Annotated in this window: 109 protein-coding genes, 1 tRNA gene, 1 pseudogene and 1 riboswitch (2 of these 112 running past the window's edge); of the genes and pseudogenes, 31 read left to right on the top strand and 80 right to left on the bottom strand. The window is 54.4% G+C overall.

The genetic code is table 11. The features are described 5' to 3' along the window. Both V6P94_RS10245 and V6P94_RS10240 read right to left on the bottom strand, forming a co-directional pair. On the bottom strand, positions 1-370 hold the 5' portion of the coding sequence (locus tag V6P94_RS10245) for a GAF domain-containing protein (RefSeq protein WP_133077860.1). Its footprint begins 113 nt before the window's first position; the window shows 370 of its 483 coding nt (coding positions 1-370); it begins with the start codon at positions 368-370; its stop codon lies beyond the left edge, outside the window. Further along, positions 363-1,256 (bottom strand): ATP-binding protein, encoded by an 894-nt coding sequence (locus V6P94_RS10240; RefSeq protein WP_133077861.1) that lies wholly within the window; start codon positions 1,254-1,256, stop codon positions 363-365. Before V6P94_RS10240 ends, V6P94_RS10245 begins: the two co-directional genes overlap by 8 nt. Positions 1,257-1,431: 175 nt before the next feature. Between V6P94_RS10240 and V6P94_RS10235 the strand changes: the two genes are divergently transcribed. Beyond that, a complete protein-coding gene (locus V6P94_RS10235) occupies positions 1,432-3,747 on the top strand; it encodes a response regulator (RefSeq protein ID WP_326398295.1) in 2,316 nt (771 codons plus the stop codon). A gap of 126 nt (positions 3,748-3,873) precedes the next feature. On the opposite strand, the gene V6P94_RS10230 is transcribed toward V6P94_RS10235, so the two are convergent. Together V6P94_RS10230 and msrB are read right to left on the bottom strand one after the other, a co-directional pair. Further along, the gene (locus V6P94_RS10230; RefSeq protein ID WP_133077863.1) at positions 3,874-4,359 is read right to left on the bottom strand and encodes a glutathione peroxidase; all 486 of its coding nucleotides are present in this window, start codon (positions 4,357-4,359) and stop codon (positions 3,874-3,876) included. Positions 4,360-4,374: 15 nt separating this feature from the next. Then, positions 4,375-4,770, bottom strand: a complete 396-nt coding sequence (msrB, locus tag V6P94_RS10225) for a peptide-methionine (R)-S-oxide reductase MsrB (protein ID WP_133077864.1) — start codon at positions 4,768-4,770, stop codon at positions 4,375-4,377. A 222-nt stretch (positions 4,771-4,992) separates the two neighbouring features. Between msrB and V6P94_RS10220 the strand changes: the two genes are divergently transcribed. Both V6P94_RS10220 and htpX read left to right on the top strand, forming a co-directional pair. Continuing rightward, positions 4,993-6,204, top strand: a complete 1,212-nt coding sequence (locus V6P94_RS10220) for a pyridoxal phosphate-dependent aminotransferase (protein ID WP_095028529.1) — start codon at positions 4,993-4,995, stop codon at positions 6,202-6,204. Positions 6,205-6,517: 313 nt separating this feature from the next. Further along, positions 6,518-7,405, top strand: a complete 888-nt coding sequence (gene htpX / locus V6P94_RS10215) for a protease HtpX (protein WP_133077865.1) — start codon at positions 6,518-6,520, stop codon at positions 7,403-7,405. 55 nt (positions 7,406-7,460) lie between these two features. Here htpX and V6P94_RS10210 read toward each other — a convergent pair whose 3' ends face one another. Then, positions 7,461-8,126, bottom strand: a complete 666-nt coding sequence (locus tag V6P94_RS10210) for a thiopurine S-methyltransferase (RefSeq protein ID WP_326398296.1) — start codon at positions 8,124-8,126, stop codon at positions 7,461-7,463. A 101-nt stretch (positions 8,127-8,227) separates the two neighbouring features. Here V6P94_RS10210 and V6P94_RS10205 point away from each other — a divergent pair, with 101 nt between their 5' ends. Next, positions 8,228-8,995 carry a class III extradiol ring-cleavage dioxygenase gene (locus V6P94_RS10205; RefSeq protein ID WP_133077867.1) on the top strand — a complete coding sequence of 256 codons (768 nt, stop codon included), beginning with the start codon at positions 8,228-8,230 and terminating at the stop codon, positions 8,993-8,995. A gap of 172 nt (positions 8,996-9,167) precedes the next feature. On the opposite strand, the gene V6P94_RS10200 is transcribed toward V6P94_RS10205, so the two are convergent. Beyond that, entirely contained in the window at positions 9,168-10,838 is a 1,671-nt protein-coding gene (locus V6P94_RS10200; protein WP_133077868.1) for a DEAD/DEAH box helicase, read from the bottom strand. Positions 10,839-11,208: 370 nt separating this feature from the next. Further along, entirely contained in the window at positions 11,209-11,964 is a 756-nt protein-coding gene (locus V6P94_RS10195) for a spermidine synthase (protein WP_133077869.1), read from the bottom strand. A 158-nt stretch (positions 11,965-12,122) separates the two neighbouring features. On the opposite strand from V6P94_RS10195, the gene V6P94_RS10190 reads away from it, so the two are divergent. Continuing rightward, positions 12,123-13,469 (top strand): class II 3-deoxy-7-phosphoheptulonate synthase, encoded by a 1,347-nt coding sequence (locus V6P94_RS10190; protein WP_133077870.1) that lies wholly within the window; start codon positions 12,123-12,125, stop codon positions 13,467-13,469. Between the two features lie 80 nt (positions 13,470-13,549). Here the strand turns inward: V6P94_RS10190 and V6P94_RS10185 are convergent, their stop codons facing one another. Further along, on the bottom strand, positions 13,550-13,729 hold the full coding sequence (locus tag V6P94_RS10185; protein WP_133077871.1) for a DUF1127 domain-containing protein: 180 nt from the start codon (positions 13,727-13,729) through the stop codon (positions 13,550-13,552). A 96-nt stretch (positions 13,730-13,825) separates the two neighbouring features. Here V6P94_RS10185 and V6P94_RS10180 point away from each other — a divergent pair, with 96 nt between their 5' ends. After that, positions 13,826-14,683 carry a LysR substrate-binding domain-containing protein gene (locus V6P94_RS10180; RefSeq protein WP_133077872.1) on the top strand — a complete coding sequence of 286 codons (858 nt, stop codon included), beginning with the start codon at positions 13,826-13,828 and terminating at the stop codon, positions 14,681-14,683. Here V6P94_RS10180 and V6P94_RS10175 read toward each other — a convergent pair. The 3 genes from V6P94_RS10175 to earP form a co-directional block, all read right to left on the bottom strand. Next, on the bottom strand, positions 14,673-15,425 hold the full coding sequence (locus V6P94_RS10175) for a sulfite exporter TauE/SafE family protein (RefSeq protein WP_133077873.1): 753 nt from the start codon (positions 15,423-15,425) through the stop codon (positions 14,673-14,675). The genes V6P94_RS10180 and V6P94_RS10175 overlap by 11 nt on opposite strands. A gap of 134 nt (positions 15,426-15,559) precedes the next feature. Next, positions 15,560-16,132, bottom strand: coding sequence for an elongation factor P (locus V6P94_RS10170; RefSeq protein WP_016780001.1), 573 nt, complete (start codon positions 16,130-16,132; stop codon positions 15,560-15,562). Between the two features lie 49 nt (positions 16,133-16,181). Next, a complete protein-coding gene (gene earP, locus V6P94_RS10165) occupies positions 16,182-17,315 on the bottom strand; it encodes an elongation factor P maturation arginine rhamnosyltransferase EarP (protein WP_338649303.1) in 1,134 nt (377 codons plus the stop codon). A 124-nt stretch (positions 17,316-17,439) separates the two neighbouring features. On the opposite strand from earP, the gene V6P94_RS10160 reads away from it, so the two are divergent. Further along, positions 17,440-17,922 carry a GreA/GreB family elongation factor gene (locus tag V6P94_RS10160; protein ID WP_133077875.1) on the top strand — a complete coding sequence of 161 codons (483 nt, stop codon included), beginning with the start codon at positions 17,440-17,442 and terminating at the stop codon, positions 17,920-17,922. A 108-nt stretch (positions 17,923-18,030) separates the two neighbouring features. On the opposite strand, the gene V6P94_RS10155 is transcribed toward V6P94_RS10160, so the two are convergent. After that, on the bottom strand, positions 18,031-18,282 hold the full coding sequence (locus tag V6P94_RS10155) for a hypothetical protein (RefSeq protein WP_133077876.1): 252 nt from the start codon (positions 18,280-18,282) through the stop codon (positions 18,031-18,033). Between the two features lie 178 nt (positions 18,283-18,460). Between V6P94_RS10155 and V6P94_RS10150 the strand changes: the two genes are divergently transcribed. From V6P94_RS10150 to V6P94_RS10140, 3 genes are all read left to right on the top strand, one after another. Beyond that, entirely contained in the window at positions 18,461-18,778 is a 318-nt protein-coding gene (locus V6P94_RS10150; protein ID WP_133077877.1) for a YqjD family protein, read from the top strand. Positions 18,779-18,925: 147 nt separating this feature from the next. Beyond that, complete coding sequence (locus V6P94_RS10145) at positions 18,926-20,128, top strand: MFS transporter (RefSeq protein ID WP_133077878.1); 1,203 nt, start codon at positions 18,926-18,928, stop codon at positions 20,126-20,128. Positions 20,129-20,234: 106 nt separating this feature from the next. Further along, complete coding sequence (locus V6P94_RS10140) at positions 20,235-20,531, top strand: DUF6388 family protein (RefSeq protein WP_133077879.1); 297 nt, start codon at positions 20,235-20,237, stop codon at positions 20,529-20,531. 62 nt (positions 20,532-20,593) lie between these two features. Here V6P94_RS10140 and V6P94_RS10135 read toward each other — a convergent pair whose 3' ends face one another. After that, positions 20,594-21,112 carry a DUF4142 domain-containing protein gene (locus tag V6P94_RS10135; RefSeq protein ID WP_326398298.1) on the bottom strand — a complete coding sequence of 173 codons (519 nt, stop codon included), beginning with the start codon at positions 21,110-21,112 and terminating at the stop codon, positions 20,594-20,596. 210 nt (positions 21,113-21,322) lie between these two features. Between V6P94_RS10135 and V6P94_RS10130 the strand changes: the two genes are divergently transcribed. Next, positions 21,323-21,658: a hypothetical protein gene (locus V6P94_RS10130; protein ID WP_133077881.1), complete on the top strand. Its 336-nt coding sequence runs from the start codon at positions 21,323-21,325 to the stop codon at positions 21,656-21,658. Between the two features lie 102 nt (positions 21,659-21,760). Here V6P94_RS10130 and V6P94_RS10125 read toward each other — a convergent pair whose 3' ends face one another. The 6 genes from V6P94_RS10125 to V6P94_RS10100 form a co-directional block, all read right to left on the bottom strand. Then, complete coding sequence (locus V6P94_RS10125; RefSeq protein WP_326398299.1) at positions 21,761-22,972, bottom strand: ThiF family adenylyltransferase; 1,212 nt, start codon at positions 22,970-22,972, stop codon at positions 21,761-21,763. A 64-nt stretch (positions 22,973-23,036) separates the two neighbouring features. Beyond that, on the bottom strand, positions 23,037-23,870 hold the full coding sequence (locus V6P94_RS10120; protein WP_338649302.1) for a hypothetical protein: 834 nt from the start codon (positions 23,868-23,870) through the stop codon (positions 23,037-23,039). A gap of 4 nt (positions 23,871-23,874) precedes the next feature. Beyond that, entirely contained in the window at positions 23,875-24,150 is a 276-nt protein-coding gene (locus V6P94_RS10115) for a MoaD/ThiS family protein (protein WP_133077884.1), read from the bottom strand. Between the two features lie 2 nt (positions 24,151-24,152). Further along, entirely contained in the window at positions 24,153-25,328 is a 1,176-nt protein-coding gene (locus tag V6P94_RS10110) for an acyl-CoA dehydrogenase family protein (protein ID WP_133077885.1), read from the bottom strand. A 363-nt stretch (positions 25,329-25,691) separates the two neighbouring features. Next, positions 25,692-26,210, bottom strand: coding sequence for a hypothetical protein (locus V6P94_RS10105; RefSeq protein WP_133075617.1), 519 nt, complete (start codon positions 26,208-26,210; stop codon positions 25,692-25,694). Positions 26,211-26,374: 164 nt separating this feature from the next. Continuing rightward, positions 26,375-26,464: transfer RNA gene (locus tag V6P94_RS10100), tRNA-Ser, on the bottom strand. 307 nt (positions 26,465-26,771) lie between these two features. Here V6P94_RS10100 and V6P94_RS10095 point away from each other — a divergent pair. The 3 genes from V6P94_RS10095 to V6P94_RS10085 all read left to right on the top strand — a co-directional run bounded on the left by V6P94_RS10095 (position 26,772) and on the right by V6P94_RS10085 (position 29,518). Next, positions 26,772-27,461 (top strand): crotonase/enoyl-CoA hydratase family protein, encoded by a 690-nt coding sequence (locus V6P94_RS10095; protein WP_133075618.1) that lies wholly within the window; start codon positions 26,772-26,774, stop codon positions 27,459-27,461. A gap of 219 nt (positions 27,462-27,680) precedes the next feature. After that, entirely contained in the window at positions 27,681-28,463 is a 783-nt protein-coding gene (locus V6P94_RS10090; protein ID WP_133075619.1) for a 1-acyl-sn-glycerol-3-phosphate acyltransferase, read from the top strand. Between the two features lie 83 nt (positions 28,464-28,546). Further along, entirely contained in the window at positions 28,547-29,518 is a 972-nt protein-coding gene (locus V6P94_RS10085) for a magnesium and cobalt transport protein CorA (protein WP_133075620.1), read from the top strand. Between the two features lie 110 nt (positions 29,519-29,628). On the opposite strand, the gene V6P94_RS10080 is transcribed toward V6P94_RS10085, so the two are convergent. The 11 genes from V6P94_RS10080 to V6P94_RS10030 form a co-directional block, all read right to left on the bottom strand. After that, positions 29,629-30,351, bottom strand: coding sequence for an amidotransferase (locus tag V6P94_RS10080; protein WP_133075621.1), 723 nt, complete (start codon positions 30,349-30,351; stop codon positions 29,629-29,631). Positions 30,352-30,993: 642 nt separating this feature from the next. After that, positions 30,994-31,335 (bottom strand): ribonuclease E inhibitor RraB, encoded by a 342-nt coding sequence (locus V6P94_RS10075; RefSeq protein ID WP_019827425.1) that lies wholly within the window; start codon positions 31,333-31,335, stop codon positions 30,994-30,996. A gap of 263 nt (positions 31,336-31,598) precedes the next feature. Then, complete coding sequence (locus V6P94_RS10070; protein ID WP_133075622.1) at positions 31,599-32,207, bottom strand: START domain-containing protein; 609 nt, start codon at positions 32,205-32,207, stop codon at positions 31,599-31,601. A 47-nt stretch (positions 32,208-32,254) separates the two neighbouring features. After that, positions 32,255-32,509 (bottom strand): YkgJ family cysteine cluster protein, encoded by a 255-nt coding sequence (locus V6P94_RS10065; RefSeq protein ID WP_133075623.1) that lies wholly within the window; start codon positions 32,507-32,509, stop codon positions 32,255-32,257. A gap of 153 nt (positions 32,510-32,662) precedes the next feature. Continuing rightward, positions 32,663-33,136: a translation initiation factor 2 gene (locus tag V6P94_RS10060; RefSeq protein ID WP_326398301.1), complete on the bottom strand. Its 474-nt coding sequence runs from the start codon at positions 33,134-33,136 to the stop codon at positions 32,663-32,665. A 71-nt stretch (positions 33,137-33,207) separates the two neighbouring features. Further along, a complete protein-coding gene (locus tag V6P94_RS10055; RefSeq protein ID WP_133075624.1) occupies positions 33,208-34,680 on the bottom strand; it encodes a PLP-dependent aminotransferase family protein in 1,473 nt (490 codons plus the stop codon). 247 nt (positions 34,681-34,927) lie between these two features. Further along, entirely contained in the window at positions 34,928-35,743 is an 816-nt protein-coding gene (locus tag V6P94_RS10050) for an OmpA family protein (protein ID WP_133075625.1), read from the bottom strand. Beyond that, positions 35,740-36,096 carry a DUF4398 domain-containing protein gene (locus V6P94_RS10045; RefSeq protein ID WP_133075626.1) on the bottom strand — a complete coding sequence of 119 codons (357 nt, stop codon included), beginning with the start codon at positions 36,094-36,096 and terminating at the stop codon, positions 35,740-35,742. The genes V6P94_RS10050 and V6P94_RS10045 overlap by 4 nt, the downstream gene beginning before the upstream one ends. 9 nt (positions 36,097-36,105) lie before the next feature. Continuing rightward, positions 36,106-36,924 carry a transporter substrate-binding domain-containing protein gene (locus V6P94_RS10040; RefSeq protein ID WP_133075627.1) on the bottom strand — a complete coding sequence of 273 codons (819 nt, stop codon included), beginning with the start codon at positions 36,922-36,924 and terminating at the stop codon, positions 36,106-36,108. A 137-nt stretch (positions 36,925-37,061) separates the two neighbouring features. Next, entirely contained in the window at positions 37,062-37,991 is a 930-nt protein-coding gene (locus tag V6P94_RS10035; protein ID WP_133075628.1) for an electron transfer flavoprotein subunit alpha/FixB family protein, read from the bottom strand. Positions 37,992-37,993: 2 nt separating this feature from the next. Next, positions 37,994-38,743: an electron transfer flavoprotein subunit beta/FixA family protein gene (locus tag V6P94_RS10030; RefSeq protein ID WP_326398302.1), complete on the bottom strand. Its 750-nt coding sequence runs from the start codon at positions 38,741-38,743 to the stop codon at positions 37,994-37,996. Between the two features lie 547 nt (positions 38,744-39,290). Here V6P94_RS10030 and V6P94_RS10025 point away from each other — a divergent pair. Then, positions 39,291-40,955 carry an electron transfer flavoprotein-ubiquinone oxidoreductase gene (locus V6P94_RS10025; RefSeq protein ID WP_219262515.1) on the top strand — a complete coding sequence of 555 codons (1,665 nt, stop codon included), beginning with the start codon at positions 39,291-39,293 and terminating at the stop codon, positions 40,953-40,955. A gap of 153 nt (positions 40,956-41,108) precedes the next feature. Here the strand turns inward: V6P94_RS10025 and V6P94_RS10020 are convergent, their stop codons facing one another. Further along, positions 41,109-42,002: an AraC family transcriptional regulator N-terminal domain-containing protein gene (locus V6P94_RS10020; RefSeq protein ID WP_133075631.1), complete on the bottom strand. Its 894-nt coding sequence runs from the start codon at positions 42,000-42,002 to the stop codon at positions 41,109-41,111. A gap of 178 nt (positions 42,003-42,180) precedes the next feature. Here V6P94_RS10020 and V6P94_RS10015 point away from each other — a divergent pair, with 178 nt between their 5' ends. Then, positions 42,181-43,245 carry an NAD(P)-dependent alcohol dehydrogenase gene (locus V6P94_RS10015; protein ID WP_133075632.1) on the top strand — a complete coding sequence of 355 codons (1,065 nt, stop codon included), beginning with the start codon at positions 42,181-42,183 and terminating at the stop codon, positions 43,243-43,245. Positions 43,246-43,255: 10 nt separating this feature from the next. Here the strand turns inward: V6P94_RS10015 and V6P94_RS10010 are convergent, their stop codons facing one another. From V6P94_RS10010 to tmk, 16 genes are all read right to left on the bottom strand, one after another. Beyond that, positions 43,256-44,041 (bottom strand): IclR family transcriptional regulator, encoded by a 786-nt coding sequence (locus tag V6P94_RS10010; RefSeq protein ID WP_133075633.1) that lies wholly within the window; start codon positions 44,039-44,041, stop codon positions 43,256-43,258. 63 nt (positions 44,042-44,104) lie between these two features. Beyond that, positions 44,105-45,415: an MFS transporter gene (locus tag V6P94_RS10005; protein WP_133075634.1), complete on the bottom strand. Its 1,311-nt coding sequence runs from the start codon at positions 45,413-45,415 to the stop codon at positions 44,105-44,107. Between the two features lie 148 nt (positions 45,416-45,563). Beyond that, positions 45,564-46,712, bottom strand: coding sequence for a galactonate dehydratase (gene dgoD, locus V6P94_RS10000; RefSeq protein WP_019827958.1), 1,149 nt, complete (start codon positions 46,710-46,712; stop codon positions 45,564-45,566). 40 nt (positions 46,713-46,752) lie between these two features. Next, positions 46,753-47,382 (bottom strand): 2-dehydro-3-deoxy-6-phosphogalactonate aldolase, encoded by a 630-nt coding sequence (locus tag V6P94_RS09995; protein WP_133075635.1) that lies wholly within the window; start codon positions 47,380-47,382, stop codon positions 46,753-46,755. Position 47,383: 1 nt separating this feature from the next. Further along, a complete protein-coding gene (locus V6P94_RS09990) occupies positions 47,384-48,373 on the bottom strand; it encodes a 2-dehydro-3-deoxygalactonokinase (protein WP_326398304.1) in 990 nt (329 codons plus the stop codon). A gap of 218 nt (positions 48,374-48,591) precedes the next feature. Continuing rightward, positions 48,592-49,560 (bottom strand): L-arabinose ABC transporter permease AraH, encoded by a 969-nt coding sequence (gene araH, locus V6P94_RS09985; protein ID WP_133075637.1) that lies wholly within the window; start codon positions 49,558-49,560, stop codon positions 48,592-48,594. Positions 49,561-49,585: 25 nt separating this feature from the next. Further along, complete coding sequence (araG, locus tag V6P94_RS09980) at positions 49,586-51,106, bottom strand: L-arabinose ABC transporter ATP-binding protein AraG (RefSeq protein ID WP_133075638.1); 1,521 nt, start codon at positions 51,104-51,106, stop codon at positions 49,586-49,588. Then, on the bottom strand, positions 51,097-52,101 hold the full coding sequence (locus V6P94_RS09975) for a substrate-binding domain-containing protein (protein WP_133075639.1): 1,005 nt from the start codon (positions 52,099-52,101) through the stop codon (positions 51,097-51,099). The genes araG and V6P94_RS09975 overlap by 10 nt, the downstream gene beginning before the upstream one ends. A 60-nt stretch (positions 52,102-52,161) precedes the next feature. Next, entirely contained in the window at positions 52,162-52,980 is an 819-nt protein-coding gene (locus V6P94_RS09970) for an SDR family oxidoreductase (RefSeq protein WP_133075640.1), read from the bottom strand. 254 nt (positions 52,981-53,234) lie between these two features. Next, positions 53,235-53,795, bottom strand: coding sequence for a DUF1285 domain-containing protein (locus tag V6P94_RS09965; RefSeq protein ID WP_133075641.1), 561 nt, complete (start codon positions 53,793-53,795; stop codon positions 53,235-53,237). Between the two features lie 15 nt (positions 53,796-53,810). Then, positions 53,811-54,416: a DUF4823 domain-containing protein gene (locus tag V6P94_RS09960; RefSeq protein WP_338649301.1), complete on the bottom strand. Its 606-nt coding sequence runs from the start codon at positions 54,414-54,416 to the stop codon at positions 53,811-53,813. A 101-nt stretch (positions 54,417-54,517) separates the two neighbouring features. After that, a complete protein-coding gene (locus tag V6P94_RS09955) occupies positions 54,518-55,486 on the bottom strand; it encodes a GTP 3',8-cyclase MoaA (protein ID WP_133075643.1) in 969 nt (322 codons plus the stop codon). 125 nt (positions 55,487-55,611) lie between these two features. Continuing rightward, on the bottom strand, positions 55,612-56,253 hold the full coding sequence (locus V6P94_RS09950) for a TetR/AcrR family transcriptional regulator (protein WP_019827947.1): 642 nt from the start codon (positions 56,251-56,253) through the stop codon (positions 55,612-55,614). Positions 56,254-56,683: 430 nt separating this feature from the next. Beyond that, positions 56,684-57,475, bottom strand: coding sequence for a TatD family hydrolase (locus V6P94_RS09945; protein WP_133075644.1), 792 nt, complete (start codon positions 57,473-57,475; stop codon positions 56,684-56,686). A gap of 32 nt (positions 57,476-57,507) precedes the next feature. Then, positions 57,508-58,494, bottom strand: coding sequence for a DNA polymerase III subunit delta' (locus V6P94_RS09940; protein WP_133075645.1), 987 nt, complete (start codon positions 58,492-58,494; stop codon positions 57,508-57,510). Beyond that, positions 58,487-59,089, bottom strand: coding sequence for a dTMP kinase (gene tmk, locus V6P94_RS09935; RefSeq protein ID WP_133075971.1), 603 nt, complete (start codon positions 59,087-59,089; stop codon positions 58,487-58,489). The genes V6P94_RS09940 and tmk overlap by 8 nt, the downstream gene beginning before the upstream one ends. A gap of 548 nt (positions 59,090-59,637) precedes the next feature. On the opposite strand from tmk, the gene V6P94_RS09930 reads away from it, so the two are divergent. Beyond that, on the top strand, positions 59,638-60,324 hold the full coding sequence (locus tag V6P94_RS09930) for a hypothetical protein (RefSeq protein WP_106117498.1): 687 nt from the start codon (positions 59,638-59,640) through the stop codon (positions 60,322-60,324). Between the two features lie 217 nt (positions 60,325-60,541). Here the strand turns inward: V6P94_RS09930 and V6P94_RS09925 are convergent, their stop codons facing one another. Further along, positions 60,542-61,807 (bottom strand): DUF4427 domain-containing protein, encoded by a 1,266-nt coding sequence (locus tag V6P94_RS09925; RefSeq protein ID WP_338649300.1) that lies wholly within the window; start codon positions 61,805-61,807, stop codon positions 60,542-60,544. Between the two features lie 868 nt (positions 61,808-62,675). On the opposite strand from V6P94_RS09925, the gene V6P94_RS09915 reads away from it, so the two are divergent. Next, positions 62,676-63,725: a hypothetical protein gene (locus V6P94_RS09915; RefSeq protein ID WP_322151182.1), complete on the top strand. Its 1,050-nt coding sequence runs from the start codon at positions 62,676-62,678 to the stop codon at positions 63,723-63,725. A gap of 758 nt (positions 63,726-64,483) precedes the next feature. Here V6P94_RS09915 and V6P94_RS09910 read toward each other — a convergent pair. The 5 genes from V6P94_RS09910 to V6P94_RS09890 form a co-directional block, all read right to left on the bottom strand. Next, positions 64,484-64,693 (bottom strand): hypothetical protein, encoded by a 210-nt coding sequence (locus V6P94_RS09910; RefSeq protein ID WP_048350899.1) that lies wholly within the window; start codon positions 64,691-64,693, stop codon positions 64,484-64,486. 369 nt (positions 64,694-65,062) lie between these two features. After that, entirely contained in the window at positions 65,063-66,628 is a 1,566-nt protein-coding gene (locus V6P94_RS09905; protein ID WP_095023400.1) for a PAS domain-containing methyl-accepting chemotaxis protein, read from the bottom strand. 288 nt (positions 66,629-66,916) lie between these two features. Next, complete coding sequence (locus tag V6P94_RS09900) at positions 66,917-68,449, bottom strand: sensor domain-containing diguanylate cyclase (RefSeq protein ID WP_106117508.1); 1,533 nt, start codon at positions 68,447-68,449, stop codon at positions 66,917-66,919. Positions 68,450-69,251: 802 nt separating this feature from the next. Continuing rightward, positions 69,252-69,674, bottom strand: coding sequence for a DUF6691 family protein (locus V6P94_RS09895; protein WP_106117509.1), 423 nt, complete (start codon positions 69,672-69,674; stop codon positions 69,252-69,254). A 2-nt stretch (positions 69,675-69,676) separates the two neighbouring features. Next, complete coding sequence (locus V6P94_RS09890; RefSeq protein WP_019822702.1) at positions 69,677-70,111, bottom strand: YeeE/YedE family protein; 435 nt, start codon at positions 70,109-70,111, stop codon at positions 69,677-69,679. A 472-nt stretch (positions 70,112-70,583) separates the two neighbouring features. Between V6P94_RS09890 and V6P94_RS09885 the strand changes: the two genes are divergently transcribed. After that, on the top strand, positions 70,584-72,458 hold the full coding sequence (locus V6P94_RS09885) for a DUF294 nucleotidyltransferase-like domain-containing protein (RefSeq protein WP_037031797.1): 1,875 nt from the start codon (positions 70,584-70,586) through the stop codon (positions 72,456-72,458). Positions 72,459-72,460: 2 nt separating this feature from the next. Next, positions 72,461-73,183: a 3'-5' exonuclease gene (locus V6P94_RS09880; protein ID WP_019822698.1), complete on the top strand. Its 723-nt coding sequence runs from the start codon at positions 72,461-72,463 to the stop codon at positions 73,181-73,183. A gap of 90 nt (positions 73,184-73,273) precedes the next feature. Here the strand turns inward: V6P94_RS09880 and V6P94_RS09875 are convergent, their stop codons facing one another. From V6P94_RS09875 to V6P94_RS09860, 3 genes are all read right to left on the bottom strand, one after another. Beyond that, positions 73,274-74,938: a BCCT family transporter gene (locus V6P94_RS09875; protein WP_095023404.1), complete on the bottom strand. Its 1,665-nt coding sequence runs from the start codon at positions 74,936-74,938 to the stop codon at positions 73,274-73,276. A gap of 188 nt (positions 74,939-75,126) precedes the next feature. Next, entirely contained in the window at positions 75,127-75,528 is a 402-nt protein-coding gene (locus tag V6P94_RS09870; protein ID WP_338649296.1) for a hypothetical protein, read from the bottom strand. A gap of 590 nt (positions 75,529-76,118) precedes the next feature. Then, complete coding sequence (locus V6P94_RS09860) at positions 76,119-76,484, bottom strand: histone-like nucleoid-structuring protein, MvaT/MvaU family (RefSeq protein WP_095019784.1); 366 nt, start codon at positions 76,482-76,484, stop codon at positions 76,119-76,121. 686 nt (positions 76,485-77,170) lie between these two features. Between V6P94_RS09860 and chrA the strand changes: the two genes are divergently transcribed. From chrA to ppa, 3 genes are all read left to right on the top strand, one after another. Beyond that, positions 77,171-78,364, top strand: a complete 1,194-nt coding sequence (gene chrA / locus V6P94_RS09855) for a chromate efflux transporter (protein ID WP_338649295.1) — start codon at positions 77,171-77,173, stop codon at positions 78,362-78,364. 72 nt (positions 78,365-78,436) lie between these two features. Beyond that, a riboswitch (Fluoride riboswitch) is annotated at positions 78,437-78,497 on the top strand. A 137-nt stretch (positions 78,498-78,634) separates the two neighbouring features. Then, a complete protein-coding gene (gene crcB, locus V6P94_RS09850) occupies positions 78,635-79,018 on the top strand; it encodes a fluoride efflux transporter CrcB (protein WP_019822688.1) in 384 nt (127 codons plus the stop codon). Positions 79,019-79,183: 165 nt separating this feature from the next. Continuing rightward, positions 79,184-79,714, top strand: a complete 531-nt coding sequence (ppa, locus tag V6P94_RS09840) for an inorganic diphosphatase (RefSeq protein WP_322151149.1) — start codon at positions 79,184-79,186, stop codon at positions 79,712-79,714. 216 nt (positions 79,715-79,930) lie between these two features. Here ppa and V6P94_RS09835 read toward each other — a convergent pair whose 3' ends face one another. The 3 genes from V6P94_RS09835 to V6P94_RS09825 form a co-directional block, all read right to left on the bottom strand. Then, on the bottom strand, positions 79,931-80,365 hold the full coding sequence (locus V6P94_RS09835; protein ID WP_095019788.1) for a universal stress protein: 435 nt from the start codon (positions 80,363-80,365) through the stop codon (positions 79,931-79,933). A 67-nt stretch (positions 80,366-80,432) separates the two neighbouring features. Then, positions 80,433-83,165 carry a cation-transporting P-type ATPase gene (locus tag V6P94_RS09830; RefSeq protein ID WP_095025396.1) on the bottom strand — a complete coding sequence of 911 codons (2,733 nt, stop codon included), beginning with the start codon at positions 83,163-83,165 and terminating at the stop codon, positions 80,433-80,435. Between the two features lie 425 nt (positions 83,166-83,590). Next, the gene (locus V6P94_RS09825) at positions 83,591-85,801 is read right to left on the bottom strand and encodes an LTA synthase family protein (protein ID WP_095019790.1); all 2,211 of its coding nucleotides are present in this window, start codon (positions 85,799-85,801) and stop codon (positions 83,591-83,593) included. Between the two features lie 271 nt (positions 85,802-86,072). Between V6P94_RS09825 and nhaA the strand changes: the two genes are divergently transcribed. Further along, a complete protein-coding gene (gene nhaA / locus V6P94_RS09820) occupies positions 86,073-87,275 on the top strand; it encodes a Na+/H+ antiporter NhaA (RefSeq protein ID WP_095019791.1) in 1,203 nt (400 codons plus the stop codon). A gap of 112 nt (positions 87,276-87,387) precedes the next feature. On the opposite strand, the gene V6P94_RS09815 is transcribed toward nhaA, so the two are convergent. The 3 genes from V6P94_RS09815 to V6P94_RS09805 form a co-directional block, all read right to left on the bottom strand. Then, the gene (locus tag V6P94_RS09815; protein WP_133075653.1) at positions 87,388-87,921 is read right to left on the bottom strand and encodes an NUDIX hydrolase; all 534 of its coding nucleotides are present in this window, start codon (positions 87,919-87,921) and stop codon (positions 87,388-87,390) included. Between the two features lie 91 nt (positions 87,922-88,012). Further along, the gene (locus tag V6P94_RS09810) at positions 88,013-88,864 is read right to left on the bottom strand and encodes a universal stress protein (protein ID WP_338649294.1); all 852 of its coding nucleotides are present in this window, start codon (positions 88,862-88,864) and stop codon (positions 88,013-88,015) included. 11 nt (positions 88,865-88,875) lie between these two features. Then, positions 88,876-90,363 (bottom strand): SulP family inorganic anion transporter, encoded by a 1,488-nt coding sequence (locus V6P94_RS09805; RefSeq protein ID WP_338649293.1) that lies wholly within the window; start codon positions 90,361-90,363, stop codon positions 88,876-88,878. 875 nt (positions 90,364-91,238) lie between these two features. Here V6P94_RS09805 and V6P94_RS09800 point away from each other — a divergent pair. The 3 genes from V6P94_RS09800 to V6P94_RS09790 all read left to right on the top strand — a co-directional run bounded on the left by V6P94_RS09800 (position 91,239) and on the right by V6P94_RS09790 (position 94,942). After that, positions 91,239-92,401 (top strand): IS3 family transposase gene (locus tag V6P94_RS09800; protein ID WP_095019831.1). Its coding sequence is split into 2 segments (ribosomal slippage): positions 91,239-91,494 and positions 91,494-92,401, totalling 1,164 coding nucleotides; the frame shifts between segments, so codons are not numbered across the junction. Next, positions 92,398-92,868 (top strand): anti-virulence regulator CigR family protein, encoded by a 471-nt coding sequence (locus tag V6P94_RS09795; protein WP_338649292.1) that lies wholly within the window; start codon positions 92,398-92,400, stop codon positions 92,866-92,868. The genes V6P94_RS09800 and V6P94_RS09795 overlap by 4 nt, the downstream gene beginning before the upstream one ends. A 616-nt stretch (positions 92,869-93,484) precedes the next feature. Next, a complete protein-coding gene (locus V6P94_RS09790) occupies positions 93,485-94,942 on the top strand; it encodes a TrkH family potassium uptake protein (protein WP_169917082.1) in 1,458 nt (485 codons plus the stop codon). Positions 94,943-95,077: 135 nt separating this feature from the next. Here the strand turns inward: V6P94_RS09790 and crcB (V6P94_RS09785) are convergent, their stop codons facing one another. The 9 genes and pseudogenes from crcB (V6P94_RS09785) to V6P94_RS09745 all read right to left on the bottom strand — a co-directional run bounded on the left by crcB (V6P94_RS09785) (position 95,078) and on the right by V6P94_RS09745 (position 100,820). Beyond that, a complete protein-coding gene (gene crcB, locus V6P94_RS09785) occupies positions 95,078-95,482 on the bottom strand; it encodes a fluoride efflux transporter CrcB (RefSeq protein ID WP_095023947.1) in 405 nt (134 codons plus the stop codon). A gap of 16 nt (positions 95,483-95,498) precedes the next feature. Beyond that, the gene (gene crcB / locus V6P94_RS09780) at positions 95,499-95,879 is read right to left on the bottom strand and encodes a fluoride efflux transporter CrcB (protein ID WP_338649290.1); all 381 of its coding nucleotides are present in this window, start codon (positions 95,877-95,879) and stop codon (positions 95,499-95,501) included. A 150-nt stretch (positions 95,880-96,029) separates the two neighbouring features. After that, positions 96,030-96,133 (bottom strand): annotated as a pseudogene (locus V6P94_RS09775) (fluoride efflux transporter CrcB); the annotation flags it as partial. Positions 96,134-96,267: 134 nt separating this feature from the next. Further along, on the bottom strand, positions 96,268-97,323 hold the full coding sequence (locus tag V6P94_RS09770; RefSeq protein WP_338649288.1) for an ArsO family NAD(P)H-dependent flavin-containing monooxygenase: 1,056 nt from the start codon (positions 97,321-97,323) through the stop codon (positions 96,268-96,270). A gap of 165 nt (positions 97,324-97,488) precedes the next feature. Then, on the bottom strand, positions 97,489-98,202 hold the full coding sequence (gene arsH, locus V6P94_RS09765) for an arsenical resistance protein ArsH (RefSeq protein ID WP_338649287.1): 714 nt from the start codon (positions 98,200-98,202) through the stop codon (positions 97,489-97,491). Between the two features lie 46 nt (positions 98,203-98,248). Beyond that, positions 98,249-98,719: an arsenate reductase ArsC gene (locus tag V6P94_RS09760; protein ID WP_326426806.1), complete on the bottom strand. Its 471-nt coding sequence runs from the start codon at positions 98,717-98,719 to the stop codon at positions 98,249-98,251. 16 nt (positions 98,720-98,735) lie between these two features. Next, positions 98,736-100,019 (bottom strand): arsenic transporter, encoded by a 1,284-nt coding sequence (locus V6P94_RS09755; RefSeq protein WP_338649286.1) that lies wholly within the window; start codon positions 100,017-100,019, stop codon positions 98,736-98,738. 25 nt (positions 100,020-100,044) lie between these two features. Continuing rightward, positions 100,045-100,401, bottom strand: a complete 357-nt coding sequence (locus V6P94_RS09750; protein ID WP_133075661.1) for a metalloregulator ArsR/SmtB family transcription factor — start codon at positions 100,399-100,401, stop codon at positions 100,045-100,047. Then, positions 100,398-100,820, bottom strand: a complete 423-nt coding sequence (locus tag V6P94_RS09745; RefSeq protein ID WP_338649285.1) for an arsenate reductase ArsC — start codon at positions 100,818-100,820, stop codon at positions 100,398-100,400. Before V6P94_RS09745 ends, V6P94_RS09750 begins: the two co-directional genes overlap by 4 nt. 417 nt (positions 100,821-101,237) lie before the next feature. Here V6P94_RS09745 and V6P94_RS09740 point away from each other — a divergent pair, with 417 nt between their 5' ends. The 3 genes from V6P94_RS09740 (at position 101,238) to V6P94_RS09730 (ending at position 105,505) form a co-directional block, all read left to right on the top strand. Further along, positions 101,238-102,329 carry an IS630 family transposase gene (locus V6P94_RS09740; RefSeq protein WP_044272157.1) on the top strand — a complete coding sequence of 364 codons (1,092 nt, stop codon included), beginning with the start codon at positions 101,238-101,240 and terminating at the stop codon, positions 102,327-102,329. 786 nt (positions 102,330-103,115) lie between these two features. Beyond that, a complete protein-coding gene (locus V6P94_RS09735) occupies positions 103,116-104,492 on the top strand; it encodes a hemolysin family protein (protein ID WP_133075663.1) in 1,377 nt (458 codons plus the stop codon). Further along, entirely contained in the window at positions 104,489-105,505 is a 1,017-nt protein-coding gene (locus V6P94_RS09730) for a hemolysin family protein (RefSeq protein WP_133075664.1), read from the top strand. Before V6P94_RS09735 ends, V6P94_RS09730 begins: the two co-directional genes overlap by 4 nt. Positions 105,506-106,033: 528 nt before the next feature. Here the strand turns inward: V6P94_RS09730 and V6P94_RS09725 are convergent. The 5 genes from V6P94_RS09725 to V6P94_RS09710 form a co-directional block, all read right to left on the bottom strand. Continuing rightward, positions 106,034-108,631 carry a hypothetical protein gene (locus V6P94_RS09725; RefSeq protein WP_203304648.1) on the bottom strand — a complete coding sequence of 866 codons (2,598 nt, stop codon included), beginning with the start codon at positions 108,629-108,631 and terminating at the stop codon, positions 106,034-106,036. 73 nt (positions 108,632-108,704) lie between these two features. After that, positions 108,705-108,956 (bottom strand): DUF6957 family protein, encoded by a 252-nt coding sequence (locus V6P94_RS25055; RefSeq protein WP_405046741.1) that lies wholly within the window; start codon positions 108,954-108,956, stop codon positions 108,705-108,707. A 211-nt stretch (positions 108,957-109,167) separates the two neighbouring features. Further along, positions 109,168-109,896, bottom strand: coding sequence for a metallophosphoesterase family protein (locus tag V6P94_RS09720; protein ID WP_133075667.1), 729 nt, complete (start codon positions 109,894-109,896; stop codon positions 109,168-109,170). Positions 109,897-110,001: 105 nt separating this feature from the next. Further along, on the bottom strand, positions 110,002-110,424 hold the full coding sequence (locus V6P94_RS09715) for a hypothetical protein (RefSeq protein ID WP_322151130.1): 423 nt from the start codon (positions 110,422-110,424) through the stop codon (positions 110,002-110,004). A 42-nt stretch (positions 110,425-110,466) separates the two neighbouring features. Then, positions 110,467-110,874, bottom strand: a complete 408-nt coding sequence (locus V6P94_RS09710; protein WP_322151128.1) for a DUF6957 family protein — start codon at positions 110,872-110,874, stop codon at positions 110,467-110,469. Positions 110,875-111,038: 164 nt separating this feature from the next. On the opposite strand from V6P94_RS09710, the gene V6P94_RS09705 reads away from it, so the two are divergent. Next, complete coding sequence (locus V6P94_RS09705) at positions 111,039-111,539, top strand: helix-turn-helix transcriptional regulator (RefSeq protein WP_322151126.1); 501 nt, start codon at positions 111,039-111,041, stop codon at positions 111,537-111,539. Between the two features lie 349 nt (positions 111,540-111,888). Here V6P94_RS09705 and V6P94_RS09700 read toward each other — a convergent pair whose 3' ends face one another. From V6P94_RS09700 to V6P94_RS09685, 4 genes are all read right to left on the bottom strand, one after another. After that, positions 111,889-112,797, bottom strand: a complete 909-nt coding sequence (locus V6P94_RS09700; protein WP_322151124.1) for a hypothetical protein — start codon at positions 112,795-112,797, stop codon at positions 111,889-111,891. Positions 112,798-112,964: 167 nt separating this feature from the next. Continuing rightward, positions 112,965-114,251 carry a site-specific integrase gene (locus V6P94_RS09695; protein WP_338649284.1) on the bottom strand — a complete coding sequence of 429 codons (1,287 nt, stop codon included), beginning with the start codon at positions 114,249-114,251 and terminating at the stop codon, positions 112,965-112,967. Beyond that, positions 114,252-115,232: a hypothetical protein gene (locus tag V6P94_RS09690; RefSeq protein WP_322151120.1), complete on the bottom strand. Its 981-nt coding sequence runs from the start codon at positions 115,230-115,232 to the stop codon at positions 114,252-114,254. 32 nt (positions 115,233-115,264) lie between these two features. Beyond that, on the bottom strand, positions 115,265-115,343 hold the end of the coding sequence (locus V6P94_RS09685; protein ID WP_338649283.1) for a site-specific integrase. The gene runs 2,027 nt beyond the window's last position; 79 of the gene's 2,106 nt are visible here — the last part of the coding sequence; its start codon lies off the right edge, out of view; the stop codon is at positions 115,265-115,267.

The raw sequence follows: 115,343 nt of genomic DNA, 5'->3' as shown, positions 1-115,343 counted from the left end.
GGCCATCCTTGATCAACGGAACGACCAGCTCACTGTTGGAAGCACTGTCGCAAGCGATATGCCCGGCAAATGCGTGAACATCCTCAACCCGCTGTGTTTGCCTGCTCGCAGCCGCGGCCCCGCAAACGCCACGTCCAAAAGGAATCCGGACACAGGCGATCTGCCCCTGGAACGGGCCCAGTACCAACTCTTCATTGCGGTTGAGGTAAAACCCAGCCCAGTTCAGATCATCCAGCTGGTGAAACAAAAACGCTGAAAATTGCGCGGCATTGGCAATAAAGTCCCGCTCATCTGCCAACAACGACTCCAGTTGAGCCTGCAACAAGGTGTAGCCGTTCAGACCGGCACCTGTGGCATTCAAATCAATCATTCACTTGCTCCAACAATTTCAAACCCACCCAGTAACGCGCGAACTGATAGGCGCAACGGCCGTTGCGATTGCCTCGCCCGGTCGCCCAGCGCACGGCAAGAATATCCAGCGCTTCGTCGCGTTGCCACTGCAAACCGGCTTTGCTGGCCAATACGTCGATCCAGTGCTCGACCACACTCAGGAAGTGCTCCTGGGTAAAGGGATAGAACGACAGCCAGAGGCCGAAACGGTCGGACAAGGCAATCTTGTCCTCTACGGCCTCGTTGGGATGAAGCTCACCGTCGACGTTCTTCCAGTTTTCGTTGTCGCTCTCTTTTTCAGGCACCAGATGGCGACGGTTCGAGGTTGCATAAAGCAACACGTTATCCGGCGCTTGCTCCAGGGAGCCATCGAGGACGCTTTTCAGCACCCGGTAATCGCTTTCGCCAGCCTCGAAGGACAAGTCATCGCAAAACAATACAAAACGTTGAGGCAAGCCCTGTAACAGTTCGACCACTCGCGGTAGATCGGCCAGATGATCGCGCTCGATTTCAATCAGGCGCAGCCCGGCATCTGCGTGCTCCGCCAGCAAGGCACGAATGATCGATGACTTGCCCGTACCCCGTGATCCCCATAACAGGGCATGGTTGGCTGGCAAACCGTCGAGAAACTGCCGGGTGTTGCGACCCAACTGATCACGCTGATTATCAATGCCGATAAGGTCCGCAAGGCGCATTTCAAGACTGACCTGCAACGGCAGCAGGTAACCGGAGCGACCTTCACGCTGCCAACGGGCAGCCAGGCACTCGTGCCACTCAATCGGTTCACGCTGCGCTGGCAGCAAGGGTTCAAGACGTGCAAGGACTGCTTCGGCACGCTCCAAAAAGGCATCCAGTTTAGAATTCACAACATTTCCTCAGACTGATACACAATGATGGCATATTGATATGACGTACATTTATCCGCCATCCACGACATGACTCACCCGGTTTGCGGCAAATACCGCAGTTATACCTGCCGGTTGTCCTACACATCGACTACTCTTGCACGCCGCAAGGAAATGGAAACAGGTGCAGCACCCCATGGATATAAAACTCACCCATCGCCTGTCTTTCAAACAAGCAAAACTGACTGTGCTGGTCGGTCTGGTTCTCGGATCCATCCTTAGCCTGCTACAAATCGGCATCGATTATGCCAGTGAAAACGCCGCCATCAATCGCGAAATCCAGTCTCTGCTTGAGATCAGCCACAACCCGGCATCGCGCATTGCCTACAACCTCGACTCAGAGCTGGCACAAGAGCTCTTGCTCGGTCTGTTGCGATCACCGGCGATCACCGGCGCACAACTTGTCGACAGCGACAATGTGGTCCTGGCAGCTGTTCAGGATCAGCCTGAAAGCGGGCGTTATCGAGCACTCAGCGATTATTTGTTTGGTTCCAATCGCTCATTTGACCAACGACTGTACTTCAATCACTTGCCTGAACAAAGCATCGGGGTTTTACACCTCGAGGTGGATACCTATCCCTTCGGGAAGCGTTTTTTGCAGCGGGCGGAAGTCACGCTGCTCAGCGGTTTCATTCGCAGCATCATCCTGACCTTTATCCTCCTGGGCCTGTTTTACGTCATGCTGACCAAGCCGCTGGTACGGGTGATTCGACAGATAAGCCAGCGTCTGCCCGGTGACCCTGGCCAATCGAAGGTGCAGTACCCTTGCGGCCATGAAGACGATGAAATTGGTGTGCTGGTCAACGCCGCCAATCAACAGTTCGAGGCGATGGCCCGTGAAATGGAGTATCGGCGCCGCGCTGAAAACAGCCTCACCGAGTACCTGGCGCAACTGGAAACCATCGTCTCGGTGCGCACCAAAGAGCTGGAAACCATCAACGAACAACTGCGTCACTCCAATGAAGAACTGGAATCTGCGCGCAGCACTGCACTGGAAATGGCCCAGGCACGGTCTGCCTTTCTGGCCAATATGAGCCACGAAATACGCACCCCGCTCAATGGCTTGCTGGGCATGCTGGCGCTGTGCCTGGACAGCCCGCTCAATGCCGAGCAACACCAGCAACTGTCGATAGCCCACGACTCTGGCAAAGTCCTGGTCGAACTGCTCAATGACATTCTCGACCTGTCGAAATTCGATGCCGGCCAACTGGAGCTGGAACATATTGCCTTCGACCTGGGTTCGCTGATCGAAGACACTGCCAACCTGCTGTCGCAGAACGCAGCCCCCAGCGTGGAGCTGACGTGCCTGATCGACCCGAACTTCCCCGCATTGGTGCTGGGTGACCCGACACGGGTACGCCAGATCGTCAGCAATCTGCTATCCAATGCCCTGAAATTCACCCGGTTCGGACGGGTGGATGTGCGCCTCAGCGCACTGGGCGATCAGGTACGCATCGAGGTGTGCGACACCGGCATCGGCATTGCCCAGGATGCTCAGGCGCGAATTTTCAGCCCTTTTACCCAGGCTGGAGCCAGCATTACCCGTCAGTTTGGGGGCACAGGGCTGGGGCTGACCCTGACCAACAGCTTGTGCGAGGTCATGCACGGACGACTGACCATCAGTTCGGAAATCGGTTTTGGCAGCCAGTTCTGTGCCGAACTGCCTTTGCCTTGCTACGCCCCCGCCATCACGCCCAAACCACTGTCCGGGCGGGTTATTGTGGTGAGTGCCGCGAGCAGCGGCCTGAGCGAGTTGCTTGCCAGCTTTTTGCCCCTGTGGGGGCTCGACTACACACACTATTCACTGGACGCCCGTCTGGACGGCACAGACCCTCATCTGTTGATTACTGATTGCCCCGAATGCCTGTTTGGCCTGCGGCCGGCAATCAGCGCACCGATCCTGCTAGTCACTGCCTATGGAAACTTCATGCCCAGTGATCAGGTCAGTGCACTGGCACCCCTGCAGCAAAAAGCCAGGCCGCTATCGCGCCATGCGTTGTATCAAACCTTGCAGTATCTGCTACAGAAAAACGATCAAGACATCCCGGCGGATCGGACCAGCAGCACGCCTGTCTCGCACCGCGCACGGATTCTGTTGGTCGAAGACAACCCGGTCAACCAACTTGTGGCCAAGGGCATGTTGAGCAAATTGGGGTGTGACGTAGTAGTAGCGGCCCACGGCGGCGAGGCGCTGAAACAATTGGAGCAGAGAACCTTTGATCTGGTGTTGATGGACTGCAACATGCCAGTAATGGACGGCTATGAGGCCACCCGACAAATTCGTCACCGTGGGCGCTGGCCAAAGTTACCCATCGTCGCCCTGACCGCCAATGCAATGCCCGAAGAGCGCGAGCGCTGCCGCTCGGCGGGGATGAACGACTATCTGGCCAAACCGTTCAGGCGCGAAGAGCTGGCTGCGCTGATTGATACCTGGGTGCCGCAAACAGCCTGAAAAGGCATTGCCTGTAGCACCTGGTTTAACTGGCGAACCGCCGCGCATGCTTTTGCGACGGCTGCGCCGCCGGACGCAGCCTCGCTCCGCGAGTCAGCGGCTACAAGGCCTCAGAGCGACAACGGTCTAGCGCAGTAACGCCTCGATATCCGACTTGAGCGCCTCCGGCTTGGTGGTCGGGGCATAACGCTTGATCCTTTTGCCATCGCCACTGATCAGGAACTTGGTGAAATTCCACTTGATACCCTGGGAGCCCAGCAGCCCGGGCGCACGTTTCTTGAGCTGGACAAACAGCGGATGGGCCTGGCTGCCATTGACGTCCACTTTTTTGAACAGAGGGAAGGTCACGCCAAAATTCAACTCGCAGAACTCAGCGATGGCGGCTTCGTCACCCGGCTCCTGTTGCCCGAACTGATTACACGGGAATCCCAGAATCACCAGGCCCTGATCCCTGTACTGCTGCCACAGGGCTTCGAGCCCCTTGTACTGCGGGGTAAATCCACATTTACTCGCGGTATTGACCACCAGCAAGGCTTTACCCCCGTAGTCCGCCAGGGTTTTCGGCTCGCCGCCAAGAGTGGTGCATGCAACATTGAGCAGATTGTCGTTCATGACGGCGCCTCAAGATTAGTCGCGGGGAACCAGGTCCAGGCACACCGAGTTGATGCAGTAGCGCAGACCGGTGGGTGGCGGACCGTCGGGGAATACATGCCCCAAATGCGCATCACACTTGGCGCAGACCACTTCGGTACGCACCATGCCGTGGCTGACGTCACGGATCTCGACCATCGCGCTTTCGCCAATCGGCTGATAGAAGCTCGGCCAGCCGCAACCTGAATCAAACTTGGCGCGCGAATCAAACAACGGCTCCTGGCAGCAGATACAGTGATAAACACCGTCGGTTTTAGTGGCGTTGTATTTACCCGAAAACGGCCGCTCAGTGCCCTTGAGGCGGCACACGTTGTACTGCTCCGGATCGAGCATGGCCTTCCATTCGTCCAGGGTTTTGTTCAACTTTTCCATGGTTCTGCCTCTGCAACTGAAAAACCCCGATCGGTGGCTTTTCCAGGGGTCGGGTGGCACGTATGATTGCGCCTCGTTAAACGCAAGTCTGGCACCCGCACTAGTTGCATTCAAACGGATTATTGAAGCAAGCCGGTGTCAGCCACTGTGTGAAAACACAGAATTTCCCAGAGCCGTGATCATCACATTGCCTGGATCGTTCATTTTCGGGATCACATCGCCATGCAGGTCAGCAAATCAAACAAGCTCGCCAACGTCTGTTATGACATTCGCGGCCCAGTGCTCAAGCACGCCAAACGTCTGGAGGAGGAAGGTCATCGCATCCTCAAGCTGAATATCGGCAACCCGGCCCCCTTTGGTTTTGAAGCGCCGGACGAAATCCTTCAGGACGTAATCCGCAACCTGCCGACCGCCCAGGGCTACAGCGACTCCAAAGGCCTGTTCAGCGCGCGCAAGGCCGTGATGCAGTACTACCAGCAAAAGCAGGTGGAAGGTGTCGGCATTGAAGACATCTACCTGGGCAACGGCGTCTCCGAGTTGATCGTGATGTCGCTGCAAGCGCTGCTCAACAATGGCGACGAAGTCCTGGTGCCAGCACCCGACTACCCGCTGTGGACTGCCGCCGTAACGCTGGCCGGTGGTCACCCCGTGCACTACCTGTGCGACGAGCAAGCCAACTGGTGGCCTGATCTGGAGGATATAAAAGCCCGGATCACCCCTAACACCAAAGCCATGGTCATTATCAACCCGAACAACCCGACGGGTGCGGTGTACTCCAAGGAAGTCCTGCTGGGCATGCTGGAGATTGCGCGCCAGCACAACCTGGTGGTGTTCTCGGACGAGATCTACGACAAGATCCTGTACGACGACGCCGTGCACATCTGCACCGCTTCGCTGGCCCCGGACGTGCTGTGCCTGACCTTTAACGGCCTGTCCAAGTCGTACCGGGTCGCGGGTTTCCGCTCGGGCTGGATCGCCATCTCCGGGCCCAAGCAAAATGCCCAAAGCTACATTGAAGGCATCGACATGCTGGCCAACATGCGCCTGTGTGCCAACGTACCCAGCCAGCATGCCATCCAGACTGCACTTGGCGGCTACCAGAGCATCAACGACCTGGTCCTGCCCAACGGCCGCCTGCTGGAACAGCGTAACCGCACCTGGGAGTTGCTCAACGATATCCCCGGCGTCAGCTGCGTGAAGCCGATGGGTGCTCTATACGCATTCCCGCGTATCGACCCCAAGGTGTGCCCGATCCTCAACGACGAGAAGTTCGTTCTGGACCTGCTGCTCTCGGAAAAACTGCTGGTGGTTCAAGGCACGGCATTCAACTGGCCTTGGCCTGACCACTTCCGCGTCGTGACCCTGCCCCGTGTTGACGAACTGGACATGGCCATCGGCCGGATCGGTAACTTCCTGAAGACCTACCGTCAGTAACGTCTGAACATGCTGTGCGACGAATCAAAAGTCGCACAGCATGTGTCTGATGAAACATTCTTCACATGCCGTCTTTCCCTACCCGCACTCTCCTTTTTTAAAAAACCCAAATCGTTAAAGCCCTTTATTTACTGGGTTTGGGTGGAACTCTTGTTCAAAAAAAGTGCTCATTCAGATTAGGAAATGTCGGGCATGCCACTAGAATCAGCCTGTAGGACACAGTTTGAAATAGTCACCCGGTTGAATAGCCTGAGGCGGCACCTTATATACCCGCATACGGCAACACCCTTAAGACGAGGAGATTCTTACAACCATGATGCGCATTCTGCTGTTTTTGGCCACTAACCTGGCGGTCGTGCTGATTGCCAGCATCACCCTGAGCCTGTTCGGCTTTGACGGGTTCATGGCGGCCAACGGGGTTGATCTGAACCTCAGTCAGCTGTTGGTGTTCTGTGCGGTCTTTGGTTTTGCAGGGTCTTTGTTCTCGCTATTCATCTCCAAATGGATGGCGAAGATGAGCACCAGCACCCAGGTGATCACTCAACCTCGCACTCGTCATGAACAATGGTTGATGCAAACCGTTGAACAACTATCCCGCGAAGCCGGGATCAAAATGCCCGAGGTGGGAATTTTCCCGGCATATGAAGCCAACGCTTTTGCCACGGGCTGGAATAAAAACGATGCGCTGGTCGCTGTCAGCCAAGGTTTGCTGGAGCGTTTTTCGCCAGATGAAGTAAAAGCCGTACTGGCACACGAAATTGGTCACGTTGCCAACGGTGACATGGTGACCCTGGCACTGGTGCAAGGCGTGGTGAACACCTTCGTGATGTTCTTCGCCCGGATCATCGGCAACTTTGTCGACAAGGTGATTTTCAAGAACGACGAAGGCCGCGGCATTGCCTATTACGTCGCGACCATCTTCGCTGAACTGGTCCTGGGTTTCCTGGCCAGCGCCATCGTGATGTGGTTCTCGCGCAAACGCGAGTTCCGGGCTGACGAAGCCGGTGCACAGCTTGCTGGCACGTCGGCCATGATCAGTGCCCTGCAGCGCTTGCGCTCCGAACAGGGCCTGCCGGTTCACATGCCGGACACCATGGCTGCTTTTGGCATCAACGGCGGCCTCAAACAAGGCCTGGCGCGGATGTTCATGAGCCACCCGCCACTGGAAGAACGTATCGATGCACTGCGTCGCCGCGGCTAACCCCACGGCAACCAAAGAAAAGGGCGACTGAGGTCGCCCTTTTTCATGCCCGCATTCAGGCCTTGCCGGTTTTTTCCAGGCGATAGACCCGCTCCACCAGACGCGTCACACCGCCCTTGAGGAACTTCCATTCCTGGTCGAGTACATCCGGCTCCTCGACGACTTCCAGCGCCCAGTCAGGCGACAGCAGGCGCTGTACTTCGGCGTCCGGCACCGAGAACGGCGGGCCATTCATCTGAGACTGGTCGTAATCGAGCGTGATCAACAGCCCCTGGCATCCCGGCGTGAGGATTTTCGTCAGATGCCGAGCGTAGGCTTCGCGCATGTCGGGGGGAAACGCGATCATCGCTGCCCGGTCATACACCCCCACACACGTGGCGACATCGGCCGCAGTCAGTGCAAAGACATCACCACACAAGATCGTCACCGGGCCCGCCTCATACACCCTGAAGGCGCCCCGCTGGCTAATCTGCGGCTCTACCTTCTGCTCACTGAAAAACTGCTCCACGGCCGTCTGCGTGAGCTCTACGCCCAGCACCTCGTAGCCGTTGGCCGCCAGCCAGCTCAAATCCAGGCTCTTTCCACATAGCGGCACCAGCACACGGCCGCCCTGCTCAAGCCCAAGGGTGGGCCACAGGCGCTGAAGATACGGATTGACCTGCTGCAGGTGAAAACCGATCTGATTGCGGTCCCAGCGGTCGTGCCAAAATTCGGGCTGCATGATTCACCTTTAAATTCGATAGATAAGCACTAAAACTTATATTGGATTTAGATCAATGATCAGGACGAAGATGAGACATCTTAACCTTGAGGATGTTTTTCATGCTTCCCAGCCTGTTCATCTCCCACGGTTCGCCAATGCTAGCACTGGAACCGGGCGCCAGTGGCCCGGCGCTCACGCGCCTGGCCAACGAACTGCCCCGCCCGAAAGCCATCGTTCTGGTATCCGCGCACTGGGAAAGCCCTGATCTACGGGTCGCCAGCCATCACGCACCTGAAACCTGGCACGACTTTGGTGGTTTTCCGCCTGCATTGTTTGCCGTGCAATACCCTGCACCCGGGGATCCGGCGCTGGCCGCCCGCATTGTTCAACTGCTTGCAGACAAAGGCTTACCGGCCCGGCTGGACGCCAATCGCCCTTTTGACCACGGTGCCTGGGTGCCACTGTCATTGATGTACCCGGCAGCCGATATTCCTGTGGTCCAGGTTTCACTGCCCAGCCAATTGGGCCCGCAAGCCCAGACCGAGATAGGGCGCGCCCTGAGTACCTTGAGAAATGAGGGAGTCCTGATCATCGGCTCGGGCAGCATCACCCACAACCTGCGCGAACTGGACTGGCACGCTGGCCCGGAGAGCGTAGAGCCCTGGGCCAAAGCCTTTCGTGACTGGATGATCGAGACACTGGCCTCTGACGACGAAACGATGCTGCACGACTACCGAAAACTGGCGCCCTTTGCAGCCAAAAATCATCCCAGCGATGAACACCTGCTGCCACTGTACTTCGCCCGAGGCGCAGGTGGCCCATTCAGCATTGCCCACCAGGGCTGGACACTGGGTGCGCTGGGGATGGATATCTATAGATTTGGTTGAATCCGGGCCCGTAGTCGCTGCCTAGGAACGAATGCTGCGCGCTTTTATTGCGCAGCGCCCAAGATCAAGAGCTCGCAGCCTTCGTTCCTCGGCAGCGACTACAAATCACGGACAAAAAAAATCCCCGAACCAGTCGGGGTTTTTTTTAGCGATCAATCACAGCAAGCAGTGATTAATCTTCGCGGTAGCGACGCAGCTTGAGCTGCTTGCCAGCAACGCGGGTGTCTTTCAGTTTGGCCAGCAAACCTTCCAGACCCACTTCCGGCAGCTCTACCAGGCTGAAGCTGTCACGCACCTGGATGCGACCGATTGCTTCACGTGCCAGGCCACCCTCGTTGAGGATAGCGCCCAGCAGGTTCTTGGCAGCGATGCCATCACGCGCACCCAGAGCGGTACGGCAACGAGCACGGCCTTCAGCCAATGGAACCGGAGCACGACGCTCACGATCACCACGATCCGGACGGTCACCCGAACGCTCTGAACGCTCACGTGGCGCGCTGTTCGGCACCAGTGGACGATCACGCTCGATGGCAGCCAGAGTCAGGGCCTGACCGTTGGTTGCCTTGCGCAGCAGAGCAGCGGCAAGAGCACGCGGGCTGCAACCGATATCGGCAATCAGGCGATCCAGCAGGTCACCGTGAGTCGATTCAGCGTCAGCAACCAGCGGAGTCAGGCTGTTGGTCAACTTCTTGATGCGAGCATCGAGAACAGCTTGAGCATCCGGCAGGCGGACTTCAGCAACTTTCTGACCGGTTACACGCTCGATCACTTGCAGCATGCGGCGCTCACGAGGAGTTACCAGCAGCAGTGCGCGACCTTCGCGACCTGCACGGCCTGTACGGCCGATACGGTGAACGTAGGACTCTGGATCGTAAGGCATGTCAACGTTGAACACGTGAGTGATACGTGGAACATCGAGACCACGAGCAGCAACGTCGGTCGCCACAACGATGTCCAGACGGCCATCCTTGAGGGAGTCGATTACGCGCTCACGCTGGTTCTGGGCAATGTCACCGTTCAGCGCAGCAGCTTTGTAGCCTTTGGCTTCAAGGGCGCTGGCCAGATCCAGGGTCGCTTGCTTGGTGCGTACGAACATGATCAGGGCGTCGAAATCTTCAACTTCCAGCAGGCTCAATACAGCCGAGGTCTTCTGGTCAGCGTGAACCAACAGGTGAGCCTGTTCGATCGCGGTAACGGTCTGAGTCTTGGTCTGGATCTTCACGTGTTGCGGATCGCGCAGATGGCGCTCGGCAATGGCACGGATCGACTGCGGCAAGGTTGCCGAGAACAATACGGTCTGACGGGTTGGAGGAAGAGCCTTGAAGATAACTTCAAGATCGTCCATGAAACCCAGTTTCAACATTTCGTCAGCTTCGTCCAGAACCAGGTGGTTCACGGTCGACAGAACTTTTTCGTCACGACGCAGGTGGTCGCACAGACGGCCCGGAGTGGCGACAACGATCTGTGCGCCATTACGGATTGCTTTCAGTTGTGGACCCATAGGGGCGCCGCCGTAAACGGCCACAACGGTAACGCCCGGCATTTGCTTGGCGTAGGTTTCGAAAGCGGTTGCTACTTGCAGCGCCAACTCACGGGTTGGCGCCAGGATCAGGGCTTGCGGCTCGCGCTTAGCAGGATCGATGCGGTGCAGGATCGGCAGTGCGAACGCGGCGGTTTTACCCGTACCGGTTTGCGCCTGACCAATCATGTCGTGACCGGCCATAATGATCGGGATCGATTGATGCTGAATAGCCGAAGGTTCTTCGTAGCCAGTCGCAATGACAGCTGCAAGAATGTTCGGATTAAGATTAAAAGCGGCGAAGCCGCCGGTTTCCTGGGTCATGGGTCTGCCTCTAAGTGCATCCGCAAAGACCCATGCTCCAAAGCTGCGCATGCCGTGTAAGACTCAAGAGTCGCCCTGGCTGCTTTGTCGGCGGGGATTTGCGAAAACGTTAAATGAATGGAGCGTTCAGGGTTGTCCGCGAAACGGACGAGCAGCCGAAGCGTGCTTCGGGAAATGCGACACCTAAACGTGGCCCGGCTAAAGGCCGGCGCGCACTATACCGGATTTATCAAAAAAAAGAAGCGTTTTTTTGGGGCACAATCGTCTGTATCCCTCTATAGACCGGGCTTTAACGATATTTTCGACCTTAAAAAAACGTTTAACGCCTGGCCACCTTGGGGCAAACGCTAAAACGTTTCATCCTTGGGCATCAGGTCGCAGGGCGAACCGCCTTGATCAACGACTCAAGCGAATAGCCCAAACGGGGTGCCAGGGCCTGCGCCCGAGCGGTCAAGGCGTCGATATCCAGATCCTGATCAAGATCGGCAGGGACCATCAAAATGACATTACCCTCTTTGACGGGCAGCTCCCAGTAATGCCGGTGATACAAGCCACGCAACAAGGCAGCGCCCAGCGGCTTGCCGTCATCGGTGGCCCACTGATTGATGATGAGCCAACCATTGGGAGCGAGCTTCTTCTGGCAGTTTTCCAGGAATGTCCACGCCAGGTGCCCGGCGGCAGGCCCCAGGTCGTTATAAAGGTCGACGAAAATCAGGTCCGCCGGCTCGGCGCTGTCCAGCAGTTCGATGGCATCTCCAATGCGGATATACAACCGAGGGTCATCGTCCAGGCCCAGGTACTCGATAGCCAGGCGCGGCACATCCGGACGCAGCTCAATGGCTTCAACATCTTCAAGAGGCAGGAACTTGAGGCAGGCCTGGGTCAGGGTTCCTGCGCCAAGGCCCAGGAACAGCGCGCTCTCGGGGGCGTCATGGCACAGCGCACCGATCAGCATGGCGCGGGTGTAGTCGTATTCCAGCCAGCTGGGATCCGCAGTGAACACGCAACTTTGCTCGATCGCATCGCCAAATTCGAGGAAGCGATAGTCAGCCACTTCCAGCACTCGAATCATGCCGAAGTCATCATGGACTTCAGCGAGCAGACGCTCTACGCGCTCCTCAGACATTTCCTCTCCTTGCCGCGTCCCGGCATCACCCGCAACGCTGTAGAAAACAGCCACTCGATGTCGAGCGCAAAGGCGCAATTGTCGGCCATTGCGGCGCAAGAGGTCACGCACTAATTGCTGCTAACATGGGCCATCTCCTACAAATACTAGAGTCTGCGATGAGCCAAATCTGGACACCTGACAGCTGGCGCACCCTGCCAGCTCAGCAACAACCCCACTACCCTGACGCAGCACACCTGTTGCGCGTCGAGCAAAGCCTGGCCAGTTATCCGCCACTGGTCTTCGCCGGCGAAGCCCGCGAACTGCGCCGTCAGTTTGCCGAGGTCACTCAAGGTAGGGCGTTTCTGCTTCAGGGTGGCGATTGTGCTGAAAGTTTTGCGGAGTTTTCGGCAGCCAAGATTCGCGACACCTTCAAGGTGCTGCTGCAAATGGCCATTGTGATGACGTTCGCGGCAGGCTGCCCGGTGGTCAAGGTCGGACGCATGGCCGGTCAGTTCGCCAAGCCGCGCTCGGCCAATGACGAAACCATCAACGGGGTCACGCTACCGGCCTATCGCGGCGATATCGTCAACGGCATCGGCTTTGATGAAAAAAGCCGTGTCCCTGACCCGGAACGTCTGCTGCAGTCCTATCACCAGTCCACCGCCACCCTGAACCTGCTGCGCGCCTTTGCCCAGGGCGGTTTTGCCGACCTGCATCAAGTGCATAAATGGAACCTGGACTTTATCGCCAACTCGGCATTGGCTGATAAATACAGCCAACTGGCCGATCGTATCGATGAGACCCTGGCCTTCATGCGCGCCTGTGGCATGGACAGTTCGCCACAACTGCGCGAGACCAGCTTCTTTACCGCCCACGAAGCACTGCTGCTCAACTACGAAGAAGCCTTCGTACGCCGCGACAGCCTGACCAACGACTACTACGATTGCTCGGCGCACATGCTGTGGATCGGCGACCGCACGCGCCAGCTGGACGGCGCCCATGTCGAGTTCCTGCGCGGGGTCAACAACCCGATCGGGGTCAAGGTCGGCCCAAGCATGAACAACGAAGACCTGATCCGCCTGATCGACATTCTCAACCCGGACAACGACCCGGGCCGCCTTAACCTGATCGTGCGCATGGGTGCCGACAAGGTTGGCGATCACCTGCCGCAGCTGATCCGCGCCGTAGAAGGCGAAGGCAAACAGGTGCTGTGGAGCTGCGACCCGATGCACGGCAATACGATCAAGGCCAGCAGCGGCTACAAAACCCGCGACTTTGCGCAGATTCTTGGGGAAGTGAAACAGTTCTTCCAGGTTCACGAGGCTGAAGGCAGCTATGCCGGCGGGATTCACATCGAGATGACCGGCCAGAACGTTACCGAGTGCATCGGCGGCGCCAACCCGATTACCGAAGATGGCTTGTCGGACCGTTACCACACCCACTGCGACCCGCGCATGAACGCCGATCAATCGCTGGAACTGGCATTTTTGATTGCCGAGACGTTAAAGCAAGTTAAACGCTGATCCACACTCCTTGCGGATGAAACTCTTGTGGGAGGGAGCGGGCTTGCTCGCTCCCACAGGTGGGTTGAGGTGAGCCCGCCTCACCTGTTGAACGGATCATCCCAAAAAGCCCGATGGCTTTCGATCTCGATATCCGCCCTGCTCAGCCCAAGATCCTTGAGCGCCGCATCACTGATCTGCCTCAGATTCGCCCTTTCCCGCGACAGCTGATACCAGCGGGATATACGGGCAAACCACATCACACTTTTTTGACCTTTCATCACCTGAGCCCTCCTGAGGTATGGCTCAAGTCTCGGCCCGGGCTTAAGATCAATCCAACGAATGTTTCTTATGCGATACATCTGCGAGATTGATCAATGGCCGAATTTCCCAGTATCGACACCGACCTGCTGCGTACCTTTGCTGCGATCGCCGATCAGGGTGGTTTCACCCGTGCCGCCGAAGTGGTCAACCGCACCCAGTCAGCGGTCAGCATGCAGATGAAGCGACTGGAAGAGGACGTGCTGCAATGTGCGCTGTTTCAGCGCGAAGGACGCAACGTAAGCCTTACCCCCGAGGGCCACGTGTTGCTCGGTTACGCACGACGTATCCTCAAGCTGCACAGCGAAGTGTTCAACACACTGCGTCAGCCGCAGATGGTGGGCACCGTCAAAATCGGCTCGCCTGATGATTACGTGATGCGGTTTTTGCCTGGCGTGCTGTCGCGTTTTGCCCAGGACTACCCGCTGATCAACGTCGAAGTGCACTGTGAACCGTCATCGCAACTGTTGCAGCGCAATGACCTGGACCTGACCATTGTGACCCGCAAACCCGGCACCGAGATGGGCCAGATCCTGCGTCAGGAGCGGTTCGTGTGGATGGTGGCACAAGGTTTCTCGCCCCACGAACAAACGCCCCTGCCACTGGCAATGTTCAATACCGACTGTTTTTGCCGAACCTGGGCCTGCAATGCACTGGATATCCAGCAGCGCGAGTATCGGGTTGCCTACACCAGCGCCAGCCTGGCAGCCATCAATGCCGTGGTGAGCACCGGGCTTGCCGTGACCGCGCAGTTGCAGAGCCTGCTGACGCCCGACCTGCGCATTATCGGCGAGGCGGAGAACCTTCCCGTGCTGCCCTCCGCCAGTATTGTGCTGCTACGCAAACCCAACAGTGCGTCGTCGCCGATCATTGAGTGCTTTGCCGAGTACATCGTCGAAGGCTTTAAGCTTTGATTGCCAGCAAGCCCGCACACAGCAACAAAAAGGCGCAGTACAAGCCACGCAATACCCGCTCCGGCATGGCGTGGGCGGCCCTGACCCCCCAACTGATGCTCAACAGCCCGCCAATGGCCAGCGGCACACCCATGACCCAGTTGACCTCGTCATGCACCGCGTACGTCAGCAGCGTCACCGCAGTGCTCGGTGCAGCCAGGGCCAGCGACAAGCCCTGAGCCACCACTTGGGTGGTACCAAACACACTGGTCAGCACCGGCGCCGCCACTACGGCACCGCCGACACCAAACAACCCGCCCGTGGTGCCTGCCAAGGCGCCCAGCGCGCCATACCAGGGCCAGCCGTAACGCGAGCCTGCAACCGGTTGAGCGGGCGAGCTATAGAGTTTGATCAGGTTGTAGAAGGTAATCGCCAGCAAAAAGACGATGAAGCCCCAGCGTATGCTGCGCGGATCCACCCCCACCGCGAGCATTGCCCCCAGCCAGGCAAAACAAAAGCTCATCAGCACCAACGGCACGGCCTGGCGCAGATCGATTTTATTGCGCTGGTGATAGCGATACAGGGCAAGAAACACATTGGGCACCGCCATGACCAGCGCAGTGCCTTGCGCCAATTGCTGATCCAGCCCGAACCATAATCCCAAAACCGGGATCGCGATCAAGCCGCCGCCAATCCCGAACAACCCGCCCAGTGCGCCAAGGGCGAGGCCCAGGGCTGTATACATTGCAAAATCGATCAGCATTACAGCCCCTCATGATGAGCGCCCATGCTAACCAGTCCCCTACTCAGGGCAAAGCTCTAAACCAGGCTTTTTGACAGGCAAAAAAAAGCCCGGCCATAAGACCGGGCTTTTTCATCGTGCGGTTAACGCAAGGTTTAAACCTTGGCGCGGCCCTTGTAGGAACCACCGTCACGGGTATCGATTTCGATCCAGTCGCCGATTTCTACGAAATCAGCAACGCTCAGCTCGGTACCGTTTTTCAGTTTGGCAGGCTTCATCACCTTGCCCGAAGTGTCGCCGCGAGCGGAACCTTCGGTGTAGTCAACCTGACGCACGATGGTGGTCGGCAGCTCTACGGAAACCAGACGGTCTTCGAAGAAGATCGCTTCGCAAACGTCGGTCATGCCTTCTTCCACGAATGGCAGAACGGCTTCGATGTCTTCAGCGTTCAGCTCGTACATGGTGTAGTCAGTGGTGTCCATGAACGTGTAGGTGTCGCCGCTGATGAAGGACAGGGTCGCTTCTTTGCGATCCAGGATCACGTCTTCGAGCTTGTCGTCAGCGCTGTAAACGATTTCAGTCTTGTAGCCAGTCAGCAGGTTTTTCAGCTTGGTCTTCATGATTGCGCTGTTACGACCGGACTTGGTGAATTCAGCTTTCTGAACCAACCAAGGGTCGTTTTCGAGCTTGATGACTGTACCGGGTTTAAGCTCTTTACCAGTTTTCATTGCGAGTATCCGAATTTGGATTGAGATTTACAAAAATCTAGGCCGCGTATCATATCCAATTTCTATAAAACAGTACTAGCGCTTGCGCAAGATCGGCCTGCAATGACTGTTCCAGACACCACTGCTCCGCATGCGCAGTGATCTCGGGCCAGTGCTCAAGCAGCAGATTCCAGCTTTGAGCCATATCGCAGCCACCATTCCAGGCGTGCCACAGCCCGGTAAATGCCTGGGCTGCGGCCGGCGTAAGGTCTTTGACATACAGCGCGAGGAACGCATTGAGCTTGACCCAATGGGCGTCTTCTTCCTGCTCATAAATATGCCAAAGCAGTGGCCTGCCTGCCCATTGAGCCCGCACAAACGAGTCTTCGCCGCGCACCGCATTGAAATCACAGCTCCACAAAAGGTGGTCGTAATCTTCTTGACGGACGAACGGTAAGGCCTGAACGGTCAAAGCCCCGCGCTGCTGCGCATCCCCCAACCCCAACTGATCCACTTCAAGCCAGCGCAGCAGATCGCCCATGATCCGCCCTTGGGGCACCAACAGATGCGTCGCCACGCTGCCCGCGGCCATGGCATCCAGCCAGCTGGCAAGCCCGGTATTTTCATAGGCAAACAGTGAAATCAGACGTGCGCTGCTTGCAGGGAAAACACCCAGCCCCTGCAAAAACGCCTGCCTGGCCTGGGGATCCTGCTCAAAGGCTCGACGTCGCTGCAACAGGTCGGCTTCGCGCAACAGGCCACCAGTGCCCGCATCAAAACCCGGAAAGAAGAACATCCGCTTCAAGCCATCGGGGCGCAGGGAGGGCAAACCGTGACAACCACTGACCCAGTCTTCTGCGCTCAGATATTCAAGATTGATCCACAACGCGGGGGTTTCGCGGGCCTTAATCGCCTGCAGGTAGCCTTCGGGCAGTTTGCAGGCGAATGCTTCGACCACCACATCGGCAACGTCGACGGATTGCCACAGCGGCGGCCACTGACACACTTCGACCCCCTGCTGCCATTGGCGCGCCGCGCCGACATCGGCCTCAGGGCACAGCGGCACAAACGCCCGCAAATCATCGACCCACAGACGCACGCCCTGCTGATGCTCGGCCACCAACTGGCGGGCCAAACGCCAGGTCACACCAATGTCGCCGTAGTTATCGACCACACTGCAAAAAATATCCCAGGAGGCTTTCATTCCGGGCTCCAACATTCAAAGGGCTGATTGTCCGCATAATTCAACGCGTACAGAAGGTTTATGGCGGATAAATCTGCGCGACACTCGTGCGACAATCACCGTTCGTCACTATCAAGCTGCGACCATGAACAAGACCGCTGTGCACCTGCTGATGCTGGACAAACTCGAAATCGACCTCGATGTGCTCCAGCGCGCAGCACAAACCGCCTACGAAGCTGCGACCCACGCGGAAAATATTGCCGAGAACAAGTACGACACCCTTGGGCTTGAAGCATCCTACCTGGCTACAGGCCAGGCGCGCCGGGTTGAAGAGATTCGCCAGGCGCTCAAGAGCTGTCGCAGCATGACCCTGGGTCCGTACTGCGCGGCGCAGGGCATTCAAGTCGGGGCATTGGTCAATCTGGAGGCTGAAAACGGCAGCGAGCAGTGGTTATTCCTGGCCCCTGACGCTGCCGGCCTCAAACTCGAACAGGACGGGCGCTCAGTGACCGTCATCACCCCGCGCTCACCGCTGGGAGCTGCCTTGCTGGGCAAGCAGCTGGATGACGAGGTGCAGATCAATGTGGGCGGGGCGCTGCAAATATTTACCGTCTGCGAGATTCACTGAGCAACCTGCGGGAGCGGGCTTGCTCGCGATGAAATCACCTCGAGCACTCAGGTAAACCGCGTCGCCCTCATCGCGAGCAAGCCCGCTCCGACAGGTTTTGCAGAACGCTTACTTGGCAGCCATCATGCGATTCACTTCACTGCGCACCATGTTGGCGTATTCGGGTGGCGACATGGCGTCCAGCTCCGAACGCACCCATTCAGCCCACTTGCCCTTGCGCTTGGCGCGCTCCCCGAACAAGCGCGCCGCATCCCCTTTGGCCTTGCCCAGATTGCTCTGCCAAAGGTCATACAGTCGGGATTTTTCATCTTCAAGCGCAGCACGCTCAGCGAGAGGCTTGTTGGCGAGGTTGAAGCTCATGAGAATTTCCTGCGGCGTAAATTTAGGGGACATCTTACACCCTACAAAGAAGTGTCTCCGTCTGGTTTTTGACTACGCTGTCAGGTCAGAACAACACCCGGCTCAAAACAGATGCAACTTTTTGGCATTGGGTTGACTCCATTACTCATCACCCATTTCAACTGCAAGGAGTACCGCAATGGCTCGCAAAAATGCCGTACAAGCTGAAGATCAAATCAAGGATCAAGCGTTCAGCGAACTTCAAGACCTGATTGCCGAATCTGAAAAGCTGCTCAAGGAGAGCGTGTCCCTGGTCGGTGAAGAAGGTGAAACCCTGCGTGCGCAGGTTGGTCTCAAGCTCAAGCAAGCGCTGGACTCGGTCACTAACGTGCGTGAACGTACCAAGCCTGTGGTCGATGCCACTGAAAGCTATATCGGTGGCCATCCGTGGCAAACCGTGGCCATCTCGGCCGGCTTCGGGCTGGTCGTGGGCTTGCTGCTGGGCCGTCGCAACTAGGTCACGCATCCAGTCTTAAAACAAAGCCCCTGGCCGTCATAGCCAGGGGCTTTGTTGTTTATAGATTTAAATTATCGACATATTCAGTGACATTCTACGCAGGCATTCTGATACTTCCGCGCACTCCCAATACCGATGAGACAGTCAATGTCCGCTTCTACAACTGCCACCAAACCTTTAAGCACTGCCCTCATTTTGCTGATGGCCACCGCCACCGGCCTGGCTGTTGCCAGCAACTATTACGCACAGCCCTTGTTGCACACCATCGCCCAGGAATTGGGCTTGAGCATGAGCAGCGCCGGTAACGTGGTGATCACCGCGCAATTGAGCTACGGCGCCGGCCTGTTGCTGCTGGTACCCCTGGGCGATCTGTTCGAACAACGTCGGCTGATCGTTACCATGACCGTGCTCAGCGCACTGGGCCTTCTGCTCAGTGCGTTTGCACCGTCGGTAACGTGGCTTTTGGTCGGTACGGCGATAACCGGGCTGTTTTCGGTTTCGGCACAAGTACTGGTGCCAATGGCTGCCAGCCTGACCGACCCCCTGAGCCGTGGCCGAGTGGTGGGGACACTGATGAGCGGCTTGCTGCTGGGGATATTGCTGGCGCGCACCGTGGCCGGGGCGCTGTCGTCGGCGGGTGACTGGCGAACCATCTATCTGGTGGCTGCGGCCTTGATGCTGGTCAGTGCCATCTCCCTGTTTTGCGCCCTGCCCAACCATCACCAGAGCGCTGGCCTGAGCTATCCAAAACTGCTGGGATCGGTGTTCACCCTGTTTGTCGAAGAGCCCATACTGCGCCTGCGCGCGCTATTGGGCCTGCTGACCTTCTCGCTGTTTGCCCTGTTCTGGACCCCGCTGGCCTTTCTGCTGGCAGTACCCCCCTACAGCTACTCGGATGCGGTTATCGGCCTGTTTGGCCTGGCGGGGGCAGTCGGTGCGGTGGCGGCAAACTGGGCCGGACGCATGGCCGATCGCGGCAAAGGCCAACAGGCCACGACCGTCGGCCTGCTGGTCCTGCTGGCGAGCTGGCTGCCAATGGCATTCGCCGGTCACTCGTTGATCGCCTTGCTGATCGGCGTACTGGCCCTGGATTTTGCAGTGCAACTGGTCCATGTCAGCAATCAGAATGCGGTGTTCAAGGTACGTCCTGCCGCCCGCAACCGCCTGAACGCCGGTTACATCACCTGCTACTTCATTGGTGGCGCACTGGGCTCCCTGGCGGGCGCGCAGACCTATCCGGTGTACGGCTGGGACGGCATCGTGGTAGTTGGCTCGGTGGTCGCAACGCTGGCGCTGGCGGTCTGGGGCTACAGCCTGCAACGCGAAAGCAAGATACAAACCGCAGGCTGACCGGTCATATGGCGCTTTTCATCGTATTGCTAACTCGCTAGCATGCGAGAAAACGCCCTGACGACGGTCTGCCCACGCAGGCCGCCCTAACGATCCGAGACGCCATATGATCCCTAAAGAATCCCGTAACGAACTGGCCCTGGATACTTTTATCAAGGCGCACCCTGAACTGATCGAAGAAATGAAAGATCTGAGCGCAGAGGACCGCCAGCAGCAGATTCTGTGGGCCTTTGAAGACGAAGCCGAAAGTCGCGGCCTTGAAGCCTGGGAGCTGGCGCTGGAACTGATCGCACGCTCCCCCGAAGAGCTCAAGAGCATGCGCCTTGAAGTGCATCAGGAAGTCGCCGAGGCGCTGGACATGAGCTGGGAAGAGTACTGCGGTTTCAACGAAATCACCGTCTGAACCAGCCAGCTGCACACACAACGCCCGGTTGATCACTCACCGGGCGTTGTTTTTTCAAGGCATCAGGATTTGTGATGGGCATCCATCAGTTTCCTGGCCATCACCAGATGCATTTCAAGCTTGGGCAAATATTTCTCGGCAAATGCCTGCAACTCGGGCGAGTCAGCATTGCTGGCCTGCTGCTTGAACAACTCAATAGTCTCTTCATGGGTTTTAACCTGATTGGCCGCAAAAGCCGCATCAAAAGAATCCCCCTCCTGCACTTCAAGCATCTGCTCTTTGGCCCTGTCCAGTAACTGCTCGTCGCTGGAAACCTGCAGGTCCAGCTTGCTGGCAATCTCCTTCAAGTCCCGGTTGGCATTGGTATGGTCCTTGATTGCCTCCACGGCATAGCTTTCTATGTCCGTCGAAGTGGTTTTACTGATCGCCATGCGGCTGGTTTCAATCTCGGCAATCCCTGCTGCATGGGCTTCATCAACAAAGTCTGCCGGACTGGCTGCGAATGCTGTAGCTGTCGCGACCAGGGAATAGACCAAGGCACAACTTGCCAGCCAGCGTTTAGGGCCAATCAGGGTTTTCATCACGTCCTCCAAAAAAAGGCAGGTTTATTCCCTGCACAGGATCTGAAGGCCTGTGGGAGCAAAGGTTTAGATAAATACCGTTTTTTCTGACGGGTGGCACTTCAAGCTATCAGCCCTTGCCGAACAACGATCTGCGCTGGACTTGCCATCATGTCAGCGAACCGTGAGCCATACTGTCCGCAAACACTGCCGTCAAACAGGAGAAGCTTTATGGACGTCTTCAAGGACATGCTCAACAACTGGGAATCCAGGTCTCAGGAATCAAGTGAGCGGGTTGAATACACCCTTGAGCTGCACAAACATGACCTGGTCAAAATCAAGGCCTTCGCGCAAGCCTACGGGCTGGATGAGGCCACCATCACCCGGGGCCTGATCCACAGTGCGCTCATGCAAGCGGAAGAGGCCATGCCATACGTGAAGGGTAATGAGGTCATCAGGGTTGAAGAAGGTGAAGACATTTATGCCGACGCTGGCAGGACACCTGCATTCGTCGAGGCAGAGCAAGCCATCTCCAAGGCGCTGGATATCAATCGCCCGTCTACCTGATCATCGCGCTAACCACGACCCTGTGGGAGCAGGCTTGCTTGCGACTGAATGCCAGACAAACCACTGCATTTGCATCGCAAACAAGCCTGACCCACACGTTTTTTACATGCGAGCCTGATGGCTCATGGGACATTCACAGATCACCAGTTCTGCCATCATCTGCGCATAGCTATCTGCGCCCAAAAACGCACTCAAGCCGCCTTTCAAGCTGAAAATCGGTGACCTGAGCGCTTGCTGCGCGAGGATTCTCGCCGCCTTCTGGCTGCGAACCCCCGACTGGCAGTAAATCACGATCGGCCTGTCGTCCAGGCACTGTGCTGCCCACTCGCCCACCTGCCCTAACGGTACATGTTCGCCACCGATCGATACCTGTTCGCGCTCATGCCCTTCACGCACATCAATCAGATGGATCGACGTTTCACTGATCAGCGCGGCAAAGTCGTCAATGCTCAGCATAAAGTCATCGGTGACGCCTTGCGCGCTACAGACTTGTGCCATCTCTTCCAGCACTGGCGGGCGCAGCGGGTCCCTGAGGGGGTTATCGGCGTCAGGTGAAAAACCGATCTCCCGGCTCGTGGCCTCAAGGGCGTCGTAGACCATCAGGCGGTTGATCAGCGGCCGCCCGATCCCGGTAATCAGCTTGATCACTTCATTGGCCTGAAAGCAGCCAATCATGCCGGGCAGCACGCCCAGCACCCCGGCTTCTGCACAGTTTGGCGCCAACGCGGCGTCAGGCGGACCATCGTAGAGATCACGATAATTGGCGCCACGACGGCCTTGCTCATCCAGCGCGTTGAACACCGTGACATGCCCCTCGAACTGCATGATGGCACCATACACCAGCGGCTTGCCGCCATAGACACAGGCATCGTTGATCAAGTACTTGGCGGTAAAGTTGTCAGTGCCATCGACAATGATGTCGTAATCGGCCACAAGCGCCTGGGCATTGTCGAGGTTAAAGCGCTCGATCCAGGTTTCGATCTCGATGTAGGGATTGAGTTTTTGCAAACGCCGCTTGGCGACATCGGCCTTGTTCTGACCTTTATCGGTGATGCGAAACAGCACCTGGCGGTGCACATTGGACACATTGATCTCGTCGGCATCGATAATTCCCAGCCGCCCCACCCCGGCAGCCGCCAGATAAAGCAGCGCCGGGCACCCCAGGCCGCCCGCTCCAATCATTAGTACGCTGGCATTTTTCAATGCCAGCTGACCTTTGACGCCGATCGCGGGGATCAGCAAGTGACGGGAATACATCCCCATCTCACCCGCGGTAAGCTGGTCATACTCGATCGCATTAGCCTCCCTGCTCATGGTGTTGCTCCCTTCACTTTTTCAGGATCGGGTTGACGAGACAGGCAAAAAACCTGATTCGCATTTAAAACGCTTCAATCACGATCGCTGCCAATGTATTGGCGCGCGTCAGGTTGAAAACATGATGTGCAAAATACAGTTTGCCCTGCAGCCGATAAGCCTGGGTTTTAACACGGCCCTTTTCCAAAAGATAAAAAGGGCAACGCCATTCCATGTAAATAGTATTCAGGGCCAAGCCCAGTGAACTGGCAAGTTCACCTGGGTCTTCCTGCAGGGAATCTATTAATGACTCCCTGCTTTCCGAGGCCAGTGTAGGCAACTCAAAGAACGCCCATTGATCAGCCACTTCACAGCGATGTCGGAACAGGGTGAAGTCATGTTCAAACTCGGCACAGAGTTGCCCATGCTCTTTCAAGTTTTCCAGCTGTGCCAGCAAAGGCCGTTCAACCCGTGAAGGGTCAACTTCTTCGGGAAGAAACTTTTGCAAAAAAGCGGGCCGAATAACTCCTGGGGTTGCGGACAGTGCTTCATCACCATCCAGTTCCAGCAGTTTCCAGCGAACCTTGACCCTGGCAACCACAATGCCCTGGGCACGAATCAGGTGCAGTACTTGAAACACAGAGTTGCCCTGGCGCACCTTGAACTCATCGACCGACACCGAGAACTCGTCGGCCGAGAACATTTCAAAAGGTTCGACATATTCAACTTCGGCCCCCACAGCCACCATGCCCTGATGATATTCCCTGATCATCCCCGGAAAGGAAACTGACAGGTAGGTACTGCCCCAGGACCACATCGAACTGAAACTCAGCAACATCAGCGAATGGGCATGAAACTGGAAAGGACCAAACAGCATGGACTCTACCGGATGGGAAACCTTTATTGTTCTGGTTTGCATAGCATCAACCCCCGGCTATCGCAGTGAAAATATCAATACAGTCACCCTCACCGCCTTGACTTACCTGAGCTGCCGCGTCAACTTTTTCGCCATTCAAAGAAATCAAATAGCCTTTTTTAACGTTGCGATCCTTATCGAAAATAATGTCCTTCAATACCGGATAACTCACCACCAACGCGTGCAGCGCATCACCCACGGTCTGAATACCATCACCCTCCAGTTGCAACTCTTTTTTGTAGTTAACAAAACGTGCCAAATTGCCTGACAACTTGATCTTCATGTTCAACTCTCCTTTTTTGAAGAACGCCGGGACATCATGTCCAGGTCGTGCACCATCCGAATCCCCATATCAACCTTGAGCTTTTCCTGCGGATCGGCCCCTGCCACCAGGGCCGTAAAGTCACGGTGCGCCCGGCCGATACCGCTGCTTTCGGTATAGCCCCAGCCACCCGTCAGGTTCAGGGCCTGGAGGGCTATTCTGTTCACATCCTCCACCGCCTGATACTTGGCCATTGAAGCCACTGCATCCCAGTACACGTCAGACTCTTGCCTGACCTGACGCTCCAGTGAGTAATGGACCAGGGTGCGGGATGACTCAAGCGCCATATACATTTCACCGATACAGGCCTGAACATGCTGCATATCGATCAACTGCTGATCGTAACGCACAGTGTTTTGCAAATACGCCACGGTGGTTTCAATCACGGCGCGGGCGCGCCCTAAAAACAAGGTGGTTTGCAATGAGCGCCTGCAATTAAGAAAATAACGCTGCGCAAAACTCAGGCCGTCCGTGGCCAGCAACAAGCGGTGTTTATCCAGGCGCACATCTGTCAATGTCAAACAGGCAATCCCTGTTGATCGACAGCCATGCATTACGCTCGGTGTCACCACAACACCCGGATCGTCGGCGTGCACAAGAAACACTTGCATGTCCGCGGTATCACCATGGACAAACAGTAAAAAATAATTCGCCGTCTCACCGCCGGTAACGATCTTTTTCACGGCATTAACCGTATAGGTTTTACCGTCCGCAGAGGGCACGGCACGGGAGACAAAAGAAAAAGCATCGGCATCTTCTGTATAAGCAAATGCACCACCTGTTTTACCCTCAATCAGGTGAACCAGGTATTCGTTATTTATATCTTCCCGCCCCACCGCAATTAAAAAAGAAATAAATGACATCCTCACGGATATCAAAAAGGGAAACGATAAGTCCGTGGATAAATACCCGAGCTTTTCCAGCACACGGCCCCACTGGGCATAACCAACTTCCTGACCGCCCCACACGGCGGGCAAGTTGTATTTATACAACCCCCGCCGTGCAAACTTTTCTATCAGCGCATTGGAAATAGGAATAGAGAGACGGTCACGTTCTTCGACGGTGCAATTAAGCTCCTTGTCGATCAGTGTGCCGAAAATAGCCTGAATATCACCCGCACCTTGCCAGTCAACATTCATCGTAGTTCCTTCTACGTCAAACGATTGGAAAGCAGGCGCGACAGAAAACCGGTCCTGGAATCGTGTCGCGCTGCTTAGTGCGAACAGATATTAGGTCAGAACTAAAAACATGCAAGGCGCCTTATCGCAAATAAACCCGACCCGTTAAATATGACACTGTACATACTCTTCTAAGTTACCGATAACGCTCATTATTAAAGATGAGACTGTTGGCATTATTAACGTGACCCGCTGGCGCGACGATCACACATCCAGCCATTAGGATTTAGCGGGTGCCTTGCAGCAGCACATTGTGCGACGACTGCGTCGACCGACGCAGCCTCACTCCGCTTGTTAGCGACTACACGTCCTTTCCTGCAACAATCAACGCGCCGTAAACGGCAACTTGTCCAGAGCACAATCGTTCTTGAGCGTTGACGGCTCGAGCATCAACAGAGGCGCTCCGGTGTCCTCGTTGAAGATTTTGACCTGGCACGAATCGTAAGTCTCGGGGCTCTCGACAATGCCTCCCTTAATGACATAACGGGCAGCCGGGGCGAACTCGCTGACGAATTCGATCTTGCATCTACGGCCGGCATTAGCTGCGCCATCCACTACCAAATGGATGGGTTTTGCCGCTTCTACCGGGATAAAGCCTGCTGGCCGGGATGTTTTGTCCCGCACGGCGAACAATTGCCGACCTGGCTTCACCGCCACGGTTCTGCCGTACTTGCAGCCCACAATCGGAGCTTCGGTCAGGGTCAGGTAGTTTCGATAATTGCTCAAAGCGTCCATTTCGCTGCGGATCTGCGCCTGAGGGGCACCGGGAGGGGGCGTGTACTGCTGGACCTGGACGCAACCTGCAGTCAGCAACACCAGCACACCAAGGGGGAGCACTTTCATAATCGTCTAAATCCATTTGAGTTCGAAGAAGAGCCTTCAAGCAGAATACGGGCCGTTCAGCGGTCGTGCTCCCATATTGTTCCCATACTGCCCTTTTCCAGACGCCAGAAACCACAAACCCCCGATTTTCTCTAGGAAAATCAGGGGTTTGTGTTTACTTAATGTGGCGGTGAAGGAGAGATTCGAACTCTCGATACAATTTCTTGTATACACACTTTCCAGGCGTGCTCCTTAAGCCACTCGGACACTTCACCGTATCTCTTCAAACAAGTTCTGTCTGTCGAGGCGCGCTAATGTAGTCGAAAGCTTTCGATATGACAAATGTTTTTTTCAGAATTTTCATGTGCTTACGAAAATAGTCGTTTTTGAGGCATGCCCTTCGCGGGTGATTCTGCCAAATTCCGGTTCTGACGCGCTGCTCTCTCGACCCCGATCGCTGCCCCGCTGCCTTCTATATAGAGGGCGAAGGCCAATCCCATGACTCACCAGTCAGTCATAGCCCTTTACCTGTGCCGTGGGGCTGGGTAACGTCTGCCCCACTTCATAACAAGGAATTGCGCCATGAGTGACTTGATTGCCTACCACCTGGAAGACGGTATCGCCACGCTGACCTTGAGCAATGGCAAGGTCAATGCCATTTCACCGGATGTGATCACTGCGTTTAATGCCGCGCTGGACCGCGCCGAGCAGGATCGCGCGGTGGTCATTATTACCGGGCAACCTGGCATTCTCTCGGGCGGTTATGACTTGAAGGTGATGACGGCCAGCCCCGAGCAAGCCATTGAGCTGGTCAGGCAGGGGTCGACCCTGGCTCGCCGCATGCTGGCGCACCCATTCCCGGTGGTTATCGCTTGCACCGGTCATGCCGTGGCCAAGGGCGCATTCCTGTTGTTGTCGGTGGATTACCGCATCGGCGTCGAAGGCGCATTCAGCATCGGCCTGAACGAAGTGCAGATCGGCATGACCATGCACCACGCCGGCATTGAACTGGCCCGCGACCGGCTGCGCAAATCCGCATTCCATCGCTCGGTCATCAATGGCGAAATGTTTAACCCGCTCACCGCCGTCGACGCAGGCTTCCTCGACAAGGTGGTCAAGCCGGAAGAATTGCAGGCCGCCGCCCTCGAAGTGGCCCGTCAGTTAAAGAAGATCAATATGAAGGCTCACAAAAACACCAAACTGAAGGTACGCAAAGCGCTGCTGGAGACGCTGGACAAGGCCATCGAGGAGGATCAACTCCACCCGCTCTGACCCTGCCCCCTGTCGACGGATCCCGATTGCAGCCTGCGGTCGGGATTCTCCCTCCCCTGGCCTTGAGCCATATCTTGCTGAACATCTCTAGCCCGCCCCTCAACCAGCACGTTGAAACAACTGCTTAAACTTCAGTCATCTCCTAGTTGTATCGGGGTAATTGCTGAATACAGTGCACATCCGTACACTGCGCCGACTTTTGTTTTCGCGAGCCTGTAAATGCTACTTTCGATACGTATGTTGTTGATGTGTCTGCATTTTATGATCGCAGGCGTGCTGGGTGTACTGCTGGGTATCTGTCGTCCTTTCAACCCGGACAACAGTCGTCTGTGCGCACGACTGTATGCCTGGCCATCCAGATGGATCCTGGGCTACAAGCTCAAGACCGAGGTTGGGCCGTTGATGGACAAGCCGCAAAGCTGTGTGGTCATTGCCAACCATCAATCCAACTACGATCTGTTTGTGTTCGGCAACGTAGTGCCGCACCGCACGGTGTGCATCGGCAAGAAAAGCCTTAAGTGGGTACCGTTGTTCGGCCAACTGTTCTGGCTGGCGGGCAACGTGCTGATTGATCGGGGCAACGCCCAGAAAGCCCGCAAATCGATGCTGACCACTACCCGCACCCTGCAGGAAAAAGACACGTCCATCTGGGTTTTTCCGGAAGGCACGCGCAATCTGGGCAAAACCCTGCTGCCCTTCAAAAAAGGCGCATTCCAGATGGCAATTACTGCCGGAGTGCCTATTGTGCCGGTGTGTGTCAGCACCTATAGCCAGCACCTTAAGCTCAACCGCTGGCACAGTGCCGATATCCAGATCCGCTCCTTGCCCGCGATCCCGACCGCCGGCCTGACTCTGGACGACATCCCGCAACTCATGGAGCAGTGCCACGAGCAGATGCGCGAGTGCATCGAAGCCATGGATCGTGAGTTGCTGAGCCAACAAAACCGTCACGTGCCGCCCGTGGCAGGGGGCAACTCGACTGCGTCCAACCCGAACCTCTGAACGTTTGTAGACTCAAAGTGGTGGATTGCGCGCTAAGCTGCATCTTCGTGCCATAACCCTTTGAAGAAGAAGCGATTAGAACTATGGGGAGAGTTGTTGCTGCTGCGGTTTACAGCGCAGGCAAGAAAGTCACCAATATCACTCTGGACGAAGGGATCGAGTGGGCCAAAAAGCCCGACCACTTCGTCTGGATTGGTCTGGAGCAGCCCGACGCGCAAGAGCTGAGCAACTTGCAGCGCCAGTTCAATCTGCATGAACTGGCCATCGAAGATGCCCTTGAGCAACATAGCCGGCCCAAACTCGAAACCTTCGGCGACGCGCTGTTTATCGTTATCTACTCGCCCATTCGCCATGAAGGCCAGCTGGAGTTTGTAGAAACCCATATCTTTGCTGGCAACGGCTACATCATCACCAGCCGCAATGGCCACTCGGCTTCGTACAAGTCCGTGCGCCAGCGCTGTGAGGCTCGCCCGCTGCTGCTGGAGCATGGCGAGGACTTTGTCCTGTACGCCCTGCTCGACTTCGTGACTGAGAGCTATCAGCCCGTCAGCCAGGCCATCCACGCCGAAATCGAACAGCTTGAACAAAGCATCATGGGCAACGCCCTCAATGAAGCTGACATCGTGCACTTGCATGGCCTGCGCCGCGACGTGCTGCGACTGCGCCGTTATGTGGCGCCCATGGTGGAAATCAGCGAAGAACTGCAACGCCTGACGTTCCCCTTTATCGACAAGAACATGCGCCCGTATTTTCGCGATGTGCAGATTCATGTCACCCGCCAGATGGAAGACCTCACCAACCTGCGTGATATCGCCACCCAGACGATTGAGATCGTCGTGTTGCTGGAGTCCTCACGCCAGAGCATCGTGCAGCGCAAATTCGCAGCCTGGGCGGCCATTTTGGCCTTCCCCACTGCAGTGGCGGGCATTTACGGGATGAACTTCCAGAACATGCCGGAGCTAAGCTGGCATTACGGTTATTTCGGCGTACTGGGGTTTATTGCGGTGGGCGTGACCGGCCTGTGGGCGAGCTTCAAGCGCTCTGGTTGGCTGTAACCTGCCCCGTGGGAGCGGGATTGCTCGCGATTCAAACAACTCGGTGCATCAGCGATGCCGAGTAGAAACCATCGCGAGCAAGCCCGCTCCCACAAGGGCCAAACCGGGTATCAGGCGGTTTGCGGCTTGTGCGAAACAAAACGCATCATCCACTCGGCAACCGTGCGCCCATGATGGTCCTGATCCAGGCTGGCGATGCCGGAGCTGTAGATCTGCTCGCCCAAATGTTCCTGGCGCAGGTCAAGCAAGGCCCGCGAATAGTCGTGGATAAACTCGGGATGCCCCTGGAAGCACAGCACCTGGTCGTTGATGTGGTAAGCGGCATACGGGCAGAAATCGCTGGAGGCGATTACCGTGGCGTTTTCCGGCAAGGCCGTGACCTGGTCCTGGTGGCTGATCAGTAGCGTCAACTCTTCAACCACTGGGCTCATCCACGGCGCCTTGGCGGCCAGCTTGTACTGATGGGTTCCGACACCCCAGCCCTGGATAGCGCGCTCGCTCTTGCCGCCCAGCAGAAGCGCCAGCAATTGATGACCAAAACAGACACCGAGCAGCTTGTCGCCTCGTTCATAGCGGGTCAGCAAATAGGTTTTCAAGGTCTGGATCCAGGGATCGGAACCAAACGAGTCAGCTTTGCTGCCGGTTACCAGATAAGCATCGAAAGACTGGTCGTCAGACGGATACTCGCCATGCATCACGTTGAAAACACTGAATTGTGCCGCGATAGGCTGCGTGGAGAACAGGCGCACGAACATCTGCCCGTAACCCTGATATTGATCAACAAACTCTGGACGCAGAATGTCGGTTTCCAGAATGCAGATGCGTAGCGACATAAAAGTACCTGGCACGATAAAGGCGAAAGTAGTGATAGCAACTCGACAGAGCCTGCCTTGAAAGGGCAATTCATGGCAAGTACTGAACGTAGTAATACCCCCTCAAGCCTGACGGCACCGGGCTTTTGCAGGGCAAAACCTGGCTGGACAATGCTCCCGGACGAACGGTAGGGCGCTAAGAATATTCACGACCAAAGAGCCCGTTGCGTCTAGCAACGGGCTGACAGGGCGAACTCAAGAAACCTAATAGCGTTTTAGAAACTTACTGCACTTGAATGATGTTAAAGGGTTCTAAGCCATATCTTATGGGGGCTCTAAGGTTAAGCCTGTCGTCAGGACCGCTTTGTTTTCAAGGCGTGGCGCTCTTGGCGCAGGCATTGTCGTTCAGGAATAACAAAAAAAGGCAGATAGCCATGTTTAAACATACGAAAGTACGCCAGGCCGGACTCATCCTCTTTGCTACCACCTTGCTGCTGATCTTGCCGAACTTGACCAAGGTCATCGGCTAAAGACTCGCCCAAATACCGAAGACGCGCAGCTGCTGCGCGTCTTCGTCGACTACAGGTTGCGAGGGCTCAATTGCCTGGCGCAAAAACCAGAACGGCCAGCCCTGAGGCCAGCCGCTAACCGGTCAAACATCTATCAATTCAACAGGCCGCGCACCTCCTGCTTTACACCCCAGCCTTCAATAATGCCGCCCAGGGGTACCACGACAGCTTCAAAGTCCTGCTCAAAATCACCGATACCACCATAGGTGGCGTACATCACTTTGCTTAATTCCAGATACCACGCCCCGTCATCACGCACATTGATTTGTGCGTTCAGGGATTCACCACAAAATTTACCTGCAGCCCTGCGCGCCCGCTCCTCGTCCGGGAAGATCGCGTAAAACTCGATTGGATGGATGCGTGAAAAATCAAAACCGCCTTCTTTCATGCGGCGCAGCACATAGCTGCTGAGGTCTTCTTGATGGGCTGTGCTCATGAAACGTCCTCCTCGCAATGGATAGACATTCAGCGCTCCCCTATCGGCAGCAGGTATGCCGTGACAAGGGGAGTAATAAGCATGTAGCGAACAAGATCAGAGCCAGTCGATTACTTCGCTGGTCTGGATGCAGAGTAGCTCCACGGCGCAGCGCCTGCCAAGGGGTAAGCCATGAATTTCAACAGGTTTTACGCTTGCCTGCAAAACCTGCACCCGGCACCTGGACAGATGCGCTGCCCAGGACCAGACATGCCCGATCAGCGTTATGGCTTTTCAGCACGCTCCTTAAGCCCCTTGAGGGTATTGAACGGGGCATCGACCACAAACTTGTTGGCCAACCAGGAAGGCACGCTGCCGCCCGGCTCGGTATGAACCTGATACGTCACCTCGGTCAAGTTGTCGCCTTTAGGCACAAGCTTCCAGAAACCATTGACCTGAGCCACCCGCACAAAGCCCTTTTCTTCCGGGACGTAGGTCGGCATGCCTTTGAGCGTACGGGTCAGGCTGCCATCTGCGCCCTGTGCAGTCGTCACCAGCAGCACCGAATCCCGCGGGGTGACCGGCCAAGGTGTTTTGAACTGGGTGTAGGTCCAGCTCTGATCGCCTTCATGCTTGAGCAGCTTTTGCGATTGGCATTCATGGATCCAGGCACAAGCGCCCGCCACGTCTTCCTGTATTTTGCTGATCTTGGCCAGCGGCGCCTTGATGGTCGTCACGCCCTGGTAGGCCTTGTATTGGGAGCCGGCGACTTCACTCAGCGAGACCTTGATGCCGTCCTGATCCTTGGCGACCTTCCAGTCTTCGGCCTGCGCCACGCCCACCAGCAGAACACTCAAACCACATACCAATGCCACTCGATGCAACGAACCCATTGTCTTATTCCTTATTGTTGAAGGTCTGTTCACTGGTCACAAACACACTATGCCGCGGTCATCTGCTCCCACCAACCGATCAGGTTAATGGCTTCTTCCCGGTTATTGCCGCATACCTCGATGTCGGCCTTGAAGTCGCCACAGACTGCAGGACGTTGTGGCTGGCCGAACAAACCACACAAGTAGTCGGCTGAAAGATGCAGGCAGCGTTCCCCGGCCGGCTTGCCATTGGGCATGCCAGGCAGCGGTGTACTGATGGAAGGGGCGATGCAGCAAGCGCCACAGCCTTCACGGCAATTCATGACGTTAGCACCTCATTCGGGGCAAAGTGTGTTGATGACAAGGGATAGTACTCGCTGGAACAGGTGTTTGAAATTGACCGTTCAGCAGAATGTGCTGATAAACGACAGTGACTGAGCAGTCAGTTTAGAAGCCTGTTTTTGAGCACTCGACACTTATTGCTTGAACTCGAAATCCAGCGCAGCGCCTTCGATTTCATTGTGACGGGCCTCATTGCGCAACTGCAGGTTCATCTCATTGCTGAGCAACCGCCCGTTGAGCTGAAAAGGGCTGTCTTCGGCGGGTTTCTCGCCAAACATGTTGGGCAGCAACGGCTTGTGCACAGGCATGGGAACAGTGCCCAAAGGATGCAGCTGCTTGACCATCTCGGGCGGCAAACGCAAGTCGAGAGTCGCCGCAGGCAATCGCTTCTTGGCGATTTCATGGGCCGACTTGGATTTGGATGCGATCGGTGCACGCTTTTTGACCGGTGCCTTTTTCGCACTGGCGCCAGGCTTGGCGGGCGAGTGGGCAGATTGCGCCTGACTGGAGGTTGATGGAGGTTGTACAGGTGCCGCTGTCGCGGCCACAGCATTAAGCGCACTCAAGGCGCCCACCAACATAAGGCCAACACAAAATGTCGCTCTCATAACTCCCACAGCTTTAACGGTTCAGGTGCGTATGCTCGCGCTTTACGCACAGGGTGACAAGGTGATTATGGTCAAAATGCCATCCCGACAGCTGCCGAGCTTCCTCCGTACAGGCCTGCGGCTTCCTGGCACAGCTGATTGGCAAGCATGCCAAGGGTCATCAGGGCCCGATCGGCTTCCCGGTTCCAGGGTGTGGCACAGTTAAGTCGTATGCAGTGGTTAAACTGCTCGGTATTACTGAAAATCAGTCCCGGCGCGATGCTGATACCTTGCTGCAATGCCCGGACATGCAGTTCCTGGGTGTTGACCCGGCCCGGCAAACTGACCCACAAGATAAAGCCCCCGCTAGGCCGTGACATCTGCGTCCCTTCCGGAAAGTGCTGCTGAACAGCCAGCTGGAACGCACTCAGGTTCTTTCTGTATTCCTGGCGGATGTAACGTAAATGGCGATCGTAACCGCCGTTTTCAAGGTAAGCCGCCACCCCCATCTGCGTCACACTGCATGCCGAATGGGTGGTAAAGGTTTGCAGACGCTGGATTTCCTGCTGAAACTTGCCGGCGATCATCCAGCCGATACGCACGCCGGGGGACAGGGTTTTGGAAAAACTCGAACAATAAATGACCCGATCCAGACGATCATAGGCTTTCAGCGCCTTGGTGCGCCCAACCTCAAACATCAACTCGCCGTAGATATCGTCTTCGACAATCTGGATATCAAAATCGGAAGCCAGACGCAGCAACTGCTTTTGCCGCTCTTCCGGCATGGTCCCGCCAAGGGGATTGCTCAGGCGCGTGGTCAGTACCAAGGCCTTGATCGACCATTGATTGGCCGCCAGCTGCAAGGCTTCCAGGCTCATGCCAGTAGCAGGATCGCTGGGGATCTCGATGACTTTCAAGCCCAGCAGGTCAGCCAGCTGCAGCAGCCCGTAGTAAGTCGGCGACTCAGCCGCGATCAGGTCTCCGGGACGGGTCAGCACGCGCAACGACATTTGCAGCGCATCGACACAGCCGTGGGTAATGATCACTTCGCTGGGATCGACCACCACTCCAGCGTCACGCATGCGGATTGCCACCTGCCGGCGCAACGGCTCAAAACCCGGACTGAACATGTAGCTGAACGCCCGCGGGCTATGAAAGCGCGTGACCTTGGCCAATTGCTGATGCAGCGCCCGTACAGGCAAGTAATCGACACTGGGCACGGCTGCGCCCAGCGGGAACACGCCTTCGCGACGGGATTCGACCAATACTTGCTGGATGATGCTGCTGCGGGTGACCAGGCCCGGACGCTCCACGCGTGCGATATCAGGCGTGGGCGCAGTCAATGCGGGGGTCTGGTGCACGTAATAGCCGGACTGCGGCCGTGCCCTGATCAAGCCCTGATCTTCAAGATTGGCGTAAGCCTGCAACACCGTGGCATGGCTCACGTTGAGCTGAGAGCTCATCTTGCGAACCGAAGGCACACGTTCGCCAGGCTGATAAACGCCACGCCGAATATCCTCAGCCAACTGCTGAGCGATACGTTGATAGAGCAAAAGGTTGGTCATGGCGCCGCTCTCGATGTTCAAACTTTATTTTTGTGGAGAACAATACCGGAACAGTTTAGAAGTGTACGGGCACAGTTGTCACTTAACTAAGCCGTACAGGGGGTGTGCGGGGGAAAACTGTATGGGCGACAGAACCCGTTGTGGGAGCGGGCTCGCTCGCGATTTCGCCGCCGCGATGCGCCAGGCACACCGCTTTGATTCAATCGCGGGCAAGCCCGCTCCCATATTCAACCAGCGAGATCGGACTTTAGCGCGCTGCGCCCAGTTGGCCTTTTTCGTCAGAGAAGACGATTTCAACCCGGCGGTTCTGTGCCCGGCCGCGCTCCGTGGCATTGACATCAACCGGGTACTGATCGCCATAACCTTCCACCTGGATACGCTTCTCGTCGATACCCAGATCGACCAGCACATCGGCTACGGCCTGCGCGCGGTCACGGGACAACTTGAGGTTATCCTCCTTGCCTCCGGTGCTGTCGGTGTAGCCCTCGATCCGCACAATGCGCTTGGGGTTCAGTTGCAGGAAACGCACCAGCTTGAGTACCGTGCGGTTGGCCGAGTTTTTCAAGTCGGCTTCGCCAGTGTCGAACAACACGTCACCCAGGGTCATGACCAGACCACGGTCAGTCTGAGTAGTGGCCAGGCTGATGATTTGCTCTTCCAGCCATTGCCCCTGTTGCTGAACACTCAACAACTTGGCTTCACGCAACGCCAGTTGCAGACGCTGACGTTCGAGCTCCAGCTTGGCCCCACGTTCCTCATTGAGCACCTGTTGCGTGTGCTCACGGGCGATTTCACTGTAGCGCTGGCTCAAATAGGCGTAATGCGCAACGTCTTCACCACTGCCCCAGAAGCTGGACAAACGGTCAGCACGGGCCAGGGACTCACCGGCACGGATCACGTCCTTGGGCGCGATGCGCAGCACATTGGTGTCTTCCTTCACGGTCTGAAAGTCCGTGCTGGCCTGCTGCAAGGCCAGTTCGCTGTTGTGATGCCCGGCGCATCCGGTCAGGCTGACGCAACCCGCAACCAGCACCCCCATGAAAGCTCTGTACGTAAGGCTCATTGCGCCTCCGCCAGCTGTTTGCGCAAGCGCGAAATACGGGTATTGAGCACGTTCAGTTGTTCCTGGCTTTTTTGCGTCAGCACACGGGCTTCGGCCAATCGGGCATCCAGTTCGGCTTGTTCGGCCTGCATGCGCGCGTCTTTGTAGGATTCATCTGCCATATCTGCCAGCGCTTGGGCCAGCTTGTCTTCGGCTTGTTTCAACTCAGCCAAGTCATCGGCTTTGGCACCCACGGCCTTGGCTTGCTCCAGGGCTTGTTCGGTCAAACGCAATTGTTCATTCGGCGCAGGATCGGCTGCACACCCCGCCAGAGCCAAAACGGCCAGGGCAGCGAAAAGAGGTCGAATTGTCACTAGGGATTCCTACTGTTTTGGGGCGCTGAGCGGTTGTAGCAATTGGGCCTTCCACCGCTCTAGATTGCGTTGCAGTACCGCCTCGGTCAGGCCGGACGCGGGCAATTCTGTCATCTTTTTGGCGAGCTGTCCGCGCAACCACGGTTCATTGCAGGCCGAGTCATGGGAAATGGCCAAAAACAGCCCGGGCTGATCAATGGGCTGCGAGCGCGCTATCAGGTCATCGGCAATGCCCAGGGTTTGCGCAGTGGCCATACCGGAATAGCGCCCGGCCAGAACGTATTCGACCTGGCCGAGCAGCAATTTCTGGAAAGCCTGGGTCAAGCCGGATTGACGCTCCAGGGTGAGCTGATGCTGAGCGAACTCATTGAATGTCTCGCTTAACCGGGCTTTCTCAGAAACGGCGCCCACATGCCCATGCAAGTCGGCAGGCGTTTCGTAGACCAGGGTGGAGTCCTTGCGGGTCCACACGAGATAGTCGTTACGCACCAGGGGCGGGTGAATGTAGTCGAACGACGAAAGTCCGCCAACCGTCAGCGGCGCATCCAGCAACATGTCCATGCGCCCGGCACGGACTTCGTCCTGGGCCTGGGCACGCTTGCCACCGTAGAGCACTTCAACCTTGATCCCCAGCTCATGACCCGCCTGCTGGATCAGATCAGCACTGGCGCCGATCAAGTGCGCAGGGTCGGCTGGGTCGCGCCACAAATAAGGCGGTGCATCGGGGCTGCCAGTGACGATCAGGCGCTCACACTTGCCCGCCGCCTCAGACAACACAGGCAATAACGCCAACCCCAATAGCAACCTGCTCAGTTGACGCACATCCATAGCCCTACGCTCCACACACAATTGAGACCCACAAAAAAGCCCGGTCACCCTGGCCATGAAGACGGTGCAAGACACTGAGTGCCCTGCCCTTCCCCACAGCCCGGATGACCGGGCTCTTTATAAGTGAAGCGACTGGATTAAACCAGCTTCTCCAGCTCAGGTACGGCTTCGAACAAGTCCGCTACCAGACCGTAATCGGCCACCTGGAAGATCGGTGCTTCTTCGTCCTTGTTGATCGCAACGATCACCTTGGAGTCTTTCATGCCGGCCAGATGCTGGATCGCGCCGGAAATGCCCACCGCGATGTACAGCTGTGGCGCAACGATTTTTCCGGTCTGACCGACCTGCATGTCGTTAGGCACAAAACCTGCGTCCACTGCTGCGCGAGATGCGCCAACAGCAGCGCCCAGCTTGTCAGCCAGGGTGTAGAGCAGTTTGAAGTTGTCACCGTTCTGCATGCCGCGACCGCCGGAAACGACGATTTTGGCAGCGGTCAGTTCAGGACGGTCCGACTTGGCCAGTTCTTCGCCAACGAACGACGAAGTGCCTGCATCGTGAACCGCTGCAACCACTTCAACCGCTGCCGAACCACCTTCTGCGGCAACCGGGTCGAAACCGGTCGCACGCACGGTGATCACTTTTACCGGCGCAGTGGACTGCACGGTGGCAATGGCGTTACCGGCATAGATCGGACGCGTGAAAGTATCAGCGCTGACGACCGAAACGATCTCGGAGATCTGATCCACGTCCAACTGCGCAGCAACGCGCGGCAGGATGTTTTTGCCGTTGGACGTGGCAGCCGCCAGGATGTGGCTGTAGCCAGCACCCAGCTCAGCAACTAGTGGTGCAACGTTTTCAGGCAACTGATGGGCGTAAGCCGCGTTGTCGGCGACCAGCACTTTAGCCACGCCAGCGATTTTCGCGGCGGCTTCGGCTACAGCGCCAATGCCCTGGCCTGCAACCAGAACGTTGATGTCGCCACCGATTTTAGCGGCAGCGGCTACGGTGTTCAGCGTGGCCGGAGCCAGCGTCTTGCCGTCGTGTTCTGCGATTACCAAGATAGTCATGATTAGATTACCTTCGCTTCGTTTTTCAGTTTCTCGACCAGTTCAGCCACCGACTTGACCTTGATGCCAGCGCTGCGTGCTGCAGGCGCTTCAACTTTCAGGGTTTTGTTGGTCGAAGCCGTGGAAACACCCAGCGCGTCCGGGGTCAGCACTTCAAGCGGCTTCTTCTTGGCTTTCATGATGTTTGGCAAGGACGCATAACGCGGCTCGTTCAAACGCAGGTCAGTGGTGACGATCGCTGGCAAGCTCAGCGAAACAGTTTGCGCGCCGCCATCCACTTCACGGGTCACGGCAACCTTGTCACCTGCCACTTCGACTTTGGAAGCGAAAGTGCCCTGACCGAAACCGGTCAGCGCAGCCAGCATCTGGCCGGTCTGGTTGTTGTCGCTGTCGATGGCCTGTTTGCCCAGGATCATCAGCTGAGGCTGTTCCTTGTCGACAACGGCCTTGAGCAGCTTGGCTACGGCCAGGGAGGTCAGGTCTTCGGCGGACTCGACGAGAATGGCGCGATCTGCACCCAGTGCCAGCGCGGTACGCAGCTGTTCCTGAGCAGTGGTCGGGCCGATGGAGACGACGACGATTTCAGTCGCAACACCTTTTTCTTTCAGGCGTACGGCTTCTTCCACAGCGATTTCGCAGAAGGGGTTCATCGACATCTTGACGTTGGCGAGGTCAACGCCGGAGTTGTCCGCTTTGACGCGTACTTTAACGTTGTAATCGACCACTCGTTTGACAGCTACAAGAACCTTCATGGATTCCTCGTTACTCTCCGGTGAAAAGAAAGTCGCCTAGGCGAACCTGGCGGTTGATGCTCATCAGCACAAGGGCACCTCCAAAGATCGTTGCTTTGCATATAGACGAGTACCGACGATTCCCCGTGCGACCGTCTGTCCGATGTGACTAACAAGTCATACACCGAAAGGACGTGTAAACTCCGCTCAAAAAATGGCAGGCTCCTACAGGCTTGTGCCTATGCCCTGTCTTTAGAGGTGCTCTTGAAACCAACAATCAGCCTACGGCGAGCGCAAAACCGCCCGTATCTTGACCGGAACGCCTTTTGCGGTCAATACAGCAAATGGGCCAGTTTTGAGCCGCGCGTCTTTGATTTATCTGGCTTGCAGCGGATTCAAACAAACGTTTGTATTGGACGCTGCTAGTGGTGTAGATATAATGCCCGCCCATCAGAGAGAGCGGTGCGTCATCCATTGATTCTTCAACCTCGGGGTCGAGGGCGTAATGGATGAAGTGCCAAACCTCCAATTAGAAAAATACCGTTGAGCCTTGAGTAGGAGAGAACCTGTGGAACGCGAATACATGGAATTCGACGTGGTCATCGTCGGCGCCGGCCCTGCCGGTTTGTCCGCCGCCTGCCGCTTAAAGCAGAAGGCCGCCGAAGCCGGTAAAGAAATCAGCGTCTGCGTGGTTGAAAAAGGCTCCGAAGTCGGTGCTCACATTCTATCTGGTGCTGTTTTCGAACCCCGTGCCTTGAACGAATTGTTCCCGGACTGGAAAGAACTGGGCGCTCCGCTCAACACTCCAGTGACCCGAGACGACATCTATGTACTGCGCAGCGATAGCACTGCGACCAAGGTACCTGACCTTTTTGTGCCTAAAACCATGCACAACGAAGGCAACTACATCATCTCCCTGGGCAACCTGTGCCGCTGGCTGGCGCAACAGGCCGAAAACCTGGGCGTAGAAATCTACCCCGGCTTTGCTGCTCAAGAAGTCCTGTTCGACGAAAACAATGTGGTTCGCGGGATCATCACCGGCGACCTGGGCGTTGACCGTGAAGGCAACCCTAAAGAAGGCCTGTACACCCCGGGCATGGAGCTGCGTGGCAAGTACACCCTGTTCGCTGAAGGCTGCCGTGGTCATCTGGGCAAGCAACTGATCGAACGCTTCAAGCTCGACAGTGAGGCCGACGCCCAGCATTACGGTATTGGCCTGAAGGAAATCTGGGAAATCGACCCGGCCAAACATCAGCCAGGCCTGGTCGTCCACACCGCTGGCTGGCCGCTGGACATCATCAGCAGCGAAAACACCGGCGGCTCTTTCCTGTATCACCTGGAAAACAACCAGGTCGTTGTCGGCCTGATCGTTGACCTGTCCTACAGCAACACGTTCCTGTCACCGTTCGACGAGTTCCAGCGCCTCAAGCATCACCCGGTGCTCAAGCAATACCTCGAAGGCGGCAAACGCATCAGCTACGGCGCCCGCGCCATCTGCAAAGGCGGCCTGAATTCACTGCCGAAAATGATCTTCAACGGCGGCGCATTGATCGGTTGCGATCTGGGCACCCTGAACTTCTCCAAGATCAAAGGCAGCCACACCGCAATGAAGTCCGGCATGCTCGCAGCTGAGGCCGTGGCTGACTCGTTGCTCGCAGACTCCGAAGGTGGCGATGCACTCAACACCTACGTTGAAGCCTTCAAAGCCAGCTGGTTGTTCGACGAACTGTTCGCCAGCCGCAACTTCGGCCCGGCACTGCACAAGTTCGGCCCCATCGTAGGCGGTGGTTTCAACTGGCTCGACCAGAACATCTTTGGCGGCAAGATGCCGTTCACCCTGCACGACACCAAGCCAGACTATGCGTGTCTGAAACAGGCCAAAGACTGCAAGAAAATCGACTACCCGAAACCTGACGGCAAGCTCAGCTTCGACAAACTCAGCTCGGTGTTCATCTCCAGCACCAACCATGAAGAAGAGCAGCCGTGCCACCTCAAGCTGCGCGACCCGAGCATCCCGATCAGCGTCAACCTGCCGCTCTACGACGAGCCGGCACAGCGCTACTGCCCGGCGGGCGTGTACGAGGTGATCACCCAGGAAAGCGGCGAAAAGCGCTTCCAGATCAACTCGCAAAACTGCGTTCACTGCAAAACCTGTGACATCAAGGACCCATCGCAGAACATCACCTGGGTAACCCCGGAAGGTGGCGGCGGGCCGACTTACCCGAACATGTAAGTCAAAAAGGCTCCTTCGGGGGCCTTTTTTATTGCCCCCGGTTTTGTGGGAGCGGGCTTGCTCGCGATGGGATCGCCCAGATTTGCCTGACAGACTGCGCTGCCCGCGTCGCGAGCAAGCCCGCTCCCACAACACGCCCGTCACACCGGCTGGCTAGCACCCTACCCCTTCATGCCCCGGGCTGCGCTCGAAGTAGCGCTTGTACTCGCGACTGAACTGCGAAGTACTTTGATAGCCCACGCGCTCCGCCACCTGCGCCACACCCAGTCCCTCGCTCAATAACAATTGCTGTGCCCGCAACAGCCGCAAACGCTTGAGGTACTGCACCGGCGACAGCAAAGTGCTGCGCTTGAAATGTTCGTGAAACGTGGATGCACTCATGTTCGCGCAACGGGCCAGGGTCTCGACATTCAGCGGCCGCGCGAAATGCTCATGCAAGTAACTCAACGATGCCGCCACCCGTGCAAACTGCCCTTGCTGCTCGACCAATGCCCGCAGCACACCCGCCTGCGGCCCGCGCAATGCCGCGAACAGCACTTCGCGCAGCCGTGCCTGGCCCATGATCCGGCACTCCATCGGATCATGCAGGCAACGCAGCAGGCGCTCGACGGCGTGTCGCATGTCGTCATCCAGTACCGCCGAAGTCATCGACTCAGGCGTCTGCGCCACGGCACTGCGATCCGGGGCCAGCCCCATCGCCAGCACCAACTCCCCCAGCACGGCGCGATCAATACTGATTGCCACCCCCAGCAGAGGCGCGTCCTCGGAGGCAAAGGTTTCACACTCAAAAGGCACTGACAGCGCCTGCACCAGATAATGCCCTGCACCGTATTCCATCGTGCGCTGCCCCAGGTAGGCCAACTTACTGCCTTGGGCAATCACCATTAGGCTAGGCTCATAGATCTGCGGCATACGGGCCACTACCCGGCACGCAGAAACAACCCGAACTTCAGGCAACAAGGTGGACACAAAACCGGTTTGTGTCGCCAGCGGTTCGATCAGAGACACCAGCATGGCGTTCTCGTCCCGGTGACGGGTCAAAAGCATGGAGAAATTTTCACAGGAGGAATAGACAGCTGCATCTTCGCAGAATTGGTCAATAAAGCGACAGCAGACTTGTTACTCCGGAGTATTAGGCATGACACACGGAGGAATCGTCATAGTCCTGCAAAGCATCCAGGCGCAAAATCCCCCCTCTACACAGTCAACGTTTCGCGAGGTTCTCATGTCCACTGTCACTTATAACGCTATCGGTTATGCCGCTCAGAACGCCAAGGCCCCACTGGCGCCGATGCAGTTCAACCGTCGCGCCCCCCGCCCGGACGACGTCGCCATCGAAGTGCTGTACTGCGGCGTTTGCCATTCCGACATCCACCAGGCGCGCAATGACTGGGGCTTCGCGACTTACCCCCTGATGCCTGGCCATGAAATCGTCGGCAAGGTGACGGCCATTGGCGACAAAGTTACCAAACACAAGGTCGGCGACCTCGTCGGCGTGGGCTGCATGGTCGACTCGTGCCGTACCTGCTCGGCCTGCAAGGAAGATCTTGAGCAATACTGCCTGGAAGGCATGACCCAGACCTACGCCAGCCCGGACCGTATCGACGGCACGCTGACGATGGGCGGTTACTCGGACAACATGGTGGTCAGCGAACACTTCGTGCTGAGCATCCCGAAAAACCTCGACCCGGCCAGCGCCGCACCGCTGCTGTGCGCCGGCATCACCACCTACTCGCCACTGGTTCATTACGGTGTTGAGCCGGGCGACAAGGTCGGGATTCTGGGCATGGGCGGCCTGGGCCACATGGGCATCAAGTTCGCCAAGGCCCTGGGCGCTGAAGTGACGCTGTTCACCCGCTCCCAGGCCAAGGCCGAAGAAGCCTACCGCCAAGGTGCAGACCACGTGATCGTGTCCACCGACGCCGAGCAGATGAAAGCCGCTGCAGGCACCTTCAACTTCCTGCTGGACACCATTCCGGTGCCGCACGACCTGAACCCGTACCTCGAAACCCTGACGTTTGACGGCGTGCACATTCTGGTGGGCCTGATCGAACCTGTTGAACCGGCACTCAACGCCTTCAATCTGGTATTCAAGCGCCGCGTGCTGGCCGGTTCGTTGATCGGTGGCATTGCCGAAACCCAGGAGATGCTGGATTTCAGCGCCGAACACGGGATTACCTGCGACATCGAAATGCTCGACATCAAAAACATCAACGAAGCCTTTGAGCGTGTAGTTAAAGGCGACGTGAAATACCGTTTCGTGATCGACATGAAAACCCTGAAAGCCTAAGCCAAGGGTTTTAGCCGCCCAACTCCGCCGATATCTGTTGTGCGGCATGGGTAATGACCGGGATCAACCCGGTCATTTTCTCATGGGGCATATACGGCACAGTGCTGGCGATACTGATGGCCGCGACGATCTGCCCGCTGGCATCACGTATGGGCGCAGCCACACAGCGGATCGACGGTTCGTTGTCTTCCAGGTCAAACGCATACCCTCCCGCCACATACCCGCGCATGCGCTCCTCGAACTGCTCCCACGACGGCTCCTGATGATCGGGCCACAACGGGTTTTTGCCGCCTGCGCTCTGGCCGGCTTCATACAGGCGCCGCCATTCGTCCAGGGGCGCATCCAGCAACATGGCCTTGCCAATACCGGTACGTGCCATCGCCATCCGGTGCCCCACCCGCGAACGCATCTCCGGGCCATTTCGCCCCGGGTTCTTGTGCAGGTACAGCACCTCATCCCCCTCGCGCACCGCCAAATGAATGGTATCGCCGGTCAAGGCTGACAATTGATCCAGATACGGCTCGGCCAGCGTCACCAACGGCAGCTCTTCACGGGCCTGAAAACCCAGCTCGATCAGCTTGGGCCCCAGCAAATATCCCACTTTGGGCAACACCCGCAAATAACGCTCATCCACCAGGCAACTGGCCAGGCGATGGGTGGTGCTGCGCGTGGTCCCGATCACCCGGGCGATGTCCTTGAGGTCACGCGCGCCATTGGCCACGGCCTGAACCACCGCCAGGCCGCGGAGCAAGGTTTGAGTACCGGTCGGAGCGATTTTCGTGGAGTCGTCCTGCATAGCCAGCCTTTCCATTGATAGGTGAGAACCGGGCAGCATTATGGTCGCCCGGCTGACTGACGGCTACAGCTCGATCCGCTCGACCTTGCCCACCAGCAAGATGTAGGACAACGCCCCCAGCAGCGCCAGCACCGAAATATAGGTGATTGCCGGGGCAAACGAGTCGCCGGTGGCCAAAAAGCCGATCACGATGGGCGTGGTAATCGCCGACAGGTTACCGATCAAATTGAACACCCCGCCGGTAAGCCCCAGCAGCCGCGCCGGTGCCAGTGTCGACACCAGGGACCAGGTAATCGACGCCAGCCCGTTGCCAAAAAACGCCAGCGCCAGAAACGCAATCACCAGCGGCGTCGAGTCGACAAAGTTGGCGCCAATGATCGAGGTCGAAATCAGCAACCCGCCAATGATCGGCAGCTTGCGGGCAAAGCCCACCGAGTAACCGCGACGAATCAACCAGTCAGAAAAGAACCCGGAACACAGCACGCCCACAAACGCCGCCAGAAACGGCAACGAAGCCAGCAAACCGGACTTGATAAAGTCCATGCCGCGGTATTTCACCAAGTAGGTGGGGAACCATGTCAGGAAAAACCACAGCGTCGAATTCAGGCAGAACTGCCCCAGATAAATGCCCCACAGTTTACGTTTGGTGAGCACGATCCCCAGGTCCAGCCAACTGAACGCCGCCTTGCGTTTGGCGGTCTGGCTCTGGATATCCACCAGCCCGCCCCCCTCGGCGATCAAATCGATTTCAGCCTGATTGACGCCCTTGAAGTCCCGGGGTTCGCGGTACACCGCGTACCAGATAGCGGCCCAGGCAATCCCCACCGCACCGGTGCTGACAAATACCATATGCCAGCCCCAGTGATGCTGCAGCCAGGCCAGTACCGGCGTCAGAAACGCCAGACCGACAAACTGCCCTGAGGTGTAAAAACCTATGGCCGTAGCGCGCTCGCGCTCCGGGAACCAGGTGGTCACCACCCGGCTGTTGATCGGGTACGCCGGGGCTTCCAGGGCACCCACCGCCATGCGCAAGACGAACAGGGCGATAAAGCTCGCGGCAAAGCCGAGCATCACCGTGGCCACCGACCACAGCAGCAAGGCAACGCTGTAGAGAATACGCGGCGGCACCCGATCCACCAGCCAGCCGCCGGGGATTTGCATGGCGGCGTAAGTCCAGCCGAAAGCCGAAAAAATCAGCCCCACATGCACCGGGTCCAGCCCCAGGTCGGTAGTAAGTGCGGGGGCGGCAATCGACAGGTTGCTGCGGTCCAGGTAGTTGATCACCACGGTGATGAACAACAGCACCATGATGAAAAAACGCTTGCGGCTAGGCGCCACTAAAATCGCGGGCGCGACAGTGCTTGCAGATGACATGGGCATGCCTCTTTCTTATGTTTATTGAGGTCGTGGGGGCAGAACCTGTAGTCGCTGCCGCAGGCTGCGAAGGGGCCATCGGTGCTTGCGATATAACGTGTTGCTACGCAACCCTTCGCAGCCTTCGGCAGCGACTACATGAGTGGCATTACCACTCGGCAAAGCTGCCATCGGCATGGCGCCAGATCGGGTTGCGCCAGCGGTGGCCGATCAACGCACGTTCCTGCACGTACTCTTCGTTGATCTCGATACCCAGGCCCGGACCGTTGGGGATTTTTACAAAGCCTTTGTCGTAATCGAATACCGCCGGGTCTTTGACGTAGTCCAGCAGGTCGTTGCTTTCGTTGTAGTGGATGCCCAGGCTTTGCTCCTGGATAAAGGCGTTGTAGCAGACCGCATCCAGTTGCAAGCAGGCCGCCAGTGCAATCGGCCCCAGGGGGCAGTGCAAGGCCAGGGCCACGTCATAGGCTTCGGCCATGTTGGCGATTTTGCGGGTTTCGGTGATCCCGCCCGCATGGGACGCATCCGGCTGGATGATGTCGACATAACCTTCGCTGAGCACCCGCTTGAAATCCCAGCGTGAAAACAGCCGCTCGCCCAGGGCAATCGGTGTGCTGGTCAGCGGCGCCAGCTCTTTAAGCGCCTCGTAGTTTTCGCTCAGTACCGGTTCTTCGATAAACATCAGTTTGTACGCGTCCAGCTCCTTCATCAGGATCTTGGCCATCGGCTTGTGGACACGACCATGGAAATCCACCCCAATGCCGACATTGGGGCCCACCGCATCACGCACCGCCGCCACGTTGGCCAGCGCCAGATCGACCTTTTCAAAGCTGTCGACAAACTGCAGCTCTTCGGTGCCGTTCATTTTTATCGCGGTAAAACCCCGGCTCACGGCCTCTTTGGCTGCCCTGGCCGTGTCGGCCGGACGGTCGCCGCCGATCCACGAATAGACCCGGATCTTGTCCCGCACCTGGCCACCCAGCAAATCGCTGACCGACACCCCCAGCGCCTTGCCCTTGATATCCCACAGTGCCTGGTCGATACCGGCCAGGGCGCTCATGTGTACCGCCCCGCCACGGTAAAAACCGCCGCGATAAAGCACGGTCCAGATGTCTTCGATATTGCGCGGGTCCTTGCCGATCAAGTAGTCCGACAGTTCATCCACCGCAGTGGCCACGGTGTGGGCGCGGCCTTCGACCACGGGTTCACCCCAGCCGGTCACGCCTTCATCGGTTTCGATCTTCAGGAACAACCAGCGCGGCGGAACCAGATAGGTGGTGAGTTTGGTGATTTTCATCGTGTTGTCTCTCTTGTTCGATGGGGCGCCACAGCGCCAGTCAGTTGGCCTGACGCCGGGCATTCCAGGCGTGCACGTAGGCTTTGGCGTTAACCGCCACTTGATCCGGGCTCATCCCGGGCTTGAACAGGCCGGAGCCTAAACCGAACCCGGATACCCCGGCATCGACAAACACCTGCATGTTGTCCGGGGTTATGCCCCCAACCGGGATCAGCAGCGTACCGGCGGGCAACACGGCCAGCCAGGCCTTGACCACGGCCGGGCCCATTTGCTCGGCCGGGAACATCTTCAGCACATCGGCACCTTCGGCCAGCGCAGCAAAGGCTTCGGTGGGCGTGGCGACACCCGGCGACAGGTACAAGCCCGCTGCCTTGGCCGCACGCAGCACGGAGGGGTCGCTGTGGGGCATGACAATCACCTGCCCCCCCGCCGCTTTCACCTGCTCGACCTGTTGCGCCGTCAACACCGTGCCCGCGCCGACCAGGCAGTCGGCAGGCAAGGTGCTGCGCAAGATACGGATGCTTTCATAGGGCTGGGGAGAATTAAGCGGTACTTCCAGGGTACGAAAGCCCTCGTCATACAGCACTTTGCCGATAGCTTGCGCCTCGTGTGGACGCAAACCGCGAAGAATCGCGATCAGTCCGTTTTTTGCCAGTGCTTGCTTGAGCATCTCAGGCCTCCAGATCAGTGTGTTGGAGCAACCCGGCCGCCTGGGCCAGGTGCCATAAACCTTGCTCGGTAGCCTGTTCTGCCAGGCTCACATCGGCGAATCCGCAGGCACCCAGTGCACGCCGGTAGCGCTCACAGAGTTGCGTATTGCCAATCAGAATGATCGCTGGCAGCGGTTTCCCGCCCCGGCGTCGGCGTAACACATTGCCCAGCGCGGCCAGCTCATGGCCAATCAGCAGACCGGACACATAGTCAGGCTGCTGCACGGGGCTTAGCTGCCCGGTAAGGCTCAGGGTACGTGCGCTGAACAGCGTCGACAGCGGGCCACGCTCGCCGTCCGGGGACAGCGCCACCTCTACGCCACGGGCAAATGCAGCGGCGTCAAACTGCGCAGCAGGCTGCTGGGTACGGCCCAGAATCGTGTGCTCGCAGACGGCGGCATACAACTCGCCAGTCATGAAGGTATCGAAATGCACCAGACGGCCGTCCTGCACCTGCACCCATTTGGAGTGGCTGCCTGGCAGGCCGATCAAGCATTCGTTGAGATGAGGATGGGTGTGCAGGACGCCCAGTACCTGGGTTTCTTCGCCGCGCATGACGTTGGGCAGGGTTGAACGCTGGATCACGCCCGGCACGATATGGACATCAACTCCCCGCACGCTGCGTACCGTCTGCAAGGCTGTGCTCAAGTCCGCGAGGCTGGCAGGTGTCTCGCGGTAAGCCGCCTCAATCCAGCCCTGGGCGCTACCGACCATGCCGCAGGCAATGACCGGGATGCCGGGGTTGGCTTGCAGCCAGTCGGCACATGCCTCATCGAACGCCAGCTCAAAGCCGTCGGTACACCAGTGACCTGCAATCAACCGGGCGGTATCCGGCAACTGCATGATCCCGCAAGCCAGCGAGCGCATTTTCAGCACCTGCCCGGCGGGGCCGAGTAAATAAGCACGAAGGGAGGTCGTACCCCAATCGAGCGCGATCAATTGCGCCTGCATCGCTTCACCTGTTTTGTTTTTAGCAGTGAATGCTGTGAGTCCGTGCAGGAGACTATAAACCGCCAGCGCTACAAATCTCAATATATAAATATGCATCTCATATATAGGGATTTAATACGCTTTAAACTCTGTAACTGCTGCCGCAAGCTGCGATGGGGTTGGTGCGCCACTGCGACGATCGCAGCCTGCGGCAGCGACTACAGAAACAGGGCCAGGACTCAGCGTTGCTTCAGGCGATCGATCACCACAGCCAGTAGCAGGATCGAGCCGCGAATCACGTACTGGTAAAACGTGTCGATGTTCTTCAGGTTCATCGCATTTTCGATAATGGCCAGAATCAGTACGCCAGCTATCACGTGGCGAATCATCCCCACCCCACCGCTCAGCGATACACCGCCCAGCACGCAGGCCGAGATCACGGTCAACTCGAAGCCCTGGCCGATCATCGGCTGGCCAGAGGTCATGCGAGAGGCAAGGATGACACCGGCCAGCGCACCTACCAGCCCGTGTACGGCAAAGATGATGATTTTGTTGCGATCAACATTGACCCCCGCCAGCAGGGCCGCTTCCGGGTTGCCGCCAATGGCCATGGTGTTGCGCCCATAGGTGGTGTAGTTGAGCAGCCAGCCGAAAAACACAAAGCACACAAGGGTGATCAGGATCGGCACCGGTACACCGAACCACTGGCCGTTGCCAAAGACAAAGAACGATTCCTGGGACACCCCCACCGCCTTGCCGTTGGCAAAGATGTAGGCCAGACCACGCACAATCTGCATGGTCGCCAACGTGGTGATCAACGCGTTGACCCGCAGCTTGGCGATGACTATTCCGTTGATCAGGCCAACGATCAGGCCCATGCCCAACGCAGCGCTGACACCCAGAAAGACGCTGTCTGTGTCACGCATGACCACCGCCGCCACGACGCCGGAGCAGGCGATTACCGAACCCACGGACAAGTCGAAATGACCCGACGCCAGGCAATAAAGCATGGTGCAGGCGGCAATCCCGGTGGTGGAAATCGCCAGCCCCAGGCCCCGCATGTTCAGCGGCGACAAAAAGTTGTCGATCAGCAAGGTACAGAGCAGGAAGATTGCCAGCGCCGCCAGCAACATCACCCAGTCGTCGAGGAAGCGACGCACGTCCAGGGGCTTACGCGCAGGCGGCAGTGATGTGTTTTGAATTGTCATGTAAACCTCTCAAGGGATCACGCCTTCAACCGCGCTGGCGGGGCAAGGCCATCTGCAACAGGTTGGATTCATTGGCCCGGTCGCGAGGCAGTTCGCCGCACACCGCGCCTTCACACAGCACCAGAATGCGATCGCTGATGCCCAGCACCTCCATCAGGTCGCTGGACACCACGATGACCGCAATACCACTGGCCGCCAGGGTGTGGATGATCTGGTAGATCTCGGCCTTGGCGCCGATATCGATGCCTCGCGTCGGCTCGTCGAGCAGCAGCACCTTCATGGGCATCGACAACCAGCGCCCGAGAATGGCCTTTTGCTGATTGCCGCCGGACAGGTACATGATTTTCTGCGCCGCGCTCGGGGTCTTCACTTTCAGCGCCTTGATCTGCTTGTCGGCATTGGCGCGCTCCCACTTGCCACGCAGCAGCAAACCCAGGATCGAATGAGCGCCACGGGCACTGATATTGATGTTCTCGGCGACGCTGGCGAGGGGGATGATGCCTTCCTTCTTGCGGTCCTCCGGGCACAGCAAGACCCCGGCACCGATCGCATCACGGGGCGAGCGCAGCGTCAGTTCGGCCCCCTGCAATTCAAGGCGACCGGCGCTGTTGCGGGCCAGCCCGCCGAGCAGGCGCAACAGTTCGGTACGCCCCGCCCCCACCAGCCCGAACAGGCCCAGTATTTCGCCCTGGCGCACTTCGAAACTCACCGGCTCACGCAGGCCCGGACCGAGCAACCCCTGGACTTTGAGCGCGACCGCGCCGTGCTCGCGAGGTCGATAGTCATAAATATCCTGAATATCGCGACCGACCATGCACGTCACCAACTGGTCGTGGGTCAGGTCACTCATCTGCTCGAAGGTGCGCACGTAGCGGCCGTCCTTGAACACCGTGACCGCATTGCAGATACGGAACACTTCCTCCATCCGGTGCGAGACGTAGAGCACCACTTTTCCTTCGTCACGCAGGCGGGCAATGATTGCCATCAACCGATCGATTTCGCGGGCCGAAAGGCTGCTGGTGGGTTCATCGAAGGCAATCACGTGGGCGCCACGGGACAGCGCCTTGGCGATTTCCACCAATTGGCGCTGACCCAGTGACAGACGTGCAATTTTCTCCTGCGGATCGATTTCATCCGCCAGGCCCTTGAGCAAATCCAGGGCCTGCTGACGCAGCAAGCGGCGGTTAATCAAGCCAAAACGCGCAGGCAAATGCCCCAGAAACAGGTTCTCGGCCACGGTCATTTCAGGTACCAGATGCAACTCCTGATGGATGACCGCGACCCCGCTGGCAATGCTTTCAGCAGTGGACTTGAAGGTCAGCGCCTGCTCACCGATTTGCAAATGTCCGCTGCTGGGCTGATAGGCGCCACCGAGAATCTTCAATAGGGTTGATTTACCGGCGCCGTTCTCACCCATCAATGCATGAACCTGCCCCGGGTGAGCGACGAAACTGATATTGGCCAGCGCCTGAACACCGGGAAACTGCTTGCCGATGCCGTTGAAGCGCAGGCTAGCGGCGCCACTCCCCGGCGCGTTCAATTCCACAGACCGATCTTGGTCAGTTCTTCCTTGAAGTTGTCACGGGTAATCAGCGTTACCTCATCCATCGCGGTGTACAGCGGCGGTTCTTTACCCTCGGTGATCCACTCAAACATCATGGTCGCCGTCTTGTAGCCTTCAATATGCGGGCTGGGGAGCATGGAGCCGAAAAAGCCACTGTTGGCCTTTTTCAGTTCACCAATGGCGTCGGTGCCATTGATGCCGATGCCGATCACATTGGCGGGCGCAAACCCGGCACTTTCCGTGGCACGCACTCCGCCGAGTACAGTGCTGTCGTTCATCCCGCCAATGATCAGGTTCTTCGCGCCGCCGGGCAGTTTGACCAGCGCCGAGTTGGTGGCGTCCATGCTGCCGGGCACGTCGAGGGTTTTAAGCGCGGAGTACAAAATGTGATCGTCTGGCAAGCCCGCATCCTTCAAGGATTTGACTGAGCCATCCGTGCGCTTTTTAGCCGTATCCAGCTCGTTGAAGGTGTTGATCACCGCATAGGTGTCTTTCCAGTCCCAATTGCGATTTTTCGCTTCAGTGACCATCGCACTGCCCTGTTTCTGGCCCACCTCGAACGCCGCCATGCCCAGGTACGGCACCTCTTCCATAAACTTGCCGCTGGCGTCGACAAAGCGGTCATCCACGGCGATCACTTTCAAGCCGTTAAGCTTGGCCTTGGCCATGATGGCAGGGCCAAGGCCCACATCCGGCGGACAAATCACAAAACCCTGGGCGCCGTTGGCCGCCAGGCTATCGATGGCTGACAGGGTCTTCTCGCCGTCCGGCACGGCGATTTTGATCAGGGTAAAGCCTTTATCCTGGGCGGCTTTTTCAGCGAAGGCCCATTCGGTCTGGAACCAGGGTTCCTCCGCCTGCTTCACCAAAAAGCCGATCTTCACCGGGTCGCCCGCCTGCAGCCCACTGCTGAGGCTGAAGGCGGTAGCGGCCAGGGCCGCACAACACAGAGAACGGATACCGTGACGACGTTTCATGGCTGACTCCTTGTTTTTATTTTTAACGGTCTGCAGAACCTGTTGTGTCCGGGCAAGCGATCAATCGTGGTACATCACTGAGCGCCCGCCATCGAGGGTGATGCACGAGGCATTGATAAACGGTGCTTCATCGCTGGCCAGGAACACGGCAGTCATTGCCACCTCAAGCGGCTGGCCGATGCGCCGCGGCGGGTGCAGGTCGAGTGCACGCTGACGCTCGGCATGGGGGTCGGCGAAACCGTTCCAGTAATCGACGTTGAGCTGCGTCTCGATGTACCCCGGCGCGATGGCGTTCACCCGGATGCCCTTGGGTGCGTATTCGATGCCCAGGGCACGGGTCAGGCCCAGCAGGCCGTGCTTGGCCACCGGGTACGGGAAACAACCTGGAATGATGTGGCTCGAATGGGTTGAAGCAATGTTGATGATGCTGCCGATGCCTTGCTTGATCATCTGCGGCAAAACCGCCTTGCAGCCGTACCAGGCGCCATCCAGATCGATGGCGAAACAGCGGCGCCAGTCTTCTTCGGTCATTTCCAGAGGGTCGCGAAACACGTTGACCCCGGCGCAATTGATCAGCACATCGACCCGACCGTGCAGTTGCAACGCCAGTGCGGCCTGGGCATGCAGGTCTGCCTGGCAAGACACATCGGCTCTGATTGCCCGCACATCCGCGCCTTGCTCACGCCAATGGGCGGCAACTTTCTCCACCTTTTCGGCCTGGATATCGCTGATGACCATTTTCGCCTGTTGCGCCACGAAGCTGGCCACGATGGCTTCCCCAATACCTTGGGCGGCGCCAGTCAACAGTACGACCTTGTTCTTCAGGCGCTCACCACGGGGTGGTTCGGCTACGGGTGGCAATGCAAGAGGTTCAGCCATTGATCAAGACTCCTGGACACGACAAAAACCGGGCATCTGTCGATGACCGGTTAAAAAGCATGGGGGATTGGGCGTGACGTGCAGACGCGCTAGTGCGCAGGAGCACCCTGGGATAGTTCGGCATCACTTCACCTGTTTTGTTTTTTTAAGTGTGAGTGCGTAGAGCTGAGGCCGACTATAAACCCAGGGTTAATTAAATCTCAATATATAATTTAACATCCCATATTGTGGGAGATTAGTGTTCGCGGGATGGCCTAGGCAGGCCCGATCGGGAAAAACTCCCCGCCACTCCACACGCCCAGCCAGTTCCGCCCATCGATCTTGCGCTCCACCGCCAGCTCTACCAGCTGGTAGAACACATTGCGGTGGATCAGGGCTTCAAGATTGCGCCGCACATGCACATAAGGCGCGGGCTCCTGGGTCTGGGGGTCGATGACGAAACGCAGCGGATGCTCGGAGCCGGCATTGATCGACTCGTCGACATGGGTGGTAAAACGCAGGACTTGCTGCTCGCCCTGCCCCTCCACGTCCAAAGTCACCGCGACAAAAGGCGCGTCATCGACTTTGATGCCGACTTTTTCTACCGGGGTAATCAGAAAGTAATCATCGCCGTCGCGGCGAATGATCGTCGAGAAGAGCTTGACCATGGGCTTGCGGCCAATGGGCGTGCCCATGTAGTACCAGGTGCCATCGCGGGCAATACGCATGTCGATATCGCCGCAAAAGGCGGTATCCCACAAGTGAACGGGCGGCAGGCCTTTGTCGGCCCTGGGAATTTGCGCCAACAGGTTGCTGACGTCTACCGGCTCGCTCATGTTGCTCTCCTCGACTTATTGATCGCTCAAGCCTATCAAGCTGCGAGCGTACTTGGCGAGCGGCGGTCCGATCAGGTCTGCGGGCTTGTTGTCATGGAACGTCAGCAAACCGCCGCGGCTGCGAATAGTGGCGGTATCGATCAAATACTGGGTACTGGTCTCGATCAGCATCACCTGGATCACGCCACTGTCGATCCCCAGTCGGCTGATCTCTTCCTGGTCGAGCCATTCGTCGCTGTTGCCGATGCGGTCATAGGCCCGGGCAAAACGGGTGAACAGCAAGTAGTGAGCGCCATACCCCCTGGCTTCGGTCATTGCCTGATCGAGCCCGAGCGGCTCTTTGGCACGGCGCACCATGGGAAAGTATTCGACAAAACCGTTGAAAGCCTCTTCGGCCACCACATTGGGGCGCACGTACGGATCGCCGACAGGGGCAAATGGCCCTTGGGCGATGTAGATAAAGGAGTCTGGCTGAATGCGCAGCGAGTTGCTGCGCCGGGTGTTGCTGTGATCGAGCATGCCTGCGTCACTCAGCTGATAACGCGCGCCCTCACCCAGATCGCTGAGCTTCATGCAGCCGCCGAGCGCCAATAAAGCCAGCCAAACAATCAGACCACGCATCCCGTTCTCCCGATGCCGGTGACAAAAAACCGGCGAATAGTCCCGTAATGCAGATTGCGCGCCAGTTTTAGCAGGTCACTGTTTGGCTGTGAGAACGGGCTTTAGCCGCCGATGATCTTCATCACCGTGGCACCACCGGAGAAAGCCACGTCCTGTTTGTCACCCAGGGCTTTCATCAGCAGGCCTTGCAGCGCAGGCAGCGCCTGGTGGCGAGGCTTGTTGAGCAGATCACCCACATAGTGGCGATTGCTCGACGACAGGCAACCATGCAGCCATCCCGTGGAAGACAGTCGCAGCCGTGAGCACGTACGGCAAAACGGCACGCTCTCGTTGGCGATCACCCCGAAATAACCATGATCCGGGATCTGGTAGCGCACCGCCGTGGCATCGATTGGCGCATCGGCCTGCAAGTATTCGTAGCGTTCGCCAATCAGCGACAACAGCTGTTGCAAGCTGACGAACTGCTGCAGGAAGGCATTGCTGTCACTGGCCAGGTGGCCCATGCGCATCAGCTCGATAAAACGCAGTTCATAACCGCGCTCAAGGCAGTACTCCAGCAGCGGCATCACCTGATCCAGGTTCTGTCCGCGCAAGGGCACCATATTGACCTTGATCTTGATCCCCGCTTCCCGGGCCCGCTGCATGCCATCGAGCACGGTCGGCAGATCACCGCCACGGGCAATGCTGCGAAACGCTTCTGGATCAAGGGTGTCGAGAGAGACATTGAGACGCCGGATGCCCGCATCCAGCAGCAACGGCAACTTGCGTGCAAGCAATTGGCCGTTAGTGGTCAGGCTGATGTCGCTCAAGCCCAACTGCCCGACTTCACGCATAAAGGTTTCAAGCTTGGGGCTGACCAGCGGTTCGCCGCCGGTAATGCGCAAGCGCTCGATGCCAGCAGCCTCAATCAGATAAGCCACCCCGCGCACCATCGCTTCGGCCGACAGCTCATCCTGCGCGGCAACCAACCGCTTGCCGTTAGGCACACAGTAGGTGCAGGCATAGTTGCAAGCGGAGGTCAGACTGATACGCAAGTTGCGAAAACGTCTGCCTTGGCGATCAACGATCATGGATGACTCCGGCGCGGGGGAAATGGGCCGCCGCAAAACCTGACTCATAAATCAGGTTTTGGCAAGACCCAAGCCTGATTATAAGCCTCAAGGCCATAAGCCATGAAGGCAAATACTGGCCGGGGTTACTCTACAGCCGGGGTATCAGTGTCACGCTTGCGCTTGTTGCCCATGCGTACGCCAATGTCCATCAGGAACTGAAAGAAGCCTTCCTGATCTTCCAGCACATTGCTCCAGAACGGCGAGTGATACAGCGCCACAGCGCCGTGCACCAGAGCCCACGCTGCGCAGTAATGGAAGTATGGCGGTACGTCTTCGAGCTTGCCTTCACTGATACGACCCTTGATCAGCAGGGTCAGGCGCTCAAAGTTCGAGGCGCGGATCTTGTGCAGCTCTTCGACCAGTTCTGGCACCTGGTTGCCCTTCACCACCTTTTCTTCAAGGCGATCAAACAACCGGTAGCGCTGCGGATCACGCATGCGAAACTCAAAGTAGGCACGGGACAGCGCCTCTTTGTCTTTATCCACGTCGGCGGAATGCAGCAGCTCATTCAAATCGCGCTCGTAGTCGAGCATCAGGCGCAGGTAGATCTCGGCCTTGGACTTGAAGTGCTTGTAGATCGTGCCTTTGCCGATACCCACGGCATCAGCAATCATCTCGACGGTGACACTGTCTTCACCCAGGTCGAGGAACAGCTTGAGCGCGGTATCGAGAATTTCTTGCTCGCGGCGACGAAACTCACGGACCTTACGGGGTTCTTTGTGCATAAGAAAAGGTCTGTTCGGGTCAAAATCGAAGCGGAGTATTATGCATTAGTCACACTAAATTGCACGGATCATCCTGCATATCGATGTGTTCAAACGATTTACCCGCGGCTCGCAGAGCACTCAAGCGAAGCTCGGGTATTCCAAATCTGTTTAAAAAACGATCAATCCTGGCTGGACGTTCGACAAAGCTGGCCAATACTTAACGTGTCGGCGTGACATCCCCCCCAAAGTGTCTCGCCGATTTAGGCAGCAACGGAATGTGTGCCTTTGTTTTACTCCTAATGGTCTTAACCCGAATTCCCCAGAGTTCGGGTTTTTTTTGCCTGCCCGTTTACTTTAAAAACTGTGGGAGCGGGCTTGCTCGCGATGCTGGCGCTGCGGCCTGAATGGATGCGCGCGGTGATGCTATCGCGAGCAGGCCGCTCCCACGTCAGATTGACTGTGCAACCCGAGCCAGCGGAAACAGGCGCTTGAAGTTTTCGGTGGTTTGCTCTGCAAAGCGCTCGTAAGACTCACCGCGCAACATGGCCAGAAAATCGGCGACTTCACGCACGTACTGCGGCAGGTTAGGTTTGCCGCGATAGGGAATCGGGGCGAGGTAAGGCGAATCGGTCTCGACCAGCAGGCGATCTGCAGGCACCTGACGGGCCACATCGCGCAGGGCATCGGCATTGCGAAAGGTCACAATCCCCGACAGCGAGATGTAGTAACCCATGTCCAGCGCCGCCTTGGCCATGTCCCAGTCTTCAGTGAAGCAGTGCAACACGCCAGCCTGGGGCAATGCCGCCTCACGCAGCAAGTTCAGGGTATCGGCGCGGGCGCCACGGGTATGAATAACCACCGGTTTGCCGGTCTGTTGCGCCGCTTCCAGATGCACCCGGAACGACAATTGCTGCAACTCGGCGGCTTCAGGCTCGTAGTGGTAGTCCAGACCGGTTTCACCGATCGCCACCACCCTGGGGTGATTCAGCTCGCTCAACAGCCAGTCCAGCGCTGGCGCCGCTCCCGGCTGTACGTCCAGGGGGTGGACGCCCACCGAGCAATCCACATCGGCATACCGATCGGTCAGGGCTTTGACATCGGCCGCGTTGTCGGCGCTTACGCCGATACACAGAAAATGCCCGACACCGCGTTGACGCGCGGCCTCCAGAGCCGCGTCCAGCGAGCCGTCATGGGCGCTCAGATCAAGACGATCGAGATGACAATGAGAGTCAACCAACATACAAAAATCACCTGCTTATCAATTCAATCAAATCAGCGCTGGCCGGGCAGGCTTGCCCACTGCACCAGTAACGCCTCGACCAACAGATCACGGTTAAGGTTGGCCTTGCTCAAGACCTTCTGGCGCTGGGCAAGAATCCAGTCCTGAATGTTCAGAACCTTGTCCTGCGGGGTTTTCTGCGCCAGGTATTGCAGCACTTTGCGCATATCTTCCAACCCGAGCCCGGCTTCGTCCTGGGTCAGTTGATAGCGCAGGATCAGGTTCGACCAGTCGCAAAACCAGTCAAACAGCAACTGCAGCGGGATGGCTTTCCAGCTTTCCGCCAGTTGACTGGCCGACAGCTCGCGCTTGAGCACCTTCTTGACGCCCTCCACCACCGCTGCCCGTTGTTCGCGAACACCCTGGGCCTGCAACTTGACGGCTCCCAGAGGCGATCCGGCGGCAAGGGTCAATAACTCGACCCGTTCAGCTTCGCCAGTATCAGGCAGGGCCTTGGCCAGCCATTCAAGGCTCAATGCCTGGCTCGGCAACGGACAAGCCTGCTGCACGCAGCGACTGCGGATGGTCGGCAACAGTCGACTGGACTGATGGCTGACCAGCAGCAGGATGGTGTTGCCGGAGGGTTCTTCAAGGCTTTTGAGCAAGGCGTTGGCGGCGTTGATATTCATCGACTCTACCGGCTCGACCAGTACCACCTTGCGCCCGCCCAACTGGGCGGTCTGCACCACAAAACTGACCAGATCGCGCACCTGGTCGACCTTGATTGCCTTGTCAGCTTCTTCAGGCTCAAGAATGTAATGATCGGGGTGACTTCCCGCCGCCAGCAACGAGCAGGATTTGCATGTACCGCAGGCTTCAAGCCCGACCGGCTGCTTGCACAGCAGGCTGGCCATCAGTCGTTCGGCCAGAGCCCGCTTGCCGATGCCCGCCGGCCCGTGCAGCAAATAGGCGTGGGCATGCTGCGCGCGCCCTGCCATTTGCTGCCACAGGCTGTCTTGCCACGGATAGGCCTCAGCCACGGTGCAAGCCCAGCAATTCTGGCAACAAGGCGTCCAGTTGCCCTTGAACCTGTTCGAGCGTCTGCGCGGCATCGATCAGGCGATAACGCGCAGGCTCTGCCTTGGCGCGTTCAAGGTAGGTGCTGCGCACCGCATCGAAGAACGTGCGACCTTCCTGCTCGAAGCGGTCAAGTCGACCCCGGGCACTGGCCCGGGCCATGCCGACTTCAATCGGCAGATCAAACACCAGGGTCAGATCAGGACGCAATGGACCCTGGACAAAGGTCTCTAGAGTCGCGATGCGTTCAAAGGACAACCCCCGACCGCCGCCCTGATACGCATAAGTGGCATCGGTAAAGCGATCACACAGCACCACCGCACCCCGGACCAACGCCGGGCGAATGACTTCGGCCAGATGCTGGGCGCGGGCTGCAAAGACCAGCAACAGCTCGGTGTCGGCACACATCGCGTCATCGCTGGGCGTGAGCAGCAGCTCGCGGATACGCTCGGCCAGCGGCGTGCCGCCGGGTTCGCGGGTCAGTACCACGTCGATACCTTCGGCGCGCAAGCGCTCTGCCAGGTACTCACGGTTGGTGCTTTTTCCTGTTCCAAATATTTTCTTTGGAAGAGACGTAAACCAAACGTCAATCCCAAATAAAATCACGAAAAATTTCATTGAACCGATAATTTTCAATGAGTTAGATAATCCTGAAAATAGTGAAAAAACACCAGAAATGCCACTAGCGTCAACTAAGCCCTGAAAGGGTCACTTTTGGCCCCCAAATGTAAACCAAACCGGCTATTTGAAAGCAAGAAGCGTCGAATCCGACGTCCTTCGGCGCCAAAAATGTAAACCAAACGAGGTAAGGCCGTGATTGTATAGGGTCTTTTCCTCCCTGTCTGGATGAGATAAACGACAGCAACGGAGCACCTCGTTGACAAAATTTCGCCTCTTCCAACCGGACGAACGGTTGAAGGGCTGGGGTAGTCAGACGTTGCCCATTTTGACCCGCCAAAAGGTTATTCGGCAGCGGGTCAGAATCAATGAGTATACCTTTAACATACTGATATTCCGTCGGAAACCACTCATATCTTGCCCTTTCACCTTGACTAAGTACCTCCTGTTGACTTCATTGACTATTACCACTCAGGAGAAAAGCCGACATGACGCTTTCACACCTGTTTCACCTCGAGAGCACTCCTGAAGTACTCGACAAGAGTCTCCACTGCGTTGTGTTCAGCACGCTGCAGTGGAAAACCCCTAATCTTGATGTGATGGCGCAGGCAGGAAAGCAGCGCTTCGCCGTCTTGTACAACCAACCTTTAGAGCACAGCTTCGTTATAGAGGCCCTTGAGCAAGCGCACATCCAAGGCGCTATGTCTGGGGTAAAGGTGGTAGCCGCTCACAAAAACCTGCTCTATCTGTTTTTGAGCGACGATGTGGCAGGCAAAACCTTCCCTACCATTGAGTCCTTGTGGGAACCCATCAAGGAACTGGATCTCAATCAGCGATTGGAAGTAGATTTCGCGAGCGAAAATGAAGTGTATTCAGGCCGCTCCGATTACTCGTTTCAGTCGGCCGTTAAAGAAGTCCTTGAATCGAATACTTTGGGGATTGAGCCATACCAGATACCTGTTCTCCATGACTGTTCAGAAGAGATACTCTACGGAGATGATCTGGAGTCTCACTCACTTCATGTGGATATCCGCCAGTCCTCTACCTCCCAGCCCGCAGCTCCCGATCAGTTCAGCTCGATGGCCTTGGCATCTGTAGCTTCCATGATGGGGCATACCAATCATCGGATAACTGAATGTTACTTCCGCCCATTTAATGAAAAGCCGGACGCTTAACGAGTAACCGGGCTTTTCCCTAAGAATTCAAATCTAGGTGGACAACCAGGTGACCGGAAATCAGCTTCCTATCTCGGGGAGGGGCAGCGCTGTTGGGCGTGTCCGTGTACAGCTTCTATGCCTGGATTAAACACTACACCAAGCCTCAGGAGCAGCTCACTCAAGAAGGAGGGGCAGAGTGCTGAGCTTCGTCGCCTAGCGATAACGCAGCTTATTTTCAGCTGATCTCGCCCTCATTTTCTTCATCATCCTCATCGTCGGGCTCATCTGTAATTCGATAAAAACCGCTCCAGGGCCGGCCGCAAAAGTTTGGCAAGTCGTCGGGACGCCAAGAGTTGAGCACACTGAAATAGCTGCAGGCCACACCATGTTTCAGCTGTAGTTGCTCACAGAGGACTTTGACGATCTCCTGGCGCTCTCGTAGATCCCGCCGACGATCTAGCTCATCTAAGGTACCGATATATCGCCCCAGCTTATTGACCAGCACTCGGCCAGCCTTGATGAGAGCTCGAACGTATGGGTGGGTATTGTCTTCAAAGTAAACCCAGCAGCCACCGCGTTCACGTGTCACGGTTTTCAAGGTACATAACTCAAGTTCAGATATTCGAGCCGAGAAGTCCTGAAGAGCTTCGACAGCAGCTTCATCGGAGACGACCATGCAGGATTTGAAGTCAAAGTAGGCTGCCTGAACCGCAGATTGCTTGCCGACCTCAGAGAGCCCCTCCAAAGCCGTTGGCAAACGCTCGCAGACCAGAAGGTGATCAAAGTGGCTTTCCGATAATATTTGCTGGTCGATGAGGGACAAGATGTCATATTGGAGCCTGCGGGCGTCCGCTTGAGTGGCTACGACTATCCCGATCCCTGACCACCTCTTCTGCGTGAGTTCGAATCCTGGCAGCTTATCCCCGAGGCAGCCGTTATCTTCCATCTTAGCTATCGCGCGGTGATAATTCCGGGTGTATGGCCATCGCCACTCCGAGGGCATTGCCTGGTCGTTAAACATATCCAACTGACAGACGACGTAGCGATACTCATTCCGGAGGACGTCTTCCGGAGTCACAGCAACTACAGGATTGCTCTTCTGTAAGAATGCTCGCAGGTCGCCTCCTTGCACTACCTGCTCTGCTCCCGCTCGCTCCGCTGAGCACGTGGGAAAGGTGATCGCATACTGAGTGACGGCCTTGTTGACTCCTTCTACACCTTCTCGTACCGCAATCAGATCGGCAACGCTAAAGTTTGAGAAGCAAACGGCTGGCTGAGCCCCATGGATCGTCTCTTGTCCGTCCCTGATGCCAAAAGTGGCCCAAATATGATGAAAGCGTATGGCGACCCTGAGAAGGAAACGTGCAGGCCAATCCTCAGCCCAGCAATTTGTGGAAAAAAGTTCTGGTATGAATCGCGGACACGAATTGCTAGACAAATCAACATCTCGAAAATAATGAGCAATTCGAGGGGCTTGACGGGCATCGTTTTGATCTGGCATCTCACTCTCCAATTATTCAAAAGCAAACCTGCCCGCCCCTATGAGAAAAGGTTTATTAAGGCCTAACCACAGAGGCACTACCGACAACAAAAAAGCTAGTCCAAGCCCGCAATCAGGGCAAGTTTTTTTACAAAAAAAAACAATTTTTCTCTTTAAAATCAATGATTAGCTATATATTGACACGGCAATCGGAGTTCAAAAAACAAAAATTCATGAAGCTTAATAACTCACCAAAAATCAATAAATCATCAAAAAAATACAATCAACGACAAAACACAAAATGATTCGAATCAATATAAACCCCCACTTAAAACATCATTCTAAATATTATTAAAAGAATAATAAAACTCAGATTCTTAATCTTATGATTTTCCATATGTATCAATAGCCAATCCCGCAAACATGCAAATATGCCTGCCACCATGCCCATTAGGAGGCCACCCTTCGTGCCGCTGGCTCACCTCTGCCAGACGATGACTTATGTGCCCTGCATGATCGCTATGGCAGCTGTGCAGGAATCTGATGAATGAAGCATGTCCGACTAATCCGGCACGGAGAAAGTGACGCTAATGTTGGTACAGACAACCTGGATCACGCGATCATTCCTTTCACATGTAGCTTGGCTGACCTCCTGAAGCAGCCAGATGTCATTCATCGTCGATAGCGGATGTGGAGAGAAAACAGCGGGGCTCCTCGAGAACCGATTTTCTAGACAGGTGCAATTGCTGTGCTAGCGTTGATTGATCGGTTCCTGGATCGTGCGGTCGGTTCGCAAAGGTGGGTTGCCACAGGTTGATTTAACTTTTTGCTTAGCATGCCTATTCGACAATCGTCAGAGGGCAGCCGACACCCTGACATGGAGAATGTCATGCGTGTACCCATCTATAGCGCCGATCTTGTCGACAAGCGCGGCTTCAAACGTATCGCAAAAAAACTACAGAAAAATTGGCCCAGTGGCACTCCTATAAGTCTTGCCTCTGCCCAAGCAATCCTGTCACGGGGCTTAGGCTATCGCGACGTCCATGATATCCAGCAGTCGGCTGAAGCAGACGGTTCAAAGGCTCCCCAGCCCACCCATAATGATGTTCGGGATGGCATCAGCACATCTATTTTTGCATTTTGCCAGGCGAGCAAAATCATCGGTATTGAGGAGACCGTTCTCGACCGCTTGGTGAAATTACTTCCCCTTCAAGAGCTACGTGCATTCCAAGACTTCAACCATGGGCACCAGGCTGATTCCTCAGCACCGACTGTGCTCGCTCTCCCTTTAGATGCTGCACCAGAGTGTTCAGACCCATCAAATGAAACCAGCATTGACCATGCTTGTCAGCCAACTGACGTAGGTTTGAAACGTAGGCATTCAGTTCCAGCCTCATACCTAATTGATGAGAAAGGCCTGAAGGCTCTGTGGGAGGTGGTGCAGTGCAGAGGTAGTCTTCGGGATCAAAGCTGTATTGCCATGTTGCTGCAGGGACTACGTCCTCATGATCTCATGCCTGCCAAGCCGCAGGACTTCTCGTACGTCGACTCGGGAGTCCTAATGCGCGTGCATTACGCTAAATCCCGCTCAAAAGAAGGTTTTGCCCTTTTACCCGGTAGCTTTGGACGCGTGGTAGGCAGGTATATCCAGGAAGCAGGCCTTTCAGTGAATGACTTTCTGTTTCCATCCGAAACAGACGCAAGGGTTCCCATGAGTTCGCAGCAGATGAGCAGAATCATCGGTTCCTATCTGCGTGTAGCGTTAAATGATCCTGCACAAAGATCTATACACAGGATCCGGCAATCGGTGATCGTCCACATCATGAAGGCGAGTTCATCATCGGTGTCGGATATATCGGTGTCGGACATAATGGGATATTCCTCACCTAAAACGACGCTTGATTACATATCGGGTTTGAGGAAGAAACCAAAGAAATAGGATTTTGTAGGCTCGTCCGAGCTTCATTAGCATGAAGCTCGGCAGCTAGGCTAGGCATTTATCAAATCACATCCCACGCCGATACCTTGGGAGTCATTGCTCAGCTTTGGCATTCATCCCTCCTACTTTTCACCCGCCGCCCCACGACGTGACTAAGCCATATCTTCCTCGGCCTGAAAGACCGCGACGAGCTTCTGAGTGTAGTCGTCCAGGGTGAAAGAACATACCATCTCTAATCCTTCACTTCAGCAGACTCTTGATTGGTGTTTGGTTTTGCGAGATATAACGAGCAGTTGCTCATTAGGTTGGGTCGGTTTGACCGATGACAGCACCATACTACCGTCTCTGATCAGTGCCCCCGACCTCATTCAAACCGACTCAGTCGGGCCCGTCGTCCCGAAGCAGCGACTTTTAGAAAAATGCAACACACACCGCCCACTGCTGAGCCGGCCTCCCCGCAAAGGCGAGCGCATTGCACTGTCATAAATTGTCTCAGCTCAAACCTGCCTCGGTTTTGAAATCGTCTAGTTTAGCCGGTAGTTCTAGACCACCAATGTCATGCACGGAAAGCAACCATGCACGAAAGATTCAGAGTGATCGAAACCACCACGCTGGACGATGGCAGCAAGCGATACAGGGTCGTTGATCTTGTAGAAGGAGGCTCAGCCAGCAAGCATGGTGTCTTCAAAGCTTGGACAGTGAATCGCTCCGGCTTTTCTAGACACTCTCCAAGCTGCATTTCTCAAGTGTAATCCTTTCTAGTGAAGCGTTATGAAGTCAGCACCAGCCGCTAAAAGCTGATAATCGGTTACTGTCTGGACTAGCGAATCAGCCAATATTTTCAGTTGATCAATTTCCTCTTGTGGGCGGCCTAAAGTTTTAGCCTCACGATAAAGACGCAGAGCTTCTAAGGCCTCTAAGATCAACGGCTCGCCAGCCTCAGTCATTCCCAGAATTGTCCTCTTCATCAATACCCGCCCTCTCAGTAGTCAAATCAGTATAGCGGTTGCCCACTGACAGTCAGCCTCGACCCAGAGCTGTCGCTGGCCAAAGACAGTTATCGGTCACTTGCATGCTTCCTTGCGCAGTAACCTGCCAGTCAGCTCGCGGTATTTACCACACGTAAGCACGAGTCACGTCGGTAACTGGGCGAATGCTTCTGACAGAAACCGGGACACTTTGCGCTCAGCATGGGAGAGGGTTAGCTGATTGGCACCGCTATCAACAAGCCCCTCTAAACCTTGGATTTGCTCTCGCAAAACCTTGAGATCAGAGCCAGGCTAAGAGCGCAATTGAGAGCCCGCGCAGAGCGGGCTTTTGTCGAGAAGGTTCGTTTGTTAACGGTTGAATCGTTCGACCAATGAGTACTGGGTCGTCGCTGTTTGAGTTAATTCTTTGCTGAGCTCTGCCGAGCTTCTTGCTTGTTCAGATGTTTGATCTGCAAGATTTGCGATGGTCGTAATGTTGCGACTAATCTCCTCTGCAACGGCAGTTTGCTCTTCAGTCGCTGCGGCGATCTGGGTGGTCATATCAGTAATGTGAGCTACCGCATCACTAATACCGACCAGTGCCTTGTCAGCTTCTAGTACCCAGGCGACTCCTTCTTCAGCTTGGCGATGTCCATTCTCCATGGTTTTAACAGCACTATTTGACGAGGTTTGCAGCTTGGAGATCAGGCTATGAATTTGGATGGTTGACTGAGTGGTGCGTTGTGCCAACTGACGCACCTCGTCAGCAACAACAGCGAAGCCCCGGCCCATGTCTCCAGCACGTGCAGCTTCGATCGCGGCATTCAAAGCAAGCAAGTTGGTTTGATCGGCAATACCTTTGATGACATCGACAACCGTTCCGATTTCATTGCTGTCTTTAGCTAACTGTGCAACCGCTTGACCAGTCTCTCCGACAACGATCGAGAGGCGTTGGATGGCCTCTCGGGTATCTCGAGCTACATCACGGCCCCGTCCTGTTAGCTCATTGGCTTCTTGAGTAGCGCTAGCGGTTCTCTGAACGTGGGTTGCGACCTCTTGCGTGGTCGCAGCCATCTGACTAACTGCAGCTGACACTTGCTCAGTCTCGACTCGCTGACGTTCAAGTCCGCGCGAGCTATCTGAGGCGAGGTTATCCGACCTTTCAGCCAGACCAGTGAGCTGCTCTGCGGTGTCTTGCAAACGAGTAAGGCAAGTCTTGAGCCTCGATGTCTGGCTCACAAATGCGGTTTCAAGCCGCGCCTGTGGGCCGCGCTCATCGCTATACATCTGTGCAATTAACTGATCCGAGGTTGTGGGGTCAGCCATTTTCAACAGATGCAGCGCCCCTTGATTTTTCTGACGCGAAACAATCACCCCGAAGAGAACAGATATTAATACCGCCAAGGTTAATGCCAGAGAAGTACTGAAAAATACTCCCCCTAAGGAGCCCACTAGCCCCATAGCCAAAAGTGGTAGCCAGTCCATGAGGACAGGTTGCCATTTGTCACTGCTGGGGATAGCCGACTTGCCTAGGTTTAGGCGATTGTAAAGGTTCTCTGCGCGTCGAATTTGATCGGTCGTAGGCTTAACCCTGACCGATTCATAACCAATTACCTGGCTGCCCTCGAAAATTGGAGTGACATAAGCATTCACCCAGTAATGGTCGCCACTGCTAGTTCGGTTCTTTACGATCCCCATCCAAGGTTGGCCCTGTTTGAGAGCGCCCCACATATGAGCAAATATGGCAGAGGGGACATCGGGATGTCGGACGATATTTTGGGGCGCGCCTATAAGATCTGACTTATTGAAACCGCTGATCTCGACAAAAGCATCATTGCAATACGTAATGACACCTCGTGCATCAGTTGTAGAAATAAGTTTTTGTTGCGCTCCCAAGGCAATCTCGCGCTGCGTGACCGGTTGATTGTTTCTCATTTAGATAGATCCCTTGCCCTGTGTAAAGGGTATCGGCAGCTAATATGAAAAGCTTAATAAGTATTACCATAGGGTATTTTGCACCTAGTAATCCGTCTGCGCTCGGAATGCGACCCATTGGCAACAACGAACAAGCTGCCACCAAATTCTATGAGTGCCCCATCGTTTCAACACGACCAAGGTATAAAACAGCTCCAATAAATAGCCGTTCCGTATAGGCTAAAACTTTCCTTGATAAATAAAAGCTTCGCTTACTTTATTCAAGCCACTTTACCTTACCGCCAAACACTACGAGTCATTTGTCGACAGCGTCGTAACCTGCGAAGCGTCATCATTACCACAAGCAGAACAGACCCTATTACGACCAGCTTGTTTTGCACAGTAAAGCGCATCATCCGCTCTAACAACTAACTTACTTGGGGTATCTCCCGAGGGCAGCGCGAATGCTACACCCATGCTAACAGTCACCCGAACTAGACCTTTACTTGTTGAAATCTTTGCACATTCAATCGCCAGCCGTAACTTCTCTGCAACACCGACGGCGCTTGCCCCATCCGTACATGGGAGGATCACACCAAACTCCTCCCCCCCTAACCGCCCAAAACTATCATGTGCTCGAAGTTCGGCGCAACACACAGCAACCACCTGTTTCAGAACAATATCTCCAATCGGATGCCCATACGTATCATTTACCTGCTTGAAATGATCAATATCAATCAATATCAAGCTTAACTTCGTACCGCAGGATTCTGAATCCCTGAACTCCTTCTCAAGGACTTCTAAAAAATGGCTCCTGCTCAGTGCGCCAGTTAAAATATCAACATTTACAAGTTCCCGAAGAGTTTTGTGAGCCTGCTTGAGGGCTTTTGCATCCTTCAAATGCTGCCACACGGTGGAATATATCAACAAAGCAAAAGACAGTAGCAATATCGTGACAGCACTTGCAAAAAAAATTAGCACTCTATAACGCTTACCAGATGACATCAAATAATCTTCAGGTGAAAGCTGAACAAGAACAACCAAACCAGCGTCTTCTAAGCGACGGTATGCGGTCAAGCTCTCAGACCCATCGAATGCACTAACTCCTCTATACAGCCCTTCAGGCAACGCTTCCTTACCAAAATATGGCGCACTTTCCGAAAGCAATAACTCGTCAACATTCATAGTACCGCTATCCTTTGACGCTACTGCACGAGGAACACGATCCATACCTACAAGAGCAATCAAACCATGAGCCCCGACATTAATTTTTTTATAGAAATCTGAAAAGAAATACATAGGAATTGACACTACCACGACCCCAGAGAAACTATCACCTTCAATTATTGGCCGAGTGAACTGTATAGACCAAACACCAGAAACCCGGCCAAACACGGGCTTACTAATAAACAACTTATCTATTGAGGGATTATCACGATGCACGCGAAAATGATCGCGACCACTAAGATCTACCGCACCCAAGGCTGGGGCTAGCGACGAATAAACTAGCATCCCCTCCGGAGAAATCAGCGCAACTTGAGCAACCATGCTCCCATAAAGTACAATTTCCTCTTTAACTATGCGCCCAAAATCATTTCGATCTTTAACAGCATGCTCACGCAAATCTTGAGTTAAAGTATCTATAAAACGAACCACGCTTTGAACGTGCACATCGAATGCAACGGCAAGATTCATAGCATCACTACCCGCAGCTTTTTCTACCAAAACGTTCTCTTGATCAAGCCAAGCATGGAGCGTGCCCCACATAGGCACGAGCGTAATCAATAGAAACGCGATGGCTGCTAAGCCCGCTTTCGTTTTGGTAGCACGATGCTGGTACAATCTGAACCTCCATTACTGACCAATAGCCATTAAGATAACTATTCAGATTAGTGACATAATTCAACATACCTAGACACCTGAGCATCAGCTAATCAAAGTAGCTGACTAGACCTTAAAAACAGAGCTGCACAATAGACTTACTGCAACCTCCCCCCTTTCGCCCAGAGTAATCATAGTACAAAAAACCGAACTACAGACTGAGACTAAAGGGGCAAGCTCCTTATAGCGCTTTGTTTGGTTTGATCAACTCACTGGTTCAAAATCTAAAGACAGCACCTCCAAAACATGTTGATTCGATCACTCCTTTTTTTACTTGCCGATACTTCCTGGGTAGGTTTTCAGGGCGATCAGCCCATGGTCGCCGACGATTCGTCTAGCATGAGCTCGGTCAAGTTGGGCTCTATGGGCGCAATAAACCACGCCGCAGTTGTGGTCAGTCACAACCAGTTGTGGCGGTGACATCGAGTGGGACTGACAGCCGCAGATCAGCAGCAAAGCGGACACGAAGGCGTGCTTGTTTGGTTTTTCAATCGATCAGCTTTGGCTGTCAGATTCTGCGCGAGGGTCGAGTTGGGTATTGGAATTTGCAGCATAGCCCGCATCGTTCAATCAAAAGCTAAACGCCATCAGCGAAAGTTTTATTCGGTTCCAGGGCAGCAAGAATCGCTCAGCGAAAATGAAGACTTGTGAATCGTTCAGCCCGGACATCAAATATTCCTTGGCCGGAAATACGTGTTATCGATCTGGTCAGCAGGTTTGAGAGTCTGACTGTGCTCCCAGTACTCGTGTCCACGGTTTCAGCCTAATCGGGTCGTGCGCTACGTTCTAATAGGTTAAACAAGTACATTCCGGCCAACATGGCCAATACGAATATGATGATTTGGCCGTGCCCTGTGAGCAGAATTGTTAACGCTGGCCCAGGGCAGATCCCCGCAAGACCCCAACCTATACCGAACAACAGGCTGCCGCCAATCAAGCGGGAATTCAACTCCCTTTTCATTGGAAACTGCATCGGGGCACCCAACAAGGATTGTTTGTTTTTGCGCGCCCAATTCAAGGGAATAATCGCCACCGCGATGGCCCCACCCATCACCAGTGCGAGTGATGGATCCCAGGCCCCGGCCAAATCAAGAAAAGCTAATACTTTGGCGGGATTCGCCATGCCTGCCAGGAGAAGACCAAGGCCGAAGATCAGTCCTGCAAAAAAGGCGGTCAACTTGATCATTTTCATGCTCCCACCACATGACGGATGACGTACACCGTTGCAAAGCCAGCAAACATAAAGCACATCGTTGCCGTGATGGATCGTGCTGAGAGTCGAGAGATCCCGCAAACGCCATGGCCGCTTGTACAACCAGATCCGTAACGAGTACCCACTCCGACAAGCAAGCCCGCAATGATCAGCGTCGGCCACCCTGCCTTAATCTCGATCTCTGGCATTACGGTAAACGCTCCCCACAACAACGGAGAAATTAGTAGACCAAGAAGAAATAACGCCTTCTCACTCCAACCCTCACTATCGAATCGCAGCACGCTTCCAAGCAGTCCACTGATGCCGGCGATGCGTCCATTCGCGAGAACAAACAAGCTAGCAGCCAGCCCTATCAAGGCGCCTCCAGCTAATGAAGTCCAAGGCGTGAAGTTGATCCAATCAATGCTCATTTTGCATCTCCTGCATATAAGTGGTGGTAAAAGACATGGATTTCAAAGGTGTCACCTGAGACTCTGAGCTCCCCCTAAAGGCGATCAAAGACCCTGTCGTGACCCGTATAGGATTTCAGCCCCTGAATCCGCCCCGGCTCTCCTAGAGATATCGAAGCCTCAAAAGGACACAAGATGAGGCAAGGTTCGATCAGTCCGCTTTTGGCTGGTTGCCGCATTTCAGGAGGGCCACCTCTAGGCGAATAGTGATTGCTGAACACCTCAGAAAGCCGGGGCGATTAATATTGATCCTCTAGGTATCGCAAAAATTACCGTACGCAGTTACTCAAAGTGGTTACAACGCATAACGTAAGTCAGCCACGAAGCTTGATCCTAGTCACCGGATGTGATGTGGTTGCCGATACAGAAAGACTATTCCCATTCGCCAACTATGGCGCTCGCGACTTTTATTTTTCCAGCATCACGAGGTTTCATGCAGATTGAGTTACAGGAGATTAGCGACCACCTCTATCGTTTCGCTCCTTTTGATGCCCTGCCAAAGGAGTCGGTAGACGCCATCGCTCGGCGAATTGAAGTTAGTTATTTCAAAGCCGGCAGTGACATTCTTGAAGCCGGTGCGACCATTCAGGATCTGCATTATGTTCGTAGTGGTGCGGTGGAGATTTACCGGCGTAATGGTGAGCTCTATGACCGTCTCGTCGAAGGTGACCTATTCGGTCAGGCAGGTCTGTTACGTAGCAACAAGGTACGCTTTCCCGCCCGAGCGTTGGAAGATAGCCTGATCTATTACATCCCTGCCGACGTTTTCGCTGACCTTTGTGCGCAACATGATGCTTTCGCTGACTTCGTTGAAGCAGAGGGAAACTCGAGACTCAAAACTGCTGTTGAAGCTCAGGGGCGTGCTAGTGAGCTTATTCAGCTCAAATGTCGCGCCCTTATCTCACGTCCCTTGGTGTGGGTCACGTCAGATATCTCTGTCGGCGGAGCTGCAAAAATCATGACTGAGCAAAGTGTATCCTGCGTTCTAGTCATGTCTCCAGCAGGTTTAAAGACGGCTGAAATAGAAGGGATCGTCACAGATAGAGACCTTCGCACGCGATTTGTTGCAGTGGGCCTAAACGCTGACGAAACTCGTGCCAGCGACATTATGACAGTCGATCCGGTTGTAATTGGCTCCGATGATTCAGTTTTTGAAGCCATGCTTGTGATGTTGCGCCGCAATATTCATCACTTGCCGGTTGTGCACGATGGTAATCCAATTGGCCTTATAAACCTGTCGGATATTATCAGGTACGAATCGCATAGCAGTTTGTACTTGGTTAACAGAATCTCTAACCAGACCTCAGTTGAAGGCCTGAGATCACTTTTGCGTGACCTGCGAGGAACCTATATCCGCATGGTGCGTGACGGGGCTACTGCGCACATGATCGGAAGCGCGATTTCAGGTATTGGCCGTGCCTTTACCCAGCGTTTGCTTGAGCTGGCCGAGAAAAAGTTAGGCCCGCCTCCAGTGCCTTACTGCTTTATGGTTTTGGGATCAATGGCGCGTGATGAGCAGTTGTTAGTGACTGACCAGGACAACGCGTTAGTACTCGACGACAGCTTCGATCCGATCCAACACGACTCTTACTTTCGAGCCCTGGCAACGTTTGTTAGCGATGGACTGGCCGCGTGCGGTTACAGCTACTGCAAGGGCGGGGTCATGGCGACCAACGAGCAGTGGCGACAGCCTTTGAAGGTATGGCGAAGTTACTTCGATCAGTGGATCGAAAAACCTAATCCAACTACGTTGCTTAATAGCTGTATTTTTTTCGATCTGGATGGGGTTTTTGGCAAGCTTGAGTTGGTACAAGAGCTTAAAGACCTTTGCGCTCGAAAAGCCAGTACACACCCTGTATTTCTAAGCGCAATGGCTCGTATTGCCCTTAATCGAACGCCGCCATTAGGATTCTTTCGTACTTTTGTCGTTGAGACTGACGGACAGCAAAAAAGGATCATCAACCTTAAAGGGCGTGGCACGGCACCGCTGACCGACCTTATCCGGATTCATGCACTAGCATGTGGCAGTACCGCTCAGAATTCATTTGATCGCATGGATGCTATAGCCCGCAGTAAAGTCATTCCTCCAGAAGCATTAAAGCAACTTCGGTACGCACTAGAGTTCCTGTCGATGGTGCGTATTCGACACCAGGCGGACGCACTTGAACAGGGGGCATCACTCAATAACTACATTGAGCCCGAGCGCTTTTCTAGCAGTGAACGACATAACCTCAAAGAAGCGTTTCAGGTGTTGAGCAATGGCCAAAATTTCTTGCGATTCCGATATCCTTCAAAGGGCCGCTTTTAGCGATGAAAAATCTAAAAAAGCAGCCTGAAAATAGAGTGCTGGACTGGTCTGCCGAGTTCGAGACATTGGCGAAGATTTCGGTTAATCCTCTATTACGAAAGTTCTATCAAGCTGGCGCGGTTTCAGCGCTGGCACCCATTGAGAGCGTTCAACTGCTGGCCATGGACGTAGAGACTACCGGCCTTGACTCACAGTCCCACAGCATCGTGAGTATTGGTGTTATGCCGTTCACGCTTAATCGTATTTGTTGCGGGAATTCACTCTACTGGGTGATAAAACCATCGTCCGAACTGAATGAAAAGTCAGTGACCTTTCATCACATAACCCATGCCGAAATTTTAGATGCCCCTGTGTTTGCGCAGGTGCTTGATCCTTTGCTTGAAGCCATGGCGGGCAGAGTGATTGTCGTCCATTACCGGAATATTGAGCGCGCCTTCTTGGATCAGGCAGTGCGTAGGTATTTAGGTGAAGGCCTTAAGTTTCCAGTAATCGATACGATGCAGTTAGAGGCACACTTCCATAGGCAAAAAATTAGCTGGTTCGGCCGACTGATTGGACGCAAGCAACAGTCCATACGGCTGGCAGACAGTCGCTCTAGGTTGAACCTGCCGGCTTATCACGCACATCATGCATTAACCGATGCTCTCGCGACTGCCGAGTTGTTGCAGGCGCAGATAGCAACTCACTACTCGCCACTCACACCTGTCGGTGAGTTATGGAATTGAACCAAGTTAATAGCTTCAAGGTGCAAGCAGATAGATATGTTACACCTTGAAGCTTGAGGTCAATCTTACCTATAGCCTAGCTCATACTGACTAGCGAGGCTCAGACATTAGTCCTTTCACTAGAGAGATACACCCTATCATTAGAACTATTGCGAAAGGCAACCCCGTGGATACTGCCATTGCCTGCAGTGCCACCAGACCGCCCCCCAATAGCAGAGCAATCGCAATCACGCCTTCGATTACCGCCCAGAACACCCGTTGAGGAACAGGCGCGTCAACCTTGCCTCCAGCTGTGATGGTATCGATCACCAATGAGCCGGAGTCAGAGGAAGTAATAAAGAACACTATGACCAGAATAATACCTAGGAATGAGCTGATCTCCTTGAGGGGGAGCTCTCCCAGCATGGCGAACAACTTCAGCTCTAAGACCGCGTCCTTGACTCCCATAAGGCTTTGAGTGGTCACTTGGTCAATTGCCGTACCGCCAAACGTAGTCATCCATAATACAGAAACTACTGAAGGCACAAGTAGAACAGAGATCAGAAACTCTCTGACAGTTCGACCACGACTGACGCGAGCGATAAACATGCCTACAAATGGTGACCAACTGATCCACCAAGCCCAGTAGAAGGCAGTCCAGCCTTGAGTGAACTCGATATCAGTACGTCCAAATGGGTTTGAGAGCGCAGGCAAATATTCAACATAAGTCACCAGATTTTTAAAGAATCCAGTGAAAATAGCCAGGGTCGGCCCCACAATGATTACGAACACCAACAAGAGCAGCGCAAGCCCCATATTGATCTGGGAAAGCATTTTGACGCCCTTGTCCAAGCCGGAAAGGACTGACCAAAGAGCGATTATGGTGATCCCAACGATCAGTACAACCTTGCTCAGATTCGTCGATTGAATTCCGAAGAGATATTCAATCCCTGCGGCAGCCTGTTCTGCGCCAATCCCTAAAGAGGTCGCCAAACCAAATAGCGTGGCAAATACCGCTAGTATATCGATGATATGTCCCGGCCATCCCCAGACACGCTCACCCAATAGTGGATAAAAAATTGAGCGTATTGAAAGTGGCAAGCCTTTGTTATAAGAAAACAACGCTAAAGACAGCGCCACAATCGCGTATATAGCCCAAGGATGGAGTCCCCAGTGAAAGATTGTAGCCGCCATCGCCAAGTCAGCAGATGCCTTCATATCACCTTCGGCACCTCCTAGGGGCGCCCAATCCGTGCGTAAACCGCTCGCATCGACTGTCACACCTCCCATTGAAGCAGCGTAATGCGACATGGGTTCGGCTACCCCATAAAACATCAACCCAATGCCCATCCCCGCAGCAAAAAGCATTGAAAACCAACCGACGTAACTATGGTCTGGTTTGGCATCTCTACCGCCCAAACGAACCTTGCCCAGCGGAGAGAAAATAAGTGCAATGCATAGCAAGACAAAAACGTTCGCAATGCTCATGAAGAGCCAGGCTAGATGGCTGGTTAGCCAGTTTCGAATGGAGCTAAAAAGGGGTTCTACTTCATTCTGCAATGCCAGCGTCAAAATCACGAATAGTAAAATGGTAGCTGCTGAAATGATGAAAACTTTACCGTGGATATCGAGTGAGAACGAAAACTCTCCCTTGATGTTGTCTTGACCAATGACATAGTCAGTATCGATAAGATTGGCCGCTCCAGTAGGAGCAGGAATGCCTTCACTGGGTTGAGAAGGTGTGTTTGGACTATCATCCGTAGGCTTTCCAACCATAAGATTCCCCTTTTGAGATTCACGTCATAAAACGTGTAATTATCATTATCCCCGCTGTTCCTATGGTAAAACGAGATTTTAGCCAAGCTATCCTAGCAAGCTTTGGGAACAAAATTTCTAAAACCTCAGCTCTTTTAACTTCTTACCAGAGACTTCTCTCGCGTAGCCTTGGCAGGCTTGCAACGCGATTAGTCCCTGATCGCCGTCACCGTAGACTCCGATAATTCGTTGGGCATGCGCTGGAACAAGTTGGGTTCTAAGGGCACCATAAGCCATGCCGCCGGCACCGGTGGTAGGTTGCACTGCGTCACAACCATTCGTAGCTCCGTCGAGTTGGACTTACAGCCGCAGGCCGGCAGTAGCAAGCGATCACCCAAGCGTGATTGTTTGGTTTTTGCATAGGTCAGAGTTCGGCAATAGGATCGGTCACTGGCTGCCAGCAATTGCTCTAGGGTAAGGAGCTTGCCCTGCTCTGCCAGAACCCGCGTGGGGCTGGCATTGGCCAGAAGGGTGAACTTGGTTTGGTGGGCAGCTTCCTTGGCGACCAATTGCTCATCGTAGGCGTGGCCTGCCACGGCCATGCAGTTCACGCGCTACCCACCATCAGGGCAAGGATGATCAGCAGCACCCAACACCGTATCCTCCATCACGCCAACACCTTGAGCGCTTGGGCATACAGCGCCTGCCGATCGGCCACTCCATTCTGGTCACCATTGATGCGCTGGGTGATCCTGTCGAACTGACTAGTGTCGGCAAAGGTGTTGCCGGTCTCTTTGCCAACTCGCCCCGTCGGTGCGATTAAACGCTTGTGGCTCCGGTCGTGCCTAGGGATATTCTCTAGCTCTCAGCTTAAGTAATACAAACACTCATCCACGCACGGAACTATGAACTGGGGGGGGCTGTTTTTAAAGTCGATGTCGCTAATACGACGGGGAAAACCGTCCTTGTTTATCAGGTTATTGTTTTGATACTCAGCAGGGGCGGTCAGGATGGGTCGTAATCTGGGGGAGTTGGCTAACACTAAGCTTCTATGGCCAAAAACGCACAGATTTCAGCGTCAGATAGGAGTTACTCAAGAGCCTCTGGAGATGCTTGAATTCTCCGCCGAGAAGATCAACCACCTATCTCAAATAACATACCAAAAGGGCCCTCGAACGGCCCTTTTGTACTCAAACCAAAATCACTTGGTCAGCCAGGACTCAACGGTATCTGAGCCGTGTTCTGCCTTCCACTCCTTCAGACCTTTGTGATTCCCACCTTTGGTTTCGATGACCTCGCCAGTGTACGGATTTTTGTAGACCTTCACCTGACGTGGTTTACGAGTGCCAGCTTTGGATTTCACTACTGGAGTGCTGCGGCCAGTCTGAGGATCCAACAAGTTGATGATGTTAGACAGGCTGTAACCGTATTCAGCAAGCAGAGCGCGCAGCTTCGACTCAAACTCTATTTCCTTTTTGAGGCCAGCATCGCCTTTCAGTGTTTCGAGAGCCTCGAGTTGTTCGGCAAGGTGTTTTTCGAGTTGGCGAAATTCAGCAAGTTTTGACATGTTTAATCTCTACGTAGTTAGTCCCATAACAATACACCAACTTTGGAGTTTTCCGCCAATCGTTTAGGTATAAGATCCATGAGTAACGATCACGAAGGCGCGCACTGTGGAGTCTGGGCTCACACTCTAATTTTATTCGTTCCCTGTCAAAAGCGAAGTATTGAGGTCAACATCTTTGTGGCATGGATGTGTCTATGAAACTAGGGGTTATTCAGGATGATGTGCTGAGTATTCTGAGATTTACCCAGCAGCTGCAGACGCGGCTGTGCTTTATAGGTCGGTTGAGCAAGGGCGAATCGCGACTTACTCCGCTCACGCCGAGTATCTCACTAGCGAGATACTGAAAATCATGCCCGTCGGGACATTGCCGACCAATTTGAAGGGTTCCCGTCTTGAGGCAGATTTGGGTATGTAGATCGGACACCGGGCCCAGCCCAAGCAGGCCTTTTAAATCCACTGAATGTCCAGTCACGCCTCGGGCTACTTCAACGGCTTCTTGCGGATTGACCTGCTGACTAAGGTAACCATCGCCCTGCCTCTGCCCAAAGTCGTCGGTGTGTGTAAATCGATGTAAGCGCCTCCTAAAACAGGCATATTGGATTGTAGAGCGTAGCCACAGTGTTAATTGGTCAGTACAGCCGCTATTTTTGGGAGCATGAATCTTGTCAGCTGAAAGTAGTACCAAGATGATTACAGCCCATACCCCGTGGACGGTTTTTCTGGTGTTCTTGCGCTTGGGATTCATCTCCTTCGGAGGGCCAATTGCACACCTAGGTTACTTCCGCGAAGAGTTTGTTGTTCGGCGCCAATGGCTCAGTGAGCGCAGTTATATCGATTTGGTCGCCCTGTGCCAGTTTCTGCCAGGGCCTGCCAGTAGCCAGGTAGGCATAGGTTTGGGGCTATCGCGTGCTGGTTTCTCTGGAGCAGTTGCCGCGTGGGCTGGGTTTACACTGCCATCGGCAATAATCCTCGTTTTGTTTGCGCAAGGGATGTCCGCGTGGGGAAATGCATTCCCAAGCGGTCTTTTGCACGGACTTAAGATCGTCGCGGTTGCTGTTGTTGCTCAAGCCGTCTGGGGAATGGCGCGCAATATTTGTACTGATGTACCCAGGGTAACCATCGCTGTGTTTGCAGCTTGCGCAGCACTCATCTGGCCAAATGCCTGGGGGCAGATCGCCGTGATTATCTGCAGTGCTGTCATCGGTCTGATGCTTTTCAAGCCTGCTCAACAGCATACTGCTGGGCCCCTTCCAATATCAGTTAGCCGAAAAGTAGGTCTGGTATCGTTGGTGGTATTCTTTGGCTTATTGGTAGGCCTACCATTTTTGATCCAGGTTTGGCCCTCTGAAGCACTAGCTATGACGAATGCCTTTTTCCGAGCAGGGTCATTAGTTTTTGGAGGGGGGCATGTTGTACTACCGTTACTTCAGTCTGCGACCGTATTCAACGGATGGGTAACCAACGACACATTCATTGCTGGGTATGGCTTAGCACAGGCCGTACCGGGCCCGCTCTTTACCTTCGCAGCATTTCTCGGAGCGTCCATGAACGCCCAACCCTCTGGTTGGATCGGAGCTACGGTATGCCTGGTCGCTATCTTCGCACCTTCATTCCTACTCGTAATCGGCGTGCTGCCATTCTGGGAGCAACTACGACATAGTTTTCGCACCCAATCGGCCCTTGCAGGAATTAATGCGGGAGTAGTAGGGCTACTCTTGGCGGCCTTATATAACCCAGTCTGGACGAGTGCAATTTTGAAACCTCAAGACTTCGGTTTGGCGCTGATAGCCCTTGTCGCCCTAATGTTTTGGAGGGTTCCCCCATGGGTAGTCGTCTTGGGCAGTGGAATGCTTGGATGGTGGCTCAGCGGTGTACTTTGAAAGCAAGCATCAGCCAAAGGTATCTTGATCTGTATAGGAGGTTATTGATGTCAGTAGCGCGGATGCTATAGGATCTTATCAGGAGATGGCATTCCTCCTTTAACCGCCTTGTGCTGATGATGCCTACGTGAACCCTAGACAGGGTGCGTAGGTGTCGCTCCCTGTCCCTAATTTAGGACAGGATATGATCTTACTTTTCGTGCTTCGCCCATCTTACAGCGCTGTCCCTCTGCATGCTTGGCCCTCCAGGTTTGGTAAGGAGTGCTCGTCATGCTGAAATCATTGATCGTCATTGCCATCGGCGCCTCAGTTGGTGCTTGGTTACGCTGGCTTTTGGGTATAAAGCTGAACGCTCTATTTCCTACGATTCCTCCCGGGACTGTAGTCGCGAACATGGTCGGGGGTTATCTCATAGGGCTGACCATCGCCTTCTTGGCTGCATCGCCTTCGCTCAGCCCTGAATGGCGCCTCCTGATCATCACCGGATTTTGTGGTGGTCTTACCACTTTTTCTACATTTTCAGCCGAAACAGTCACCTTGATTCAGGAGGGAAAACTGCTCTGGGCGCTTGGCTCAATTTCGTTGCACGTGGTTGGTTCGCTGGCGATGACCGCTGCAGGGCTTCTTTCATACCAAGTGATTGGTACTCGCTGAGGAGATAGACATGAAAGGCTTTATGGTCGTTTTCTTTACTCAACGTAACCGTCGCTATCAGAGAATGATGTTAGGCGAATGGATAGTCGATTTGCCAAAAGAAATGGGCCCACTTGGGAGAGATCCGTCCGACGCAACCACTTCTACAACATCGGAGGTATGAACATGAGCTACGCGGACATTCCTGCTGGTAACGCGATCCCCGATGACTTCTTCACAGTTATTGAGATCCCTGCAAACCACTCGCCGATCAAGTACGAGGTCGACAAGCAGAGCAGACAGATCTTCGTTGACCGCTTCCTAAGCACACCGATGTTCTATCCGGCCAACTACGGGTTCATTCCAAATACGTTGAGCGATGACGGAGATCCTCTTGACGTCCTGGTGGTTTGCCCTTATCCCGTCTCACCTGGAGTTGTCATCCGCAGTCGCCCGGTGGGTGTGATGTACATGACTGACGAAGCCGGAGCGGATGCCAAGGTGATCGCTGTGCCTCATGAAAAACTCAGCTCGATGTACAGCGACGTAAAGGAGTGCTCAGACCTCCCTGCGCTACTCCTCGCACAGATCCAGCATTTCTTTGAAAACTACAAAGCATTGGAGCCGGGTAAGTGGGTGAAGATGGGGCGTTGGGGGAGCGCGGATGAGGCGCGGGAAGAGATTCGCAAGTCGGTAGCTGCGTATATTCCCAAGTAGGTTTCACTCCAAATTGAAAGCATCAGCCGGGAGTCAGAACTGAGGGGCAAGTGATTTGCCTCTCAGTCGCTCGGGACATCAAATGTCGAGGGAACCACACGCATAGAAAAGTGGATGGCTATGCTGCGCATGACTCAACTCAATCAAAGTCATTCCAGAATATCGGCCTTTGATAACCCACTTATGGGGTCGCGCTAGCATGCATTTGACGATTTCCTATTTGACTAAGGTGATTGGTATATCTGAGAGCTGAATCACCTTTGCCGCGACAGAGCCCAGAAAAATCCCTGCAAGAAAGCCGTTGCCATGTGAGCCTAGGATGATGTTGTTACATCCTAAAGAGTGTGAGCACGCCACGATTTGGCTTGCTGCATCGCCTTGTAAGGTGTGAAGTGTAAATGCAACCCCTTCCTGCTTCAGAAGCACCCCAGCTTTTTGTGAGCTCTCAGCACTTTTATCACCGTAGTAACGATCAATCTCATCCGCTCTCATGTCGTGTGCAATTCGAGTTGGTAACAGTGGCTGTACATTCACCAGATGTACCTCAACACTACCGCCCAGTAATCCGCCATCTTGGATTAGCCCAATAAGGTAACGCACTGCGCGCTCCGAGTGCTCGGAGCCATCGACAGCTACAAGTATTTTATGCATTTTCTAAATCCTCTTTCAGTGGCATGAAGATGCTTGTCGTTAGGGGATTGCCAGCTTGCAATCAGTTCTACTCGGACAGGCGGATTCGAATCTGTTTTTCAATCTCGATGATCGCAAAGAGCGCAACACCGACCCCGATGATAAGTAGGCCATCAAGGAAGGGGATCGCTTCTGTGGCAAACACCTTTTGCAGAGGTGGCGCGTAGGTGATGGCGAACTGGGCCAAGGTAACCACTGCGACGGTCATCCACACGACCTTGGTGCCACGAATGCCCTTCCAGGTGAGCGATGTGCTGTAGAGATTACGAATAAAGAACAGATGGAAAATTTCCATCACGACTAGCGTATTCACCGCGATGGTTCGGGCCAACTCCACGGAGTAGCCACGGTCGAGCGCATACGAAAAAATGCCGTAAACACCACAGAGGAACAGAATAGAAACAAGCACCATATGCCAGACTAAAGCACCGCTTATCAATGGCTCTTTGCGCGAACGAGGCGGTCTGCGCATGGTGTTATCTTCGGTGGGCTCGAATGCCAACGCTATGCCGAGCGTTACTGCGGTTATAAGATTAATCCACAGAATCTGTATCGGCGTCACCGGCAGTGTAAGGCCGAGGAGCAGGGCCACGATGATGGTCATGGCTTCACCTGCGCTTGTGGGAAGCGTCCAGCTCAGGACTTTCTTAATATTGTCGTAGACTGTACGCCCCTCGCGCACTGCAGCAACGATGGACGCGAAGTTGTCATCAGCCAGCACCAAGTCGGCAGCTTCCTTGGCGGCGTCACTACCTTTTCCCCCCATAGCGATGCCAGCATCGGCACGCTTTAGCGCTGGTGCGTCATTAACGCCATCGCCCGTCATTGCCACTGTCATGCCATTCGACTGCAGCAGCATGACCAACCTGAGTTTATGTTCAGGGCTGGTACGAGCAAAGATATTGACTTCCTTTACCGCCTCCTTGAGGGCGGCATCGTTCATGGAGTCCAGGTCTACACCAGTCAGCACCTTGTCGGGATTATGCAAGCCAATCTGACGACCGATTGCGGCGGCGGTGCCGCCATGATCGCCAGTGATCATTTTTACAACAATTCCCGCTGCCTGGCATTGTTGAACTGCCTTTATCGTCTCGGGTCTAGGCGGATCAATTAGCCCGACCATGCCCAACAAGGTTAACTTCCCTTGCACGTCCCCAAACTCCAACACAGTGTGCTCTGGCTGAACTGACCTAGCTGCAAACGCCAATACACGCTGCCCTTTTGCGGCGATGGTGTTTGCCTGTTCGTACCAGTAGTCCGCGTTAAGGGGCTCAGTCACGCCATCGGTTACGAACTGCCGCGTGCTCATGGCCAGTATTTGCTCTGGCGCACCTTTTACATAGATAGAAGCATGGCGATTATGGTTGTGATGGAGGGTCGCCATAAAACGGTGTTTCGCGTCAAACGGAATGGCATCGCTTCGTGGCCAGGTACGATGATCTTCATCGCTATCTATTCCGGTTTTTCCGGAAAACGCTAGCAAGGCTCCCTCCATCGGATCGCCTTCAACCGTCCATAAGTCTTTATTCTGGCGCAGCACGGCATCGTTGCAGAGACCTGCTGCTCGCCCCAATTCTGAGAGCGCAGGGTGAGACGATATCTCGATCAGCTGATCGGCAATCCTGAAGCCTCCCGCTGGCTGATAACCTGCGCCATCGACCGTGAAGAGAAGATCGTTCGTGACGACCGATGCGACCATCATTTCGTTGCGGGTCAGTGTTCCAGTTTTGTCAGTGCAGATGACGGATACCGAGCCTAGTGTTTCGATGGCAGGCAGGCGACGCACGATAGCGTTGCGGCGAGCCATTGCGCGAACTCCGACAGCCAACGTGATGGTAAGGACGGCGGGCAATCCTTCAGGTATCGCCGCTACTGACATCCCGACTACGATCATGAAAATCTCTGTGAACTCGTAGTGCGCGACATAATGGCCGAACACGAGCAGAAGTCCACCGACTAGCAAGATCAAGATCGTCAGCCAACGTGCAAAGACGTTCATTTGCTGCACCAGCGGAGTTGTCAGCGTTTCTACTCCAGCAATTAGCGTACTGATGCGGCCGATCTCAGCTGCAGCTGCGGTAGCAACTACAACCCCTGTAGCTTGTCCGCATGTCACGAGCGTACCGCTGAACGCCATGCAGGTACGATCACCCAGAGCGGCTTTAAGGCCCACTGGTTCGGTATGCTTTTCTGCGGGTACGGACTCACCTGTGAGAATTGCTTCTTGAATTTGTAGTCTGTTCACGTGCAGCAGACGTAGATCAGCAGGGACTTTGTCTCCCGCCTCCAGCAATACGATATCGCCCGGTACTAGCTCCTCGCCCACAATACTTAAGCGTTGGCCTGCGCGAATCACGGCGGCGTGCGGTGCCAGCATCTGCCGGATAGCGTCCATGGCTTTTTCCGCTTTGCCTTCCTGGACGTAGCCAATGATTGCGTTTGCAATGACCACCGCCAGAATCACCACCGTATCCCACAGATGCTGCAGCATCGCGGTAATCGCAGCGGATCCTAGAAGCACATAAATCAGAATGTTGTGAAATTGCAGCATGAATCGCAGCCAGGCGGGTCGCCGTGCGGCTTCTGGCAAACGATTGAAACCAGTGCGGTCAAGCCGGGCTTGAACTTCGGCGGCCTCCAGCCCGACATGCTCATTGACCTCAAGCAGGTTTGTCACCTGCTCTGCAGGTAGGGAGTGCCAGGCCACGGAATGCGGAGGGATTGGTGTTTGCCCCGTTGATGCGTCGACCACCTGCTTCATCAATGAGTATCTCCTGTGCACACAGCTCAAGTGAGACGGGCTGAGGTGATCATGAGCGAGCGTGGGAATATAAGGCTGAAAACATTATTTTCGGTCTTACATCCTATAGTTCCTTCTAGCTGACAGGAACTATAGATGTAACGCAATCAACCGGCTGGCAATTACTGATGTAGATCAAACTATCAGCAGCAATTAATGTGACAAAATGTTTTGGTGAGAAGTTTAATCTTCTAGATTTTTATCTAATATTGCATGCAACCGAGCACTGCGCGAAGCAAAAACGGGGAGGCATAAATACTACTGCTGCTTTTAAGAAAACTCTGTTTATTCACTATATGGCATGCAGTTTTTGCAATATTCCTGTGTTGCCTTGTAAAACCCGGAATATTAATGCTTTCAACTTAATCCCAGTTATGCATAGCGCCCTAACTTGATTTAGCTACGTTATCAACCTGGGACTCTTCCAGCGCCTCCGGTGCTTCTAGCAGCTCGGTAATAACGCTGAAGTCACTCACTTCAACGGCACCTAGCCCATAGCCAAGCAGGTGGAACGAGAACGCTTTACGCGGCTGCGTATTATCGAAACTGAAGTCCATCTCCAGCGGCTGATCGGCAGTGACGACCATTTCTGCTGGCAGCCCCAGTGGCACATCCTGCTCCAACTCCTTGGCTTTCAGCAGGATGTAAGCGTTCTGCTGTGGATCTAAAGAGCGCACGGTCAGGCGCACGCGTGTTTGTGAGCCCTTGGGCATTTCCAGATACTGAGCACCGATCAGGTTGTCAGCCCAGTCATCCTTGATCTGTGCCTGAAGCGGGATGATGGTGGGACTGCCGAACTGGTAGTGCTGGTTCAACGGTGTCCGGATCAGCGAATGATCCAGCGCCGAGGCTTTTGATGTGATTTCTCGTGCTCGTTTGCCCCCGTACTGTCCAGCAAGGGTAGCGTGGTCGGCAATGAACCCTGCGCTATTGTAATTCCTGCAACGTTGTTGAAAGTCACACTCGATCAAGGTGCCTTGGCCATCGTGATAACGCAGCTTGTCGTTGGTGAACGACATGATCTCGCGGCCTGTTTCATAGTCACGAAACAGCGAGCGACCGCTCAAGGCTGAGGGGACAGGTAAGGCGAAATAGTCGAGTATTGAGGCACTCAGATCGACATGCCCGTAGACCCCAGACTTTACCTTGGGCAACTGATCCTGCTCGGGCGCTAACATCAGGTTGAAACCCCAAGAGGAAGCTAGGCGCACTCCATCAATTCCGTGAGATTCGTCCGAGGTGATCACCACCAAGGTGTTTTTCAAGATGCCTTGGCGTTCCAGGCCGTTGAGGAATTGCCCTAGGGCATCATCCAGATATCCGACGGCAGCCTGCTTGGGTGTGTCGTAGCGCTCAAGATAGTCCTGAGGGGCCGAATAGGGTTGGTGGGTGCCAACGGTCAGCAGGGTCAGCATCCATGGTTTTTTCTGCTTTTTCAGCTGGCCGACGTAGTCGAGTGCCCCTTCGAAGAACGCCTTGTCGTCTTTGCCCCAAGGAAAATCTAGATAGTTGCTATTGGTGAACCATTCCAAGCCGTGGGTAGCATCGAAGCCAATGTGCGGCATGATCTTGTCTTTGGCCATGAATCTAAGGCCTGCACCCTGAAGGTAGTGCGTGGCGAATCCGTTCTTGTGCAGTTGGGCTGGGAGGCACGCCTTGTTCCGTTTGTTCTGGGTCAACATCTCAACCCCCTTGGGCGTTCCGTTGTCCAGTTTGTCGTAATCGCCGCAAAGCATAGCGTAAAGGCCGCGAATGGTTTGATGGCTATGCAGTACATAATCCGGCGTATTCATTCCGCGTTCTGCCCAGCGACTGAGGTTGGGCATGAGATTTTCTTGATAGCTGCTGTGCAGGGCTTGGCGGTTGACGCCAACGTAGGCACCAGGAATACCTTCCAGCGCGATGATCAACACATTTCGCGCCCGCCCTGGTGCCGCGAGCAATTTCTGTCCGTCCAGATCGAGTTGAGTAAGCCCCGCCATTTGCGGTGGAACATCGACAACATCACGCTCCAGCCACTCTTCTGCGCTTGCCTGAACATCGCCAACGCTCGCGGCCATCAACTGATGTGGCAGGTTGAACAAGCGCCACTGGTCTTCTTCTGAGGGGTACAGGTGCTGAGCACCCCAATGGGTGATCAACAGCAGTAGCGGTGCTGCCCACGCGTTTCGTGGCAAGCTCGGAGACGTAGCGGAGCGTCCTAGGTACTGCGTGACCAGCCAAACCACCAGCCCAAGAAACAGAGTAGCGGCCAGCCAAGGCTGGGCGAAACCACCCCCGGTAGAGTTTTCCAAAAACTGAGGGTCGATCAGGTAGTGCAGGTCTGATGAGTTGGGAAGCCTACCGACCGCGCTGACCAGTTCGGCAGTCGCCAGAGTCATAAGCCCCCATGCCAGCAATACCGGTAGCGCTAACCACCAAGGACAGCGATGCAAGAGTACGATGAGCAGGCTCGCAATTCCCAGATCTGAAAGATAGCCAAGTGGATTCGACCAACCCAGAGCTGCACGCAGGCACAAAGGCATGATCAGAACCAGTCCGATCAAGGCGATGAGACGTGCACGGGGTTGACTTAACCAGCGATGGATAACGTTCACGCAAAGGCCTTCCAGACATTAAATCTTCATATAAGTGTGCTGGATGGTATCAAGCAGTGGGACGACTCATCGGGTTATTCGAAAAGGAGACGGTGGATCGAGTCAGTGACGGCATTGGTGCTTGGACGTAAGCCCTATTTCAGAGGCTTGCGTTGAGGAATGCTCGCTGACTATGCCCTTCAGCATTAACTGTTTCAGGCTGTTTAACCCCGCCGCGCATGTATGGGCCAAGTGTTAATATATTACCTTTGAAGTGATCCCAAGGACGTTGATGACTAATCATCAAGCTAAAGCCGAAACCCCTAGAGCAGCCGCGATTCTGGCTCGCTTCCTGTCGTCGGAGTCCGCTGGCGGTCTTGTGCTGATGGGCGCAGCACTCGCGGCACTAATCGTGGCCAACTCGCCTCTCTCGCAAAGTTATTTTGCAGCCTTGCACAGTGTCTGGTTGGGCATGTCTGTCGAGCATTGGGTCAATGATGGCTTGATGGCGATCTTCTTCCTGATGGTCGGACTCGAGATCAAGAGAGAGGTTCTGGCAGGAGGGCTCTCCACTTGGGGACAGCGCGCCTTGCCTGGATTTGGTGCCGTCGGTGGCATGGTTGTGCCTGCGCTTATTTACATCGCAATCAACTGGGGTAATTCTGAGACGTTGAAGGGGTGGGCTATTCCAGCCGCTACCGACATCGCATTCGCCTTGGGCGTCTTGTCGTTGCTGGGGAAGCGAGTCCCTACGTCGCTGAAGGTCTTCCTCGCTGCCTTGGCGATCATTGACGACCTGGGTGCTGTGGTTATCATCGCCTTTTTCTACACCACTGGTCTTTCCATGCCGATGTTGCTGGCATCGCTCGCAACCCTAGTCATTCTGATCGCAATGAATCGATTGGGCGTCAGACGATTATTCCCATATATGCTGGTCGGTGGTGTGCTGTGGTTCTTCGTGCTGCAGTCGGGGGTGCATGCCACTCTTGCGGGTGTTGCCGTTGCACTGTGTGTCCCAATGGGCAAGCCAGAAGAGGAAGCCAGGTCTCCACTGCTCTTCCTAGAAGAGAAGCTGCACATGTGGGTAGCATTCGCTGTGGTGCCGATTTTCGGCTTCGCCAACGCGGGTGTTTCATTAGCCGGTATTTCGATGGAAAACCTAGTCGATCCGGTTCCGCTGGGTGTTGCGCTCGGCTTGTTGGTGGGCAAGCAGATTGGCATTTTCCTATTGGCTGCTCTGGCCATTCGTATGGGCTTGGCCAAACTGCCGGAAGGCAGCAATTGGGCACAGCTTTACGGCGTTGCGCTCTTGTGTGGCATCGGCTTTACCATGAGCCTGTTCATCGGAAACCTGGCGTTTGCTGGATCAGCTCACCTGATCGACGAAGTAAAAGTCGGTGTGTTGATCGGTTCGACCTTGGCTGCAATCGGTGGAGTCCTGATTTTGCGACGCAGCGCTGGGCCCGCCATTGTCGCCGCCACGGTCTCTAAATAAGCGTAAGCGAGCCGGCCACGGAGTTTCTCCCAGACAGAAATCCTGTGGCTGGAACATCGTCTCGCGAAGTGAGGTCATCGTGCTTTACGCCACAAGCTGCTGAGATAGCCCCTCAAAGGCTGATTGGCGGCATCAACTCGGACGCGACTTTTTTCAGCATGAACGTTTCGCGCTGAATTGACTGCCCCATCGATGACTCCTGACGCTGCATCACGGCTTCATTATGCGTTATGGCTTCATGCAGGTTGATCCAGACAGGCCGCATACCATTAGCGATTTCGTGGCTTTCCATTCTCACGGGCGCTAGCTGGGGCGCGACTTCGCATTGATAAAAATGCGAGGTCATGTGCATCAGATCGTACTGTGGCTTCCAGTAGGGCCGGTACTCCTCGATATAACCGTAGTGCTGGAGTACCTGTATTTCACGGGCACCAGTCTCTTCCTCAAGCTCACGCCTCAGGCCTGTGACAATGTCCTCGTCACCATCAAGACCGCCTCCAGGAAAGCTGAAGTCGTTATAGCGCTCGGTGAACAGCAACAGGATCTGATCATCCCGAATCACGATGCCGCGTGCTGCATGTCGACGGAATACTCTGCCCTGTTTGGATTTCAGCTCGGGGTGAACAATTTCAGTTATGAGTTGCATGTGGTCTCGTTACGGCAAGATCAGTAGTCATCGTCCAGAATGGCCACGGCATTTCCGCAGTTCTGGAAATACTGTGGCCAATGGAATTGGCTCAGCGAAGCAGCAATACGGGTAAAGTGGATGTTCGCAGCATCGTCGTGGTCGTGCTGCCTACCAGAAACTGCCTGATGCGAGAGTGCTCGTACGCCCCCATGACCAAGAGGTCAATGCCTTGCTCTGCCTGATATGCATGAAGTACCGACTCCACTTCGCCTGGGCGGATCTCGGCATGCACCAACGAGCCAGAAGAGGCAAATGTGGCTCGTGCTTTCTCCAGCTCGTTCTGATTTTCTTCAGAGTCCTTACCAACCATGACGATATGAATTGGCAGGCCTTCGCACAGCAGGCTTGAAGCAATCATCTGTACGGTCTTGTGGCCTGTAGCGCTGCCGTCAAATGCCACCATGACCGTTTCAGGTTTCCTGAAATGGCTGGTTGTAATCAGGATGGGGCGGTGGATAGTTCGGACTACCGCTTCAATCTGGGTGCCAAGACTTTGGGCACTGCGCGTGCTGTCCTCACCGACTCTTCCAATCACCAGTAATCGAATATCGTCTTGGAGATCGCTCAGGCTCTCGACGAGATGGCCATGGCGCTGCTTCAGATCAGGTGACATTGCGCCAGAGATAACTGTCCGCTCGCGAGCTTTTTCAAGCATGTGCTGCCCATGCTTCAAGGCCAGTTTTGCACGCTGCTCATCCAGCGTGGCCAACTCTTCCATTAGATGCTCTCTGCTACCGAGACCGATATTGCCGCTGAGGTCTACGGATGCAGGATATTTCTCCTTATCCAGCACATGAAGCAAGGTCAGGGGAGCGCTGAGTCGTTGCGAGGCCCATGCTGCGTAATCGCAGACCGCCAATGAGGATTGTGAGTTATCAATGCATGCCATTACGTGGGTCATTGTCGTTCTCCTTAGTGGCTCATGAGCTTGTCGATGGCACCGGGTTTGTCATGTACACCGAAGCGGTCAACGATTGTTGCGCTGGCTTCATTGAGACCGAGCACTTCAACCTCAGCGCCTTCACGACGGAACTTGATCACGACCTTATCCAGCGCTGCGACGGCAGTGATATCCCAGAAATGCGCCTGTGTGAGATCGATGGTGACTTTGTTGAGAGCTTCCTTGAAGTCAAAGACTTCAGTGAACTTGTCCGCAGAGCTAAAGAACACCTGGCCCACGACGTGGTAAGTCCGATGCGATTCCGTCTCTTCCAGAGTGCTCTTGATATTCAGGTAGTGCCCAACCTTATTGGCAAAGAACAGCGAAGCCAGCAACACACCTACCAGTACGCCATAGGCTAGGTTGTGAGTGGCCACGACGACCACAACGGTCGCCACCATCACGAGGTTGGTCGACAGCGGATGCTTTTTCAGATTGCGCAAGGAATCCCAGCTAAACGTGCCGATGGACACCATAATCATCACAGCTACGAGTGCCGCCATAGGGATTTTGGAGAGCCATTCGCCAAGAAACACCACCATCAGCAGCAGGAAAACGCCGGCGCACAATGTTGAGAGACGGGTACGACCACCGGATTTCACGTTGATGATCGATTGGCCGATCATGGCGCAACCTGCCATGCCGCCAAGCATGCCGGCAGCGATGTTGGCCACACCCTGGCCTTTGCACTCGCGGTTTTTATTACTGGCGGTGTCGGTCAGATCGTCGACGATGGTCGCGGTCATCATTGACTCGAGTAGACCCACTACGGCCAAGGCAGCCGAGTACGGGAAAATGATACGCAGGGTTTCAAAATTCAGCGGTACTTCAGGCCAGAGGAAGATCGGGAGCGTGTCAGGCAGTTGGCCCATGTCACCGACGGTGCGGATATCCAAACCGAGGTAAATGGCGACGGCAGTCAGCGTCAGGATGCACACCAACGGTGACGGAATCAGCTTGCCGATCTTCGGTACGTATGGGAACAGGTAGATGATCCCGAGGCCTGCTGCGGTCATGGCATAGACGTGCCAAGTGACATTCGTAAGTTCCGGCAACTGCGCCATAAAAATCAGAATCGCCAAGGCGTTCACAAAACCCGTGACCACAGAGCGAGAGACAAAGCGCATCAGTGAACCTAGCTTCAGGTAACCCGCGAGAATTTGAAGTACCCCACAGAGCAACGTGGCTGCAAGCAGATACTGAAGTCCGTGCTCTTTAACCAGAGTAACCATGAGCAGTGCCATGGCGCCGGTAGCCGCCGAGATCATGCCGGGACGACCACCGACAAAGGCGATAACAGCACAGATACAGAAAGAGGCGTAAAGCCCAACCTTTGGGTCAACGCCGGCGATGATGGAAAAGGCGATGGCTTCGGGAATCAGTGCAAGTGCGACCACGATCCCCGCGAGCACATCTCCACGGACATTGGAAAACCACGTTTGTCTAAGTTTTTGCAGCATATAAATATCCAAGGCAAAGCATCGCGCACGCCAAAGGAATGGCGAGCGAACCGATGAAAATTCAAATTTTGAGGATTTTTTGCTGTGTGCTTAAGGTGTAGAACCAGGCGTACAGCAGTGCGCACCCGCGAGCGAGGCTAGCGGAAGCAGGGTGTTGCGAGGGGGCGTAGCGCTAAGGCGGCGTAGGCTGCCAGTAGATCGTTTGGAGTACAGTCATGCTAGTGTTCCTGTAGCTCAAAGTGGATGCGAGCCGAAATTATACATTGTAACTAGTGTCGATTACGACCTGTTGTCTCGCATTGGGAGATTTGCGATGACTAACACCTCTTGGATACATCCCTCGTCTACGCTTCCTCTTGTAAGCTCTCGACCTCTCAGTTGGGAACTACACTTCTGAGAAGTGCAGATATTAGCCAACCAGATGCATTTTATTGTTTTCCAGCCGACTTTTGATCTAGGTCGCTCAAAGGTGGCTTTTGAACGCATTAAGCCTCGCTAACGGTAAGCGTCGGGCAAAAGCATCTGGACAACTTCTTAAGCCAGATTCAACTTGCCTTGAACCCATGCCAGACGCTTACCTTGCCAGCGCTATTAGTCACGCTGATGCCCGATCCTCCTGATTCCTTGGAAGCATCCTTCTGCTTCGGAAATCCATCCTTGATGCGCAGCACGGCATTCTTTTAGTTAGTAGTCTTTCTATGCGGTAATCCGCCATGGCTTCCAGGCCTTGCAACCCGCATCGTGAATAGCGTCTAAAGTTCAGATATATCCCGCCCCCCCCTGAAGGAACGACTCATGCACAGATCACGCTTGTAGTGGTCTAATGAAACCGGACACCCTTTTAGGCGAGAATGCTCGCCAGATCGAGGTGTCAGATGACCAAACAACGCCGTACCTTTTCCGCTGAATTCAAACGCGAGGCTGCCGACCTCGTGCTCAAGCAAAACTACAGCTTCATCGAAGCCAGTCGTTCACTGAGTGTTGGTGAGTCGGCGCTGCGCCGCTGGGTCGACCAGCTTCAGCAAGAGCGCACCGGCGTCACGCCCCAGAGCAAGGCCCTGACACCAGAGCAGCAAAAAATCCAGGAGTTGGAAGCTCGGATTGCTCGCCTCGAGCGCGAGAAATCAATATTAAAAAAGGCTACCGCGCTCTTGATGTCGGAAGATCTCGAGCGTACGCGCTGATCAATCAGCTAAGCGTCCATGAGCCTGTTGACTGCTTGTGCGAGGCGTTTGAGGTCGCTCGTTCGGGGTACTACGCGCATCGTCTAAGGCGGCGAACACCAGATGTTGAGCGGCTCAGGCTGCGTAGCCGAGTGAGCGAGTTGTTCACCCAGGGCCGAAGTGCTCCCGGCAGTCGAAGCATCACGTTGATGATGCAAGAAGAAGGTGAGCAAATTGGACGGTTTAAGGTACGCAGGCTGATGCGTGAGCTGGAGTTGGTCAGCAAGCAGCCAGGATCACACGCCTATAAAAAGGCGACAGTCGAGCGGCCGGATATCCCAAATATATTGAACCGAGAATTTGATGTCGAAGCGCCCAACCAGGTCTGGTGCGGCGACATCACCTACATCTGGGCACAGGGGAAATGGCACTACCTTGCGGTTGTCATGGATCTTTACGCTCGCCGAGTGGTGGGCTGGGCGTTATCAGAAAAGCCGGATGCAGACTTGGTGATCAAGGCGTTGGATGTGGCTTACGAGCAGCGTGGCAAGCCGCAAGGCCTGCTATTTCACTCAGACCAGGGATCCCAATATGGCAGCCGCAACTTTCGCCAGCGGCTGTGGCGTTATCGCATGCGTCAGAGTATGAGCCGCCGAGGAAACTGCTGGGATAATGCGCCGATGGAGCGGGTTTTTCGCAGCTTGAAAACAGAGTGGATACCAACCACTGGCTACATGACCGGCCACCAGGCTCAGAGAGATATTAGCCAGTACCTGATGCATCACTACAACTGGATCCGACCTCATCAATTTAACGATGGATTGGCCCCAGCGAAAACGGAAGAAAAACTCAAAACCGTGTCCGGGATGAGTTGACCACTACACGCTCATTGGTTGCCGCGTTAACATGTCTTGCGCTGGTCTGCGGCTCAGCGAAAGCATTGGCCGATCCTAGTAATGGAAAGGGGCAGGGAAACGGCAAGGGAAACCAGCAAAACAGCCAAGTCCATGGCAATCAGGCCGGCCAGGGAAGCAAAGGCAAAAACTCCGGGGGCGGCGATTGGAATCACGGCCCAAGTATCAATCGGGGAAGCATTCTTGGGATTGTTGACGGATATCGGGACTACTGGAGTCCAGGCCCTGCTTTGCCACCCGGCATTCAGAAAAACCTCGCTCGCGGCAAGCCTCTTCCACCAGGTATCGCGAAAAAGCTAGATGGTCGATTGATCGGCAGGCTGCCGCATTATGATGGATACGAATGGCAGCAGGCGGGCACCGACTTGATACTCGTCGCACTAGCAACCGGGCTCATTTACGAAGTGCTCAACGGGGCTTTTGATTAATGCCTGAATGGCGACTGCGGTTTCAGTGCCGGCCCCCATGTCCACAGACTCGGTGGCGAGCCAGATGGAGTCGATGCTGATCATCGCAGCAGCTCTCGTAGGAAAGCGGAACACGCCGCTGCATTTTCTGCCGGCCAGCTCACAACGACTACGCCTTTTGAATGAGGCACTTCGATCAGGATCGTGCTGGGAAGGACTTGATGCACCGCTGCCGATGGCGGCGTCTTTACCGGAATAAAGGCACTTTTAAGCGCCAGATTTTTTTGCGTACGCACCCGAATCCATTTATGGACGAGGTTGGCATTGAGGTTGTAGGTCAAGGCAACATTGACAATCGAGGTGTCAGGCTGCGCACACTCGGCAATGACTTAGGCCTTGAAGGATTTAGAATAGGAACGGCGTTCTTGTGGCATGGGTGTCCGCTTAATTTAGGTGGAAACCATCGCCTTAAGCGATGGCATCAGGGAGGTGTATTGCCCGGACGGTTACCGCCAACGTCCGCAAGATGCTGGTGTGCGCTGCCGCCCTAATTTATTAAAGATTTTACGAAAATTTTACAACCCCTAAAGATGGAGCATCCAATACTGCACTGCGCTAATTCATCAGGCTATTTTATATGTCTCTCGCAGGACTACGGCTTATCGGATTCATCTTAGGCATTTTTCTAATCACGCTAGCTATAAGCATGATTATCCCAATGATCACACTGGCGGTCTATGAGCGGGATGGTGGCGATCTTTCAGCTTTCCTGTGGTCTAGCTTAATCACATCTGTCTGCGGCCTTCTGTTGATCGCACGAGGACGCCCAGATACCGCCCAGCTTCGTCCCAGGGATATGTACCTGCTAACTACTGGCAGTTGGGTTGTGGTGTGCATCTTCGCATCGCTGCCAATGGTGTTTATCAGCGACATCAGTTACACCGATGCATTCTTTGAAACAATGTCGGGCATCACAACTACAGGGTCAACGGTACTCACTGGCTTGGATACCGCTTCACCGGGATTATTGATCTGGCGCTCAATGCTGCATTGGCTCGGCGGTATAGGCTTCATAGGCATGGCTGTAGCGATCCTTCCACTGTTGCGGGTGGGTGGTATGCGTCTCTTCCAGACAGAGTCCTCAGACTGGTCGGAAAAAGTAACGCCTCGCTCCCATGTGGCCGCCAAATACATCCTCTTTCTCTACTTGGGACTCACGGGGCTCGGAGCGCTAGCTCTTTGGGTCGCTGGAATGACGCCGTTTGAAGCGGTCAACCACGCCATGTCCTTGATCTCAACTGGAGGATTCTCGACTTCGGACTCTTCACTGGGGCATTGGACGCAGCCAGCGATCCACTGGATAGCTGTGGTCATCATGATTCTGGGTAGTCTACCGTTTACCTTGTATGTTGCGACATTGCGCGGCAACCGGCGTGCGCTGATTAAGGATCACCAGGTACGTGGATTTATTGGGTTCTTGATTTTCACCTGGCTGGCCGTAGGGACATGGCTCTGTTTTCACAGCGATTACGGATGGTGGGATGCGTTTCGTATCGTAGCGGTCAACGTGACTTCTGTTGTCACGACCACTGGAATTGCGGTTGGCGATTACACGCTATGGGGAAGCTTTGCTGTTCTTTTGTTCTTCTATCTCACCTTTGTTGGTGGATGTTCGGGCTCCACGGCTGGAGGCCTCAAAATCTTCCGCTTTCAGGTTGCTGCAACTTTACTGATAGGTAGCTTAAAGCAACTAATCCATCCAAGAGCCGTGATTCAGAAGAAGTACAATGGCCATCCAATTGACGAGGAAATATTACGCTCGCTTTTGACTTTCTCATTTTTCTTCAGCATCACCATTGCAATTATCGCCTTAGGACTTGCCTTGATCGGCCTGGACTGGACAACGGCATTGAGTGGCGCGGCTACTGCGGTGTGTAACGTGGGCCCTGGAATTGGCACCATCATCGGGCCTGCTGGTAACTTCTCATCATTACCCGACGCAGCAAAATGGTTGCTCACCATCGGCATGCTGCTGGGCCGATTAGAGATACTCACTGTACTGGTACTTATCACACCCGTTTTTTGGAGGTACTAATGATGATTAAGAAAGTAGCCATCTAAGATTCTGGCTGGTTAGATTTTAGCCAACCCAGCATGAAGCCCGGAGGGCTACAAATATACGAAATAAAAAGCCCTCAATACTCAAGGGCTTTTTATGTATCAGGAACGTTTAGTGCGAAGAGTCCGCTGCTGGTATTGGCGAGACCTTGGCCCCGGCTACGAGGCCCAACTCCACTGCAGCAAATCCGATGACTAGACTGAGCACTAGATAACTGATGGACACGAACACACTGGCGGGATCTTTCATCATCTCCACGGCGCCAAAGACAAAGCTTGAGAACGTCGACAGGCCGCCCATGATCCCGGTGCCGACCATGACGTGTACGTATTGATTGATCCGGTTGCTCTTGAACAGTGACGTGGCCACCCCCAGCAGGAAGGCTGCGACGATATTGACGACAAAAATATCCATGGGAAAGCCGTCGGCCAAGCGCGGCACTGACAGCATGACAAATTCGCGGCACATGGCGCCAAACGCGCCGCCGACGAAAATCAGAATAATCATGTTCAACATGGTGTTTGCTCCTGTGTCAGCGCGCCAGCCAGGCGCCGAATGCGGCGGCGGCCAGACCGACCAGTACCGAGATGATCAGATAACCTGCCGCCCATGCACGATCCTTCGCCTTGATCAGTTTGGAAGCATCCAGCTGCATGCTACTGAACGTTGTGTAGCCGCCAAGAATACCAGTGAGCACGGCAGCACTCAGGAAGTCGCCGTAGCGGTCACGCCAGTCAACGGTAAACAGAATGCTCAAGTAACCGATCACAAAGGCGCCACTGACGTTGATCAAAAACGTGCCCAGCGGGAATGATCCCTTATAGAACTGCCCCACCCGCAGTCCGATCCACCAGCGCAGCAAAGACCCCAGCCCGCCCCCCAATCCGACCCAAAAAACATCCAGCGCAGTCATGAAGTTCCCTCTCGTGCCAGTTGATAATTTCAGGGAACTCTAGTTGATAAAAACCGCGTAGACATGAATGAGGCATCAATCGATAGGACACGTCGCCTGCATGGTAGGCAAGCCAGTACCGACATAAGTGGGGGCTGTACAGCCCTGTCCGCCCTCTTGCTTCAAAGCAACCGTTTCGGCTGAAAATGTAGAAAAGTGGCGTGACCGCAACAGAAACCCGTGTTTATAAGGAGGCGCCACTTAGGGCTTAAGGTCGTAAAGTCCAAGGTATGAGGCTGACCCAATCAACGCTCATTGAGCATCTTCTGCGCAGAAGTACTGATAGTGGGCATTGATTCCCAAGCTTGAGCTCGCGTCATAGTAGGTGCGCTTGATCTACTACGAACCATCAGGCTACGCCCGCGAGATAGCTATGCACTTGTTTGACCACATCTCGTGCAGTACGGGTCACGCCGATTAATGTTGCAGAAGCGAGCCCCGTCCAATCGCCGTAACCCACCAGCCATAAATTGGGTAAATCAACACTTCGGTTTTCGTCCACTGCTACTTTGCCGTCCTGGCCTACAAGGCCTAGGCTTGTAAGGTGGTCTAGCGCTGGAAAAAACCCGGTGCACCAGATAACGACATCCACCGTCGTCTCATGTCCTGACGGCCATACGACACCTGTCGGAGTAAAATGAGTGAACGGTCGTACCGCGTTCAGCACACCGCGTTCACGAGCCTCTTTTACCGATGGAACCATAACGATATCACCTAGCCCACCTATGAGTTCTTTAGGTTCTGAGCCCTCCTGCTGGGCTTTCAATCGAGCCGTAGCTCGTTCGAACAGGACGCGGCCGTCAACCTCATCAGGCAGAAACCTTGGGACTTCTTGAGTCACCCAGGTTGCCTGGGCTACTTTGGAAACCTCGGCGTAAATCTGGGCTCCCGAGTTCCCCCCGCCCACAACAAGGACAGTCTTTCCCTCAAACCTATTCGGGCCTACATAATGAGCGGAATGAAGCTGCTGTTCTAAAAACAACTCCTGCCCTAAATAACTTGGAATGAATGGACGGTTCCAAGTGCCTGTTGCACTGATGACCGCTTTGGCATCCCAATATCTATCCCCCGAAACAACGCGCAAACCGTCTTCAATTCTCTCAACACGGGATACCCACGTAGAACGAATGATGGGAAAGTTGTATCGCTTTTCATACTGAGTCAGATAATCGACAACATCGTCACGGCTAGGCGTTTCTTCCGACACAGCAGGCATAGGCCAGCCTGCAATCGAACTCCATGAAGACGGAGAAAATAGTCGGAGTGAATCCCACCCATGCTGCCATGCGCCTCCTGGCGCCGGGTCTGCATCAAGTAGCACGTATGACATACCTGAACGCTTCAGAAAATAGGCGGTTGCGAGTGCGGATTGGCCGCCGCCAATTACTACGACATCAAATTTCATATTTGGATTCACCGCTATTACTCCATGCTCATTCTTTCAGCTTCATTTGCGTCGGTTCAGCCCCTGCAGCCATTGTTGCGGATCAACGCCAAGGTGTTGCGAGAGGTGCCACACTCCGGTTCTAACAGATCGTGATCTGACTCATGCAATTCCCACGTAATGACACTAAATAGAGCGCTGATTGACACGCTTGGACAGCTCTTCTGCGGACTCTTTGCGCTCGGAATATCTATCAACAAGATAGTCCTGGCGATCCCTCAGAAGTAGGGTGAACTTCATAAGCTCTTCCATTACGTCCACTAGACGGTCGTAGTACGAGGACGGCTTCATCCGGCCTGCCTCATCAAACTCGGTGAACGCCTTGGCCACCGAAGATTGGTTGGGGATAGTGAACATACGCATCCACCGACCCAGTACCCGTAACTGATTGACCACGTTGAAAGATTGCGAACCTCCACAGACCTGCATCACAGCGAGAGTCTTCCCCTGCGTAGGACGTACGGCGCCCATTGCCAGCGGAACCCAGTCAATCTGGGCCTTGAAAACTGCACTCATGGAGCCATGACGCTCTGGGGAACACCATACTTGGCCTTCAGACCACTGCATCAGCTCGCGCAGCTCTGCGACCTTTGGGTGAGTCTCCGGAGCATCGTCTGGCAATGGCAAACCCGATGGGTCGAAGATTTTGGTTTCAGCGCCAAACCCCTCCAGCAAGCGGGCTGCTTCCTGAGTTACCAACCTACTAAAAGAGCGCTCACGTGTTGATCCATAGAGAAGCAAAATTCGAGGTTTATGGAATGACGGCGTGCGCGGTTCCAGTTGCTCTAGCGAAGGAATGTCGATCAGGTCGTCGTGTACGTTCGGCAATGTCTCTTGCATATAAACTCCTGCAACGGTGCCAAGCTGGCACCGCCTCTGTTGATCTTTAAAGCGTACCGATACGGTTCAGTTCAGCCTTGAGCTCGTCAGCGCTCATGGTTTGCAGCGGCAGCGCAAGGAACGTGACAACACGCTCACGAATTTTGTCGAGAGTGACGTCAAACGCCGCCGTAATCTCGGACTCTGTGCCTTTGGCTTCGGACGGGTCGGCCAAGCCCCAATGCGCCTTCAAAGCTGGCCCGAAAAAGATTGGGCACGCCTCTCCCGCAGCCCGATCACAAACGGTAATAACGATATCTGGAGGGGAGCCTTCAAAAGCATCCGAAGCCTTGCTGCTCAATCCCACCGTGGAGATACCGACCGCCTCCAGCGTTTGCAAAGCTCTTTGATTCACTCGACCACTGGGAAAGCTACCCGAGCTAACCGCTTCTACGCCTTCAGGTGCTAGGTGGTTGAACAGCGCCTCAGACAGAATGCTTCGGCAGCTGTTGTGGGTGCACATAAACAAGACTTTCATCAAATAATTCCTTGATTCAGAAACTGAGGCGCAATGCCAGGGCGCACAGGGTGACGACGAGGATAGGTAAGGTCAGCACTATCCCTATTTTGAAGTAGTACCCCCAGCTGATTTTGATACCCTTCTTGGCCAGTACGTGCAGCCACAACAGCGTTGCAAGGCTACCAATTGGAGTGATCTTCGGGCCCAGATCGGCGCCGATGATATTGGCGTAGACCATTGCTTGCTGGACGACGCCATCGACCTCGGCGGCATGAATCGACAATGCACCTATCAGAACGGTGGGCATGTTATTCATTATCGACGACAGGAGTGCTGTTAGCAGCCCTGTACCCAAGGACGCGCCCCAGATGCCATAACCTGCGAATACGTTCAGAATCTGCGCGATATGTTCAGTCAGACCAGCGTTCTTCAGGCCGTAGACGACCAGATACATACCCAAAGAAAAAATCACTACTTGCCACGGAGCCTCTTTGAGTACCTTGCCTGTGTTGATGGCATGGCCACGAGCTGCGATGACATAGAGGATGAATGCACATACCGCCGCAATGGCGCTTATCGGCACCCCCAACGGCTCGATGACGAAGAAGCCAATCAAGAGCAGCGCTAGCACCCACCAACCGGCTACGAACGTGGCACGGTCGTGGATTGCTTCACTTGGACTGTCCAGTTGATTGAGGTCGTAGGTTGTGGGCAGATCTTTGCGAAAGAACCACAACAGCATGGTTAATGTTGCCGCCACGCTGACAATGTTTACAGGCACCATGATCGAGGCATATTCATTGAAGCCAATACCGAAGTAGTCGGCAGAAACGATGTTGACTAGGTTGGAAACCACGAATGGCAAACTCGCCGTATCGGCAATAAAACCAGCGGCCATCACAAATGCTAGCGTTGCAGCGGGAGAAAAGCGCAACGCCAGCAGCATCGCAATCACGATGGGCGTGAGTATGAGTGCCGCACCGTCATTGGCGAATAACGCCGATACCGCCGCGCCTAACAAGATGAACAATGCGAAGAGCTTACGGGTGCTGCCAGCCCCCCATCGCGCGACATGCAACGCAGCCCACTTAAAAAATCCTGCCTCATCAAGCAGCAGGCTAATGATGATGACCGCTATGAATGTCCCGGTGGCGTTCCAGACGATGCTCCAAACCACGGGAATATCCCCAATGGTAACGACATCCGTAAGCAGAGCCACGCCAGCACCCATCATGGCGCTCCACCCTACACCAAGCCCCCTAGGTTGCCAGATGACAAGCACGATGGTGGCTATGAAGATCAATACGGCAATCAGCATTTCAGTAACCCGGGTTGGACGTGAATTAGCTACACACGGCCTGATTGATAGGACGGCCGTTCATACCGCATAGGCGTTTTGCCTCGGTTTCCAACCACTGCTGATTGGCATCGACAACCTCTTTCAAAACGGTAGTTACCCAGTCAGGTAAGCCTGGGTGTAATCGGTAATACACCCACTGGCCTTGACGACGATCCATCAGCAGACCGGATGAGCGAAGCAACGCCAAGTGGCGAGAAATTTTGGGCTGACTCAAATCGAGTGCTGCCGTAAGTTCGCAGACACACAGCTCCCCTTCATTAACAACGAGCAACGTAATTTTGGTTCGAGTGTCGTCTGCCAAGCACTTGAATAGCGTTGTTGGGTTCATGGGTTCTGTCATAAATCCTCCTGGTGTTTGGTCTTAACCAAAACGAAGAGCTTGATGCGCTCATGGATGTCATGGAGCGTATGGCGAAATGCTGCGGGGTCATTGCTGATCACCGGATCAGGGAAATCCCAAGCGATAACCTCACTGACGCTGGGCATAGAAAGGCACTCGCTTGCGGATTTGTCACAAAGAGCGATGACGTAGTCAAATCGTTCAGTGCGAAACTCATTTATAGACTTGCTGCGCAGGCCGGTTGCATCGACCCCAACTGCCTCTAAAGCCTGAATCGTGCGCGGATCAACATGAGAAGGCTCAAAGCCTGCACTGAAGGGCTCAAAGCGAGAGTCAGTAAGCCTAAGCAATGCCTCAGCAAGCTGAGAGCGGGCAGAGTTGCCAACACAGACAAAAAGCACTCTGATCGCAAGGCTCATGATAGGCCTCCTCATATATGGAAAATCGAATATACGCTTAATCAAATATTCGGTAAAGCAAATACGACTCCTGCTTCTCACATATGGACTGTCACAGTCCAAATACTGGAGCATCAAGGATGATTAAGAATAGGCAGTGATATGACGCTCCAGGCAACGAAAATTACCGGTGAGCAATAGCTGCATTTTCGAGCCGACTTGAAATCAACCTATCTCCCCACAGACCATATTGCGCCCAGGTCGTAATGCCGGAATGCATATCCAAAGGGGTCGAAGTCGTAGTGCTTTGGGACATTGCAGCGATAGACATCCAGCATGGAGTTGCTCGCCTCCATTTGCTAGTGTCGTGAGCGGTTAGTTTATTTTCTAACGTACCACGATATACTGTGCACCCCTCGCCCCGAGATGGTTCCAGGCATGCCTCGTCCAATTGCTCCCTTTGCACTACAGCCCGCCGACGTTCTTACGCTTCAAGGTTGGCTGCGCATGAGTACGCTGGAGCAGAGCCTTGCTCAGCGGGCGCGGATACTGCTTTTGCTCAATGAAGGGGTGACGCCCATTGCCATCTGTGGGCAATTACTGATCACGACACCGACCGTGTTCAAGTGGCGAAAGCGTTATCTGGCGTCGGGCATCGACGGCCTGAACGACCTGCCGCGTAGCGGTCAGCCTTTGAAGCTGGGTGCTGAGAAAGTCAAAGAAATCCTGACCCTGACAACGCACCGGGTTCCCAAGGAAGCAACGCACTGGAGCGTCCGGTTGATGGCCAAGTACGCTCGCGTTACCACCTGGCAAGTCCGGCAGATATGGGCTGCGTCGGATCTCAAGCCGCACCGACTGAAGACATTCAAGATCAGCAACGATCCGCACTTCGCTGAGAAGGTCATCGATGTGGTCGGGCTGTACCTGAGCCCTCCGGACAACGCCATGGTGCTGTCGGTTGACGAGAAAACTCAGATCCAGGCGTTGGATCGTACTCAGCCAATGCTGCAACTTCGGCCTGGGCAGATCGAGCGGCGAACCCATGATTACAAGCGCCATGGCACGGCGAGCTTGTACGCCGCGTTCGACATCATGACCGGTGAAGTAATGGGCCGGATTACCCAGCGGCACCGGGCCAAGGAGTTCCTGGATTTCCTCCGGCAGATTGATAAGAACACGCCTGCCGAGTTGGATCTCCATGTGATCCTGGATAACAGTTCGACCCACAAAACCCCAGCGATCAAGGCCTGGCTGGAAAAACATCCGCGCTTCAAGCTGCACTTCACGCCGACCAGTGCGTCCTGGCTAAACGCGGTGGAAGGCTGGTTTTCACAGCTGGAGAGACGCGCACTGTATCGAGGTGTCTTCACCAGTGTTACTGATCTGAAAGTCGCGATCCGCCAGTTCATTACTGCTCATAACGAGCATTCAGCCAAGCCGTTCAAGTGGACAAAGACCGCAGCGGCCATCATCAGCTCGGTACATATGGCAAAGCTGAGTGTGATGAAGAATAAGCTAATGAACTAACCGCTCGAGACACTAGCGACAGCTGTGGCAGGTTTTTTTGAACGACAGGGATATTAATTGGCTCTAAAATTTCAGAAGCACTCAGCTTCACAGCTGACAAATATTGCAACACAAAGGGTCTTAGTGGGTCACACATAGTTTAAGTTAGCTAGAAACACCTAGCCGTATAAAACGCTTGCGACTTATCTAAAGCCCTAATAGCTATGCGATAGGCGATCAGGCTCGCCCCGCAACGGATGACCGGAGCTTATTTTAAAACTTTATTGAAATGGATAGACTTAGAGAAGTCCAAATCACTTAACAACCAAAGTACGCCACACTCAACAACGGCAACTGCAGAGAGCCTCTCAAATCTGAAAATCTCAACAGATAAGCATGCAAACCCAGATAATTTAAAGCCACTCTACTTGAGAGCAACAACCAGAAATATCTATTATCTAGTCGCAACCAATATCATCACCAAAATAAAACCAATAACTTTCCGACAATTATTGAAAATTTTCAATGCGCGAAAATACGATAGCCAGCAGAGGGATGCAGTTCTATTTCATGACGATAATTGCGTGATCTGAATGCGATTGAGCTGGTGACAGAAAGCTGCTTTTCGCGTGTCTAAATATTGGTCAATTGAAGCTAGCATTCACAAACAGAATAAATTCTCTAGCTAGACTGCACCGAGTAAACGCCCGTATGCTCTCGATTCCTTATCTGCTTGGACTTCTTCGTGGCCCCCAGCCCAGCAACATACAGCCGCTGTCAAAATTCTAAATTTGGTCGTGCAGCCAAATGATCGAAACGATTGTTACACTCCTTCTCGGTATCCTGGCAATACTGGCGATCATCGCTGTGAATGGCTATTTTGTTGCGCAAGAATTTGCCTACATGGCGGTTGACCGTACTAGGCTCTCAGCATTGGCTGCTGCCGGTGATACGGCTGCAAAGCGCGCATTAGCAGTCACAAACCGCACCAGCTTTATGCTGTCGGGTGCCCAGCTTGGCATTACCGTCACAGGCTTACTTGTTGGTTATGTCGCAGAGCCCTTGGTCGGTGAGTCATTAGGTATTCTGCTCGCAGGAACCGGTATTCCCGTTGAAGCTAGGGTGACCGTCGGAACAGGTCTAGCCCTAATTGCAGCTACGATTATCCAAATGGTCGTGGGTGAGCTTTATCCGAAAAACCTTGCTATCGCGAATCCAGAGCCTCTGTCGCTCGGGCTTGCCCGCTCCACGCTCTTTTACATGTCAGCTTTTGGCTGGCTAATTAGTTTCTTCGACAAGTCTGCCAACCTTCTCCTGAAGTTGCTGCGCATCGAGCCGATTCATGACCTCGACGTAAGCGCATCGGCTACCGACCTACCGCACATAATCGCGGACTCGCGCGACAGTGGCGACCTACCACGTGAGCTTTCACTCATGATGGATCGCATCCTCGACTTCCCGCAGCGCAACGTCGAGCACGCTATGGTGCCTAGATCACAAGTTGACTGGGTTGAACCAGACACGACACTCGAAGAGCTACGAGAGCTTATGGCTCGCGCTCATACCCGATATCCCGTAATTGATGACGATGATGCCCCTGTGGGCGTTGTTCATCTCGCCGACGTGCTTGCACACCTCTCTACGGGGAACAGCAACGTGACCGTATCGTCGTTGATGAGACCTGCAAAGGTGTTACCGACGCTGATGCTGCTGCCAGATGCCCTTGATCAGTTGGTTCAAACAACCGATCAGCTAGCTTGTGTTATTGACGAGTATGGTGGTTTCGCTGGGGTGCTCACGATTGAAGATCTCGCCATGGAAATCGTTGGTGAAATTACCGATGAGCATGACGCAGAAGTCGGCGATGCCGTCGTGTCTGAAGGGGAAAACACTTGGACAATGGAAGGTGACGTTCACCTCGACGAGGTCAGGCGAATCATTGGTCACGACCTACCGCGCGTTGATGTTGAGACAGTGGCAGGTATGCTGATCGCTGAGCTTGGCGCACTCCCTGGTGAAGGCGACACAGTCACCATTGATCTACCTATAGATGCTGCCGAACTGATCTCCGACAAACCGGTGAGATATCGACTCGAAGTTGATGTGCTTCGTATTGAACGACATGTTCCGACCGAAGTTCGCGTACGGCTGGTCAAAGTACCTATGATAGAGGAAGGTCAATGAATGATCCGCTGATAGTCACGACAGCGACAATCGCTCTCATTGCGCTGAGTGGCTTGTTTGTTGTCATAGAGTTTGCGTTGCTCGGCGCTCGTCGACACCGGCTTGAAGAGCTGGCAGTCAACAGTACGTCCGCTCGTGCTGCTTTGCGCGGCATGAATGATTTGACGTTAATGCTTGCCGGTGCACAGCTAGGAATCACGCTGTGTACGTTTGCCTTAGGTGCGGTGACAAAACCTGCGGTCGATTTTTGGCTCGAACCCGTATTCATCGCGTGGGGCTTGCCTGAGTGGGTTGCAGGTGGCGCAGCTTTTGGTTTCGCGCTTTTCATAGTGACGTTCTTGCACTTGGTTGTCGGTGAGATGGCGCCCAAGTCCTGGGCCATTGCGCACCCGGAGAGATCCGCTCTGGCAATTGGCATCGTCTCTCGGATCTATACTTGGCCGCTACGCCCGCTGTTGCGATGGGTAAATAGAATCGCCAACCGTCTCGTAAAAGCCTCAGGTGTCGAGCCAGTCGAAAGCGCCGCAGTTGGTGGTCAGGATATTGAGACCATAAGGCAGCTCGTTGAGCATTCGGCGAAGGTCGGCACTCTAAAACCGCAGATGCAGCAGCAGATTTCAGGTCTGATCGACCTGGGCACGCTTCCCGTCGAAGCTCTGATAATCGAGAGAGAAGCGATGGTTCACGTTTCACGGGATGCAACAGTGGAGGATGTACGCACTGCGGCCATCCAGTCCGGGCACCTGCGCATTCTCGTGCTGGGAGCCGAGGGCATACAACCGTCGGTAGTTCACGTACGCGATACATTGCTTGAGCCAGAGACTCGGTTTGCGCATGAGCTAGCACGAGAAGCTTTTGTGCTTGACGCAAAAACCCCAGTCTATGAAGCACTTGCGCGTATGCGTAAATCGAGCATTCAGCTAGCTTTAGTCGTGAACGCAGATCGCTTAATGGGCGTTGTAACTCTGGCAGACATACTCAAACGAGTACTCCCAGCAGCCTCTAGCGCCTAGTGTCCTCACGTATAAATGCAGAGAGCTTATTACTTGGCAGCTACTCCTTGCTCGATAGTGGCAATTTTCAGCTGAGCTTCAATTGCTGATCAGAGTTACAGATCTTGCGACACCGACTTCTAAAGAAACAGGATGGTCAACTACCAGTGTAGTTATTGGACTGTCCTATGGACTGTTGGTCGCAGGCGCTTGCTTACCATTAATGCAGAAAACAGTTCGATTTTCGGTGGTTTGGGCTAAGCGGTTGCCGGTGTTCTATTCCGCAATGGAGTGACACCAACCTTCCGGTAGAAAGCTCTATCGACCCATGTCGTAATACACCCTTATAGTGACAAAACAAGCCGGGAGGCCAAGATCTTGAAAAGATCTCCAAGCATTCGCGCATCTAGCAACGCATGGTGCGGCAGATCTGACAGTTCTATGCGCTGGCAATTCAGATCCGTAGACCATGACGGCAGAAAACAGCGAACGCATCTGCGGAGGTCAGAATTCGGAGTTTCAAATCGATTCTGACCCCTATTCAGAACATCAAGCGGCTCGAGACCCAAACTCGGTGATCCAGCTTTGCAAGGCCTTTACATCGGCCTCAAATACATCCAGCTCAAGACTGCTGCTGGGCTTTTCATCGGACTGAGCATGTTCAAACACTGAGTAGCGAGTCATCAGGTCATCAATGAATATGCAGTCTTCATTTGTCACCTTGGCGACCTTGTGCAGCTTTCCTTGGGTATTGATTGCACGCCTGAAACGGCCTACGACATCCGCTAAAAGAATGTACTCAATCGTCTTCTCCACGATCACCCTGAAGTCACTGCAGGCGCTTTTGCCGAGTGCCTCGTAAGCGTCGACCTCAGCCCTTTCCTGGTGCTTTTTCAGGCGCGTAATAGCGTTGTCGATCAATCCGCGAACAGCGCTTTCCGGTTTCAGGTCTCGAGCGCTAGCGGTGGCGACGATGCCAGCCACTTTGTCCATCCTTCTAAGCGAGGTCAGGGTCGGCTTGACGGATGGCATCCCTGGCATCTTGTTCCATTTTTCCGTCACCGCGTCGACCAATGACACTAGAGAGAGCCTGTGAGTAAAAATGATGACCTGCCGCGTCGCTGATAAGGACACCAAACGCTCGACGACTCTCTCCTCAAAATCTTGGTCAAGTGACGAAATTGGGTCATCAAAAATGAAGGGGGCCAGTTGGTTCGAGCCCGTGGTGTCTGCTAGAAACGCAGCCAGTGCAGCAATTCTGGTCTCGCCTTCACTCAAGATGTAATCCAGGCCATGTGAGCCATGCGCGCCTACCAGGTTCAAGCCAAATGTGATCTTCCCTTTACCACCCGATTTACTCTGCGGAGCAATTGGCATGCGGTGGCCGCCCAATAGCTTCAGTTCCTGTAGGAATCGAGTTTGATAACCAGCGTCCAACTCGGTTTTGGCCAACTCATTTTTCTTGGAGGTCAGGGAGTTGGTAGCGGCTGAACGGGAGGCTTTGTCTATTGCCGCAACGGCGATCAACCTAGCCCTTTCAGCACTGATTGACGCTTTGTTCTGTGAAAGCCATTGCTTGGCTTGGAGTTGCTGGACTCGGTTCTGCACTGCCTGACGATGCTCATCCTGTAACAGGGCAGATAGGCTAGATTCCTCGGTAATCAAGTCTGCAGACTTGGTTTTTACCGCTTCATTAATGTTCGTCCAGTCGAAAGCTTGCAAGGTGCCAACAGGGCTTCCCAGTACGACTTGATCACGCCTCGTTTTGAGCATGCCAAGCCACGTGATCGCATCGCCTTCCTCGAAGCCCAAAGTGGACATGTGAACGATCCAGTCGGCTTGCCCTGGAAGAGTTGGCAAGCGGATTTTGTGGTCAGTAAAACTTTTTTCAGCCTTCTTGGCGGCTGTCTCAAGGCCGTCAGTGACGAACTTCTCAAAACCAGCCAGGCGGACTTTGGCATCCTCATCAAGGCTTTGATGGCAAACTACGCAGCGTGAGTCAGCTGCAATATTGGGAAACTGAGATTCTGTGTAGGCCGTGCCGTTGGAGTATGCGCGTGCGTACTCCCACATATCCTGCCAGGTCGCAGAGCCAACACCGTCGAGCTCGGCTTTACCGAAAATCGCTGCCGCCGCTTCTTGGCTCGAATTCCTGGCCTTAACAGCGGCGTTTTTCAGGGTCTCTAGCGTGCCTGCCGTCGCATCGTTCAATCCCTGTTGAAGTGTCGACATTGCTGTTTCAATACTTTTCAGCGCAGTTTTTTCTTTGTTGATGCTCAGCAGCCGACCCGCAATATCCTTCTCTGCGAGTAGGGCCTCTTTCTCTATACGCTCCCGATCAAGAAGATCGGTGTACAGACATTCCTTATCAATAATCGCGGTCGTGGTTGAACTCTTCAGGCCCTGAAGCCATTTTGCTTCTGCGGTGTGATTTAGCGTTTCTGGGATGGCGGGTAACGCTTTGCTGAGCAGTGATTTCTCTCTTGCAAGCTCTGCGCTAACAGCGTCCGCTGTGACGATCAGCGCGGATACAAACTTCATCCGGCTGGGTTCATAGCATGCCTCAGTCCTGCCCATGTACTGCTGGGCAGCCTTGCTATCGAACACCTGTGCATGTCGTAAAGCTTTGTGAGGCCCGCTTGGGACATCCCAGTGAACATCCGCCGGCTTACCGTCGATTGACACCTTGAAATGGGCACGGCAGGGCGTAGGTGTTGAATCGAATACGTTACCGCGTATCTCGTCCTTAGATCGTGATCCACAGATCTCCTTTAGCAGCCTTGCAAATCCGCTCTTGCCGGTTCCATTCTGCCCGTAGATCACCGAGAGATTGCTTTTGCCGAATGGAAGGTGAGCGCCAGCCTTGATTGCATTTAACCCATGCACATCAAGGATCTCCTCAATCCGAAGCAAAGGTCTATTGGCTACCTGCGATAAAGTGCCGGGGATTACGTTCAGAAATCCTGGATCAGCTTCATCCTTGGCTTCGAGCTGGCAAAGCCTTGCTAGCGCTTTAACTTCATCCTGATTCAACTGCCGCTTCGAGTCGATGATCATTCGAGCCGCTGTCTGCAACCACTTGGGGCGCGCATTCAGCCACGTCTCAAAATCGTCAGATACTACCGGCACTGCCTCAATCTTAGTCATGGTGCGCTCATTTCACAGAGGAATTCCTGAGCGTAGGCACTAGCTAGCTTTTTGGTATTATTTGGCCACTATATTAGTTACAAGATGTGGCTGTATACATCCAAGGTGGTTCTTGGGGGGCATAGCATCGGCGCTGTGTAGATGACTTGGCCGGACGCTTACAGCCTTCCGAGAAAAACTTTCCGAAATTACTGCGTACCCACATGGCTGGCTGGAAACGACCTTTACTGTCTAGGACGATTTCATGAGCGAAAAGAGTCGCGGGAATTAGACCGAGACTCGTAAGCTTTTCCCTTTCAACCGGCGTCACGGTGAGGTCGATCAATATCTACTGTTTCACCACACAGAATGCTTTGCCCGGGAATGTCTTTGCTGCCAAAGAGATCAGGTCTTCTAGTGAGCCTTCCCAGCCGACAACCTCCTCTCAAGCGCCGTACAAGAGTTGCGAAACCTCTTCCAATGTCACCATCAAAAATCCTCCATCCCGTTGAGCTCGGCCAGCCACGCGAACGTGTCCAATAGCCAATCACTGATAATCAAAGCTCGATCAATAAATCAGGATCAAAGCCCGTGTTCTGCCCCGGATAACCGCGTGGATTGGACACCACTCGACACCCCTCCTTTGAGAAATCCGCCGCAACGTGGGTATGCCCATAAACCCAAAGATCAGCCTTACTAAGTAACTCTGACCAATCGTTTGCATAGGCTGCAGCCAGATGCCCTGAGTGATCATCGCCCAGATAATCCAACACAGGTGCATGGTGTGTGACCACTACTGTTTTGCCGTCGAAAGGTCTATTAAGCTCTTGGGTTAACCATAGGTGAGCTCTCACTGACTTAGCGACTAGGTCGTCTGGACGCAAGCGCCTGTAATCCAAGTCGGCTCGAATCACCAAAAAATCGTTCATCGAATCCCAAGCAATTCTCTTTGCCGCAACCACATCCCCCGTAGCCGAATAATCCGTCCAGGCAGTTGTGACTAAAAAGCGTATGCCATCGAGAATGAGCATCTCGTTTTCGAGTACATGCACATGGGGCAATGCAGCGTCTTTCATTTTTAGCAGTGTGCGACCTATGTGCCCGCCGTAGTACTCATGATTACCGCATACATAGATCACTGGGCATTGAAAAACCTCGCTTGCCCATTTCACGCCCCGCGATTTGATATCAATGTCGCCGGCGAGAATTACTACGTCCGCTTCGCTTGAGGCGGGATCGAACCGAGCGAACTCGAGGTGCAGGTCAGAGTAAATCTGAATTTTCATAACGGACGACCAGTTTCGATTTAGTTGTACTTTGGATACCGCTGCGGCGGCCGGCCTCCGAGCATTGCTCGCCTTGCAAGGAGAGACTGCGTTTACGTACTTGGATTAAAAAATCACTCGAAGCCCTTTAAGAGAGTGAGCGTCAATAAGACGACCTGGGGCATCGGTATAAGCCTTTTCGTCATCTATGTTATGAAGACATACCCGACATCCCGTGGAGTCATATCCCACCAGCAACCCCGAAAGCCCCTCCATGATCCACTTGCCGTTTTTGTTCATCCACCCCGGCGTGACGACCTGAATTTCCGTAACGACAAACTCGCTGGTTTGTTGGGAAAGTATTTCTTCGAGCATATCGATGTCACTAATCATCATGGTGCGTGGCCACACCTTGCCATCCAAGCACTCTTCAAGAACGACGTGATACCAAGGATGAGCCAAGTGGCGTTCAAATATCCGCCAGTTTGAATACCCATCCCCAAAGATATTAGGGGCGCCCTCGGCAAAGGCTTCATGACTTCTAAACATTTCGCATTCCCGTGGATCTACAGACCGCAGTTGCAGCTGACATCACTGATAAAGAGACAGTATCGCGGCGAGATTGGCCGACTTTTCGTCGCCGTCTCCCATCAAAACGTACACAGTATTTTTGGTTTCAAAGAGAAAGCCATCTTGGAATGAAATGGCCATGGTACTGCGCACCCAATTTCCGTAATCGAAGCGTCCTCGGCTGTCTAGGATGACTTTTTCGGCGAAAACAAAGAGCGGCAGATGGCCATGAACGTGGATTTTAGTGAGATCCCCATCGCTCGCTATCGCGTGCACGATTGTCCACTGCTGGACAATGCAAAAACCTTTGTTTGGAAAGCGGCTCTGTACTAGTTGAATCAAGCGCTCTTGGCTTTCTCCAGATCCAGAGCGTGGCTCTCCAGTGGTGGAGAGGAGCTCGCTGGCTGCTTGGATTTCTTCAAATTCCAATCAAAAAACCTCTGACAATACATGTGATATGTTTGGCGCTAAAACTGCCTCATGCCCATATCCAAAAGACCCTGAACATATGGTTGTGCGGCTCAACTCTGAGAAAGCGTCACCGCGCACTTTCAATACTACCACCAAACGTGGTTTATCGGAAGACAGGCGTTATGGCTCTATCCTCGCTTTTAGGGCTGACTATGTCGCTTAAGAATGAGATCGCCGGAGTACTCAGGGCAATCAGGACAATCCGGGGATTTGACTATGGTGATTTGGCAGACGTCAGTGCAAAAGCAAACATAGGAAAGCTGGAGCAAGGAAAGAGCAATATCACGGTCGCGAAATTGATCGAATTAGCAGATGCCCTCCAGTTTGATCCTATTGCTCTTATAGCCCTATGCGTCGCTATCCAGAAGGATGAACCTACCGACACCACCCTTGAGAGAGCACGTGCAGAACTTGACTCATTCAAAGCAGAAGGAGGAGAGGTGCTTGTTCGGAGTCAGTTTGTGGGCAAAGAGCTGAAAAAGCGGCCTGCGGGTAAGCCTGGCAATACCAAGAATGCCGATGCTGTGAGAGATCTGAAGACTTTAGGAATGAGTCAGGCTGAGGTGGCACAGAGGCTTGGATTGGCCAGCTCAACGGTGTATCGGTACTGGCAAAAAGTATAACGGCAATTTAGGCGAGGCCGGAGACCATGGCCCAACGGATAGGCTATATGTCGCAGAAGATCTGACACCTTGTGTTTGCGCTGGCCTACAAAATCGTCAAAGCGCCTGAAGGGTTGCGGCCTTGCTAGAACCGTTGAACCCGATCAGGAAAGTGACTTCATAGAGATCAACAGTGACCGGCTCTGCATCAAAAGACTGAAACCCAGACATTATAACCAGACGCTCAATTCATCTAGCCGGTAGCATTGGTAATTCGAAGAGACGGCTAGAGGCGCCTCATGACGCCGAAGCCATCTCTGATGCTCTGAGGGCCACGTCTTTGAACGACATACCAAAGGGTAAACAACCCCTACGCGTATGCGAGCATTTGCCGGATCTTACGGCCCCAGGTCTTATCGTGAATGAAACGCTGGTGGCCATGATCGCCGTTGATGATCTCATCCTTGGTCAGTGTCGATAGGACTTCCCAATCCTCGCCAAACCTATAGGTGGCGTTATCCAAATGTGAGCTCTCAAGTAAGTAAATCCCACGCTTGGAAAAGCCAAAGACGAAGTAGCCTTGATAACCCCCTCGGCCCGTGGCAAAGAAATCAGGCTCGAATCGAGTTATTTCCCTGATCCGATGTTCGATCACTCCCTGCTCTGACGCCCGCAGACCGGCCAAATAGGGTTTGACGATGGCCTCAGCGTTCTTCCAAGGGTACTTCCCAGGAGGAAGCAACTCCCACTGCAGATGGCGCGCCTCCACCTTTGCAATGCGCTGCCGCCCAACGTCTAAGATCTCAAACTCCTGGAAGAATTCGAGCATGAGGTTGGCCAAGTGAAGAAGAGCAGCGGGCAGCTCATCAAAATTCACCCGGCGGGTTACGATGTACTCTTTCCCATCAATGACGCTCAGAGAAAGGTGCTCCATAGGCGGGCGTACAAAGTCAATGGGATACACATCCATACTTCGAATTTGCACCCCGCTGTGCTCGTTACCATGCCAGTCTTTCCAGCTACGGTATTGAGGAACTGATTTCTTGATAAGTGGGAGATCTCGCCGTTTGATCTCCTTACCACGAGCATTGAATTCGCTTACTTTGCCGACACCCGCAGGTAGGATCCAGTCACCATCTTTTTTGAGGTGATCAATCGCCAGCCGCGCCTCAATGTTCTGATCGAGCTTGTTTCGCTCAATCACAAACAGCATTTCGCGGGCGCCATGCGAGTGCGCGATGATTCGATTGACGCTGGTGATTGACTTGCCTGTAACCATACCGTTCATCCTTGCTAGTCAAGAAAGGACTCAACAGTAGCATAATGCCATCAGAGCGAACCTGAATGGTCGAGTAAATCTGGGTCAGACGGTCGAGGACACAGTATTGACCTAGCTTGATAGCTAGGATCAGTGAGATCGTTCGCGCAGAGCCCGGCAAAGACGGGTCAAAGCAGGGACGGAGACTCCAGAAATTGCTCTACGGTCTCCGAGGGATGTGTGACGAGTTCGTTTACCAAGCCCATATGAGCGCGCAGTATCACCCTAGCATGATCAACATAGTGGTTATAGGTGGTAATCAGATGTTTGTGCCCCATCTGGTTCTTGATAACCTGCATAGCAGCTGCGTCGCGCACCTCACTCATTTGCCCCAGTAGTCCGCCCTTAAATCGCTGGATAAGGAATTTAGTCGGCCACCAGTGCCTAGCATCGTAAAAACGAATGGACTTGCGTATAGACGGATCACTGGCCCGAGCGCGCGCTCGAGCAGCAACGGTGCGGCGGGAAATCATTTTGGGCGTCACTGGTATGCCCCGAGAGGACAGAAAGAGAATTGATGGAGGACATGGCTTTCCGAATCGTTTTTCGTACAATTCTGCTCGGGGAGCGTAATGCTCTTGGATGTAATGGTCGTCCAAGGCTTTAAGGTCAAGCTTGTGAATGGTGATCTTACGGGATTTATTACCTTTGCTCTGATTTACATAGTACTCGACATTTTCCCCATCTAAACCCACATACTCAAAAGGCTTGATGTGGGAGTTAAGGCCGTTGCCCAGGTAGGGGAACTTACAAAGATCCATAGGCCTCATCGCCGTTCCGAGGGAGAGCTTGAAAAGCGCAGCATAGACTGGATCTTTATACCCCAAGATTAGGCTCTTCATCTCATAATTTGTGGGTAAAGAGTAGGAGCGATCTTGGAAGTATTGTCTATCAAGAGCCCGCACCCCCCGCCCGTCCAAAACGGTAAGAGCTTTCCGTTTGATATGAGCTAAAAGCTCCTCGTCCTTGAAGTTCGCCCTCCACGTTACATACTGAAAAGACACGCAGCTTGGATAGTCTTTTTTTCGAAGCCATTCAAAGAAGCCATAAATTCGCTTAGCATCCTCAATAATAGTTTCTGTGCTGGGCCTAGTCGACTGCGCGACCACTCGGCTAACCTCGCGCTGGATTTGCCATTCCTTTATATCGTTATTATCGACTAAAGAGTGATAGCTTGAGATTGGTACAGTCCGATATTTCTCTAACGTTGAGAGATACCGGTAGAAAAGCGATATAATATTTGAATACCGATTGGAAGTATCAAGAGAGGAGCTCACGTCTTCCAGATACAGATTTACATGACTCAGCAAAGTCCTTTTGCCGCGATTCACGGCAATGAGTACGTAATGCGACCTAATTCTTCCAGGATTGGATACGTGGGGATAGGTAAGCTGTCGTCTCTCGATGGAAATCATTCAATCCCCCTGTACGATCCTGAAGACCGTCACTTTGTCATAGCCGTCGTAGATCGTAGGCAAAGGTTCCTTCGCCATAGCCTTGAACTCAAATTCAGGAACATTCCTGAATAGGAAACCACGCTGCGCGTTGATTACCGCCTCGCTATCGCAATAGGGGACATATAGCTGTAGCGGTACAGCGCCCTTCAGGGCTTGTATAAATTCCTTGATTTCAATACGAGAGTAGATTGGTAAATTAATGACCACAAGCGATTCATCGCGCTTTGAACAATAGCGATCAATAAATTTCTCAAATGAGCAGAGGTATCGCTCCTGAAAAATAATTACGTTTATTGCCCCCTTCTTGAGTAGCCTTAGTACTTTTTGTTGCATGGCGTCAATTGCTTTGCGCTTGAGCACGATATAGGATTCTTTGTCGTTAGCCGATGGCAAGTTAGCGACCGCAATGGTTAGATCAGGCTTAAAAACATGAACATCCACTTTCTTCCCTAGAACAGGTTGTGGATGCGAACCAGTATTAGCAATGATTAATGATAACTCAACTTCCTTTTCATCTAATTCACGTTTAAGTTTTTCAACATGAAGTGCTTTTTTACGGAGCTCAGCGGTCAACTCTTTGGCGCGGTGAGTGAGGATATCACTTGTCATCAAAGAGGTTATAATGTTGTTCTCAAATTCCTTGAACCTCGCATCTTGCCTGGATAGTACATCCTGCAACTCCGACTCAAGTTCTCTCACAAGCTTTTGGGTCTGTAGTATTACCTTAGAGGCATCGATTCCTTGCCTAAGCAACAGCTCATCGACCGTGCGCTGACCAGTGATGAATCCTTTAAGGTGAAGATAATTCTTGTGAAATGCTTGCCTAGATATACCTGCACGCTCGGAGACAATCCCTACTGTCAGCTTTTCCTTCGTACCACTCAAAAAGTGGTCGCGGATGACCGTGATTATTCTTTCTTCGGTGTCAGATACGCTCACAGTATAGAACCTCATTGATGAACTCGAGGAGCTTATGACCTATCCGTGAAAGGCTCCACTTTATGTTTGGCAGCTGACACTAATAATTCGTTAAGCAATCGCTCATTAACT

The sequence above is a fragment of the Pseudomonas sp. ML2-2023-3 genome (genome assembly GCF_037055275.1).
GTDB lineage: Bacteria > Pseudomonadota > Gammaproteobacteria > Pseudomonadales > Pseudomonadaceae > Aquipseudomonas.
Note: the sequence above shows the minus strand (reverse complement) of the source record. Positions and strands in the feature narration are given on the sequence as shown.

Bases quoted from the DNA above. Each gene is read 5' to 3' on its own strand.
- V6P94_RS10235 (WP_326398295.1), top strand. From the start codon at position 1,432: ATGGATATAAAACTCACCCATCGCCTGTCTTTCAAACAAGCAAAACTG.
- V6P94_RS10230 (WP_133077863.1), bottom strand. From the start codon at position 4,359: ATGAACGACAATCTGCTCAATGTTGCATGCACCACTCTTGGCGGCGAG.
- msrB (WP_133077864.1), bottom strand. From the start codon at position 4,770: ATGGAAAAGTTGAACAAAACCCTGGACGAATGGAAGGCCATGCTCGAT.
- V6P94_RS10220 (WP_095028529.1), top strand. From the start codon at position 4,993: ATGCAGGTCAGCAAATCAAACAAGCTCGCCAACGTCTGTTATGACATT.
- htpX (WP_133077865.1), top strand. From the start codon at position 6,518: ATGATGCGCATTCTGCTGTTTTTGGCCACTAACCTGGCGGTCGTGCTG.
- V6P94_RS10210 (WP_326398296.1), bottom strand. From the start codon at position 8,126: ATGCAGCCCGAATTTTGGCACGACCGCTGGGACCGCAATCAGATCGGT.
- V6P94_RS10205 (WP_133077867.1), top strand. From the start codon at position 8,228: ATGCTTCCCAGCCTGTTCATCTCCCACGGTTCGCCAATGCTAGCACTG.
- V6P94_RS10200 (WP_133077868.1), bottom strand. From the start codon at position 10,838: ATGACCCAGGAAACCGGCGGCTTCGCCGCTTTTAATCTTAATCCGAAC.
- V6P94_RS10195 (WP_133077869.1), bottom strand. From the start codon at position 11,964: ATGTCTGAGGAGCGCGTAGAGCGTCTGCTCGCTGAAGTCCATGATGAC.
- V6P94_RS10190 (WP_133077870.1), top strand. From the start codon at position 12,123: ATGAGCCAAATCTGGACACCTGACAGCTGGCGCACCCTGCCAGCTCAG.
- V6P94_RS10185 (WP_133077871.1), bottom strand. From the start codon at position 13,729: ATGAAAGGTCAAAAAAGTGTGATGTGGTTTGCCCGTATATCCCGCTGG.
- V6P94_RS10180 (WP_133077872.1), top strand. From the start codon at position 13,826: ATGGCCGAATTTCCCAGTATCGACACCGACCTGCTGCGTACCTTTGCT.
- V6P94_RS10175 (WP_133077873.1), bottom strand. From the start codon at position 15,425: ATGCTGATCGATTTTGCAATGTATACAGCCCTGGGCCTCGCCCTTGGC.
- V6P94_RS10170 (WP_016780001.1), bottom strand. From the start codon at position 16,132: ATGAAAACTGGTAAAGAGCTTAAACCCGGTACAGTCATCAAGCTCGAA.
- earP (WP_338649303.1), bottom strand. From the start codon at position 17,315: ATGAAAGCCTCCTGGGATATTTTTTGCAGTGTGGTCGATAACTACGGC.
- V6P94_RS10160 (WP_133077875.1), top strand. From the start codon at position 17,440: ATGAACAAGACCGCTGTGCACCTGCTGATGCTGGACAAACTCGAAATC.
- V6P94_RS10155 (WP_133077876.1), bottom strand. From the start codon at position 18,282: ATGAGCTTCAACCTCGCCAACAAGCCTCTCGCTGAGCGTGCTGCGCTT.
- V6P94_RS10150 (WP_133077877.1), top strand. From the start codon at position 18,461: ATGGCTCGCAAAAATGCCGTACAAGCTGAAGATCAAATCAAGGATCAA.
- V6P94_RS10145 (WP_133077878.1), top strand. From the start codon at position 18,926: ATGTCCGCTTCTACAACTGCCACCAAACCTTTAAGCACTGCCCTCATT.
- V6P94_RS10140 (WP_133077879.1), top strand. From the start codon at position 20,235: ATGATCCCTAAAGAATCCCGTAACGAACTGGCCCTGGATACTTTTATC.
- V6P94_RS10135 (WP_326398298.1), bottom strand. From the start codon at position 21,112: ATGAAAACCCTGATTGGCCCTAAACGCTGGCTGGCAAGTTGTGCCTTG.
- V6P94_RS10130 (WP_133077881.1), top strand. From the start codon at position 21,323: ATGGACGTCTTCAAGGACATGCTCAACAACTGGGAATCCAGGTCTCAG.
- V6P94_RS10125 (WP_326398299.1), bottom strand. From the start codon at position 22,972: ATGAGCAGGGAGGCTAATGCGATCGAGTATGACCAGCTTACCGCGGGT.
- V6P94_RS10120 (WP_338649302.1), bottom strand. From the start codon at position 23,870: ATGCAAACCAGAACAATAAAGGTTTCCCATCCGGTAGAGTCCATGCTG.
- V6P94_RS10115 (WP_133077884.1), bottom strand. From the start codon at position 24,150: ATGAAGATCAAGTTGTCAGGCAATTTGGCACGTTTTGTTAACTACAAA.
- V6P94_RS10110 (WP_133077885.1), bottom strand. From the start codon at position 25,328: ATGAATGTTGACTGGCAAGGTGCGGGTGATATTCAGGCTATTTTCGGC.
- V6P94_RS10105 (WP_133075617.1), bottom strand. From the start codon at position 26,210: ATGAAAGTGCTCCCCCTTGGTGTGCTGGTGTTGCTGACTGCAGGTTGC.
- V6P94_RS10095 (WP_133075618.1), top strand. From the start codon at position 26,772: ATGAGTGACTTGATTGCCTACCACCTGGAAGACGGTATCGCCACGCTG.
- V6P94_RS10090 (WP_133075619.1), top strand. From the start codon at position 27,681: ATGCTACTTTCGATACGTATGTTGTTGATGTGTCTGCATTTTATGATC.
- V6P94_RS10085 (WP_133075620.1), top strand. From the start codon at position 28,547: ATGGGGAGAGTTGTTGCTGCTGCGGTTTACAGCGCAGGCAAGAAAGTC.
- V6P94_RS10080 (WP_133075621.1), bottom strand. From the start codon at position 30,351: ATGTCGCTACGCATCTGCATTCTGGAAACCGACATTCTGCGTCCAGAG.
- V6P94_RS10075 (WP_019827425.1), bottom strand. From the start codon at position 31,335: ATGAGCACAGCCCATCAAGAAGACCTCAGCAGCTATGTGCTGCGCCGC.
- V6P94_RS10070 (WP_133075622.1), bottom strand. From the start codon at position 32,207: ATGGGTTCGTTGCATCGAGTGGCATTGGTATGTGGTTTGAGTGTTCTG.
- V6P94_RS10065 (WP_133075623.1), bottom strand. From the start codon at position 32,509: ATGAATTGCCGTGAAGGCTGTGGCGCTTGCTGCATCGCCCCTTCCATC.
- V6P94_RS10060 (WP_326398301.1), bottom strand. From the start codon at position 33,136: ATGAGAGCGACATTTTGTGTTGGCCTTATGTTGGTGGGCGCCTTGAGT.
- V6P94_RS10055 (WP_133075624.1), bottom strand. From the start codon at position 34,680: ATGACCAACCTTTTGCTCTATCAACGTATCGCTCAGCAGTTGGCTGAG.
- V6P94_RS10050 (WP_133075625.1), bottom strand. From the start codon at position 35,743: ATGAGCCTTACGTACAGAGCTTTCATGGGGGTGCTGGTTGCGGGTTGC.
- V6P94_RS10040 (WP_133075627.1), bottom strand. From the start codon at position 36,924: ATGGATGTGCGTCAACTGAGCAGGTTGCTATTGGGGTTGGCGTTATTG.
- V6P94_RS10035 (WP_133075628.1), bottom strand. From the start codon at position 37,991: ATGACTATCTTGGTAATCGCAGAACACGACGGCAAGACGCTGGCTCCG.
- V6P94_RS10030 (WP_326398302.1), bottom strand. From the start codon at position 38,743: ATGAAGGTTCTTGTAGCTGTCAAACGAGTGGTCGATTACAACGTTAAA.
- V6P94_RS10020 (WP_133075631.1), bottom strand. From the start codon at position 42,002: ATGCTTTTGACCCGTCACCGGGACGAGAACGCCATGCTGGTGTCTCTG.
- V6P94_RS10015 (WP_133075632.1), top strand. From the start codon at position 42,181: ATGTCCACTGTCACTTATAACGCTATCGGTTATGCCGCTCAGAACGCC.
- V6P94_RS10010 (WP_133075633.1), bottom strand. From the start codon at position 44,041: ATGCAGGACGACTCCACGAAAATCGCTCCGACCGGTACTCAAACCTTG.
- V6P94_RS10005 (WP_133075634.1), bottom strand. From the start codon at position 45,415: ATGTCATCTGCAAGCACTGTCGCGCCCGCGATTTTAGTGGCGCCTAGC.
- dgoD (WP_019827958.1), bottom strand. From the start codon at position 46,712: ATGAAAATCACCAAACTCACCACCTATCTGGTTCCGCCGCGCTGGTTG.
- V6P94_RS09995 (WP_133075635.1), bottom strand. From the start codon at position 47,382: ATGCTCAAGCAAGCACTGGCAAAAAACGGACTGATCGCGATTCTTCGC.
- V6P94_RS09990 (WP_326398304.1), bottom strand. From the start codon at position 48,373: ATGCAGGCGCAATTGATCGCGCTCGATTGGGGTACGACCTCCCTTCGT.
- araH (WP_133075637.1), bottom strand. From the start codon at position 49,560: ATGACAATTCAAAACACATCACTGCCGCCTGCGCGTAAGCCCCTGGAC.
- V6P94_RS09975 (WP_133075639.1), bottom strand. From the start codon at position 52,101: ATGAAACGTCGTCACGGTATCCGTTCTCTGTGTTGTGCGGCCCTGGCC.
- V6P94_RS09970 (WP_133075640.1), bottom strand. From the start codon at position 52,980: ATGGCTGAACCTCTTGCATTGCCACCCGTAGCCGAACCACCCCGTGGT.
- V6P94_RS09965 (WP_133075641.1), bottom strand. From the start codon at position 53,795: ATGAGCGAGCCGGTAGACGTCAGCAACCTGTTGGCGCAAATTCCCAGG.
- V6P94_RS09960 (WP_338649301.1), bottom strand. From the start codon at position 54,416: ATGCGTGGTCTGATTGTTTGGCTGGCTTTATTGGCGCTCGGCGGCTGC.
- V6P94_RS09955 (WP_133075643.1), bottom strand. From the start codon at position 55,486: ATGATCGTTGATCGCCAAGGCAGACGTTTTCGCAACTTGCGTATCAGT.
- V6P94_RS09950 (WP_019827947.1), bottom strand. From the start codon at position 56,253: ATGCACAAAGAACCCCGTAAGGTCCGTGAGTTTCGTCGCCGCGAGCAA.
- V6P94_RS09945 (WP_133075644.1), bottom strand. From the start codon at position 57,475: ATGTTGGTTGACTCTCATTGTCATCTCGATCGTCTTGATCTGAGCGCC.
- V6P94_RS09930 (WP_106117498.1), top strand. From the start codon at position 59,638: ATGACGCTTTCACACCTGTTTCACCTCGAGAGCACTCCTGAAGTACTC.
- V6P94_RS09925 (WP_338649300.1), bottom strand. From the start codon at position 61,807: ATGCCAGATCAAAACGATGCCCGTCAAGCCCCTCGAATTGCTCATTAT.
- V6P94_RS09915 (WP_322151182.1), top strand. From the start codon at position 62,676: ATGCGTGTACCCATCTATAGCGCCGATCTTGTCGACAAGCGCGGCTTC.
- V6P94_RS09910 (WP_048350899.1), bottom strand. From the start codon at position 64,693: ATGAAGAGGACAATTCTGGGAATGACTGAGGCTGGCGAGCCGTTGATC.
- V6P94_RS09905 (WP_095023400.1), bottom strand. From the start codon at position 66,628: ATGAGAAACAATCAACCGGTCACGCAGCGCGAGATTGCCTTGGGAGCG.
- V6P94_RS09895 (WP_106117509.1), bottom strand. From the start codon at position 69,674: ATGATCAAGTTGACCGCCTTTTTTGCAGGACTGATCTTCGGCCTTGGT.
- V6P94_RS09890 (WP_019822702.1), bottom strand. From the start codon at position 70,111: ATGAGCATTGATTGGATCAACTTCACGCCTTGGACTTCATTAGCTGGA.
- V6P94_RS09885 (WP_037031797.1), top strand. From the start codon at position 70,584: ATGCAGATTGAGTTACAGGAGATTAGCGACCACCTCTATCGTTTCGCT.
- V6P94_RS09880 (WP_019822698.1), top strand. From the start codon at position 72,461: ATGAAAAATCTAAAAAAGCAGCCTGAAAATAGAGTGCTGGACTGGTCT.
- V6P94_RS09875 (WP_095023404.1), bottom strand. From the start codon at position 74,938: ATGGTTGGAAAGCCTACGGATGATAGTCCAAACACACCTTCTCAACCC.
- V6P94_RS09860 (WP_095019784.1), bottom strand. From the start codon at position 76,484: ATGTCAAAACTTGCTGAATTTCGCCAACTCGAAAAACACCTTGCCGAA.
- chrA (WP_338649295.1), top strand. From the start codon at position 77,171: ATGATTACAGCCCATACCCCGTGGACGGTTTTTCTGGTGTTCTTGCGC.
- crcB (WP_019822688.1), top strand. From the start codon at position 78,635: ATGCTGAAATCATTGATCGTCATTGCCATCGGCGCCTCAGTTGGTGCT.
- ppa (WP_322151149.1), top strand. From the start codon at position 79,184: ATGAGCTACGCGGACATTCCTGCTGGTAACGCGATCCCCGATGACTTC.
- V6P94_RS09835 (WP_095019788.1), bottom strand. From the start codon at position 80,365: ATGCATAAAATACTTGTAGCTGTCGATGGCTCCGAGCACTCGGAGCGC.
- V6P94_RS09830 (WP_095025396.1), bottom strand. From the start codon at position 83,165: ATGAAGCAGGTGGTCGACGCATCAACGGGGCAAACACCAATCCCTCCG.
- nhaA (WP_095019791.1), top strand. From the start codon at position 86,073: ATGACTAATCATCAAGCTAAAGCCGAAACCCCTAGAGCAGCCGCGATT.
- V6P94_RS09815 (WP_133075653.1), bottom strand. From the start codon at position 87,921: ATGCAACTCATAACTGAAATTGTTCACCCCGAGCTGAAATCCAAACAG.
- V6P94_RS09810 (WP_338649294.1), bottom strand. From the start codon at position 88,864: ATGACCCACGTAATGGCATGCATTGATAACTCACAATCCTCATTGGCG.
- V6P94_RS09805 (WP_338649293.1), bottom strand. From the start codon at position 90,363: ATGCTGCAAAAACTTAGACAAACGTGGTTTTCCAATGTCCGTGGAGAT.
- V6P94_RS09790 (WP_169917082.1), top strand. From the start codon at position 93,485: ATGTCTCTCGCAGGACTACGGCTTATCGGATTCATCTTAGGCATTTTT.
- crcB (WP_095023947.1), bottom strand. From the start codon at position 95,482: ATGTTGAACATGATTATTCTGATTTTCGTCGGCGGCGCGTTTGGCGCC.
- crcB (WP_338649290.1), bottom strand. From the start codon at position 95,879: ATGACTGCGCTGGATGTTTTTTGGGTCGGATTGGGGGGCGGGCTGGGG.
- V6P94_RS09770 (WP_338649288.1), bottom strand. From the start codon at position 97,323: ATGAAATTTGATGTCGTAGTAATTGGCGGCGGCCAATCCGCACTCGCA.
- arsH (WP_338649287.1), bottom strand. From the start codon at position 98,202: ATGCAAGAGACATTGCCGAACGTACACGACGACCTGATCGACATTCCT.
- V6P94_RS09760 (WP_326426806.1), bottom strand. From the start codon at position 98,719: ATGAAAGTCTTGTTTATGTGCACCCACAACAGCTGCCGAAGCATTCTG.
- V6P94_RS09755 (WP_338649286.1), bottom strand. From the start codon at position 100,019: ATGCTGATTGCCGTATTGATCTTCATAGCCACCATCGTGCTTGTCATC.
- V6P94_RS09750 (WP_133075661.1), bottom strand. From the start codon at position 100,401: ATGACAGAACCCATGAACCCAACAACGCTATTCAAGTGCTTGGCAGAC.
- V6P94_RS09745 (WP_338649285.1), bottom strand. From the start codon at position 100,820: ATGAGCCTTGCGATCAGAGTGCTTTTTGTCTGTGTTGGCAACTCTGCC.
- V6P94_RS09740 (WP_044272157.1), top strand. From the start codon at position 101,238: ATGCCTCGTCCAATTGCTCCCTTTGCACTACAGCCCGCCGACGTTCTT.
- V6P94_RS09735 (WP_133075663.1), top strand. From the start codon at position 103,116: ATGATCGAAACGATTGTTACACTCCTTCTCGGTATCCTGGCAATACTG.
- V6P94_RS09730 (WP_133075664.1), top strand. From the start codon at position 104,489: ATGAATGATCCGCTGATAGTCACGACAGCGACAATCGCTCTCATTGCG.
- V6P94_RS09725 (WP_203304648.1), bottom strand. From the start codon at position 108,631: ATGACTAAGATTGAGGCAGTGCCGGTAGTATCTGACGATTTTGAGACG.
- V6P94_RS09720 (WP_133075667.1), bottom strand. From the start codon at position 109,896: ATGAAAATTCAGATTTACTCTGACCTGCACCTCGAGTTCGCTCGGTTC.
- V6P94_RS09715 (WP_322151130.1), bottom strand. From the start codon at position 110,424: ATGTTTAGAAGTCATGAAGCCTTTGCCGAGGGCGCCCCTAATATCTTT.
- V6P94_RS09705 (WP_322151126.1), top strand. From the start codon at position 111,039: ATGGCTCTATCCTCGCTTTTAGGGCTGACTATGTCGCTTAAGAATGAG.
- V6P94_RS09700 (WP_322151124.1), bottom strand. From the start codon at position 112,797: ATGGTTACAGGCAAGTCAATCACCAGCGTCAATCGAATCATCGCGCAC.
- V6P94_RS09695 (WP_338649284.1), bottom strand. From the start codon at position 114,251: ATGATTTCCATCGAGAGACGACAGCTTACCTATCCCCACGTATCCAAT.